106 protein-coding genes and 1 pseudogene (1 of these 107 running past the window's edge) are annotated in these 115,343 nt (G+C 45.1%); 55 read left to right on the top strand and 52 right to left on the bottom strand.

Annotation, left to right across the window (positions count from 1 at the left end; translation table 11 throughout):
- Both ahpC and ahpF read left to right on the top strand, forming a co-directional pair.
- Positions 1-98, top strand: the 3' end of a protein-coding gene (ahpC, locus tag R7P74_RS15240) for an alkyl hydroperoxide reductase subunit C (protein ID WP_005374632.1). It extends 460 nt beyond the left edge of the window; only the last 98 of its 558 coding nucleotides appear in the window; the start codon falls outside the window, past its left edge; it ends in the stop codon at positions 96-98.
- A 335-nt stretch (positions 99-433) separates the two neighbouring features.
- Entirely contained in the window at positions 434-2,002 is a 1,569-nt protein-coding gene (gene ahpF / locus R7P74_RS15235) for an alkyl hydroperoxide reductase subunit F (RefSeq protein WP_318122938.1), read from the top strand.
- Positions 2,003-2,240: 238 nt separating this feature from the next.
- Here the strand turns inward: ahpF and R7P74_RS15230 are convergent, their stop codons facing one another.
- The gene (locus R7P74_RS15230; RefSeq protein ID WP_053350147.1) at positions 2,241-2,810 is read right to left on the bottom strand and encodes an imm11 family protein; all 570 of its coding nucleotides are present in this window, start codon (positions 2,808-2,810) and stop codon (positions 2,241-2,243) included.
- Positions 2,811-3,039: 229 nt separating this feature from the next.
- On the opposite strand from R7P74_RS15230, the gene R7P74_RS15225 reads away from it, so the two are divergent.
- Entirely contained in the window at positions 3,040-3,459 is a 420-nt protein-coding gene (locus R7P74_RS15225) for a VOC family protein (RefSeq protein WP_005374615.1), read from the top strand.
- 77 nt (positions 3,460-3,536) lie between these two features.
- Here the strand turns inward: R7P74_RS15225 and R7P74_RS15220 are convergent, their stop codons facing one another.
- Together R7P74_RS15220 and R7P74_RS15215 are read right to left on the bottom strand one after the other, a co-directional pair.
- The gene (locus tag R7P74_RS15220) at positions 3,537-4,076 is read right to left on the bottom strand and encodes a CAP domain-containing protein (protein ID WP_262634274.1); all 540 of its coding nucleotides are present in this window, start codon (positions 4,074-4,076) and stop codon (positions 3,537-3,539) included.
- A gap of 127 nt (positions 4,077-4,203) precedes the next feature.
- Complete coding sequence (locus tag R7P74_RS15215) at positions 4,204-5,160, bottom strand: LysR family transcriptional regulator (protein WP_213897466.1); 957 nt, start codon at positions 5,158-5,160, stop codon at positions 4,204-4,206.
- A gap of 126 nt (positions 5,161-5,286) precedes the next feature.
- On the opposite strand from R7P74_RS15215, the gene R7P74_RS15210 reads away from it, so the two are divergent.
- The 3 genes from R7P74_RS15210 to R7P74_RS15200 all read left to right on the top strand — a co-directional run bounded on the left by R7P74_RS15210 (position 5,287) and on the right by R7P74_RS15200 (position 7,486).
- Positions 5,287-5,973, top strand: a complete 687-nt coding sequence (locus R7P74_RS15210; protein ID WP_225473594.1) for a DJ-1/PfpI family protein — start codon at positions 5,287-5,289, stop codon at positions 5,971-5,973.
- Positions 5,974-6,093: 120 nt separating this feature from the next.
- The gene (locus R7P74_RS15205; protein WP_255209459.1) at positions 6,094-6,624 is read left to right on the top strand and encodes a sigma-70 family RNA polymerase sigma factor; all 531 of its coding nucleotides are present in this window, start codon (positions 6,094-6,096) and stop codon (positions 6,622-6,624) included.
- Positions 6,625-6,790: 166 nt separating this feature from the next.
- Positions 6,791-7,486 (top strand): VC0807 family protein, encoded by a 696-nt coding sequence (locus tag R7P74_RS15200; protein WP_005383527.1) that lies wholly within the window; start codon positions 6,791-6,793, stop codon positions 7,484-7,486.
- A 73-nt stretch (positions 7,487-7,559) separates the two neighbouring features.
- Here the strand turns inward: R7P74_RS15200 and R7P74_RS15195 are convergent, their stop codons facing one another.
- Together R7P74_RS15195 and R7P74_RS15190 are read right to left on the bottom strand one after the other, a co-directional pair.
- Positions 7,560-8,552, bottom strand: a complete 993-nt coding sequence (locus R7P74_RS15195) for a zinc-dependent alcohol dehydrogenase family protein (RefSeq protein WP_154204091.1) — start codon at positions 8,550-8,552, stop codon at positions 7,560-7,562.
- Positions 8,553-8,640: 88 nt separating this feature from the next.
- Positions 8,641-9,456 (bottom strand): AraC family transcriptional regulator, encoded by an 816-nt coding sequence (locus tag R7P74_RS15190; RefSeq protein WP_318122946.1) that lies wholly within the window; start codon positions 9,454-9,456, stop codon positions 8,641-8,643.
- Between the two features lie 111 nt (positions 9,457-9,567).
- On the opposite strand from R7P74_RS15190, the gene R7P74_RS15185 reads away from it, so the two are divergent.
- Positions 9,568-10,260 carry an MOSC domain-containing protein gene (locus tag R7P74_RS15185; RefSeq protein WP_005383543.1) on the top strand — a complete coding sequence of 231 codons (693 nt, stop codon included), beginning with the start codon at positions 9,568-9,570 and terminating at the stop codon, positions 10,258-10,260.
- A gap of 65 nt (positions 10,261-10,325) precedes the next feature.
- Here R7P74_RS15185 and R7P74_RS15180 read toward each other — a convergent pair whose 3' ends face one another.
- Positions 10,326-11,564 carry a DEAD/DEAH box helicase gene (locus R7P74_RS15180; RefSeq protein WP_031780833.1) on the bottom strand — a complete coding sequence of 413 codons (1,239 nt, stop codon included), beginning with the start codon at positions 11,562-11,564 and terminating at the stop codon, positions 10,326-10,328.
- Between the two features lie 264 nt (positions 11,565-11,828).
- A complete protein-coding gene (locus tag R7P74_RS15175; protein WP_005383547.1) occupies positions 11,829-12,830 on the bottom strand; it encodes an arginine deiminase-related protein in 1,002 nt (333 codons plus the stop codon).
- 404 nt (positions 12,831-13,234) lie between these two features.
- On the opposite strand from R7P74_RS15175, the gene R7P74_RS15170 reads away from it, so the two are divergent.
- Positions 13,235-15,085 (top strand): ABC transporter ATP-binding protein, encoded by a 1,851-nt coding sequence (locus R7P74_RS15170; RefSeq protein ID WP_005374597.1) that lies wholly within the window; start codon positions 13,235-13,237, stop codon positions 15,083-15,085.
- Positions 15,086-15,676: 591 nt separating this feature from the next.
- Complete coding sequence (locus R7P74_RS15165) at positions 15,677-16,384, top strand: DUF445 domain-containing protein (protein WP_005383549.1); 708 nt, start codon at positions 15,677-15,679, stop codon at positions 16,382-16,384.
- 102 nt (positions 16,385-16,486) lie between these two features.
- Here the strand turns inward: R7P74_RS15165 and R7P74_RS15160 are convergent, their stop codons facing one another.
- Both R7P74_RS15160 and R7P74_RS15155 read right to left on the bottom strand, forming a co-directional pair.
- Entirely contained in the window at positions 16,487-16,963 is a 477-nt protein-coding gene (locus R7P74_RS15160; RefSeq protein WP_005374595.1) for an Lrp/AsnC family transcriptional regulator, read from the bottom strand.
- Positions 16,964-17,255: 292 nt separating this feature from the next.
- Positions 17,256-17,504 (bottom strand): hypothetical protein, encoded by a 249-nt coding sequence (locus R7P74_RS15155; RefSeq protein ID WP_005374593.1) that lies wholly within the window; start codon positions 17,502-17,504, stop codon positions 17,256-17,258.
- A 358-nt stretch (positions 17,505-17,862) separates the two neighbouring features.
- On the opposite strand from R7P74_RS15155, the gene R7P74_RS15150 reads away from it, so the two are divergent.
- Both R7P74_RS15150 and R7P74_RS15145 read left to right on the top strand, forming a co-directional pair.
- Positions 17,863-18,396, top strand: coding sequence for a GNAT family N-acetyltransferase (locus R7P74_RS15150; RefSeq protein WP_225473591.1), 534 nt, complete (start codon positions 17,863-17,865; stop codon positions 18,394-18,396).
- Between the two features lie 18 nt (positions 18,397-18,414).
- The gene (locus R7P74_RS15145) at positions 18,415-18,849 is read left to right on the top strand and encodes a hypothetical protein (protein ID WP_213966426.1); all 435 of its coding nucleotides are present in this window, start codon (positions 18,415-18,417) and stop codon (positions 18,847-18,849) included.
- A gap of 91 nt (positions 18,850-18,940) precedes the next feature.
- Here R7P74_RS15145 and R7P74_RS15140 read toward each other — a convergent pair whose 3' ends face one another.
- Positions 18,941-19,180, bottom strand: coding sequence for an RNA recognition motif domain-containing protein (locus R7P74_RS15140; RefSeq protein ID WP_005374587.1), 240 nt, complete (start codon positions 19,178-19,180; stop codon positions 18,941-18,943).
- A 148-nt stretch (positions 19,181-19,328) separates the two neighbouring features.
- Between R7P74_RS15140 and R7P74_RS15135 the strand changes: the two genes are divergently transcribed.
- Positions 19,329-19,862, top strand: a complete 534-nt coding sequence (locus R7P74_RS15135; RefSeq protein ID WP_017820066.1) for a GNAT family N-acetyltransferase — start codon at positions 19,329-19,331, stop codon at positions 19,860-19,862.
- A gap of 124 nt (positions 19,863-19,986) precedes the next feature.
- On the opposite strand, the gene putP is transcribed toward R7P74_RS15135, so the two are convergent.
- From putP to R7P74_RS15115, 4 genes are all read right to left on the bottom strand, one after another.
- Positions 19,987-21,480: a sodium/proline symporter PutP gene (gene putP, locus R7P74_RS15130; protein WP_005374582.1), complete on the bottom strand. Its 1,494-nt coding sequence runs from the start codon at positions 21,478-21,480 to the stop codon at positions 19,987-19,989.
- 136 nt (positions 21,481-21,616) lie between these two features.
- Entirely contained in the window at positions 21,617-22,324 is a 708-nt protein-coding gene (locus R7P74_RS15125) for a 1-pyrroline-5-carboxylate dehydrogenase (protein ID WP_005383557.1), read from the bottom strand.
- Positions 22,325-22,335: 11 nt separating this feature from the next.
- On the bottom strand, positions 22,336-25,467 hold the full coding sequence (gene putA, locus R7P74_RS15120) for a bifunctional proline dehydrogenase/L-glutamate gamma-semialdehyde dehydrogenase PutA (RefSeq protein ID WP_158173300.1): 3,132 nt from the start codon (positions 25,465-25,467) through the stop codon (positions 22,336-22,338).
- Between the two features lie 406 nt (positions 25,468-25,873).
- Positions 25,874-26,686 (bottom strand): AraC family transcriptional regulator, encoded by an 813-nt coding sequence (locus R7P74_RS15115; protein WP_017820064.1) that lies wholly within the window; start codon positions 26,684-26,686, stop codon positions 25,874-25,876.
- 963 nt (positions 26,687-27,649) lie between these two features.
- Here R7P74_RS15115 and R7P74_RS15110 point away from each other — a divergent pair.
- Positions 27,650-28,369: a helix-turn-helix transcriptional regulator gene (locus R7P74_RS15110; protein ID WP_017820063.1), complete on the top strand. Its 720-nt coding sequence runs from the start codon at positions 27,650-27,652 to the stop codon at positions 28,367-28,369.
- A gap of 73 nt (positions 28,370-28,442) precedes the next feature.
- On the opposite strand, the gene pdxH is transcribed toward R7P74_RS15110, so the two are convergent.
- On the bottom strand, positions 28,443-29,078 hold the full coding sequence (gene pdxH, locus R7P74_RS15105) for a pyridoxamine 5'-phosphate oxidase (protein WP_005374570.1): 636 nt from the start codon (positions 29,076-29,078) through the stop codon (positions 28,443-28,445).
- Positions 29,079-29,193: 115 nt separating this feature from the next.
- On the opposite strand from pdxH, the gene R7P74_RS15100 reads away from it, so the two are divergent.
- From R7P74_RS15100 to R7P74_RS15070, 7 genes are all read left to right on the top strand, one after another.
- Positions 29,194-31,068 (top strand): sensor histidine kinase, encoded by a 1,875-nt coding sequence (locus tag R7P74_RS15100; protein WP_054578584.1) that lies wholly within the window; start codon positions 29,194-29,196, stop codon positions 31,066-31,068.
- On the top strand, positions 31,061-32,284 hold the full coding sequence (locus R7P74_RS15095; protein ID WP_017634536.1) for a sigma-54-dependent transcriptional regulator: 1,224 nt from the start codon (positions 31,061-31,063) through the stop codon (positions 32,282-32,284). Before R7P74_RS15100 ends, R7P74_RS15095 begins: the two co-directional genes overlap by 8 nt.
- A 173-nt stretch (positions 32,285-32,457) precedes the next feature.
- The gene (locus R7P74_RS15090) at positions 32,458-33,849 is read left to right on the top strand and encodes an HlyD family type I secretion periplasmic adaptor subunit (RefSeq protein ID WP_225473588.1); all 1,392 of its coding nucleotides are present in this window, start codon (positions 32,458-32,460) and stop codon (positions 33,847-33,849) included.
- A gap of 114 nt (positions 33,850-33,963) precedes the next feature.
- On the top strand, positions 33,964-34,647 hold the full coding sequence (locus R7P74_RS15085) for a transglutaminase-like cysteine peptidase (protein WP_005374561.1): 684 nt from the start codon (positions 33,964-33,966) through the stop codon (positions 34,645-34,647).
- 5 nt (positions 34,648-34,652) lie between these two features.
- Positions 34,653-36,566, top strand: a complete 1,914-nt coding sequence (locus tag R7P74_RS15080; protein ID WP_182016056.1) for a bifunctional diguanylate cyclase/phosphodiesterase — start codon at positions 34,653-34,655, stop codon at positions 36,564-36,566.
- A 15-nt stretch (positions 36,567-36,581) separates the two neighbouring features.
- Positions 36,582-38,696 (top strand): type I secretion system permease/ATPase, encoded by a 2,115-nt coding sequence (locus tag R7P74_RS15075; protein ID WP_005374556.1) that lies wholly within the window; start codon positions 36,582-36,584, stop codon positions 38,694-38,696.
- 493 nt (positions 38,697-39,189) lie between these two features.
- On the top strand, positions 39,190-39,783 hold the full coding sequence (locus tag R7P74_RS15070) for a mechanosensitive ion channel family protein (RefSeq protein WP_262635697.1): 594 nt from the start codon (positions 39,190-39,192) through the stop codon (positions 39,781-39,783).
- Positions 39,784-40,083: 300 nt separating this feature from the next.
- Here R7P74_RS15070 and R7P74_RS15065 read toward each other — a convergent pair whose 3' ends face one another.
- Positions 40,084-40,422 (bottom strand): hypothetical protein, encoded by a 339-nt coding sequence (locus R7P74_RS15065; RefSeq protein ID WP_017821886.1) that lies wholly within the window; start codon positions 40,420-40,422, stop codon positions 40,084-40,086.
- 231 nt (positions 40,423-40,653) lie between these two features.
- Here R7P74_RS15065 and R7P74_RS15060 point away from each other — a divergent pair, with 231 nt between their 5' ends.
- The gene (locus R7P74_RS15060; protein ID WP_017635653.1) at positions 40,654-41,238 is read left to right on the top strand and encodes a flavodoxin family protein; all 585 of its coding nucleotides are present in this window, start codon (positions 40,654-40,656) and stop codon (positions 41,236-41,238) included.
- A 63-nt stretch (positions 41,239-41,301) separates the two neighbouring features.
- Here R7P74_RS15060 and R7P74_RS15055 read toward each other — a convergent pair whose 3' ends face one another.
- Entirely contained in the window at positions 41,302-42,927 is a 1,626-nt protein-coding gene (locus tag R7P74_RS15055; protein WP_318122937.1) for an ABC transporter substrate-binding protein, read from the bottom strand.
- 141 nt (positions 42,928-43,068) lie between these two features.
- On the opposite strand from R7P74_RS15055, the gene mpaA reads away from it, so the two are divergent.
- Complete coding sequence (gene mpaA / locus R7P74_RS15050; RefSeq protein ID WP_025768708.1) at positions 43,069-43,779, top strand: murein tripeptide amidase MpaA; 711 nt, start codon at positions 43,069-43,071, stop codon at positions 43,777-43,779.
- A 19-nt stretch (positions 43,780-43,798) separates the two neighbouring features.
- On the opposite strand, the gene R7P74_RS15045 is transcribed toward mpaA, so the two are convergent.
- The gene (locus R7P74_RS15045) at positions 43,799-44,650 is read right to left on the bottom strand and encodes an SIS domain-containing protein (protein ID WP_005383578.1); all 852 of its coding nucleotides are present in this window, start codon (positions 44,648-44,650) and stop codon (positions 43,799-43,801) included.
- A 242-nt stretch (positions 44,651-44,892) separates the two neighbouring features.
- Between R7P74_RS15045 and murQ the strand changes: the two genes are divergently transcribed.
- From murQ to R7P74_RS15030, 3 genes are all read left to right on the top strand, one after another.
- The gene (gene murQ, locus R7P74_RS15040) at positions 44,893-45,795 is read left to right on the top strand and encodes an N-acetylmuramic acid 6-phosphate etherase (protein ID WP_005374524.1); all 903 of its coding nucleotides are present in this window, start codon (positions 44,893-44,895) and stop codon (positions 45,793-45,795) included.
- Between the two features lie 28 nt (positions 45,796-45,823).
- Positions 45,824-47,278 carry a PTS N-acetylmuramic acid transporter subunit IIBC gene (gene murP, locus R7P74_RS15035; RefSeq protein ID WP_005500182.1) on the top strand — a complete coding sequence of 485 codons (1,455 nt, stop codon included), beginning with the start codon at positions 45,824-45,826 and terminating at the stop codon, positions 47,276-47,278.
- Between the two features lie 148 nt (positions 47,279-47,426).
- Entirely contained in the window at positions 47,427-48,482 is a 1,056-nt protein-coding gene (locus R7P74_RS15030; protein WP_213905567.1) for a porin, read from the top strand.
- 89 nt (positions 48,483-48,571) lie between these two features.
- Here the strand turns inward: R7P74_RS15030 and R7P74_RS15025 are convergent, their stop codons facing one another.
- Together R7P74_RS15025 and R7P74_RS15020 are read right to left on the bottom strand one after the other, a co-directional pair.
- Entirely contained in the window at positions 48,572-49,237 is a 666-nt protein-coding gene (locus tag R7P74_RS15025; protein WP_042522286.1) for a peptidase E, read from the bottom strand.
- Between the two features lie 37 nt (positions 49,238-49,274).
- Complete coding sequence (locus R7P74_RS15020; protein WP_318122936.1) at positions 49,275-50,186, bottom strand: LysR family transcriptional regulator; 912 nt, start codon at positions 50,184-50,186, stop codon at positions 49,275-49,277.
- 88 nt (positions 50,187-50,274) lie between these two features.
- Between R7P74_RS15020 and catC the strand changes: the two genes are divergently transcribed.
- Complete coding sequence (gene catC / locus R7P74_RS15015; protein WP_213905571.1) at positions 50,275-50,934, top strand: CatB-related O-acetyltransferase; 660 nt, start codon at positions 50,275-50,277, stop codon at positions 50,932-50,934.
- A gap of 55 nt (positions 50,935-50,989) precedes the next feature.
- Here catC and R7P74_RS15010 read toward each other — a convergent pair whose 3' ends face one another.
- The 4 genes from R7P74_RS15010 to R7P74_RS14995 form a co-directional block, all read right to left on the bottom strand.
- Complete coding sequence (locus R7P74_RS15010) at positions 50,990-52,669, bottom strand: DUF342 domain-containing protein (protein ID WP_262653132.1); 1,680 nt, start codon at positions 52,667-52,669, stop codon at positions 50,990-50,992.
- 251 nt (positions 52,670-52,920) lie between these two features.
- Positions 52,921-54,948 (bottom strand): tRNA(Met) cytidine acetyltransferase TmcA, encoded by a 2,028-nt coding sequence (locus tag R7P74_RS15005; RefSeq protein ID WP_318122935.1) that lies wholly within the window; start codon positions 54,946-54,948, stop codon positions 52,921-52,923.
- Positions 54,949-55,053: 105 nt separating this feature from the next.
- Entirely contained in the window at positions 55,054-56,028 is a 975-nt protein-coding gene (locus tag R7P74_RS15000) for a ParB/RepB/Spo0J family partition protein (RefSeq protein WP_005374504.1), read from the bottom strand.
- Positions 56,029-56,035: 7 nt separating this feature from the next.
- A complete protein-coding gene (locus R7P74_RS14995; RefSeq protein ID WP_005374503.1) occupies positions 56,036-57,253 on the bottom strand; it encodes an AAA family ATPase in 1,218 nt (405 codons plus the stop codon).
- 1,238 nt (positions 57,254-58,491) lie between these two features.
- On the opposite strand from R7P74_RS14995, the gene R7P74_RS14990 reads away from it, so the two are divergent.
- A complete protein-coding gene (locus R7P74_RS14990; RefSeq protein WP_017635223.1) occupies positions 58,492-60,462 on the top strand; it encodes a replication initiator protein RctB domain-containing protein in 1,971 nt (656 codons plus the stop codon).
- 289 nt (positions 60,463-60,751) lie between these two features.
- On the opposite strand, the gene R7P74_RS14985 is transcribed toward R7P74_RS14990, so the two are convergent.
- The 3 genes from R7P74_RS14985 to R7P74_RS14975 are packed head-to-tail and all read right to left on the bottom strand — an operon-like array spanning position 60,752 to position 63,002.
- Positions 60,752-61,219, bottom strand: coding sequence for a hypothetical protein (locus tag R7P74_RS14985; protein ID WP_047102478.1), 468 nt, complete (start codon positions 61,217-61,219; stop codon positions 60,752-60,754).
- Positions 61,219-62,151: an ATP-binding cassette domain-containing protein gene (locus R7P74_RS14980; RefSeq protein WP_017821873.1), complete on the bottom strand. Its 933-nt coding sequence runs from the start codon at positions 62,149-62,151 to the stop codon at positions 61,219-61,221. The genes R7P74_RS14985 and R7P74_RS14980 overlap by 1 nt, the downstream gene beginning before the upstream one ends.
- Positions 62,152-62,153: 2 nt before the next feature.
- Positions 62,154-63,002: an ABC transporter ATP-binding protein gene (locus tag R7P74_RS14975; RefSeq protein ID WP_005374497.1), complete on the bottom strand. Its 849-nt coding sequence runs from the start codon at positions 63,000-63,002 to the stop codon at positions 62,154-62,156.
- Between the two features lie 361 nt (positions 63,003-63,363).
- On the opposite strand from R7P74_RS14975, the gene R7P74_RS14970 reads away from it, so the two are divergent.
- Positions 63,364-63,561 carry a PA3496 family putative envelope integrity protein gene (locus R7P74_RS14970; RefSeq protein WP_005374493.1) on the top strand — a complete coding sequence of 66 codons (198 nt, stop codon included), beginning with the start codon at positions 63,364-63,366 and terminating at the stop codon, positions 63,559-63,561.
- Positions 63,562-63,799: 238 nt separating this feature from the next.
- Positions 63,800-64,861 carry a GTP cyclohydrolase II gene (gene ribA, locus R7P74_RS14965; protein WP_017635221.1) on the top strand — a complete coding sequence of 354 codons (1,062 nt, stop codon included), beginning with the start codon at positions 63,800-63,802 and terminating at the stop codon, positions 64,859-64,861.
- Between the two features lie 68 nt (positions 64,862-64,929).
- Here ribA and R7P74_RS14960 read toward each other — a convergent pair whose 3' ends face one another.
- On the bottom strand, positions 64,930-65,685 hold the full coding sequence (locus tag R7P74_RS14960) for a substrate-binding periplasmic protein (RefSeq protein WP_005374490.1): 756 nt from the start codon (positions 65,683-65,685) through the stop codon (positions 64,930-64,932).
- Positions 65,686-65,753: 68 nt separating this feature from the next.
- On the opposite strand from R7P74_RS14960, the gene R7P74_RS14955 reads away from it, so the two are divergent.
- The 3 genes from R7P74_RS14955 (at position 65,754) to R7P74_RS14945 (ending at position 68,814) form a co-directional block, all read left to right on the top strand.
- Positions 65,754-67,652 carry an ATP-binding protein gene (locus R7P74_RS14955; protein WP_017633805.1) on the top strand — a complete coding sequence of 633 codons (1,899 nt, stop codon included), beginning with the start codon at positions 65,754-65,756 and terminating at the stop codon, positions 67,650-67,652.
- A 100-nt stretch (positions 67,653-67,752) separates the two neighbouring features.
- Positions 67,753-67,962, top strand: a complete 210-nt coding sequence (locus tag R7P74_RS14950; RefSeq protein ID WP_005374484.1) for a DUF3283 family protein — start codon at positions 67,753-67,755, stop codon at positions 67,960-67,962.
- Positions 67,963-68,097: 135 nt separating this feature from the next.
- Complete coding sequence (locus tag R7P74_RS14945; protein ID WP_005374482.1) at positions 68,098-68,814, top strand: YebC/PmpR family DNA-binding transcriptional regulator; 717 nt, start codon at positions 68,098-68,100, stop codon at positions 68,812-68,814.
- A gap of 73 nt (positions 68,815-68,887) precedes the next feature.
- Here the strand turns inward: R7P74_RS14945 and rodA are convergent, their stop codons facing one another.
- Positions 68,888-69,970, bottom strand: a complete 1,083-nt coding sequence (gene rodA, locus R7P74_RS14940; protein ID WP_065275570.1) for a rod shape-determining protein RodA — start codon at positions 69,968-69,970, stop codon at positions 68,888-68,890.
- A gap of 393 nt (positions 69,971-70,363) precedes the next feature.
- Here rodA and R7P74_RS14935 point away from each other — a divergent pair, with 393 nt between their 5' ends.
- From R7P74_RS14935 to R7P74_RS14905, 7 genes are read left to right on the top strand one after another with little or no spacing between them, the layout of a single operon-like run.
- On the top strand, positions 70,364-71,032 hold the full coding sequence (locus R7P74_RS14935) for a hypothetical protein (RefSeq protein ID WP_005383200.1): 669 nt from the start codon (positions 70,364-70,366) through the stop codon (positions 71,030-71,032).
- A 9-nt stretch (positions 71,033-71,041) separates the two neighbouring features.
- Positions 71,042-71,740, top strand: a complete 699-nt coding sequence (locus tag R7P74_RS14930) for an ABC transporter ATP-binding protein (protein WP_005448872.1) — start codon at positions 71,042-71,044, stop codon at positions 71,738-71,740.
- A complete protein-coding gene (locus tag R7P74_RS14925) occupies positions 71,728-72,996 on the top strand; it encodes an ABC transporter permease (protein ID WP_213866642.1) in 1,269 nt (422 codons plus the stop codon). The genes R7P74_RS14930 and R7P74_RS14925 overlap by 13 nt, the downstream gene beginning before the upstream one ends.
- A complete protein-coding gene (locus tag R7P74_RS14920; RefSeq protein ID WP_213866641.1) occupies positions 72,989-73,774 on the top strand; it encodes an outer membrane lipoprotein-sorting protein in 786 nt (261 codons plus the stop codon). The genes R7P74_RS14925 and R7P74_RS14920 overlap by 8 nt, the downstream gene beginning before the upstream one ends.
- A gap of 45 nt (positions 73,775-73,819) precedes the next feature.
- A complete protein-coding gene (locus R7P74_RS14915) occupies positions 73,820-75,148 on the top strand; it encodes a hypothetical protein (protein WP_318122934.1) in 1,329 nt (442 codons plus the stop codon).
- A complete protein-coding gene (locus tag R7P74_RS14910) occupies positions 75,149-76,171 on the top strand; it encodes a sensor histidine kinase (RefSeq protein ID WP_151515217.1) in 1,023 nt (340 codons plus the stop codon).
- Between the two features lie 15 nt (positions 76,172-76,186).
- Positions 76,187-76,978, top strand: a complete 792-nt coding sequence (locus R7P74_RS14905; protein WP_042522318.1) for a LytR/AlgR family response regulator transcription factor — start codon at positions 76,187-76,189, stop codon at positions 76,976-76,978.
- A gap of 140 nt (positions 76,979-77,118) precedes the next feature.
- Here R7P74_RS14905 and R7P74_RS14900 read toward each other — a convergent pair whose 3' ends face one another.
- The 4 genes from R7P74_RS14900 to R7P74_RS14885 form a co-directional block, all read right to left on the bottom strand.
- Positions 77,119-77,613 carry a peptidylprolyl isomerase gene (locus R7P74_RS14900; RefSeq protein ID WP_005374458.1) on the bottom strand — a complete coding sequence of 165 codons (495 nt, stop codon included), beginning with the start codon at positions 77,611-77,613 and terminating at the stop codon, positions 77,119-77,121.
- A gap of 121 nt (positions 77,614-77,734) precedes the next feature.
- Positions 77,735-79,396, bottom strand: a complete 1,662-nt coding sequence (locus tag R7P74_RS14895; RefSeq protein WP_025768726.1) for a methyl-accepting chemotaxis protein — start codon at positions 79,394-79,396, stop codon at positions 77,735-77,737.
- Positions 79,397-79,571: 175 nt separating this feature from the next.
- Positions 79,572-79,958, bottom strand: a complete 387-nt coding sequence (locus R7P74_RS14890; RefSeq protein ID WP_025998548.1) for a thiol-disulfide oxidoreductase DCC family protein — start codon at positions 79,956-79,958, stop codon at positions 79,572-79,574.
- A 24-nt stretch (positions 79,959-79,982) separates the two neighbouring features.
- On the bottom strand, positions 79,983-80,777 hold the full coding sequence (locus tag R7P74_RS14885; protein WP_213871339.1) for a DUF4344 domain-containing metallopeptidase: 795 nt from the start codon (positions 80,775-80,777) through the stop codon (positions 79,983-79,985).
- Between the two features lie 862 nt (positions 80,778-81,639).
- Between R7P74_RS14885 and gltS (R7P74_RS14880) the strand changes: the two genes are divergently transcribed.
- Complete coding sequence (gene gltS, locus R7P74_RS14880; protein WP_005374448.1) at positions 81,640-82,875, top strand: sodium/glutamate symporter; 1,236 nt, start codon at positions 81,640-81,642, stop codon at positions 82,873-82,875.
- Positions 82,876-82,975: 100 nt separating this feature from the next.
- Here the strand turns inward: gltS (R7P74_RS14880) and R7P74_RS14875 are convergent, their stop codons facing one another.
- The 3 genes from R7P74_RS14875 to R7P74_RS14865 are packed head-to-tail and all read right to left on the bottom strand — an operon-like array spanning position 82,976 to position 85,031.
- Positions 82,976-83,806: a hypothetical protein gene (locus R7P74_RS14875; protein ID WP_054576512.1), complete on the bottom strand. Its 831-nt coding sequence runs from the start codon at positions 83,804-83,806 to the stop codon at positions 82,976-82,978.
- Positions 83,806-84,663 carry an ABC transporter ATP-binding protein gene (locus R7P74_RS14870; protein WP_318122933.1) on the bottom strand — a complete coding sequence of 286 codons (858 nt, stop codon included), beginning with the start codon at positions 84,661-84,663 and terminating at the stop codon, positions 83,806-83,808. The genes R7P74_RS14875 and R7P74_RS14870 overlap by 1 nt, the downstream gene beginning before the upstream one ends.
- Positions 84,660-85,031, bottom strand: coding sequence for a GntR family transcriptional regulator (locus R7P74_RS14865; RefSeq protein ID WP_005383223.1), 372 nt, complete (start codon positions 85,029-85,031; stop codon positions 84,660-84,662). The genes R7P74_RS14870 and R7P74_RS14865 overlap by 4 nt, the downstream gene beginning before the upstream one ends.
- Positions 85,032-85,444: 413 nt before the next feature.
- Between R7P74_RS14865 and gltS (R7P74_RS14860) the strand changes: the two genes are divergently transcribed.
- Positions 85,445-86,671 (top strand): sodium/glutamate symporter, encoded by a 1,227-nt coding sequence (gene gltS / locus R7P74_RS14860; RefSeq protein ID WP_064369536.1) that lies wholly within the window; start codon positions 85,445-85,447, stop codon positions 86,669-86,671.
- A 154-nt stretch (positions 86,672-86,825) separates the two neighbouring features.
- Positions 86,826-87,692, top strand: a complete 867-nt coding sequence (locus R7P74_RS14855) for a glycerol kinase (RefSeq protein WP_191116169.1) — start codon at positions 86,826-86,828, stop codon at positions 87,690-87,692.
- Positions 87,693-87,782: 90 nt separating this feature from the next.
- Here R7P74_RS14855 and nagB read toward each other — a convergent pair whose 3' ends face one another.
- A complete protein-coding gene (nagB, locus tag R7P74_RS14850) occupies positions 87,783-88,583 on the bottom strand; it encodes a glucosamine-6-phosphate deaminase (protein ID WP_005374441.1) in 801 nt (266 codons plus the stop codon).
- A gap of 374 nt (positions 88,584-88,957) precedes the next feature.
- On the opposite strand from nagB, the gene R7P74_RS14845 reads away from it, so the two are divergent.
- The gene (locus R7P74_RS14845) at positions 88,958-89,209 is read left to right on the top strand and encodes a DUF3081 domain-containing protein (RefSeq protein WP_005374440.1); all 252 of its coding nucleotides are present in this window, start codon (positions 88,958-88,960) and stop codon (positions 89,207-89,209) included.
- Positions 89,210-89,372: 163 nt separating this feature from the next.
- Here R7P74_RS14845 and R7P74_RS14840 read toward each other — a convergent pair whose 3' ends face one another.
- Positions 89,373-89,726: a DUF413 domain-containing protein gene (locus R7P74_RS14840; RefSeq protein ID WP_005374439.1), complete on the bottom strand. Its 354-nt coding sequence runs from the start codon at positions 89,724-89,726 to the stop codon at positions 89,373-89,375.
- 149 nt (positions 89,727-89,875) lie between these two features.
- Here R7P74_RS14840 and R7P74_RS14835 point away from each other — a divergent pair, with 149 nt between their 5' ends.
- On the top strand, positions 89,876-90,769 hold the full coding sequence (locus R7P74_RS14835) for a LysR family transcriptional regulator (RefSeq protein WP_005374436.1): 894 nt from the start codon (positions 89,876-89,878) through the stop codon (positions 90,767-90,769).
- Positions 90,770-90,850: 81 nt separating this feature from the next.
- Here R7P74_RS14835 and R7P74_RS14830 read toward each other — a convergent pair whose 3' ends face one another.
- The 3 genes from R7P74_RS14830 to R7P74_RS14820 all read right to left on the bottom strand — a co-directional run bounded on the left by R7P74_RS14830 (position 90,851) and on the right by R7P74_RS14820 (position 92,528).
- Entirely contained in the window at positions 90,851-91,546 is a 696-nt protein-coding gene (locus R7P74_RS14830; RefSeq protein ID WP_017821043.1) for a pirin family protein, read from the bottom strand.
- Positions 91,547-91,555: 9 nt separating this feature from the next.
- The gene (locus tag R7P74_RS14825; protein ID WP_017821042.1) at positions 91,556-91,999 is read right to left on the bottom strand and encodes a DoxX family protein; all 444 of its coding nucleotides are present in this window, start codon (positions 91,997-91,999) and stop codon (positions 91,556-91,558) included.
- Positions 92,000-92,324: 325 nt separating this feature from the next.
- Positions 92,325-92,528, bottom strand: a complete 204-nt coding sequence (locus tag R7P74_RS14820; protein WP_017633816.1) for a hypothetical protein — start codon at positions 92,526-92,528, stop codon at positions 92,325-92,327.
- 194 nt (positions 92,529-92,722) lie between these two features.
- On the opposite strand from R7P74_RS14820, the gene R7P74_RS14815 reads away from it, so the two are divergent.
- The 3 genes from R7P74_RS14815 to R7P74_RS14805 all read left to right on the top strand — a co-directional run bounded on the left by R7P74_RS14815 (position 92,723) and on the right by R7P74_RS14805 (position 95,488).
- Positions 92,723-94,090, top strand: a complete 1,368-nt coding sequence (locus R7P74_RS14815) for an AlkA N-terminal domain-containing protein (RefSeq protein WP_225473569.1) — start codon at positions 92,723-92,725, stop codon at positions 94,088-94,090.
- Positions 94,087-94,569: a methylated-DNA--[protein]-cysteine S-methyltransferase gene (locus R7P74_RS14810; RefSeq protein ID WP_053809746.1), complete on the top strand. Its 483-nt coding sequence runs from the start codon at positions 94,087-94,089 to the stop codon at positions 94,567-94,569. Before R7P74_RS14815 ends, R7P74_RS14810 begins: the two co-directional genes overlap by 4 nt.
- Before the next feature lie 100 nt (positions 94,570-94,669).
- A complete protein-coding gene (locus R7P74_RS14805) occupies positions 94,670-95,488 on the top strand; it encodes a hypothetical protein (protein ID WP_225473568.1) in 819 nt (272 codons plus the stop codon).
- Positions 95,489-95,559: 71 nt separating this feature from the next.
- Here the strand turns inward: R7P74_RS14805 and R7P74_RS14800 are convergent, their stop codons facing one another.
- On the bottom strand, positions 95,560-96,168 hold the full coding sequence (locus R7P74_RS14800; RefSeq protein WP_225473566.1) for a YitT family protein: 609 nt from the start codon (positions 96,166-96,168) through the stop codon (positions 95,560-95,562).
- Positions 96,169-96,369: 201 nt separating this feature from the next.
- Between R7P74_RS14800 and R7P74_RS14795 the strand changes: the two genes are divergently transcribed.
- A complete protein-coding gene (locus R7P74_RS14795; RefSeq protein WP_053308033.1) occupies positions 96,370-96,765 on the top strand; it encodes a GFA family protein in 396 nt (131 codons plus the stop codon).
- A 37-nt stretch (positions 96,766-96,802) separates the two neighbouring features.
- Here R7P74_RS14795 and nhaD read toward each other — a convergent pair whose 3' ends face one another.
- Entirely contained in the window at positions 96,803-98,233 is a 1,431-nt protein-coding gene (nhaD, locus tag R7P74_RS14790) for a sodium:proton antiporter NhaD (RefSeq protein WP_318122932.1), read from the bottom strand.
- Positions 98,234-98,653: 420 nt separating this feature from the next.
- Positions 98,654-99,679, bottom strand: a complete 1,026-nt coding sequence (locus tag R7P74_RS14785; RefSeq protein ID WP_158173319.1) for an acyltransferase — start codon at positions 99,677-99,679, stop codon at positions 98,654-98,656.
- A gap of 250 nt (positions 99,680-99,929) precedes the next feature.
- Between R7P74_RS14785 and R7P74_RS14780 the strand changes: the two genes are divergently transcribed.
- Both R7P74_RS14780 and R7P74_RS14775 read left to right on the top strand, forming a co-directional pair.
- Entirely contained in the window at positions 99,930-100,520 is a 591-nt protein-coding gene (locus tag R7P74_RS14780; RefSeq protein WP_005374416.1) for a TetR/AcrR family transcriptional regulator, read from the top strand.
- Positions 100,521-100,648: 128 nt separating this feature from the next.
- Positions 100,649-101,506, top strand: a complete 858-nt coding sequence (locus R7P74_RS14775) for an alpha/beta fold hydrolase (protein ID WP_065275584.1) — start codon at positions 100,649-100,651, stop codon at positions 101,504-101,506.
- A gap of 168 nt (positions 101,507-101,674) precedes the next feature.
- Here R7P74_RS14775 and R7P74_RS14770 read toward each other — a convergent pair whose 3' ends face one another.
- Positions 101,675-104,221 (bottom strand): glycosyl hydrolase family 18 protein, encoded by a 2,547-nt coding sequence (locus R7P74_RS14770; RefSeq protein ID WP_213871344.1) that lies wholly within the window; start codon positions 104,219-104,221, stop codon positions 101,675-101,677.
- A 369-nt stretch (positions 104,222-104,590) separates the two neighbouring features.
- On the bottom strand, positions 104,591-105,094 hold the full coding sequence (locus tag R7P74_RS14765; RefSeq protein WP_005374408.1) for a DUF2850 domain-containing protein: 504 nt from the start codon (positions 105,092-105,094) through the stop codon (positions 104,591-104,593).
- Between the two features lie 328 nt (positions 105,095-105,422).
- Here R7P74_RS14765 and ppnP point away from each other — a divergent pair, with 328 nt between their 5' ends.
- Positions 105,423-105,707, top strand: coding sequence for a pyrimidine/purine nucleoside phosphorylase (gene ppnP / locus R7P74_RS14760; protein WP_005383244.1), 285 nt, complete (start codon positions 105,423-105,425; stop codon positions 105,705-105,707).
- 132 nt (positions 105,708-105,839) lie between these two features.
- On the top strand, positions 105,840-106,121 hold the full coding sequence (locus R7P74_RS14755; RefSeq protein ID WP_033907216.1) for a hypothetical protein: 282 nt from the start codon (positions 105,840-105,842) through the stop codon (positions 106,119-106,121).
- A gap of 3 nt (positions 106,122-106,124) precedes the next feature.
- On the opposite strand, the gene R7P74_RS14750 is transcribed toward R7P74_RS14755, so the two are convergent.
- The gene (locus R7P74_RS14750; RefSeq protein ID WP_054575264.1) at positions 106,125-107,273 is read right to left on the bottom strand and encodes a GGDEF domain-containing protein; all 1,149 of its coding nucleotides are present in this window, start codon (positions 107,271-107,273) and stop codon (positions 106,125-106,127) included.
- A gap of 507 nt (positions 107,274-107,780) precedes the next feature.
- On the opposite strand from R7P74_RS14750, the gene R7P74_RS14745 reads away from it, so the two are divergent.
- The gene (locus R7P74_RS14745; RefSeq protein WP_017633826.1) at positions 107,781-109,121 is read left to right on the top strand and encodes an MATE family efflux transporter; all 1,341 of its coding nucleotides are present in this window, start codon (positions 107,781-107,783) and stop codon (positions 109,119-109,121) included.
- A 94-nt stretch (positions 109,122-109,215) separates the two neighbouring features.
- On the opposite strand, the gene R7P74_RS14740 is transcribed toward R7P74_RS14745, so the two are convergent.
- From R7P74_RS14740 to R7P74_RS14730, 3 genes are all read right to left on the bottom strand, one after another.
- The gene (locus tag R7P74_RS14740) at positions 109,216-110,895 is read right to left on the bottom strand and encodes an RluA family pseudouridine synthase (RefSeq protein WP_318122931.1); all 1,680 of its coding nucleotides are present in this window, start codon (positions 110,893-110,895) and stop codon (positions 109,216-109,218) included.
- 117 nt (positions 110,896-111,012) lie between these two features.
- Positions 111,013-111,633: a DsbA family protein gene (locus R7P74_RS14735; RefSeq protein ID WP_318122930.1), complete on the bottom strand. Its 621-nt coding sequence runs from the start codon at positions 111,631-111,633 to the stop codon at positions 111,013-111,015.
- Positions 111,627-112,493, bottom strand: coding sequence for an MBL fold metallo-hydrolase (locus R7P74_RS14730; protein ID WP_047102497.1), 867 nt, complete (start codon positions 112,491-112,493; stop codon positions 111,627-111,629). Before R7P74_RS14730 ends, R7P74_RS14735 begins: the two co-directional genes overlap by 7 nt.
- Before the next feature lie 126 nt (positions 112,494-112,619).
- Here R7P74_RS14730 and R7P74_RS14725 point away from each other — a divergent pair, with 126 nt between their 5' ends.
- Both R7P74_RS14725 and R7P74_RS14720 read left to right on the top strand, forming a co-directional pair.
- A complete protein-coding gene (locus R7P74_RS14725; RefSeq protein ID WP_017633830.1) occupies positions 112,620-113,507 on the top strand; it encodes a LysR family transcriptional regulator in 888 nt (295 codons plus the stop codon).
- 94 nt (positions 113,508-113,601) lie between these two features.
- On the top strand, positions 113,602-114,405 hold the full coding sequence (locus tag R7P74_RS14720) for a Cof-type HAD-IIB family hydrolase (protein ID WP_005374389.1): 804 nt from the start codon (positions 113,602-113,604) through the stop codon (positions 114,403-114,405).
- 109 nt (positions 114,406-114,514) lie between these two features.
- Here R7P74_RS14720 and R7P74_RS14715 read toward each other — a convergent pair whose 3' ends face one another.
- Entirely contained in the window at positions 114,515-114,904 is a 390-nt protein-coding gene (locus R7P74_RS14715) for a hypothetical protein (RefSeq protein WP_017633832.1), read from the bottom strand.
- 24 nt (positions 114,905-114,928) lie between these two features.
- Positions 114,929-115,276, bottom strand: a pseudogene (locus R7P74_RS14710) (GGDEF domain-containing protein); the annotation flags it as partial.
- Between the last annotated feature and the right edge of the window lie 67 nt (positions 115,277-115,343).

The following is a 115,343-nucleotide window of genomic DNA, read 5'->3' as shown; positions in this document are numbered from 1 at the left end:
AATACGTAGCAGCTCACCCAGGCGAAGTTTGCCCAGCTAAATGGAAAGAAGGTGAAGAGACACTAGCTCCATCACTAGACCTAGTTGGCAAAATCTAAGCCACTGAAATTTAAGTTCTAATCAGTTCCCGATTTCCTTTTTCTGATTAGAACTGAATTAGAGAGCACTTCAGGTTAGATACCTTGACGACCTTCTGCCTGATTTGCTCTCTCCCCCTCAGGTTTTATCTACAGTAACCACTTTTTATTACCTATCTGAATAAGTAGGTGTGCAGTAATTGCGTAGAAAAAATCGTTTAGAACCAGGCATAGATTTTCGATAGCTAGTTACTCTAACTACAAAATCTATAACGCAGTTATCAACGATTTTAGCTAGCAAGAATGAACAAATACTTGTTTTGATTGGTAACTATTTAATTAAGGTAGTAACAACTATGTTAGACCAAGCGATCCAACAACAACTCAAACAATATCTGGCTAATGTAAAAGAAGAAGTTCGTTTAGTGGTTAGTCTAGATGAAAGCAAAGCATCGAATGACATTTTGTCTCTAGCGAACCAAATCGCAGAGATGAGCGACCTAATCACCGTTGAACGTGACGACAACGCAAGCGCACGTAAACCAGTGATGGCGGTAACTAACCCAGCAAAAGGCACAGCACTACGCTTTGCAGGCTTGCCAATGGGTCACGAATTTACCTCTCTAGTATTGGCACTGCTTCATTCGGGCGGTCACCCAATCAAACTAGAACCAGAAGTGATCGAGCAAATCGCAGCACTAGACGAAGATCTAGACGTAGAAATCTTCATTTCACTGTCGTGTCAAAACTGTCCGGACGTGGTTCAAGCGTTCAACATGATGGCGGCGATCAACCCGAAAGTAAAAGCAACCATGATCGACGGTGGTTTGTTCCAAGATGAAGTGAAACAACGCGACATCATGGCAGTACCAAGTGTATTCGTGAACGGTGAGCTATTCGGTCAAGGCCGTATGTCTCTGACTGAAATCCTAAACAAAGTGGATGACGGCGCGAGCGAGAAAGCGGCGAAAGCACTAAGCGAAAAAGCCCCATACGACGTACTTGTTGTCGGCGGTGGCCCTGGTGGTAGCGCAGCTGCTCTTTATGCTGCTCGTAAAGGTATTCGCACTGGTGTTGTTGCTAAACGCTTTGGTGGTCAGGTTATGGACACCATGGCAATTGAGAACTTCATTTCGGTAAAACGTACTGAAGGTCCAAAACTGGCAACTGACCTAGCAGAACACCTAAAAGAATACGATGTAGACGTCGTGACTGAGCAACAAGCTGAGAAGCTAATGGGTGCAGCACACACAGAAGATGGTTTGATTCACATCCAACTTGAAAGCGGCGCAACGCTGAAGAGTAAGAGTATCATCCTAAGCCCTGGTGCACGCTGGCGTGAAATGAACGTTCCGGGTGAGCAAGAGTACCGCAACAAAGGTGTCGCGTACTGCCCACACTGTGACGGTCCACTGTTCAAAGGCAAGAAAACCGCAGTTATCGGTGGTGGTAACTCAGGCATCGAAGCGGCTATCGACCTTGCTGGTATCGTAGAGCACGTAACGGTTCTTGAATTCGCAGACGTACTTCGCGCAGACCAAGTACTTATCGACAAAGCGAACTCACTACCAAACGTAGACATCATCACGATGGCGCAAACAACAGAAGTGGTGGGTGACGGTACTCGCGTAACAAGCTTGAAGTACAAAGACCGCAACACAGATGAAATCAAAGAGATTGAACTGTCAGGTATCTTTGTTCAAATCGGTCTAGTACCAAACACAGAATGGCTAAAAGATTCAGAAGTAGCCCTATCTGAGCGCGGCGAAATCGAAGTCGGCAGCCGTGGCGATACTAGCCTAGAAGGAGTCTTCGCAGCTGGTGACGCAACAACCGTTCCTTACAAACAGATCATCATTGCGATGGGTGAAGGTGCAAAAGCAAGCTTAGGCGCATTTGACTACCTAATCCGTAAGCAAGGTTAATCTCCAATTTCTTGAGCACAAAGCGCACGGTGCTGTGTTTTCTTCCCCGGAAAACCAATCGGGGCACCGTGACAGCGATGAGTAACAAGAAATAAAATCAAAAAACCTAGAAGCCCAAAGACTTTGCCAGCAGGTATTAACTGCTGGCTTTTTTGTTTTTTTTTGGGGGGGGGGGGAACAAATTATTACTAGAAATAACAGCGTAAAATAAAGCTGCCGAAATACAACATTGCGGGCTTTAACTCGTTTCTACTGCTTCAAATATCAGGCCTTTTAGCTGACAACGATGGTAAATTTCATACAAACCACCTAATTCATCATTGCAGTAAACACCGCTTCCGTTATTTTCAATCCTGAACAAGCCTCCGGATTTGATTGATTTACTACTCAACACTAATTTTTTAAACCGCTTTACACGACTTGGCTTACCATTAGCTCTTACATTTAACACAGTGCGATCCTTATCAATAGCATCGCAAGTTTTGAGTATGTTTATAGCATACCAACGCTCGCCAGCGACGCGTAATGGCAAAAACTCACAACTGGAATCAAGAGCTTCGTTTATTTGATTATATGCGGACTCAGAACAAGCAAACTCGCCTGCACGCCAGATTGCAAAATCAGGTTTTGTTGTAAGCATGTGGTTATCACTCACCCACTCCAAATCAATAATCATCCAAGTATCAGCGACACGCTCACCACATAACTCCCGCAAATCGCCATCCGAGTATTGTATAGAAATCTCTAGTTGAGTTTCTTGTAAAAAAGGGAAATTCTCAACATCATGATTAAGTGTAAAAACTTTCATCTTTTGCTTACTTAAATCAAACGGTTAACTGGAAGTCCCCATCATGTAACATCTTTCCAATCTTGCACAAGGTTTCAATGATTTCTGTGTGAGCCAACTCTTCAGTGTCAGCTGCCTGACCTTTATAAATGGCGTCTACAAATAAAATCAAAAAAGCCCTTTACCTCAACTTAACTTGAGGTTTTAGCATGTTCATCGTTGGCTAGAAAATGACAAAAAGGAGCACATCATGATCCAACTAGAACATATTAACTTAGTCGTGAAAGATATCCCTGAAATGCTGAAGTTTTACCAAACTGCATTTCCACATTGGTACGTGCGTGATGAAGGTAAAGGCGAATGGAGTGGAAAGCCAAGAAACTGGCTACATTTTGGCGACGAGTATCAATACATAGCCATGAGTGACCATGGCGAAGGAGAAAACCGCGAGTTGAGCGGGCACCAAGTTGGGCTAGCGCATTTTGCTTATGTGACCAACAACGTCGATGCAATCATCAAAAGACTAACCGATGCAGGTTATCCGATTGCCCAACCTGGTGCTGATGAACCATACCGCAAAAATGTGTATTTTGTTGACCCTGCCGGTTTTGAGATTGAATTTGTTGAATACCTGGCGGATGACCCAAAACTTCGTAACCTGACAAGCTAAAAGAGATGTAAATAATAAAACGCCAGCAGATAGTGACTGCTGGCGTTTTATTTTATCTATCAGGCTTCTTTATCGCATTAGCGCTGTTTGGCAAAAACCTGAGTCCAGTAATATCCGTAGCGTGCAGAGTGATTTTCGACAAGCGACGCGCCCATCTGATCAAAATCCGCACTCATGATATTAAGGCAGTGACCTTCACTCGATAACCAAGCATTAATGGCGGCGTTAATGCTGCTTTGCCCTACGGCGACATTCTCACCAATGGCGCTCCAAGCATAACCCGTTGCGTTAACTCGATCTGACATTTTGCTGCCATCAGAGCCTGTGTGGCTCATGAAATCGCTGTTCGCCATATCGCTTGAATGTCGATAAGCGGCGCTTTCCAAATCGTAGCTCCAAGTCAGAGCCCCAACAGGTGGCATGGTGGTTGCGCCACACTGTTGTGTAGTAGAGCGGGCGCTGTTGACCGCTGCAAGCATCTGCTCGGCAAATGTGCCTTGTGACGATGTGGAACCTGTGTTTTGTGAGCCGCTTTCTGCTGGGGCTGACGACTCCCCGTCGCCGCCACATGCGCTGAGAAGTAGGGCCAAAGCAGGCACTAAGATCTTAGTTAGCATTGTCTTTCCTTTATGAGTGACGAAGAGCAAACTGCGCTTTTCGATAATAACGACCAATAAACTAACAAAAACCAATAAAAGCACCATATAGCTTAGGGGGTTTTAACCAAAGACTCACATGAAGTTTTCAATCGCCTTGGTTCGGTCGATAAATCGGCAACGTTTCAGCCCAAGTATGGAATGGCGTTTCATCCATATCCTGTATTGCTTGAGTGATAAAATCGATGAACACCCTCACTCGGGCAGGCACATATTCCCGGTTGGCATAGAGAAGATACACGCCATTTCCTGCTTGGCGCATGCTCGGAAATATCGGCACTAAACGCCCCGCTTTAAGCCAGTCTCTCGCGATAAAATGAGGGATCTGAGTTAATCCTAAGCCTTCTGCGCAAAGCTCTGCCATGGATTCACCGTCATTTACAATATAGTTTCTTTCGGGGTCATATTCACTCGCACCGTCTGGTTCTGGCATCCGAATCGGCAACAGTTTCCCCGTTTGTTTAAAACGAAAACGAACCCAAGAATGGTCATTGAATACACCCGGGCCACTCGGAACACCATGGCGCGCTAAGTACTCCTGACTGGCACAAATGATAAAATCGATAGGGCTGAGCTGACGCACAATCAATTGACTATCGTGAACGACACCAGAGCGAATCGACACATCAATACCTTGCTCAATAATATCAACGTAGGCGTCATCGTAATGAATATCGATAGTGATGTTAGGGTAGCGGCGGCAAAACTCTTTTAATAAAGGACGAATATAGAGGCGACCGTACGAGACTGGCACATTAATCTTAAGCTGCCCTGAAAGCGCATCATTGTGACTTTTTAATGAATCCTCACATGCCGCCAGCTCTTCCAGTACAAACCTAGCAGTATTTGCGTACCGACGACCAGCTTCTGTCAGGCGGCTCTGTCGCGTAGAACGTTGAAAAAGCTGTATACCCAAATCGCTTTCAAGACGATGTATGGCTTTACTCACGGTCGAAGGGTCAGTGCCATACACTTTGGCAGCCGCAGCAAAACTACCGCCATCTAAAGTGGCAATAAAAAATCGTAGGGACCGTATCTTATCCATATAACCAATGAACTCTATTCATGAATTTTATTCACTTTAGTAAAGACAAAGTGGCTCTTCAATCACTAATTAGCCTAAATATAATGAACCTCAATAACTTGATGCTCTGTTAACGAGGAAAAAACCATGGGTAAAAACGGATTGAAGAATGCACTACAACTATTGATAGCAACACTAGTCCTATTCTTTGGGATGCTTCAAACAGCACATGCCGCAGATAAACGAATTGGTATTCTGGTTTACGATGGCGTACTGACCTCTGATGTTACTGCGCCTTTAGAGGTCTTTGGCGTCGCAAGTCGTCTCACTTGGTTTAGTGATTATGACGTGCTCACCATTTCCGTCTCAGATCAGAAAACCATCACCACTGAAGAAGGATTAAAAATTGGTGTGGATGCTTGGATTGGTGATCTGCCGGAACTCGACGTATTGGTTTTAACATCCAGCTATGACATGGATGCACTAATCGAAAATAAAGATCTCATTCACTTTATTAGAACTACCTCAAAGGCGGCAGATTGGATGGCAAGTAATTGCTCTGGCGCGTATTTGTTAGCCGAAGCTGGCCTTTTAAACGGTAAAAAAGCAACAACTTGGGCCGGAGGTGAAAACGGCTTTCAAAGAGATTACCCAGCAGTCAAAGTACAAGTCGACCAGAATTTTGTCATTGATGATGGCGTTATCACTTCGAACGGTAGCCTAGTTAGCTATCAAGCTGCTCTTAAGCTACTTCACCTTATGACTTCAGAGTCTAAAGCTCAGGAAGTCGCAGATGCCATCCAGTACTCACGCTTTTCCAACCAACCATTTTAAGCGTGTAAGAAAGAAATCAGAGTCACCCTTCGATATTTGGAAGGTTAACTCTTCGAATTTGTCTTCCTAATCGAACAACCCTTTTTATCACTGTAAAAGCGATAAAAAGGGTTGTCGTTCATCTGGCAGACACAACGTGCTCTCCAAACTTTTTATCTTAATGCTATGGAAAAACATAAACGTTACGAAGCACTGACGAAAGATCGATACCAAGAGATCTACCGTCTCGCGTATTGGTTATGCAAAGATCACCACCTTGCTCAAGATTTAGCGCAAGAAACCTTTCTGAAAGCGTGGCGATTCTTTGATAAATTAAATGACCCCAACGCCGCGAAGTCTTGGCTCATTACTATTTTGCGTCGTGAGAATGCTCGGCGCTTTGATAGAAAACAGTACGACTTTGTCGACATTGATGAGTGTGCAATACAGACAAAAACCTACCCTGGCAGTGACTACGACATGGCCCAAGATTGGCTTCAAAAACAAATGATGATTCTCGAACCCAAATACCGAGAGCCGTTGCTCTTGAGCTTAGTGGCTGGGTTGAATCATGATGAAATTGCCCAAGCCTTGAGGCTCAACCACAACACAGTGGCGACTCGATTATTCAGAGCGCGTAATCAGATCATCGCACAGAAGGAGAGTCATTAAGACACAAAAAGTAGTCAATCATGTAAACTAACTGGCTATGCTCCGGTCTATTTCATAAGTCGTTACACAACTCGACGCTTTAACGCTTTACATCAAGCGCGACTAGATGAACACTTCTTGTCAAAGTACAATAACAGCCGACATAGAGTAGAGTCAGTAAAACATTATGAGTAACACGACGGCGAAAAAGCCGAATCCCTTATTTGAAATCCTTTTCAACGTATTTATCCCTTCCTTCATTTTGATGAAGTTTAGTGGCGATGAGCATCTAGGGACAGCAATGGCGCTGGTTGTCGCTTTGCTATTTCCTATCATTTATGGCGGTATGGACCTTGTCCGTAACAAGAAATTTAACTTTATTTCTGCTCTGGGCTTTATCAGTGTTCTACTAACTGGTGGCATCGGCTTGTTAGAGCTTGATACACGCTGGTTAGCACTAAAAGAAGCCCTGATTCCTGGCCTGATCGGTTTAGCGGTTTTGGGTTCAACGTTTACCCGCTACCCGCTGATGCAGAAGTTAGTACTGAATGACACTGTGTTGAACCTCGCGTTGATTAACCAACGTTTAAAAGAAAATGGTAAAACCGATGCGTTCGAACGTTGCCTTATGTCTTCTAACTACCTGTTTGCAAGTACTTTTGCGTTCTCATCTGCAATGAACTACTTCCTTGCGACTTGGATTGTGACTAGCCCTTCTGGTACTGCTGCCTTTAACGAAGAGTTAGGAAAAATGACGCTGTACAGTTACCCAATGATTGCCATCCCAAGTATGTTGATGATGTTCGGTATTTTTTATTACATTTGGCGTCAAGTACGTGCGATGACATCGCTCGAAACAGAGCAAATCTTCCATCTAAAATAGCCCTATCATTACAAATAAACCCATAAAAAAGGGAGGATTTTATCCTCCCTTTTCTCAACAGGCCCACTGTAATTCACAGCGTCAAAATGATTTTTCCTGACACTGCTGACGAGCGTCGCTCAACCATTTCAATCGCTGTTTGAAAGTCCTCTAACGACAGATCATATGCAACGTTTAACTTTATGTCGCTGCTAATAAAGTGTTCTAACATTTCAGCGAACACCGTCTTTCTCCCGCCTTTACCTACCGATTCTTCCCAATACCGCAAAAAGAATGTACTAAAGTCGATGTTGTTGGCCTTCATCGATTCAAAAAACTCAGGCGTATAAGGCGTTAACGACAATGTTCCGTAGTTGATGTATTGGCCGTTTTCTTTCAAGGTACGAATGAGATCCGTGCCAGCCTCACCGCCTATCGCATCCAAAGCGACCGTTGGTTGTGGCAGTTGGCGCGTTTGCAGCTGCGCGTGTAAGTCTTGTTTTGCGTCCAACACTGGAATCGTATCGTACGGATACTTTTCTGGCTTTGAAGTCACAGCAATCAGTGTAAAACCCAGTGAGTGAGCAAGCTGGGCGAATATCTTACCGATCGCTGACCCTGCCGCATTGATGATCACCACATCGCCTTTGTTCAACTTCGCCACTTTAGTGGTGATAACCCACGCGGTTAGCGCGTTGATGTACAATTGGCAGGCATAGCCGTTCTCCAAACTCTCAGGTAGCGGAAAAAGATTCTCAGGCGAGGCATCTATGTAGTATTGCCAAGTACCACTCATCGCCACCAACACCTTTTGCCCAACTTGAAGGCCAGTTTGACCAACTGCACTGACTTCCACCACACGCCCAACCGCTTCAAATCCCGGCACGCGAGGTGGTACGTGAACGCGGCGGTATTGCCCAACACCATGAATGGAAAGCAAGTCACTTGGGTTAATATTGGTGGCTTCCAGTCGCACCCGAACCTTGCCCTGAGCAAGCGGTTTGAGGGGCTCTTTTTCCAACGACAGCGACGTTTTGGGTTGACCAAAACAGAATTGATTCACTCGAGTATTTATCGTTGGTGCCATTGTTATTCATACCATGTAATTGAAATTCAAAAAGGAAGTTTCGCGACTTCTACTCAAAAGCATTAAGTGAAGTCGAAGCTCTGTATTTCTACCTGCGCGATGCGCCGTTCACTCTAAACTGTTGTGGCGTCATATCAAAATAGGCTTTAAATGCTTTGATGTAGGATGAGTCATTTTGATAACCCACTAGGTCTGCAATGGCTTGGATTGGCAACGATTCATCTAACAAAGAAAGCGAGTAAATTAGCCGAATTTGTTGCCGCCAAAGTAGAAATGAAGTGTTGAATTCCTTGGCGAACAGCCGTGATAAAGTACGCTCAGACGCCCCAATTTTCTCCCCCCACTCTTTTAGCGAACAGCTCAACGCTGGCTCGTCAGTCAGTCGCTCGAAAATCAGTTTTAGTCGTCTGTCTTGTGGCAGCAATAACTGAAATGTCTGCACGTTGCGTTTCAAAATTTGATCATGCAGCACCGCCAGTAAATGCAACACTTCTTCGTGGCTTGTCTCACCTTCACACAGTCTGCGGATCTCTTGTAAAAGCGCATTTAAAAACGACGTTAAAGCAATGGTTCTCACTTGTGGCTCGTACGTCGCACCAAACTCAGGGTTGAGGTAAATGCCAACAAATATCGTATTGCTTAGAGCAATCGACTCGTGTTGAACACCCGCAGGAACAAATAACGCAGAGGTGTGTGGAACCAAGTGCTGATAATGCTCCGTTTGTGTTTGCAATAACCCTTTGATAGGAAAGATGATTTGATGCCAAGTGTGTTGATGCAGCGCATCAATGTAACCTTTTGGCATGTCGATGGTTTTCACTAAAACAGGAGAATGGGGGTTCGCGGCCATCATCTCATTGGAGGTGACGACGCCTGACTTCGAATCAATTTGGCGAGTTAGCATTGTTAGTTGTCTTTTCATCCCTACACCGACACAAGTTTACTAGGCTATCATGCTCCGCATCGCGAATGAAGATAAACACTTTATCTCTCATTCAAATAATAAGGAGGTTATATGAAGAAAATCGGCGTCGTAAAAGCTGTGCTAGCAGGGAAAACCGTCCCTTATGCTCATGGAGTGCAAAGCGCAATCAACAAACAAGTGCTACCTGAGCGCCAGCACGCAACAGAGCTTGGCTTTACCAGTGATGAGCAAGGTGATCCGCGCTTTCATGGTGGCATTCAAAAAGCGCTTCATATTTACCCAAGCGAGCACTACCCAATCTGGCAACAAGAATTAGGCAAAAGACCAATTTTCCAATCCGCCGGCGGCTTTGGCGAAAACATCAGCTCCGAAGGCGTCACCGAATCCACGATTTGCTTGAAAGATAAAATTCGCATCGGCTCAACACTACTGGAAGTGTCGCAAGGTCGCATGCCTTGTTGGAAACTTAACGTACGTTTTGACCAACACGACATGGCGAGAAGACTGCAAGATACGCTTCGAACAGGCTGGTATTTCCGAGTGTTGGAAGAAGGCGATATCGGTGCAGGTGACGAGATTATTCTGTGCGAAAGACCTTATCCAGAATGGCCACTGGCTCGCATCATGGGCGCGGTTTTCACTGGCTGTTTAGATAGAAAAGAACTCACTAAGCTGTCTGAGCTGCCGTTAGTCGAGTCTTGGGGCAAGTTGGTCGAGCGCCGCCTAGAAACTGGCGAAGTTGAAGATTGGGAAATGCGCTTGGTTGGCCCAACTGTGGGTTAACACCCCAAAGTAAAATTTAAGCCACGCTCTGAACCGACTATGCCGTCAGAGCGTGTTTTTTTGGTTTACTTCGCACTCGGGGCTGGGCGTTTCGACTTACCTTGGAACTGCTTAATGCTCTTCTTAGCATTAGTTCGGCGGTTGGCTTTTTTATCGCGTGGCGCGCGTTTGCTCTCGCCAGTTGATGGCTTATCCGTTACTGGAAAACCTGCCAGATCTTGCACTGGTAATGCACGTTGAGTCAGGTGACGAATCGCGCTTAGTGCGTCCATTTCACCATGACAAACCAATGACATCGCGACACCTTGTTCGCCTGCGCGAGCGGTACGTCCTACTCGGTGAACATAGGTTTCTGCATACATTGGCAGTTCAAAGTTGATCACTACAGGTAATTGCTCAATGTGAATGCCACGCGCTAGTAGATCGGTGGCAATCAACACCTGAATTTGCCCAGATTTAAACTGCGCCAGTGCTTCTTCTCGCTCATCTTGACTCTTATTGCCATGCAACGCATTGGTTGAGATGCCCGCTTTATTCAGCTTCTTCGCTAAGCCATCGGCGTTCTCTTTCGCACCAATAAAGACTAATGCCTTAGTCCACGCGTTTTTTTGAATCAGTTCAATCAATGCCTTGGTTTTACTGCCTTTGTTGACGAGGTACAGCGTTTCAGCAATATCTTGGTTGGTGCTGTTTTCTTGATGCGCTGCAACTTGCTTTGGTGCCTGCATAAGCAGCTTCGCTTTACCCTTCAACTCATCTGAAAACGTTGCCGAGAACATTGCGGTTTGACGCTGGTTTGAAATCAGCCCCGCAATATTTTGCACGTCAGGCCAAAAGCCCATATCCAACAGACGATCCGCCTCATCCAACACTAGGTAATGGATATTGCTTAAGTCTAAACCGTTGTTTGCCAGATCAACCAAACGACCTGTCGTCGCGACAAGGATATGAGGATTTGTCGCTAGCGCCTGCTGTTGTTGCTCTTTATCAACGCCGCCACACAAACACACTGCGTTGAGTTCAAGAACTTGACCAACTTGGTTAATTGCTTCACTCACTTGCATTGCCAGCTCACGAGTTGGCACAAGAATCAGCGCTTTTTGCTCTGGATTGACACCCAGCTTTTCCAACAAAGGCAAACCATAAGCAAGGGTTTTGCCGCTGCCTGTATTTGCCAAAGCCAATAGATCTTGACCAGCCAACAGCTCAGGAATGGCCAACGCTTGAATATCGGTCGGTTTCTTGAAGTCTTTTGGCAGGGCGTGAATCAGCTCAGAACTCAATGAGAGAGTAGAAAATGGCATCAGCGAAACCTTGTACTTTTGGTTGAAGAGGCAATAAAAACAATGAAGATGCGGTAAAACGCAGGCGCGGACTTTACCACAATCTGCTAGGTGAACCATCCTATTTTAGGCGCTTAAACCAAGCGTCGCCTACGCAAATCTTCAGAAAACTAAAAAGCGCAAAAAAGCCGTTAGTCTGTACTGCCACAGAGCTAACGGCTAAAAACCCTTGAAGAGAACGCTTCGTCAGCCTTTCACTGCGGCTGAAAAGAAATGTGCAGTTTATTAAAGCACAGCTTTACGATTCGGTAAGAACACTTCACCCAACATGCAACGAACCGAACCACCACCAATAGATTCTATGGTAGAAACGTCGAATGGCAGCAATTTACCGTGCGTTGCCAATTGGTTTCTTTGTGCTGGTGAGAATGCATCGTACGCCGATTGCGACATCGCAATCACCTTGTCGCCGTTGATCGTTTCCAGTTGCAGAATGTTACCGCAGAACTGGTTCATCTGTTCAAGCGAAATTGAGATGACTTGCTTGTCTTTGGCGAGTGACTTCATTACAAAACGACGCTCAAATTCTGGGATCACTTCGTCACAAATCACGCAAAACTGTTCGCCAACCGCCATCATCACATTGGTGTGATAAATCGGCGCACCAGACGGCAAACGAGTTTGGAAAGAAATCACTCGTTCATAGCCAATACGATCGGCGTAATCTTCTAAAACCAGACGATCACAACGTTGTGAGAGTGCGGCATAGACCGTTTTATTTAGGTGGTCAAACACCATCACACCCGTGCTTTCTAAATACGCTTGCTCGTCAAGATATTCAGTTAGACTGCTGCGTCGATGAACTTCTCGCCCTGCTTGCGCTAGTGCTGCCACAAGCGCATCGGGACGTACTTCTTTTTGACGGTTTTCACAGGCCATTGGAAAGGTGTACAACGTGCCATCTGGCGTAGTGCTAAACCAATTGTTTGGAAATACCGCGTCTGGCGTCGCAACATCTGAAGTTGGATAATCAAACTCAACAACTTGAACGCCCTCTTGACGCAGCGTTGCAACCATACTCGCGAACTCGGCCATTACTCGACGTGAGACTTCTTCTTGGCTGAGTGACACTTTATGTTGGAACTCATTATCTTGTGCGGTTTCTTCATTAAAACGAAACTCTTTCGGTGGCACCATCACTACGCAGTTTGCGGTTTGGCGCTGAGCACTTTGCGTGCTTTCTTCTTTCCCATTAGCAAATTGGGTCACTGATTCGTGTAATAGCATCCAATATATTCCTTATCACTAGAATGAGGAGATTGTAAATTTATTGTTAACTTCAGTTTTGCTGTTTTGACAATTAATTTAATTGCACAAAAGTGTTTTTTGCTGCATTAAGTTTATTTTTCCCTAAATTTTATTGTCACTTTGCAGGTTTAAGATTTTATGGCACCGTGATGAACATGATAAGAATTCATCATAAGAATCAGAACCATAGACAATCACACTCATAACCAACTAGTTACATTTAAGACACAATCGGTTAGACTATTTTTTCGCCCCTCTCGTCAATCGGTCTGCTTTATCGAGGAGCAGGCAAAAAACTCTCATACACGCGGTTTCGTCCAAAGCAGCGTGAATCGATGGATTTAGCCACCCCAAATGGCACTGTTTTAACTTTAGGATGAGTTATGTTTAAACGATTTGAAGGCTTTACAGAGCCGTTCCCCAAATCTACACCGGATCAGCCTCCTTCAGGGATGTTCGCTTTTCTGCGTTATTACACTCGTGGTTATGAAAAGCCTTTGATCATCATGTCTTTGATGGCCACAATTGTGGCTGTTGTTGAGGTAATGTTGTTTGGCGCCATGGGACAATTGGTTGATTGGTTGTCTACCAGCAATCCAGAAACGTTCTTACAAGACAACAAATCGGATTTGATTTTCTACGGAGCCTTATTGCTGGTTGTCATGCCTATATTGGTGATCTTGTACTCGTTGCTCGTTCATCAAACGTTATTGGGCAACTACCCAATGTCTATCCGCTGGCTTGCACACCGGTATTTGCTCAATCAAAGCTTGAACTTCTATCAAGATGATTTTGCAGGTCGAGTCGCAACGAAAGTCATGCAAACCTCATTAGCTGTGCGCGAAACCGTGATGAAAGCTATGGATGTGTTTGTTTACGTTACGGTTTACTTCACCAGCATGATCATTATGTTAGCGACGGCAGACTGGCGTTTGATGATCCCAATGATTGTCTGGCTACTCGCTTACATCGCTATCCAAATCTATTTTGTCCCTAAGCTCAAAGACGTCGCTTCAGCACAGGCCGATGCACGTTCGACAATGACAGGGCGCATCGTCGACAGTTATACCAATATTCAAACCGTCAAACTGTTTTCTCATAGCCAGCGCGAAACCCAATATGCCGAGCAAGGCATGAAAGGATTTTTGAATACGGTCTATCGTCAAATGCGCCTAGTGACCGGCTTCGACGTCGCTGTAGAGATCTCAAACTATATTTTGGTCTTTTCCGTTGCTGCTTTATCTATTTACCTGTGGTTGGATAGTGCCATTAGCGTTGGCGCGATTGCGATTGCTGTTAGTCTTGCATTACGCGTAAATGGTATGTCGATGTGGATAATGTGGGAAGTTGGCGCCCTCTTTGAAAACATGGGAACCGTTGTCGATGGAATGAAAACACTCTCTAAGCCTATTGATATTAAAGATAAACCAGGTGCAAAAGACTTGGTTGTCACTGAAGGAGGCATTCACTTTGATAACGTCAGCTTCCATTACGGTGAGAACAAAGGCGTAATTAGCCATCTCGATCTCAACATCAAACCAGGAGAGAAAGTAGGCTTGGTTGGGCGCTCCGGCGCCGGAAAATCGACTTTGGTGAACTTGTTACTTCGTTTCCACGATGTCGAAGACGGCAGCATTAAGATCGATGGACAGAACATCTCAGAAGTCACACAAGACTCTTTGCGTTCAAAGATCGGTATGGTGACCCAAGATACTTCTCTGCTACACCGTTCAATTCGAGACAATATTTTGTATGGCAATCCAGATGCGACAGAAGAAGATTTGCTGAAAGCCACTAAGCAAGCGCATGCCCATGAGTTTATCGAAACTCTGACCGACCCATTTGGTAATGTCGGATACGATGCGCAAGTTGGTGAACGTGGTGTGAAACTGTCTGGCGGCCAACGTCAGCGTATCGCAATATCTCGTGTGCTACTCAAAGATGCACCATTGCTGGTATTGGATGAAGCAACATCGGCTCTAGATTCAGAAGTCGAAGCAGCGATTCAGGAAAGCTTGAATGAATTAATGCAAGGGAAAACGGTTATTGCTATCGCTCACCGATTATCGACCATCGCACAAATGGATCGCCTCATCGTGCTAGATAAAGGCAGCATCGTTGAACAAGGTTCTCATCAAGAACTCATTGCGAATAACGGCATTTACGCCCAGCTTTGGGCGCATCAAACTGGCGGATTTATCGCTGAAGAACTAGACAATCAACACGCTTCTTAACGAGTGATAAGCTCAATAAAAACGGCGCTTTAAGCGCCGTTTTTTATTTAAATCCATGGCTAGATGCTCATATAGCCATTGTGGTTTCTCATATATGAAACACTCTCCATGATAAAGCTCACACTTTTTCTGCTAATATACCGCCTCGTTGCGTATCCATTGCAATGAACACAATACAGAGTATTGAGCCGTCTTCATTTGTCATTTCACTTTTTGAGAAACAGCTATACTCAATAGATGGCTTAGTTATTATATTAACAATAAGGTAATTAGCTTATGTGTAAATGTGGTTCAATGCAGATCGTACAACTCAAACCAAGTTGGGCTGACAAGCTATTTGGCTACTCAGAAAGATGGAAATGCCAACTTTGTTGTAAGATCTACCGCATCTAAAATTAAAAATAGAATCTTAGTTTTTCTAAGAAAAAGCAGTGGCCCGACAATGATTGTCGGGTTTTGTTTTTCCGAGCATTCATTTTTTTCCCTTCGCTACAAGACTACTCATCACGGCAAAACCTAGCATCTTAATGTGACTTAGGTATAGAATCAGGCCCACTTATTCTTTCCGATATTCATATATAACTGGTCACTATGAACAAAAGTTTGCTAACGAATGTCCTCGCTATCGCTTTGATGGCTGGAGGTCATCAATTACAAAACGACTATCTTTGGTATGCAGGGCTGTTTGCGTTCTCAGGCGCCATCACCAACTGGCTTGCCATCCATATGCTGTTTGAGAAAGTGCCTGGATTATACGGTTCTGGCGTGATCCCCGCGCGATTTGAAGAGTTTAAACTGGCTATCAAAAACCTGATGATGGAACAGTTTTTTACTGAAGCGAACATTGACCGATTCTTGAATAAAGAAATGGCGGGCGGTGTGAACATCGATCTTCAACCAGTAATTGAGAAAGTAGATTTAAATCCAGCATTTGATTCCCTAGTGGAAGTAATTGAAGGCTCTCAGTTTGGTGGCATGCTAGCGATGTTTGGCGGCTCGGAAGCGCTACAACCCATGCGCCAACCTTTCGTCGAAAAGATGCAAGAATCCATCATTGAGTTGAGCAAGAGCGATAACATCAAAGAAGCACTGAAAGAGCAATTCGAATCTCCTGCAATGATGGATGAGATAAAGCAGAACATTGAAGGTATCATCGATCAACGTTTAAGCGAATTAACACCGGCATTAGTTAAAGAAATGGTGCAAAAGATGATTAAACAACACCTTGGCTGGCTAGTCGTTTGGGGCGGTGTTTTTGGTGGTTTAATTGGCGTTATCAGCACCTTTATCGGGGCATAATCGCTCACCGATTTATTAAAAAGGAGCTTCGGCTCCTTTTTTAATCGTGAAAAAGTAATATACCAAGCCACGCTAAATAAGGAGGCTCAACACATGCCTCGCCTAACCAAGGAGCTCGGGATTAACACCAAATCCCGTTTTATGTTCTTCTATGACCACTTCACTACGAGTTTGAATCACGCCCGGAAGCGTGCCTAACTTGCTCGACATAAACTCCTGATACGCTTTCATGCTCTTAACACGAACTTTTATCATGGTATCGAAATCTCCAGAGAGCGAGTAGCACTCTTCAATTTCAGGCATCAATTCCACCGCTTTCGCAAACTTTTCAAAAATAGAAAAACTGGTTTGGTCTAAACGAATATGGATGAATACTTGCACATCCAGCCCCAACTTTTCCGCATTCAACTCCGCATGATAACCATTGATATACCCTTCTTTTTCTAGCCGCTTTACACGATCAGAACATGGAGAAGTCGTTAAGTTAATCAGCTTTGCTAGTTCTACAACTGGAATTCTGCCTCTCGAATGAAGCACTCTCAAAATATGTAAATCAATCCGGTCCAATTGATAACTCATTAACCCACTTCCTTGTAACCACTTAGAAAGCATCACATTAATCGTTGCTCAAAAAATTGCAAACCATCAAATGCACAGCATGTGAAATTCAGCAGAGAATAACCAGAAAACAACGAAGGAGGGAAAGAGCTATGATTATTGCCGCTCACTTAGTAACCGTGATATGAAGAGAAAAAGCAACCTAGCGGCTCCCGCGGAGTCGCAAATTTGAAAGCGCATGACACGCCTGTATAGATATGTCGTTCGGGCAACGCCGCCCTATTTAGCCATTAATCATGGCTATCACTCAGAGTTAGAGTGCGGCCGATGTATGCCGTGTAGGATGTGGAACAACCTCTCCAATTGCACGATGATTACAACAACGGCAGTAGTATTGAGGCTCCATCTCGTAATAATGTTCACCTGATACAAATTTCGCCATCAGCTGTGTAAAACTCACCATTTTGCCTGTTAACGAGTCAACAGACTGAGGCTCGCAACGCTTCATAATCACTTTATGTTGCGTTGATTTTCTACAAGCTGCGCAATATATATCCGGCATTTCTCTTCTCCCTACTTTTTCGTCCTACTGACAATTGACATATTTTGTTCAAAATAATTCCACAATTAAAAAGCTCCTTTAATTTTTTGTGCCCTATCTTCAAAAAATTGAACGAAAGTATCAAAAAACTGAGACATTGGTCAGACCTCAACTTTTGTACCATCAATATGAGCAAACGTGCTTATGTGTGTAATAATACGACACATTACACATAAGCAATTGTTCGGGCTTATTATTTAGTAAGGCGCATGACAACTTTACAGCTGGCTAGATCGAGCTTTCGAGACGCCTTGTTATCTTGATTTACCCCGCAAACCAATTGCTAGCAGCTATAGCCGTCTCATCAAGGAAGAAATGCATGACGATACAACCGATTCTCACTACCGAAAGACTCGTCCTCCGGCCATTCAATATCGATGACTGCCAACAAGTGGCTTTACTCGCTGGAGATAAGCGAATTGCCGACATGACAGCAAACATCCCACATCCTTATGAGCTACCGATGGCGCAAGCATGGATAGATAGGCACTATCCGATGTATCAGCAGCATCAAGGCGTGGCGTACACTATTACCTTGCGAAACACTGGGGAGTTACTTGGTGCGGTGAGTTTACCGCGTATCGAAGAGGGGTACGGAACATTAGGCTACTGGGTTGGCGTGCCACATTGGGGGAAAGGCTATGCATTCGAGGCCTCCAAAGCCTTACTCGAATTTGCTCGAATGCACTTTGAGTTAAACGGAATAACCGTGATGCATTTGGTGGACAATCTGCGTTCTAAATCGGTGATCCAAAAACTAAATATCCCTTACATCGGTGACAAAACATTGCGCATGCAAGGCAAAGAACGAAAGGTTTGTGTCTACCAACTCACGTTCGTCGCTTCTGAATAAAGTCGAGGGATATGTCGGATGATCATCCATGAAACTTCACAAAATCTGCCCAAGAACAACCCTTTCTTGCTAGGAACTGTATTGTTGTCGCTGTTCTATTTTTCCTACCTAGCAGACAAGATCGTCGAGTTTGGACTCGTAGCACTCACAATAATAGGATTGAAACTGCTCTCAACGTACTTCACGCGCCGCGCGTTCAATCCTAAAACGCTAGATATCGATGCAAGCACCAACACCTTGAAGTACCGCCAGGGCTCAACGGTTTACTTCCGTCTACCTCTTGATGACATTGTCAAAGTCCAAATACAGAAAGAGTTCTTTTCTAGCAAAAGTTTGATGCTCTACACAGTCAACGACGCTTACCAAGTGCCGCATTCAGACAATTTCGATTCTCTACAGTTAAAGGATTTAATGAAACAACTTGAAGAGAGAATTGATGATCAATCTCGCTAAAACGAAAAGAGAAGACATTCTAGAATGTTGCCAATTTAGTCTCTAAATAGAAAGACAAAAAAGCCAGCAATAACGCTGGCTTTTCTCTGTATTAGTCTTGTGCGACTTTCACGCGAATTTTGCTTTTTTCTACGTTCGTCAAATTCAGTGCTTCAAGAGCAGAAATGGCTTCTGCTTCGTCCGGCATGATGACAAAACCGAAGCCTTTCGACAAACCCGTGTCTTGATCAAGCACTAGCGAACACAGTTCTACTTTGCCGTACGCTGAGAATAATTTGCGGATATCTTGCTCGGTCATGTGACGAGCCAAGTTTCTTACTAAAAGTTTCATAATGAACCTAGTTGATTTGATAACGGTTCGATTCTCTCAGTTTCTCTCTGGCAAACCAAGTGAATAATATGACGGCGTTGACTAGATCATTCTAAGTACATCTGTTTAAATGATTTTCCGTTCATTTTTCACCCATAGGAGAGTCGGCATGGAAACGAAACGTCTCAAACTCATCCCTGCTTGTTTAGAACGAGCCGAAGAGGCGCATCAAGCTGTCGTTCGCAGCCAAAAGACTCTCGAAGTCTATCTGCCGTGGGTGCCTCATGTGCTGACATTAGAAGCGATGATAGAAGGGACAGAGAAAGCCATCGCAAACTTTGAAAACTTCGAAGAAGAGCTGCGTTACTACATCATTGAAAAGGAAAGCGATCGCTTACTGGGTGCGGTCGGCTTGATGATTCGAGATCCCGACGTACCATCCTTTGAGATAGGTTATTGGTTAGATAATGCTGCCGTTGGCAATGGTTATGTTGCCGAGGCTGTGCTCGAAGTTGAGCGCTATGCGTTTGATGACTTGGGCGCCAAGAGAATCGCAATTCATGCTGATAGCACCAACCAAAAGAGCCGGGCTGTAGCCGAGCGCTGTGGTTATGAGTTCGAAGGAGAGCTCAGAAACGAACGTCTTACCACATCGGGAGAGTTGAGTAACACCGTTATTTACGCCAAAATTCGTCGCGACTAACACTCCAATCTAACCGAGCAATGCTAAGCTCTGATCTCAAGCTACCGCCACTAACGTTAATTAAGTTTCAGATAAAACAAAGCCCGCTAAAATAGCGGGCTTTGTGTTCATATACGGGAAGTTACTAGTCTAGTTCAACCAGTTTTTTCTCGAACGACTGGTGTTGGTCTAACACGTCTTGCGCAGCACCGCCCGTTGCTTTACTTACCACAATGATGGCAAGCGTAGAGAAGATGATGCCCGGTACGATTTCGTACACATCAAACCAACCGCCAGTTAGCTGCTTCCAAACTACGATAGTGATACCACCAACAAGAATACCTGCTAACGCGCCGTTACGGTTCATACCGCTCCAGTAAAGGCTAAGTACAACCGCAGGACCAAATGCCGCACCAAAACCAGCCCAAGCGTAAGATACAAGACCAAGTACTGAGCTATCAGGCGTCATCGCTAGGAATAGCGCAACAAGCGAAATAACGATAACACCGATACGACCAATCATTACGATTTCTTCAGAAGACGCTTCTGGCTTGAATACTTGCTTGTAGAAGTCTTCTGCAAGCGCTGAAGATGAAACAAGGAGCTGTGAGTCAGCGGTACTCATTACCGCCGCTAGGATTGCTGCTAACAACATACCCGCAACGACAGGATGGAATACTGCGTTAACCAATAGCATGAAGATCTTCTCACCGTCCTCTAGTTGAGTACCCGGATGACCCGTAACCCAAACCAGACCAACAAGACCAACAAGCATTGCACCAACCATAGATAGTGCCGTCCAAATCACTGCGATACGACGTGCAGTCGTTAGATCTTTGTTTGAACGAGACGCTTTAAAACGCGCTAGGATGTGTGGCTGACCAAAGTAACCAAGGCCCCACGCCGCTAGAGAGATAATGGCAATCGCAGATAATGGTTCGCCTTTCGCGTCATTCCATAGCGTTGCAAGTTCTGGGTTGATGTCATGTAGATCAGAACTTAGCTGACCTAAACCACCGTCCATTACCGCTATAGGAACAATCATTAGCGCAGCCGCCATTAGCAGACCTTGCACTAAGTCAGTCCAAGATACCGCTAGGAAACCACCGAATAGTGTGTAAGAAACGACACACACCGTACCGATGATAACAGCGTAGGTATAATCTAGACCGAATACCGTCTCAAACAGTTTGCCCCCTGCGACCAAACCTGAGCTGGTGTAGAAAAGGAAAAATAGAAGAATGAAAAACGCAGAGATTGTCTGAATCAGTTTCGACTTATCGTTGAAGCGACGTGACAGGAACTCTGGCAACGTTAGCGCGTCAGTTTGGATACTGTAGGTACGGAGGCGTTTTGCACTGATGAGCCAGTTTGCCCATGTACCAAGAAGTAGACCGCCGGCTAACCAGAAGGCCTCGATACCCGCAGCGTACGCATAGCCAGGCAAGCCTAGCAGCAGCCAACCACTCATGTCTGAAGCACCTGCAGATAATGCAGCAGGCCACGGACCTAGGCTACGGCCACCTAGGAAGTAGTCAGATGAATTGGAAGTCCTCTTATACGCGTAAACGCCAATAGCAACCATAATCAGTAAATACGCCACAAAAGTGGACGTGATAGCAAAGCTATTTTCTATCATTAGATAGTCCTCGTTATAATTATTTCCTTCCTTGCCTGCCCTGATATTTTACCGTCTCAGCAATACATCAGAGTATAAAAAACCAATCTGGACCGGCTCTCAGTCCAGTTACTCCAGATTGGCATTACAAGTCAGGTTAGTGAGTTTCGTTCCCCAACTCGAGTAGAGTTGCGTTACCACCCACCGCGGTAATATTTATCGTTCGAGTGCGCTCAGTAATGAAGCGCAACGAGAGATGAGGATCATGAGCCAATTTCGGTGACTCTAAATCCGTTTCAGAAACTAAGCCGACGATTGCACCGTCACGCTTAGCTAGTTGAAGATTGAGCGCATGCTCAACCTGTGAACGCCCAACATAACCCACACTACGTACATCGCTCTCAAGCAACGGGGCAGACGCATCGTACGCAACAACCTGGACTAAGTTAGATGGGAAGTTTGCCAACGCTACAGCTTGCTTAACCAATTGGTTTAGCTCTGCATTGTCACTGCAAACGACCACACTGTTGCCGGCAATTAAGGCACAGGTGATCATCGCAAAAGCACTGTATAACGCATTATCAGCAGGCTCGATGTTGTTTTCACAAATCACCAAAGCCACACCGCGTCCTGCGGCATACAGTTCGTTAGTTTCCCCTGTAGGGCCAACTAACTGGTGAGTTTCTGCAAGAAGAGCTGATGCTTGTTGCAAGTGGTAAGAAACCACTTTGGCAACGGTAGACTGCTGCCCTTCTAGTGCAGATTTAAATGCCAGAACATGCTCGCATTTGTAATCAAAATCAGTCAGATTCCACTGCTCCCACGCAGAGAATGCATCTTTAAAATAGGTGATCTGATGAACCATAATGCGACTCCTTATGCGTTTTCTGCTTGAGCAAGAAGATGTTGAGTAAATCGGAATAGGTAGTGTGGACCACCAGCTTTCGGGCCAGTACCTGACAAGCCTTGACCACCAAACGGCTGTACACCAACCACAGCGCCAACTTGGTCTCGGTTGATGTAGCAGTTACCTACTCGTGCATGTTTCTCAATCCAACGGTACGTGGTTTCGTTACGGCTATGGATACCCATCGTCAAGCCAAAACCCGTTTTGTTGATCTGCGCAACCACGTTCGGTAATTCAGACGCTTTAAAGCGAACAATGTGCAAGATTGGACCAAATTGTTCTTCTTTCAGCACATCGATGCCCGAGATTTCAAACGCACTTGGTGAGACAAAGTCACCATGCTGGCACGATTCATCCAGCTGTAGCTGAGCGACTTTAGTCTGTGTTTTGCTCATTTGCTCAAGGTGAGCGAGGAGTTTTTGTTTTGCATTGCTGTCGATAACCGGACCAACATCTGTTTTGTGTAGGTAAGGTAAACCAACATGCAGTTCATTCATCGCACCCTGAATCAGGTTGATCATACGGTCTGCTACATCTTCTTGTACAAATAGAACACGAAGGGCAGAACAACGCTGACCAGCAGATGCAAACGCCGAACGAATCACATCACGCACCACCTGCTCTGGCAATGCAGTACTGTCCACAATCATTGCGTTTTGGCCACCTGTTTCCGCAATAAACGGAACTGGTTTCGCGCTGCGCTCCGCGAGCGTGACGTTAATGCGTTGCGCCGTTGCCGTTGAGCCAGTGAATGCCACACCAGCAATAGCATCATGAGAAGTCAGTGCATGACCGATCTCAGCGCCGCGACCAGTAAGTAACTGAATCACACCAGCAGGGAAACCCGCATCAAGCATTAATTCAATAGCACGAGCGGCAATTAAGCTTGTTTGCTCAGCAGGTTTTGCAACCACAGTGTTACCTGCAATCAGTGCTGCCGTTACCTGACCAAGGAAGATAGCCAACGGGAAGTTCCAAGGGCTGATACACACAAACACACCAAGACCTTCACGGCTAGAAATGCGTTTCACACCGTCAAAGCCTTCTAGCTCAAATGGCTGTAGGTTTTGCGCTTGTTTCGCGTAATAACGACAGAAATCCACTGCTTCACGAACTTCATCAATGCTATCGTGAATCGTCTTGCCCGCTTCTTTGTGACAAATCGCCACCAGCTCAGCCAGATTTTCTTCCATTAAGTCAGCAAGCTTTTCTAAACAAGCCGCTTTTTGCTCAACAGGAACGGTTTTCCAATCAGAGAAAGCAGTTTGCGCCGCATCAATTGCAGCGGAAACATGATCAAGTGTTGCAAATGCCACTTTGCCGACTTCAATTCGGCGATCGTACGGTGCGGTGATGATCTCAGCCGCATTTTCCTTGATCATGCTTTCGGCAAAACGCTCACCATTGATCATCGGGCCTGCAACCCACTGATTGTCCATGAAGCTTTCTACCTGCGCTTCAAATGGCTTCGCCTCACTGTCGATATCAATGTTGACGCCATATGAGTTCTTACGCTCAGGGAAAATATCGGCAGGCAATGGAATTTTGTCGTTGTGTAGCGTGTCAAAACCCGTCAACACATCCACAGGGTGATGGGTCAACTCATAAATCGGACAACGCGCATCAACTAGACGGTGTACAAACGAGCTGTTCGCACCATTTTCAAGCAAACGACGAACCAAGTACGGAAGAAGATCAGCATGGCTACCGACAGGAGCATAAATACGTACTGGCTGACCGTACATTTTCATAACATGGTTATACAGTGAATCACCCATACCATGCAGGCGCTGGAACTCGTATTCTTTGTGCTCCGCCATGACAGCAATTGCCGTCACCGTGTGAGCATTGTGGCTTGCAAATTGTGGGTAGATATTACCGCGAACACCTTCGCTAAGTAGGAAACGAGCACAAGCTAGGTATGCAACGTCCGTCGCTTCTTTGCGAGTGTATACTGGGTAATTTGCATAACCCGCTTGTTGAGACCACTTGATTTCGCTGTCCCAGTACGCGCCTTTAACCAAACGCAGAGGAATAACGTCACCTTGTTCTTTTGCGAGTGCATTTAGCCACACCAAGACTGGTAGCGCACGTTTTGAGTAGGCTTGAATAACCAAACCAAACTTGCCCCAACCCTTCACAAGATCGCTACGGTATACTTTCTCAAATAGCTTCAGGGAAAGCTCAAGGCGATCCGCTTCTTCTGCATCGATTGTGATTGCAACGTCGACTTCAATTGCACGTTTCAATAGCTGCATTAGTGAGTCATACAACTCTGTCATTACACGTTCTTCATTTGCGACTTCGTAGCGCGGGTGTAATGCAGAAAGCTTGATGGAAATCGAAGGCGCAGGGCTGGTGTCGTTACCGTAAGTCTCGCGACCCACCGCTTCGATCGCCATTAGGTAATCTTTGAAGTACTTGTTCGCGTCCGCTGTAGTTAACGCCGCCTCACCCAACATATCAAACGAGTAGGTGAAACCTTTGTCGCGCATTGGACGACCGTTCTTCTGCGCTTCTTCGATCGTACGACCACGAACAAACTGGTGACCCATGATCTTCATTGCCTGATACATGGCTTTACGAATCACAGGCTCAGAGAATTTATTTACCAGACGGTTTACAGCCTGACCTGGGCTCTGGGTGCCTTGCTCACCAAGACCAACCACTTTACCTGTTAGCATGAGGCCCCATGTTGATGCGTTAACAAACACAGAGTCAGAGTTCTTCAGGTGAGATTTCCAGTCTGCGACACTCAACTTATCTTTAATCAAAGAATCTGCTGTCGCGGCATCTGGGATGCGCATTAATGCTTCTGCAAGACACATCAGCAAGATACCTTCTTGAGTATCTAAGCTGTATTCCAGCAATAAAGCATCAATCATCTGGATTGACTTCTTATCGGCACGAATGGCTTCGATAAGGTGGGTCGTTTGGGTAGTGATCGCCGATTTTTCATCCTCTGTCGGCGTCGCTAGTGGCAATAGTTGCTCTAGCCATTGAGACTCGTCCACCATATATAATGGCGAGATCAGTGACCACAACTTATCAAGCGGCTGCCCGATAAATTCCGGTGTCAACACGTTCGTAGCTGTAAACATGTGTGTTCCTCAATCTCACTCCTCGAAAACCGCTTCGAGGATTATCAATGGCTGGCAGTGTATTTTGAGGCCGATAAGAATACTTGTCAAAAACTACGACATTTTTGCCAAAAACTCGCTTTTATAACAAAACATCCACATAGTCACATTCAAATAGGTAATATTTTGTGTTGTAAATTTTAATTTTTTCATTGCATTCACAACAAAATATCAAGAATATCAATAAGATTTTTGTGAAGAGCTCGTTCTAAGAGAAAATGTAGGATCAAGTGGCATATCAACCACTGCAAAGAACAGAGAATTTAAAAAAACGAGAGATAGGTCACGTGAATAAAACATAAAAAAACCATGCATAGTGCATGGCTTTATTCTGATTGATGATTATTTGACCTAAAAAAACGCGTTGTTATCCAACTTGTTTTTTATAACGGGAAGGTGATATTCCCTGTAAGCGAGTAAAAGTATGAGTAAAAGTACTCTGGCTTGAGAAGCCAGTAAACTCGGCAATTTGCCCTAAAGAAAGGTGCCCTTGCTCGATTAATTCACGAGCCATGTCGATTCGCTTTCCAAGAACATATTGATGAGGTGTAATCCCCATCTGCTCTTTAAACAAGCAATGGAACTGACTTTCCCCAAGAAACACTCGCCCGGCCAATTGAGCCACACTAATCTTATGACTCAGGTGCTGCTCAATGTAACGATCAATCGCCTCCAAATCAAAGCGCGACTCTTTTCGACTGGTCTCAAATGCCGAGATATGGCGCTGCATTAATGCAATCACAGTGTCGTTACACGCACGACTTAACAGCAGGTCATCCGGATGGTTTCGCATTTCCTGAACCAACATCTGTATCAGCTTCTGAATTTGACTATCTAACTGGAAGTAGACATGGTCTCTCTCCAGGTTATTGATTTTTTGAAGCATTTCAGGATCATCATTTGTCGGTTTGGGCATATTCAGCACCAAAATATCCGATTGATTGATGACGCCACCGAAAGCATGATCAGAGCATGCGGTAACCACACAACCTTGACCAGGGCCGACAAGATTACCTCGCCCGCGCACTTCAAATTCGGCTTGCCCTTTTAAACCAATCACGATCTGCGTATAAGAATGATCGTGGCAATCCATATAAGACGGAAGTGTGATCAGCTCCGCCGGCTTTGGCAGAATAATCTCTTGATATGAAAGGATTTTTTGGTTATCTGAGTCACTCATTTTAAACAGTCGTCTTTACACGGTCAGCTTACGTCTTCGCATCATATACCTTCTTTGTTGGGTTGCAACTTTTACCCAACTCAATCGACAAGATCAAATCAGCATGATCAAGTTCATTTACATGATCATAGTTCCGGAACGATGATCATGCGAGGTTAATTTACGGTCAGTGAGCAACCAATTTTATTAACAAAAACGGATAGATAGGCAACACCTTACGTATACATAATCAATCAATGTAAAGATCCTTATTACCGAACAATCTGTTATTTTGTAAAACACCGTGCTCCATATTAGATAAGTCGCCCCTGAAACGGATCGAAACCCACTCTTAAGCTCAACATAGAGGGATTTCCCCCCTTACTAATATGCCTCTGATTCAATACATTAGTTATCGAGCTTTAAGATGCATACGATCTAAAGCTCTCGGTATCTCATTGATACCTCTAACTTACTTAGCAGACCCTCGCTAGGTAATTTAGAACCTCTTCTACACGTCGACAAGATTATATCTTGTGTTGCCAGCCCGTCTTCAGGCTGGCTTTTTTTTCGCTTCTCAACAATGAAAACAATGGCATAAGCTGATATCATAGCTTTTGTCTCACTGTCCCTCTCATATGCTTAGGTGCAGCTCTTTCGCTCACAAGTGATATAAACGTCAACCACATTACAACTGAGTTGTAGGAAGCATGATCAAGGACGATACGAGTTGTAAGCCGAACATTAGGCGGACATCCGTGAGCGCACATATCTGTAATGAAACAGACCATTTTCCCAATTAAACTCTTCGTTCCATTTCGTCGACTACCTGACGAAAACATCGAACACCTTGAATTTAATTGGATTGAGCGCCAATCAACGAACGTGTTCTAGCAACGTAACTGCCTACTTGGCAACATCAATACGAGCCATGTAACACGGACGTCTCTGTATTGGTAAAAGCAGTATGTAGTGAGTCCTTTTGTGAATATTTCAGTCGATACCATAGAACAATCCCTCCTTAAACAGCTACCAGGTTGTTGGGGATGCAAAGATAAAGATTCGGTATTCCTATACGTAAACCAGGAATACGCAGAACTGTTAGGGCACACGTCGCCCGAGGAATGCTTGGGTAAAACTGATTTTGATATGGCCAGCCCAACCACTGAATGCGCGCAAGAATTTCAACGCCAAGATAAACACGTTCTCGAAACTGGCGAGTCACTAAAAATTCTGGATATCCACCCTTATCCAGATGGCCGCTGGCGAGCACATATATTTACTAAAACACCGTGGCGAGATGACAAAGGCGACATCGTAGGCACCATTTTCTACGGAAGGGAACTCACCGACACCGCCGTGATTGAAGTCGGGTATTGGGTTTGTCGTGCAATCAGTACCAACCCAAATCAACAATCCATCTTTCGTTTTTCTGACTTACAACCAAAACCAGAGAAGCTCACATGCCGCGAGCAAGAAACGCTTTTCCTCTTGCTCTATGGCAAAAAGCCTCAATTTATCTCTCAGGTCATGGGCATATCAACAAAAACCGTTGAAGGTCACGTCGCACGCTTACGTAATAAGTTTGCAGCGAACAGCAAGAACGAGCTAATAGATAAAGCAATGGAAGCAGGCTACGGCTCTGTTGTACCCAAAACGCTGCTTAAGCATCAATTATCGGTTGTGTTGAATGGAGAGCGATAATTCGCATCGCTTCTACCTACAAAAACACCGCCCCAATTCGGCGGTGTTTGTTTATTCATGAGGGACCATAAGCCTATGGCGCTAAACGATCAATGTCCCAACTTCCATCATGCTGGGAGAAAAGAAAACGATCGTGAAGGCGATGTTCGCCACCTTGCCAAAATTCGATGCTCTTTGGTTTTACGCGAAAGCCACCCCAAAAGGTTGGTACTGGTATTTCACCCTTAGCAAACTTCTGTTTTAGCTCTAAAAACTTACCTTCCAACACACCTCTGGCAGAAATACGGCTACTTTGTTTGCTCGCGATTGCGGCCAACTGGCTCTCTTTAGGACGAGAAGTAAAGTATTTCATATTCTCTACGGCGGTAAGCTTTTCAGCCACACCAGTAATATGAACTTGGCGCTCTAACGGGTGCCAAGGGAAGTGCAAACTAATATTGCTGTTATGCTCTAGCTGCTGGGCCTTGCGACTGCCTAGGTTGGTGTAAAACACAAAACCATCTTTGTCGACGTTTTTCAATAGAACAATGCGTTGAAACGGCATGCCATTTTCATCAACCGTTGCAACTGTCATCGCAGTCGGGTCCGTTAAACCCGCTTCAACTGCTTGCTCTAGCCACAGATTAAATTGATCAATAGGATCAGCTTTCAAATCTTTACGACGCAGCCCACCTTTGGTGTACTCACGACGAATATCAGCAAGTTCCATCTTTACTCCTTCACTCGTTTTTGTCGATTGTGCTCCCGATACTGAGGAAATACAAGGACATCATTGTGCTTGTTATCGTTGCCGCTCACAGCATCACAGTGCGTCATTTGATACCATGACACAAAAAACCAGTGAGCCGATCGTGAACTTACTCAACCCCAAAGCCCTACGTCATTTTTTACTGCTACTGTGTGCCGTCGGCATTTCAGGGCTTGCGCTTACTCATCATTACGCAACTCAATACCAACATGATCAATGGCAACAAAAGCTAGAGAGACAAGCCGCGCAAGTGTCACAAGAAGTGGACTACGAACTGGCAAAGTTTGAACAGATACCAAACCTATTAAGTCACGACCCAAGACTACTCAAAGCAGTAGAGCGCGGAACGCCCTCTCAAGAGCTCAACCTACTGTTATCAGATTGGTTGAAGCAAAGTTTGGCCGATACGATTTACGTTCATGACCGCACCGGGTTAGTCATAGCCTCAAGTAACTTTCAGCAAGAAGATACGTTTGTTGGCTCTAGCTTTAGCTATCGCCCCTATTTTAAAAATGCGCGACGCGGTGAGCCCGCTCAATATGTTGGATTAGGCGTGCGCTCGAATAAACGTGGGTACTTCTTCTCATCTCCGCTGTGGGTAAATGAGGAAGTCGTTGGCGTGATCACAGTAAAAGTGAACTTGGAGCAATTAGAACAGCGCCTTTCGCAAACCACGACTGACGTACTCATTACAGATAAACACAATGTCGTGTTTATGAGCAATTTACCAGACTGGCGCTATCGTGCACTTTTCCCACTGTCATCGAGTGCAATAATTGAACTTACCGAAACGCGTCAATATGGCGATACCTTGCCCGAATATTTTGGTGAGTTGACGGCGCACAGTGGTGTCACGGAGTTTGATGACAATCAATTGCTTCTATCACCGAATTACCTCGCATACGCAACACACTTATTGGATAAAGGGTTTCGCGTCGTTGCCTTAATTAACCACAACAGCGTTCTTGCCGCCGTTTTACAGGCCGATATCGTCTTCCTGATCTTATATGCGCTCATTGCTCTAATTGCATTAGCGTGGTTCCAAACCCTAGTTAACAAAGCACGCCTTGCCCATCTCAATGTGAGCCTAGAAGAAAAAGTAGTGCAACGGACACTAGTTCTGAGTGAAGCCAACCAAAAACTACAACAGACCATCCGTCAATATGAGCAAAGCCAACAAGAGCTTAAACAAACACAACAAGAACTGACGCAAGCCGCGAAATTGGCACTGTTGGGCGAGCTATCAGCCAGTATTAATCATGAGATAAATCAGCCACTTTCCGCACTAAGAACCTATACCGAAAACTCGCAGCGTTTGTTGGCAATGGAAAAATACCCAATGGTCGCCGACAATTTGGGCAAAATGCTGACACTTAATGACACCATTTCGGAAGTCATTGCCCGCTTAAAAGTCTTTACTCGGAAAGCCACGCACGATTCACACAATGAAATCTCAGTACTGCACGACGCGGTACATACTGCCACCAGCATTTTGAGCAACAAGCTTATTAAGCAAGGAGTAACACTAAAAGTTCCGGCCATCGACTATGATGTGAAGCTGGCCATTCACAGCGTTGAATTAGAACAAGTGCTGATCAATCTCTTCCACAACGCGGCACAAGCGATGGAAAACCACTGTATCGATCCGCAAATATCCATTGCTGTTCAGTGTCATGATGACAGTTGCGACATTCTTGTTTCCGATAACGGACCAGGGATGTCAGACGAAGCCCTAGCAAAAGTGTTCGACCCATTTTTTACGACTAAGCCGGAGGGTCTTGGATTAGGTTTAACAATCTCCAAGCGGATTATAGAGAGCTATCACGGCTCCCTCTGTGCCTATAAACATCAGAACACAGAACAACAAGCAGGAGGGATGACCTTTATCGTGACGCTACCAATAGTCAATCAGAATAAACGTACCCCAGAAGTGGAAAACGACCATGAATAACCCAGTTTTCTTTGTTGATGACGAACCACACATTCGTGATGCCGTGTCTCAAGCCCTGCTGATTGAAGGGATAGACGTCACCTGCTTACCAAACGCAGTAGAAGCCTTACGCGTAATCGACTCAAATACACCTGCGATTATCATTACCGATATCCATATGCCCGTGATGGATGGCTTGGAGTTTATGCGAACTTTGCGAAGCAAAAACGATCACTTTCAATTCATCGTACTTACTGGACATGGAGATGTGAAAACCGCGGTAGATGCGATGAAAAGCGGCGCGTACGACTTTCTAGAAAAACCGTTTTCAACGGAACAGCTCATGAAATCGCTCAACAATGCCAGCGATAAACTGAACTTGTTGCAAGAAAACATCTGGCTTAAGAAAGAGCTCGACATGCAAACTCATGTTGGTCCGAAAATGATTGGTCACAGTAAGGCCATGGTTAGTATTCGTCGCGCCTTGATCAGTGCGCCTACAAGCCAGCCGCTCATTTTTGTAGGTCAAGATGGTACGGGTCGGCGACTAGCTGCACAATTTGCCCACGACATACATGCAACACCAGATAGTGAGCTAATCGCCGCTTCTGGTGAAGACCTCTATGAGCTTTCATTAGAAGCGCTCGACAAAGCCATACACCGCTTAAGTGAAGGAAAACGCCACTGCAGTTTGTACTTACATAGCGCAGAGCATGTATCATTTGAGCAATGGGAATACTTGTTCAAGCACCCAAAACTTGAACGTGTTTTTGGCGCGACCACCCAAGCCGAGCCGCCTCTAAAATCCCTGGCGACTCTAATTCACTTACCAACGCTCGATGAAAGAAAGGAAGATATAGGGCCTTTATACAAGCACTTTGTGCGCCACACCGCGAGCCGATATCAGTTACAGCCACCACATATCAGCCTAGAAGAAGTCAAACACCTCACCAATCTCGAATGGCCAGAAAACGTTAAGCAGCTACGCCAATTTGCTGAACTTCGTGCCCTCAAGCCAGATACTTTTAGAATGGAAGATTGGAATAGTGAGAAAAGTCTTGAAATTCAGAGTATGACTCAGCGCACAGAATACTTTGAATATTGCTTGTTATTCGATGCATTGCAAAGACATCGCGGCAGACTCAAAGAGGTTCAACTAGAATTACAGGTATCACGCAAAACCTTGTACGACAAACTAAAAAAACATCAGTTGGATAAAGCCAAGTTCAAGGCGTAATAGCTATACTCCGGCGCTAATTATGCTTTTGTTTGATTTAGAAAGTGTAAGAAAGCTCATTTGAAGAGAGAATAACCCTCTTCTCATATTTTATTAGCCGAGCATGCTGACATGATCGGTTAATAATAATAAGATCAAAAAGATAATCCGTAATTATATAAGCAGGGACTGTGATGAGCCAAGATAACTACAACAAACTCAACGATGAAGAGTTGGATTTTGTTGATGACAAAACTGCAGCATTGCTCCTCAATACCCCCAACAGCGCGCGTTTTATGCTCTGGGTTATGGTGCTATTTTTCATTGCAGCAATAGGTTGGGCATCTTGGGCTGAAATCGACAAAGTCACGGTTGGTCAAGGCAAAGTGATTCCCTCCTCACAGATACAAGTAGTCCAAAACTTAGAAGGTGGCTTAGTCAAAGAAATCTTGGTCAAAGAAGGTCAGTTGGTTGAAAAAGGCCAACAGTTACTGCTTATTGATGACACCCGCTTTCGCTCAGATTTTCGTGAACGTGAGCAACAAGTTGCCAACCTTACCGCATCTGTGCTGCAACTATCCGCTTCTATTAACAGTGTTGCCGTTAATCGTGATTTTGAAACGGAAAACTGGCGTCAAAGTGTACTACTTGATTACGGTAAACTGACCTTCCCACCAACCTTGGAAGAGACTCGACCTCAACTCACACAGCGTCAAAAAGCAGAATATCGCGAAGATCTAGATAATTTGCGCAACCAACTTTCTGTTATTGACCAACAAGTGCAGCAAAAGCAGCAGGACTTGGTAGAGATCCAAGCACGAGTAAGGAACTTGCGTCAAAGCTACCAATACGCGAAAAAAGAACTCGATATCACCAAACCTTTGGCAGACGAGGGCGTTGTTCCTCGTATTGAACTGCTCAAATTACAGCGCCAAGTCAACGATACCCGTCGTGAAATGACGTCCAGTGAGCTCAAGATTCCCGTATTGCAATCAGCGATTCGAGAATCCATGCTCAACCGTATTGATGTTGCACTCAAATTCCGCTCTGAACAGCAAGAGAAACTCAACAGCGCCCAAGACCAATTATCTGCTTTGGTTGAATCAGCGGTGGGCTTGGAAGATAGAGTAAACCGAACGGTTGTGAATTCGCCAGTAACAGGCAAAATCAAAACACTGAACATCAATACTGTCGGTGGTGTTATCCAACCTGGTATGGATATCGTCGAGATCGTACCAACAGAAGACACACTATTGGTAGAGGCGAAAATTGCGCCAAAAGACATCGCATTTTTACGCCCAGATCTTCATGCTATCGTGAAGTTTACAGCTTACGACTTCACAAAGTACGGCGGTTTAGAGGGTGAGTTGGAACATATCAGCGCGGATACCACTCAAGATGAAGAAGGCAACAGCTTCTACATTGTTCGTGTACGCACCGAAAAAACAAACTTTGGTCAAGATGCAGATTTACCAATCATTCCAGGAATGACAGCATCGGTCGATATCATCACAGGGAAGCGAACCGTTTTGGAGTATCTACTTAAGCCTATCTTAAGTGCCAAAACTAACGCCTTGAAGGAGTAAACCACATTAAGATACTCGCGATAGAGAGTATTGAGCGATAAGTGATTAAATAAAAAGCACTTATTTCTCACTGACGAACTCTCTAGAAGAGTATACTTGTGATACGAGTCGAATATGCGATCCAATTTGCAGCGTAAAGTTACATTATTAATCAGCTTAAGTTGTTTGTCGTTCCAACTTGGTGCGCTGAACAGTAAAGAACAACGATGGGTCAATACGGTCACAGCGGTGTACGGCGAACGTGCGGGATTGCGCGTAAATACATGGCGAAAGAACCTCGACTTATTTAAACAATTAGAGACTCATGAACAGCTCGCTGGCGTTAACGACTTTTTTAATCAGCTGTATTTCGTTGACGACATAAAACTGTGGGGAAAGACAGATTATTGGGCTACGCCACTCGAATTTTTAGGGAGTAACGCAGGAGACTGTGAAGATTTCACTATTGCTAAGTACTTCTCTTTACTCGAGCTAGGAATACCAGATTCAAAGATGCGCTTAATATACGTAAAAGCCATCGAACTGAATCAGTTTCACATGGTATTAGCTTACTACCCTACCCCAAGTTCTGAGCCGCTCATTCTCGATAATATCAATCCTGACATTGTCCGAGCCTCTAAGCGTAGCGACTTGCTACCGATATACAGTTTTAATGGTACAAACCTGTGGTTGATGAAGTCATCTGCTAGCACTGGAGAGCTGGCAGGGAAAGCATCACGGTTGAGCCTTTGGAATGACTTACGCTCGCGCGAACGTAAGTTGCAGTTAAATAAACCTAAAATTAACTATGACGAGTGAGAAACATGACCCTATATAAGAAGCTTGTGGTGGGGATGGTTACGGTCTTTATACTCTTGTTGGCATCAGTATTCGTAATCCAATTCAACACGACTCGAGACAGCTTGGAGCAACAGCAACGTTCAGAGGTCAACAACACTATTAACACCGTAGGTTTGGCACTGGCTCCTTACCTAAAGGACAAAGATAAAGTCGCGGTTGAGTCCGTGATTAATGCTCTGTTTGACGGCAGCACCTACTCCGTTGTTCGTCTTACAGCATTAGATTCTGACTACCAGATCGTGCGTACCTACCCAGTTAAACCAAGTACGGTGCCACAATGGTTTATCGACATGAATCTATTTAAAGCGATTCACGATAAGCGTGTTGTGACCAGTGGTTGGATGCAGCTCGCCGAAGTAGAAATCATTAGCCACCCAGGCGCAGCTTACGAGCAGCTCTGGCAAGGTTTTATTGGCTTGCTGTCTGTATTCAGTGTCATTTTTCTGGCTGGTTTAGTGGCAATTTCATATATCCTACGTCGCTCGCTAAAGCCGTTAACGGCCATCGTGAATAAAATGCATGAAATCGCGAATAACCAATTTGGTGAACCGCTTGCTCGTCCAAGAACCAAAGATCTTATCGCGGTGGTAGATGGCATTAACATGATGTCTGCTCAAATCGAGCTATCATTCAAAGAGCAAGCCAAAGAGGCGCAACGTCTGCGTGCTCAGGCTTACCTCGATCCTATATCTAAATTGGGTAACCGCTCATTCTACATCAACCAAATCGACCAATGGCTTGCAGAGCAAACGCAAGGGGGTATCGCGCTACTCCATGCTGAATACATTGGGGACATTTACGAGACCAAAGATTACCAACGCGCAGATGCCCACGTTAAAGAACTGTCTCAACGTTTGAAAAACACCATTGATGTACCGGGTGCCACTATTGCTCGCTTATCTAGTGATGAGTTCGGTTTGCTTTTCCCTCATATGGATGAGAGCGAGTTACGCATTTTATCGGACAGCATCGTCAATTGTGTGAACGGCCTAAATACTGACCCAACAGGCTTAGCAAAACCTAAAGCGTCACTAGGGGTTGCACACAGCAAAGATCAGAAAACGCGCTCTGAAATCCTCTCGATGGTGGACAACGCACTATCGAAAGCCAAAGCGCAACCAGACAAGCCATACGGCTTCATTGGCAGTGATACACCTTCTAGTTTGATGGGTAAACAGCAATGGAAAGCGTTGGTTGAAGAAGCCATTCATAGTGATTGGGTTAAATTCCGTTTCCAAGCTGCGAAAAACACATGGGGTAAAGTATTCCACAACGAAGTATTTTCAAGCATCGAAAAAGATGGTGAAACGTATCGTGCGAATCAATACCTATTCGCACTAGAACAGTTAGACGCCACCAACATCTTTGACCAGTATGTCATTGAATCAATGATTAAGATGCTAGAAAGTGGTGAACTTAATGACCCAGTCGCGATTAACATCGCGCAAAGCAGCTTGTCTCAACCATCGTTTATTCGCTGGACAACTAGCATGCTGGAAAAACACGCCAAAGTCGCCTCTAAGCTACACTTTGAAATTCCAGAGGAATGCTTTATCGATCAGCCTCACCACGCAGCACTGTTATGTAATGCCATTCGCCAATCAGGTGCTGAGTTCGGCGTAGATAACTACGGACGTAACTTCCAATCTTTGGAATACATCCAAGAGTTCCGCCCGAACTATGTGAAGCTCGATTACCTATTCACACACAACTTGCACGACGAAAAACAGAAATTCACGCTAACGTCGATCTCTCGTACTGCCCACAACCTTGGTATTACGACTATCGCATCGCGTATCGAAACTCAAATCCAGTTGGATTTCCTCACTGAACACTTTGTTGAGGTATTCCAAGGATTCATCGTCGACAAGGAATAAAAAGGTTTATCAACGATGAAAGACCCTTTACTGAATTCGCTCATCTACGTTAGCCGTTACTATGGGTTAGCTAACTCGCCAGAAGCGCTAGTCAACGGACTACCGCTATCTGACGGTAAACTGACCCCATTTTTGCTACCAAGAGCAGCGGAAAGGGCCGGATTGGTTGCCAAGGAAAACCGCGCAGAGCTGGAGAGCATCTCCAGCCTAATTCTGCCGGCAATCTTAGTTCTTAAAGGCGGTGACTCTTGCGTTCTCAACAGCATCAATATGGAGAAACGCGAGGCCGAAGTCACCACCCTAGAAAGTGGAATGGTGCCGATCTCTATTCCATTAGAAGACCTACTTGAGCAATACACTGGTCGGTACTTTTTAGTTAAAAAGCAATTCCGTTTCGATGAGCGCTCTCCCGAAGTGCTCAAAACCAACGAAGGCCACTGGTTCTGGTCCACCTTGTGGCAGTCAAAACGCATCTACCGTGATGTTTTAATCGCATCACTTCTCATCAACCTCTTTGCGGTTGCCGCTCCGCTATTCACTCGCTTGGTGTACGACAAAGTGGTTCCGAATCTTGCGTTTGAAACCCTATGGGTACTAGCAAGTGGCATCTTTGTCGTGTTCCTGTTCGACTTCATTCTCAAGTCGCTGAGAAATTACTTCATTGATGTGGCGGGCAAGAAGTCTGACATTCTGATTTCATCCAAACTGTTCAGCAAAGTGATGGGGATTAGAATGGAATCGAAACCGCCTTCGGTCGGTGCCTTCGCTCGCCATTTACAAGAATTCGAATCTATTCGAGAGTTTTTTACTTCAGCGACCGTCAGTGCTCTCATTGATTTGCCTTTTGCCATTTTGTTCTTAGTGATTATATGGCTAATGGCTGGCGATCTTGTGTATGTACCGATGGTGGGCGTGGTCATTTTGATTATTCACTCGCTACTGATACAAGGGCCGCTGCGCCGCTCCATTGAGGAGGGTTCACGCCTAGCATCGCAAAAATATGCCAATTTGATAGAGAGCTTGGCTGGGTTAGAAACCGTAAAAATGCTCAGTGCGCAAAGCCAATTCCAATACCGCTGGGAAGAGGCAGTTGCGCACATGGCGAACTGGAATATAAAAAGCCGCCGAATTACGGATAGCATTCAAAACGCAGCAGGTTTTGTGCAGCAAAGTAGTAACGTAGGGATGATCATCCTAGGCGTTTACTTGATTGCAGAGGGCGACTTAACCATGGGTGGTTTGATTGCCGCAACCATGCTTAGCGGCCGCGCGATAGGTCCTTTGGTTCAGTTATCCTTACTCTCTACGCGCTACAACCAAGCGAAGTCTTCTATGACAATTATCAATCAAGTCATGGAAATGCCGGATGAACAAGAAGAAGGTAAACGTTACATTCACCGTCCAATAGTACAAGGCAAAATTGAACTTGAACGCGTGACCTTCCACTACCCAGATTCACCGGTGGCGTCGATTCGAGATTTGAGCTTGACCATTAACCCAGGCGAAAAAGTAGCGATCATAGGCCGTATCGGTTCGGGTAAAACCACGTTAGAGCGTCTCATCATGGGCTTGTATCAGCCGACGGAAGGTCATGTTCGCATTGATGATACCGACATCGCACAACTGCATCATGTCGACATTCGCCGTAATATTGGTTGTGTGCCGCAAGATTCGAATCTGTTCTTTGGTTCTATCCGCGACAACATTACGCTAGGTCGCCCATTAACCGATGACCGTGACGTACTAGACGCAGCGAATCGTGCCGGTGTTACTGCGTTTACGCAATCTGACCCAGCGGGCTTAGAACGCCAAGTTGGTGAAGGTGGTGCAATGCTTTCGGGTGGTCAACGTCAAGCAGTCACGATCGCTCGTGCATTTTTGGGTCGTCCTCCTGTTCTACTCATGGATGAACCAACCAGTGCGATGGATAACCGCTCAGAGATGCACATTAAGCATCAATTAGCACAGTTGAAACCTAGTGAAACGCTGATTCTGATTACGCATAAAACGTCTATGCTCGACATCGTTGATCGCGTAATTGTGATGGAAAAAGGCAGCATCATTGCAGATGGTCCTAAAGCGCAAGTGCTGAACGATTTGAAACAAGGCAAAGTGCGTGCGGTTAGCTAGCCTGAATTCACATTGATAAAAGACAAGGGCCCCGTTTAACTTGTGTTTAACGGGGCTTATTTTATTGTGAGCCCGAGATAATTAAGTTCTTCAAGCGCGACCCAAACGAGTACAAGGCCAACAATCACGAATAAAATCATAATCGCCTTTTCATCTTCTTCCATTTTTCAACGCCCTAAAAGCTATTTCAATTAATACACCTTAGGTTATCAGGACAAAAGTCATATTCAGCTCGTTTATAAGGAACTAGCGTCATAGAATGTCGGATATGGGATACAGCTCAAAGATTGCTCTTTTCAAAATCACGTCAGCTTTGGTTGAATATAAGTAATGAAGCCAAAGAGTTCGCAATGCTCACTAAGTCTTTGATTAACCAATATAGTACTCTGTGGTACCTCAACACAGAGACAAATGGTGTAAAGAAAAATTGTGATTACTTACAGCAAAAAATCAGCTATAAAAGCCGCTTTCTAGATATCGTCGAGATGAAGAAATGAATGATTGGATCCAATTAGAGCAAGTGAGCCAGTATTTCACTACGGGCTCCCTCGGTTACAAACTATTGATGGGCATTTTTGTCCTGATCGCGTATCGCATCCTGAAGAGGATTGTAAATAGAGCCATCCTAAATTTGGCAACAACGAAAGGTGTAAAAAAGGCTCGTTTGAGTTTTATTCAGCGCTGTTTCAATGTCGCGCTGCTATTTTTGACCGCCTCTATTTTTGCCATTATCACAGGTATTGGCTATGGCGATGTGTCTTTGTTCCTATCGTCCATTTTTGCCGTATTAGGTGTGGCGTTTATTGCGCAGTGGTCAATTCTGAGCAACATCACTGCCAGCTTTTTGATCTTTTTTGTCTTCCCATACCGAGTGGGTGACCGAATTAAAGTCGTAGACAAAGATGAAGACATCTGCGGTGAGATTCAAGAAATCAGCATGTTTCACGTGTTAATTAAGCACGACAACGGTAACTTGATCACTTACCCAAACAACCAGATTTTGCAAAAAGCAGTGCTAAAACTGGCGAAAAACAAGCTAGAGCCAAGTAAAGTAAAATCTCGGATTTATACTCGCAGAAAGAAATAACCCACTAAAAAGCCGATGTATCTACATCGGCTTTTTAGTATCACTTGGTGGTCACAAATAACCCAAAGTTAATGGCGAAAAACAGTGAAGAGACAAAACGTATAAGCTGAAGGTCACCACTGTATTCTTTCATGATAAAAACATGACACATCGCCGAAACCAAAAGCGCCACTTTAACCAAAGGAAGCTTCTTATTTACGAACCTTAAATAAATACAAAAAATAGAGATGGTGCAAGCAAAGAAAAAATCGCCACTAGTTCCATCTTCCTTAAAATACAAGGACATGGTTTTAGTTAAGCTTATATTTTTAGCTTCATTATGAGCCACCCACTAATATTTAGCGAGATAAGGGCATAAAAGAGGTAAAAAACAAGACTGACCGAAACAAAAAGTAGTGCATGCACTTTTTCTTCTAAGCTCTCTGGATGAACATTCATATCCACATCAAACACACCCGCTATAAAGTGTGCAAATACCGTGGAAGAGGCTGTAGAAAGGCCTCCTACCATAATGATAATAATCCCTCGCCTTAAGAAACGATGAAATGTACTTTTCCCGCCTTGGATCAGGTCTGAGTTTACATATTTTAATCTATTTTTCCGCCTATTAATCATCACTAGCATCGGTACCTTTATCATTGTTTCCAAGAGAGTTTTCTACATCTTTAAGATCTTCCTTTAACGCTTTTATACACGACATTCATCGTCGTTGCATTCACTGTAGTTATGCCGTCGACTTACCCTATAAGAAAGCTTTTTAGATACCAATTCGTACTTTATCTATCTCAAATCTCTTCTTGACCTCAACTTAGCTTGAGGTTTTAGCCTTAGTCGCACGATTAAAAATCAACAATGAAAAAAGGAACCATTGTGTCCAAAATTGCGATTATTTATTTCTCTAAAACCGACGTTACTGGTCAGCTTGCTCGCGCGATTGCCGCAGGCGTTGAACAACAAGGCATTAAGCAGCAAGATGACTGTGAAATCCTCTCTCACCGAATTGAAGGCAATGAGATTATTGAGGGACGTTTTGTGAACCCTAAACTAATGGATGAACTTGCTGAGTGTGATGCGATTATCTTTGGCTCACCGACCTATATGGGCGGTGTAGCAGCGCAGTTTAAAGCATTTGCAGATGCAAGCAGTGAATCTTGGTATTACCAAAAATGGGCGAGCAAAATCGCGGCTGGCTTTACCAGTGGTGGGGCAATGAATGGCGACCAATCTTGCACATTACAATATCTACAAACGCTCGCTAACCAACACGGCATGATGTGGGTCGGGTTGGATAAGATCAGCAATTCTGGGGAGCAAAACCTGAATCGTTATGGTGTACAAGGTGGTATTGTTGCACAAGGTGGTGAAGATGGTCAGTTGCATGCTTCTGATGTTGCAACAGCAGAGTATCTTGGCAAACGAGTCGCTATGCTCGTGAACAAGCTCTCCACTCGCTAACAATAAAAAGAAGCCCCGTAAGATACATCTTCGGGGCTTCATATTTATCGCTTGTTTTGAGCGCTACTTCTTGATGTAGAGGTCTTTCGAGTAGATACGACCTTCTACGTTGCTCTTGGCAAAACCGCCAACCGTAGGACGAACCAAACGCGCTTGCATGTAGTAGTAAATCGGTGCGATTGGCATATCCGCCGCCAACAATTGCTCGGCTTGATCATAGAAACCTTGGCGCGCTTTCTCATCGGTTGCGGCCAATGCACTGTTCATCGCGTTGTCGTACGCTTCATTGCTGTAACGTGCAAAGTTACCCGAAGAACCTGAGCGAAGTAAGCTCAGGAAAGTAGACGCTTCATTGTAATCACCACACCAGGAAGCGCGCATCACATCGAAATTGCCTTGTTTACGCGCCACTAAGTATGACTTCCACTCTTGGTTTTCTAACTCCACGTGTGCACCGAGATTTTTTTGTAGCATCGACGCTATCGCAACCGCGATCGATTTGTTTGCCTCACTGGTGTTGTACAGCAATTTAAAATCGAGCGGCTTGTCTTGGCTGTAACCCGCTTCTTTTAACAACTGACGCGCTTTCTCGTCACGTTGTTGCTGACTCCATTTACTATACTCAGGGGGCGTCGCATCAAAACCGGCAGTGTACTGATGCGCAAAGGTGTACGCAGGAAGGTTGCCCACTTGCGTGACACCATTCGTAATCACATCACGCATGATGGAGTACGACACCGCTTGACGCACTCGCGCATCATCAAATGGCGGACGAGTGGTATTGAACGAGTAGTAATACGTGCACAGTAATGGCACCACCGTGTAAGCCTGCTTGTAATCTTGTTTAAGCTTCTGCGCCATATGAGTCGGCACATCTGACGTTATATCCAGCTCTCCTGCCGCATAACGATTGATTGACGCGTTTTGGTTTTCAAACGGAATGTAAGTCACTTTGTTTAAATGCGTATCTGCGCTGTCCCAGTAACTTGGACTCTTAACCAGTTCAATGCGCTCATTCACGACCCACTTATCCAATGTGAATGCACCGTTGCTAACAAATTGGTCTTGATCACTCCACGGCTTGTCGCGGTTTTCCACTGTCGCTTGATGCACTGGCATCATGGACGTGTGCCCAGTCATAGCAACAAAGTACGGCACTTGACTGTCCAACTCAAAACGTAGGGTGTATTTATCCACTGCCTTGATACCGAGATCGTCCAAAGGCTTTTTGCCCTCTGCTACATCGGTGATGTTTTTGATCTTGGTGAGTTTGAGATACCAAACATTTGGAGAAGCGGTTTTCGGATCTACCGCTCGGCGCAGTGAATAGACAAAATCATCCGCTGTCACAGGCTCGCCATTCGACCATTTCGCGTCTTTGCGCAAGTGAAAAGTAAAGGTTTGGTTGTCGTTGGTTTCCCATGATTCTGCCACACCGGGAATAATGTTTCCGTCACGATCTTGAATCACAAGCCCTTCAAATAAGTCACGAATCACATGCATTTCTGGCAGACCTTCGGCTTTCGCTGGGTCAAGCGTCGCCGCCTCTGCGTCATTCGCACGTACTACATGCTGTTCTGCGGCAAGTTGAATGCCTTTAGGTAAGGTCTCCGCAGCAACTGATGTAGCAAGAAAAGGGGTGAATAAAGAGGAAATCAGCAACGCCGTTGAATGTTTTTTAAAATCCATATCGTTTTTCGTTCTCCTAACGCGTCTTGTGAAGCAAGTGCCACAATTAACATTTCAACCGTTGACGAGTTTAAACGGTTCAGTTTAGCTAGGTGTAATTAGCTTAGATATTGATACTACTTCATCAATCAGGAGATTACGGTGAGTCTAATTCCAAGAACGGAAAGAGCGGCATTTTTAATTCGGCCAACATCATACGGTCAATCCGTGCTTGGTGCGCCATTACTGTATTTTCCGGCTCAAGTCGAAAGTGCTTTGCGAGGTTTGATTTTGGCAGGCACTCACGGGGACGAGACGGCCTCGATTGCAGGTTTGTCCTGCGCGCTAAGAAGCTTGCCTGCTGAAAACTTACGACATGATGTGATTCTGTCAATGAATCCTGACGGCAACCAACTAGGCACACGCGCAAATGCAAACCAAGTGGATCTCAATCGCGCGTTTCCAACCCAAAATTGGACTGAGCATGGCACAGTGTATCGATGGAGCTCTCACACACCCGTTCGAGACGTACAGGTGAAAACTGGCACTAAAAACCAACTAGAGCCTGAAGTTAGCGCATTAATTAACTTGATTGAACTGCGCAAGCCAAAGTTTGTGGTGTCGCTTCATGAACCGCTTGCTTTTGTGGATGATCCCAAACATTCCGACCTTGCCAAATGGCTCGGCGAGCAGTTCCAACTGCCAATCGTGGACGATATCGACTACGAAACACCCGGCTCATTCGGCACTTGGTGTAGTGAACGTGATTTACCTTGCATCACGTTGGAATTGCCCGCGATTTCTGCCGATCTCACCATTGAAAAACATCTCTCTGCTTTTATTGCTTTGCTGAGGCACGATCCGGATCTTTAGTCCGCTGTTGGTTAAGCGATCATGTGAGGATCTGTTTGATGTCGGTACTGATATCGCTGATCAACTGACGGGCACTGTCGTCTCTTTGTTGAACCAAGATGATAAACAGCAAATCGGTGATCACGTTTTGCGCGGTACGCGAAGCAATGGATGAGCTGCGATGTTCCGTTTCATTGGCAATCGTATCAAACGTAATATCGGCAATACCGCGCAAGCGACTTCTTCCAGGCGCAGATAACGCAATCACCTTCGCGCCCTGCTCTTTTGCCGCTTCTGCCGCGACGAGAATTTCTTTGCGCTCACCCGAAAACGAGATTGCGATCTGAACATCTTCTGGAGAGAGCGTGCGGGCAACAGCAATCTGCACGTGGCTGTCTTGTTCAGAAAGCGCCGTAATACCAAGTTTAAGCAGTTTAAAGCTTAAATCCTTCGCGGTCAGTGCAGAGCCCCCAATCCCGACCACTTGCACTCGACGCGCTTCACTCAACCATTTCACCGCTTGGTGACACGCTTCGTAAGACAGCGTATTGGTAGTTTGAAACATAGCGTCGGTTTTCGCTTTCACCAGTTTCTGTGAAATTACCGCAATGGGGTCGTCAGCCAAAATATCACTGTGCAGCGGTGTCGACTGCATCGCATGCTTACGGCCAATCTCTTCATTCAAAGCTAACTTAAACTCGCTGTAACCTTTAAAGCCGATACGCTGAGTAAATTTCACAATGCTCGATTGACTCACTTTTACTTGCGCCGCAAGTTCTTGGCTGGTGAGCAGCGCCGCCTTTTCTGCGTTTTCAACAATCCAATCGCCAACCAAACGACCGCTTTGCGAAAGCTGAGTACGCCTCGCGACTATCCTATTGATAACTGACACAACAAAAACCTCAAAAATTTTAAATAAATTATTCCAAAACAGAAATAATAGGCGTTTGATTTAACCCCCTGATTATTCTAACCAAGACAGTTAATCCCGGATGTAATAGACGTATATTTTCTCTCATTATTCCAAATTTCTCCTGCATAAAGAATAACCTCAAGTGTGATTTTTATCACCAAACCTGAATATTTTATTCCATAAAATCGCCCTCAGATTGAACATTACGAAGAGTGCAAAACATGAAAATTGATTTAAGCAGATTGGTGACAGAAAGCCGTAACCCAGCCAGTGCCGAGATCGATACGCTTTCGACCATCGAGATGCTGCAAGTCATTAATGAAGAGGATCAAAAAGTCCCGCTCGCGGTAAAAGCGGTGCTACCACAAATTGCAGAGACAGTTGACGCAATTACCCAAGCTTTTGCAAATGGTGGCCGTTTAATTTACATGGGAGCTGGTACGTCAGGTCGCTTAGGCATTCTTGATGCGAGCGAGTGTCCTCCTACCTACGGCACGCACCCAGATATGGTGATTGGCTTAATTGCTGGTGGACATCAAGCGATTTTAAAAGCGGTAGAAAACGCAGAAGACAACGCGAAAATGGGCCAAGACGACTTAAAAGCACTTCACCTCTCCAAGAATGACGTGGTTGTAGGCATCGCTGCAAGTGGCCGTACACCTTATGTGCTAGGTGGTTTGGAGTACGCTAAATCCATCGGAGCCACGACCGCATCTATCGCTTGTAATCCAGAATGTACCATGGCAGAAGCGGCCGACATCGCGATTCTGCCGATAGTTGGCGCAGAGGTTGTCACTGGATCTTCTCGCATGAAAGCCGGCACCGCACAAAAACTGGTGCTAAACATGCTCACGACAGGCGCAATGATTCGTAGCGGTAAGGTATTTGGCAACTTAATGGTGGATGTAGAAGCCACTAACGCCAAGCTCATCCTACGCCAAACCAACATTGTTGTGGAAGCAACCGACGCATCAAAAGAAGAAGCAGAGCGAGCATTAAATGCCTGTGGTCGCCACTGCAAAACCGCCATCTTAATGATTTTGGCCGATTTGGATGCCGAACAAGCCAAATCACGCCTCGCCGCGCACAACGGCTTTATTCGCGCAGCACTAAATAATAATTAAATAATCCGAGTTCTGAAGGATAGACCCTATGGCAAAAATAACTTCAAACACAGTATCGCAGTTGCTGTCCGCAGTGGGTGGCAGTAGCAACGTAAGCAAATGTGGTAACTGTATGACGCGTTTGCGTTTATCGCTCGCCAACAATGGCTTGGCTGATCAATCAGTTATCAAGCAAATTCCCGGCGTAATGGGTGTGGTGGAAAGCGATGAGCAGTTTCAGATCATTCTCGGTCCTGGAAAAGCTCAACAAGCGGCTGAGATGATGAATCAACTGATCGACAGCTTAACCTCTGGTGACAGTGAAGAACCAGATATGCCGCAACAAGATCTTTCTGCCGTCGCGGCCGAGCAGAAAAAACAGATGAAGAGCAAACAAACCAGTGCAGTTCAGCGTTTTTTAAGCAAGTTTGCCACCATCTTTACGCCGTTGATCCCTGGCTTTATTGCCGCTGGTTTGTTGCTAGGTTTTGCGACGTTATTGGAACAGATGTTTGTTCTCGACCAGACACCAAGCCAGTTTATGTTGGATTTGATTGCCTACATGAAAGTCTTTGGTAAGGGTCTGTTTGCTTTCTTAAGTATTCTGATTGGTTACAACGCGCAGCAAGCGTTTGGCGGCTCTGGTGTTAATGGTGCCATTCTCGCCTCTTTGTTTGTGCTGGGTTACAACCCAGAGGCTACATCCGGCATTTACTCTGGCATGAACGAGTTTTTCGGCTTTGCGATTGATCCGCGCGGCAACATTATCGGCGTACTTTTAGCAGCGATCATCGGTGCACAAGTCGAGCGTAAGGTTCGTCAATACATGCCAGATGATCTGGACATGATCTTAACGTCCGTTATCACTCTGTTGATCATGGGTGCGGTAACCTTCTTGATCATCATGCCAATCGGCGGCGAGCTGTTTAAAGGGATGTCTTGGTTGTTCCTCAACTTAAACGATAACCCATTAGGCGCTGCAATCTTGGCAGGTTTGTTCTTAATTTCTGTGGTATTTGGCATCCACCAGGGTTTTGTTCCAGTGTACTTCGCATTGATGGAAGCACAGGGCTTTAACTCGCTGTTTCCTATCCTAGCGATGGCTGGTGGCGGTCAGGTTGGCGCGTCAATGGCGCTGTATTTCAAAGCCAAAAAAGACGCTCTACTGCGTACTCAAGTTAAAGGCGCTATTATTCCTGGTCTTCTAGGTATTGGCGAACCATTGATTTACGGCGTGACATTACCACGCGTAAAACCATTCGTTACCGCTTGTATTGGTGGCGCTGCGGGCGGCTTCTTTATCGGCTTAGTTTCTTACCTTGGCTTACCAGTTGGTCTTAATACGGTGTTTGGCCCATCCGGTATCGTGGCGATTCCTCTCATGACATCAGAAAATGGCATCTTCCCAGGCATGATGGTGTTTGTTGCTGGCCTGCTTATCTCTTACATCGTCGGCTTCCTCGCGACTTACTTCTTTGGCTGCAAAGACGTCGATTTAAGCTAAATCATTCTTCCCCTATAGGAATGGACTAGCTCGCGCCCTTGGCAAACAAGGGCGCACCCTCTCTCTACTTCACGACAATTTTTCTTATTCCGTTACTCGGAAGGGGCTTTGTCGTACCTAAAACAATAGAAATGAAAGGTCGTTAATCATGAAAAAGCACATTTTGACTCTACTTCTCCCTACATTGATGGCATCAAACGCAATGGCAGCGCAGCTGTATCAAGCGGAAGATGGGTCAGTTTTAAATATTTACTCTCGTCTTGGTTTCAATGTCACCAGTAAAAATGACGAGCACGGCGATGCAAATGGCGAGTTTGATGGTCGTATTGGTTTAAACGGTTCACAAACCATCAACGAGTACGCGTCGATCATCGGCCAAGCGCAATACCAAGTGGGTGCAGCTGAATACGCAAACCAAGTAAACGACAAACCGTCTCTGACCGCGCGTTATGTATGGGCGGGGATTGATGCGAAAGATTATGGTCGCATTACAGGTGGTCGCGTGGCATCTGGATTGATTATGTTTACCGACATTGGTGATGTATTCGCCTCTTCCGATGTTTCTATGGCGCGCCAAGCGAATAAAGTCGACAAAACCGCGACGCAAGTTTTCCGTCAAGATGGCACGCTACAATACCAAAACAGCCTAGGTAATTTCGATTTTTCTGTCGCGTACATTTTAGGAAACAACACTTCTGAGCTCGACTACGGTTACAACACTGCACTGCGTTATACGCTAGATATGGGAAGTTTGGGTACCTTGGCACCAGTGGTGGCGATGCAGAAGAATAAAGGTGATGCACGTGAAAGCAACGACACCGATTACACATTCTGGGGCGCAGGTACGCGTTACTACCTAGGTGATTTGATGTTGGGTGCGTTGTACTCGGAAGATGAACTAGAGGGCTATTACTCACAAACCAGTACCGACAAAGTGATGGAACTAACGGCGGTTTACAGTGTAAATGACAAATGGGTACTGCGTGCTGGTTATCGTTCTTTAGAAAACAGTGATGGTGACGAGCTAGAGCTGAAAGATACAACGCTAGAAGTGCAATACAAACTGACGCCTCGTTCTTCTATCTACACAAACTACGTTGATCGTAACGGCTCGCGTGGCTACAGCAATGGACAAGAAGTCTCATTTGGCGGTGCGCACGCAGACGAAAGCTACTACCACTTAGGTCTACGTTACGAGCTGTAAGCACGATACTTAATGTAAGTTAGCTGAATCCATGAGCTTCTTCTGTGTCCGGTCAGTAGTTATTGCCTTTAATGCTGATTTGAAGAAGCTCACCCTCGCCATATGTTTTCTTCGTTACCTGTTTTAACCAATACGCCTGCATCAGGGAAGCTGGTGACAGTAGCTAACAATTTTCCATCAACAAAGTGCAATGCCGCATAATCGTGAATGCCATAACAAGTGATGCTCGGTTGAGAACGAGCAAAGGCTTGGAAAACCTCGAACTTCTCACCTACATGAGAAAAATGCGCCGCAGCCAAACCGTCAATAAATCCAAGACAACGCATAACTTGGTATGCTTCGGGATCACTGTCTGTCACCGCAAACTCAAACCAACAAATTGCACCTGCGCTCATGCCACAAATGATGATGCCTTGTTCATAACACTGCTTGAGTATTCTATCGATTCCCCATTCGCGCCAAATGGCCAACATCGAACGCGTATTACCGCCACCTACGTAAATGATGTCTTGTTCAAATAGCGTTTCTTTCCAACCAGCTTCAAACTTAAACAGCGGAAAATGGGTCACGTTTTCACTAAGCTTCGCATCGTAAAAACGTTCAATCACTTCATCGGCATCTCCCGTGGCTGTAGGTAGAAAACAAATGTTTGGATTCTCCTTACCAGACAAAGACAAAATGTATTGATCGAGCGGGCTCGGATTCTCTCCCATCATCCAGCCCCCACCGCCAATCGCAATACAGTGTTTTCGCATTCCTTTGCTTCCTCTATTGTCACTAAGTTTGCTGTTGCTACTCGCCGACAGAATATATGTTCCTAAAGTGTTCGATGAACGCTCGCGTTCTTCTTGGTAAGTGCTCACGTTTTGGGTAAAGCAGATAAAGCGGCAAAATCGCATCCGTTTGCCATTCTGGTAGTAAGATCACGAGTTTTTCTTTTTGTACAGGTTCGAGTTTAGCCAGTGCAAATTCATCTAGCATGGCTACACCACAGCCCGCCAAAGTAGCATCCAACATGGACTGGACAAGATTAAAACTCAGCATACTTTCTAACTCAATGCTGCACTGCTGTTGAGTTTGCTTATGCCTAAACGTCCACTTATCTAACACCAAGTCGCGACTTTTATAAAGGATGTGCTCTAAGTCACCAAGATCCTCTGGCGTACTTACATTTGGTTTATCAGCTAAATACGAGCGATGAGCGATCGGTTTACAGTGTAAAGTGCGTAGCTGATGGCCGACGTATCCCTCTGGAGGAGTATCGGTAAAGTAGAATGCGATATCAAACCCAGCCTCAATCAAGTCGAGAGGTGTCTCTGTGAAGATCACTTCGACGCTCACTTGTGGATGTTGCAATCGAAACTCGATCAATGTTTGGCTGAGTAACGCAGCTCCGAAAGAAGCGGACGCCGCTATTCTCAATTTTCCCGATACGATCTCGTTTGCCATGACTTGCTCATTGATCTGCTCAGCGCCTTCGAGCAGTTGCTTTACCTGCTGATAAAATCGCAAACCATCGTAGGTCAAATTAAACTGGCGCGTAGTTCGCTGAATAAGCTGCACCGACAATAAGTCTTCAAGCTGTTTAAGTTGCCGACTTACATGCGCATTCGAACAATTCAGTCGCTTTGCTGCACCAGCAATACTCCGTTCCTCACACAAAGCGACGTAAAGTGGTACGTAGCTGAGCCATTTTATTTCCATACAGTAATTCTGAATCTCTAAAATCAAACTACTGGAAATAATAGAAAGCCTCTAAACTCTGTACAACCTAAATTTGAAAGGATGAGTTATGAGTGTTTTCGACACGTGGTTAAAAGGTCAAGTCATTAAAGATCACATCACTAATCCCAATATCATCGTTGGCGATTACAGCTATTACTCGGGCTTCTATCATCAAAAAAGCTTCGAAGAGCAAGCGGTACGCTACTTGTTGGGTGACCCCGTCACACTTCAAGAATGGCAAAGTAGAGAACCCGATAGCATCGACAAATTAATCGTTGGCAAGTTTTGTTCCATCGCTTCTGGAGCCACTTTCATGATGGCAGGAAACCAAGGTCATCGCATTGACTGGATTTCGACCTTCCCCTTCTCTCCTGAAGAATTTGGAGAAGGCGTACAAGACGGTTTCGAGCGTGCCGGAGACACAGTGGTGGGAAATGATGTTTGGATTGGCAGTGAGGCGATGATCATGCCCGGAGTAAACATCGGTGATGGAGCCGTCATCGGAGCACGCACCGTAGTGACGAAAGACGTGCAACCTTATTCGGTAGTGGTTGGAAACAACCAAGTCGTACGTCAACGATTCAGCGATAAAGAGATTGAAACTCTACTCAATATCCAATGGTGGAACTGGCCAATAGAACACATTAAACAAGCAATGAAAGTAATGTGTAGCAGCCAAGTGGGTGCGCTTGCGGACTACTATCAAGAGCACATTGTCGATTTGTAGATAAAAAAAGCCCACACATCTTGTTGCGACGTGTGGGCTCAGTGAGTAAGAAAGCTTAAACCGCAGCGACGTCCTCTTCTTCCAAGTTCGCCGAGACTTTAATTTCGTATTGATTGAAACGGAACGAACAACCGCCATGAGTGCGCTTTGTCGTTACTTGTTCGTCGCCAAACTGCACCGTCACGCGTGTGAAGACACGCTCTTTGGCTTCGACAATATTTTCTTCTAACGCGACTTCAAAGTCATGTTCCGTTTGTTCTAGCTTTTGCTTTATCGCTTCAAGCTGCTCGTTGTTTTGTGTTTTCATCACGTCAATCTGAGCTTGTTCTTCGTCGGTACGTTCGGCTTTAGGACGTTTCTTAAATTCGAGCTCTTTACGAATCACATCCATCGTTCCTTCTTGAGCGCGTTTGTATTGATCTTTGAGCTCTGCTAATCGCTCCTTAAATGCAGAATAGCGCGCGAACGCTTCTACCTTAGTGGCGGTGTCGCCTTCTACGCCCAATTGTAAGCACACCACCTTGTCACCGACTTTTGCATCTCCGCCGCTGAGCGTACCGTTCCTACCGTTCGCATCCAGCACCGTCAGATTGCGCCCACAAACAATATCGTTATTCATGCTGTGCACCGCCAACTCAATATCTTCGCCGGCTTGCAAATCACAATATTGGGCGTAGCTGGCACGAATCGAACCTTTGGCTTTGACGTGACAACTCTTTGGCTGGCCATCACTCACGGTGTGGCCAATGATCCCTTTACCAACTTGAATGTCGTCTTGCGCTTGTACTTCAGCCGATTCAATGAAGCCGCCTACAGTAATAGAGCCCGTCGCTTTAACAATCATTCCGGATTCGATGTTGCCACCGATAATCACATTCCCTTTGAATTTCACGTGGCCTGTATTCACGCCAACGCTATTGAGACAGAGTGCGTTATCAACTTCGATGGTTTTGTCTTTAATCAGAGGCGTACCGGATACCGATGCAATCAATAGGTTTGGGTCTTGCTTGCTTATCTCAGTGCCTTTGCCCGGCTTCATTGGGCTGTCTTTTCCGGCTTGCGGAGGAATCACTCGCCCTTGAACAGTAAAGCCAGGCGTGCCTTTGGTCGCAGGCGTGCGGCGCATCACCTCATCGCCTACGTCAACCGCGATAGTTTCACCGAGGTTACGTAAATCAATTTTGTCGCTAGCAGATTGGCCGTCTTTGGGTTTGAGGATGCGTTTGGTGATGTCTTTAACAAGAGGAGTAAAAAGAGCGTCTTTGCCTTTGATAGGTTGCTTACCAACCGCTACAGGTTGAGAAAAAGTTTCGCCAGGTTTGAGCTGAGTGCTGACAACCAACACTTTCTTCAAAGCCAGTTTGTTGATGCCTTTCGAAACTCGCGCTTGAGCAAGAGCTTGAACAATCTCGGGGCCACGTAAACCTCGGCCTCCGTACGCACCGACAACGTTCATACTGGCGAGCATGTCATTATTCGACAATTCGACCTCAACTTGTGCGTTGCGTTTTTCTGCAATGACGATGCCTTCGTAAGCTTCAGCTTTACGTTCTTTGGCGCAGTTAATGAACCTAACGACTTCCCCCTCTACAATAAACATCTTTTCAGCGTTCATTGCGACGAGCTGCTCGTTTAATTCATTTTGATTTAGCTCACCACCGAGATCCACTTCACCCGGAAGACGGGCTATCACCTTGATCTTATCTTCAGATAACTCAAGACACAGCTTCCACATACCCTTACCACTTTGCTTCCCATCAACACTTTCAGTCTAACCAAATCCGTTTTCTGAACAAACCTCGCATTTCTTATTATAGGGCTCACGTCACTAAAGAAAGTAATCCATCAATAACGGTTAAACAGGATATTAAGAGAAAACTCGATTTAGCCTAAGGCTCAATCAAAATACACGCTGAAACAAAAAGGAGCTGGATTTACAGTGTAAAATCAGCTCCCAATAATTTCATTTACAGTGTAAATTTCCCTTTATTGTTTACAGTGTAAATCGCTCCAAATGTGTCTTACTTCGTCCCTTAACTGCTGCTCAACTTGCCTTCTTCCAGGTAAACCAAATTGCTGAGCACATTCAGTCCAACTACGGTTAAGAAAAAGCTTACTAATCATCAAGTCGGAAGCAGAGTTCAAACCTAAATTAAGTAACCACTGTTGAAGCCACACAGACACAGACTCATAACTGTTACCACCATCAGCATAACATTCAATTAGTAATAACTTAGCGGGATGAAGTGGACTCATTCCCAAAGGTTGCGGCAATAGAGCTCGAAAAATAGGGGCTTCTAATTTTGGATAGACGTCAGCCACATTGTTAGACAACATTTCTTCAAATAGCGCCTGAGATTGGTCGACCCAAGCCGTCTGTTGGGAATCACAAGGTTTGACCATCAAGACTGAATAACAACCGCTAGCAGCATCGCGCATTGACCCTAAACGAATTGCACGGAAGTTCGATTGTAGCCAGAAATGGACCAACTCTTCCGTCGCACCGAAACTCGTGGATAAGTAAGCAATGTGTTTAGCCGCCATTTGATCAAGTTGCTGCAGCATTTTTTGACCGATGCCTCTTCCTTGCAATTCCGGATGAACAGCAATTCTCATGACTCGCAGCGTCGATAGATTCGCGACATTCGGAAATCCTAGGTGGTTTGCAATCGTAACTGGGGCTAAGTGTCCTTTAGGACGACGCTTACCAAGCTGAATTTCTTCAACCAATTCAGCGTCAAGCCCACCCTCTTCGACCGCTAATATTACCCCCACAACCGCATTATCTTGCTTAGCAAAATAGAGCTGACTGTTGTCGTCTTGCAAAAGGTGAATCAAATCATTCGGCGAGGTCTGATAATGAGCATTCACCAAAAGAGCGAAGCACTCACGCAGCAAACTAGGCTGCGATATCAAATTTTTCTTATCGGCTTTAGAAAGGGAAATTGAGTCGACCTGTTTAAGTTGATGGTGCGTTAACTCCGCATCCAACAAAAACGCGTCATAGAGCCATGATTCAAGCGCATCATTCATGCTCCAGCGGATGGGCTGTGTCATGTGCCATGTTTTCATTCCCGAACGCTGTTTCTGAAGCCAATCAACAAATTTAATCGTAAAGCCCCGGCCACAACCTTCATAACCGTGAATAGTCGTAGAAAAAACGAGTCGATGATAATGTTCGGTAATGCTTTTGAGCATAGGAACTGGAGTTGCAGCCGCTTCATCGACAAGTAACAAATCACATTCAGGTCGACTCAATAATAGTTCATCTGGAGCAATAAATTGAATGGCTCCCTGCCCTGATTCTAATCTGTCCTTCTTAATACGCTGTGCGCTAGGGAGTAAACGTAAAGCATGTTGGTAAACAGGCTCAACGGCTTTTATAGATGGTGCCGTAATTAAGATTCTAAGCGGCTTCTGCTGTAATAAGTTCGCACACGCAATTCCGAGGGCACTTGTTTTTCCACGTCCACGATCAGCGGTCAAAATTAATGGTCGCTTTCGATGTCCTGTCACCACCTTTTCAATTAGAGAAATGGCATGTTCTTGTTCCGTGTAGTGGCTTTCTTTTTCTGCTTGCTTGATGTCTGGAGCCGTTGGCAATGGTTTGTCTTGCTCAATAACAACGAGCTTCTCCCATTGTTTGTGCATCCATTGCTGAGCAAAATTCGCATTTTGTCGCAGCTCAGTAATGACAATAAGAAAACCGCCGCCAACCAATGAGCCAAGCGCGGCGGTAAAACTATTGGCGTCAAAGCCATTTCGAGCATCAAACAATAGAACGTCACACTCTCTGCCTAGCAACATGTGCCCTTGTTTAGACGAAACACTGGATACGTTTTTCAAACCAAAATAACCAACAGAAAACCAACGTTGATGGCGCTGCGTTTTATGGAACTCTGACATCAACGCATTTTGCCAAGAAGCCTCCCCTTGAATGACAACACCAATCCTTTGGAAAGATTGGTGAGCTTGATGTTGAAGTGATGAAAGGAAATCAGATTGTGTCTGCATTTTGTCTATCCAACGTTGAACTGACGCAATGGTATCACATCTTTAATTTGACGCTTCTCAGATATAAAAAAACCGCCCGGAGGCGGTTGATTCAATCATCATTTGTTATTGCAGTTTGGTTTGTACAAACGCAAGAATCTCTTCCATTAAGCTGTCGTCAACTTTCTTCAAGTTCAACGCCAGGCTGCTACCTTTTCGGCTATAGCTTGCTCGACCTTTAACTAAGTCGACTTTTTCCGTCTTCTTACCAGGTTTTGCTGGTGCAAGTTCAGTAATCCAATTTTCGATGCTTTCCGTGACTTCTTTTGTCAGACGAGCAACGCCTTGAGCAGTGCTTCGCTGCCATAAAAACCCTTCGCTAGAGCGACATTTATCTAACAGCTCTTGCTGCTGCTCTGGCGTTAGCGTTGAAAACTGTTTGTGCAGTTTCACGATTGTTGGGCGACCGAGATCGCCAACATTCGGATACGCTTGAAGCAGTTCTAACGGTAATGCTGCGGCTTTTAAAGCGCCACTTACCAACGCTTCACTGCACTGGAACATTTTTGCCAATGCTTTCTGATCCTCAGCTTCACCACTATCAAGCTTAGCCTGCATCTCTTTCCCTTTTTCATATAAAGAGAGCGGCTTGTGAGCATTTGCCACATCAGACAAAAACTTAGCATGGTCAGTATTAATGTTGTCAGCAACATAAACCAAAAAGTCTTGTTCAGCGAGGATACAAGACATGCGACGACGGCTACCATCTAAAACTTCAATCTTGCCATCTTCAGTTCTACGACCCACTGCTGGATATTGTTGGCCACGCTCTTTGAGTGTGACTAAAACATCAGATAAAGCATGTTCGTTTAAGAACGATTGCTCACGAGCGTTATCAACAAATACTGTTGTTTCTGTCGCAACTTTATTTGCAGGAATACGCACAAGTTCAAACTGAACAATATTTTCACCTGCAACTGCTAGTTCAATCGTTTGAGCTTTCTCTTTTGCCGCAGTTTGCGCCTCTTGCGGAGTCACAACACGACGCTTATTCGTTTTGCCAAATAATTTCGCGTTTAATTCAGACGTTTTCAAAGCCATTTACTTATTACCCCTGATTCAATGACGGCCAATTAGAGTGCAGCACACGCTCTAATTCCAGTGCGCTTTTATGAACAGCGTCTTGCGCGGTAGCTAGTGTCTTCTTACCGCCTTCAAAATCGCTTACTGTCAGATCAAATACTGTGCTGTAGGTATCGGCACAGGTTTCAAACGCACGGCTACGAGGAATAGTAGCCATCATAACTTGGTCACCTAGAAGATAGTTCATTTCAGTTAAAACAGAAACTTGCTTCTTATTGTCGTCCTCAAACATGGTTGGCATCAAGCGAACAAACTCAAGACCATTCCAGTCCTCCGGGAACATTTCATATACCGTAGGCAAATGCTGGAAGAAGTTTACTGTTGAAGCCCAGTCCAGACGCTTAGCCGCACAAGGAATTAGCAAGGCATTTGATGCATACATCGCATTCCATACTAATGGGTCAACGTGTGGACCGGTATCAATCATAATGATATCGAAGTCATCAGCAATTTTATCAATCAGTTGCTCTTTCAGCAGACGGACGATATCGAGTGATGGGTCTTCAGATAGCGTTTGCCATGCTTCCGCATTAAACATCGCGTCTTCTGGAAACGCTGAAATCGACTTTAAGTTCGGATATTGCGTTGGCAGCAATACGTTTTTACGTAAAAATTCACTGTCAATTTCCACACCATCAGGCACGTTACCCAACATAATGTCTACCGCAGAATAGATATTATCATGCTCTGCCATGCTGATTTGCGGGTTGAGGAATAAACGTAGCGAGCCTTGTGGGTCTAAGTCGATTAAACAAATACGGTATCGTTTATCCAAATTTAGCGCTAAACATGCTGCTAAATGAACCGCGGTCATTGATTTACCTGTACCGCCCTTTTGGTTCTGCACATTAATAATCCAAGGTTTGTTACCTGAATTCTTTTTACGCTCATGAAATTTAGGCACTTCAGCCGCATCCATGAGCATGTGTGCTTCTTCTAACGTAATTGAATAATGATTCGCGTTGTTTTTGGTAAATTGATGCCCAGCGGCTTCCATTTTACCAATCGCGTCGTCGAGCTTACGGCGAGTTAGACCAGAACGGGTTTCCATCATCGCTTTCGACATTGGTGGGAAGTAGTTATCGCTTCGCTCTTCTAAAACAATTTCAATACGGTCAGCTTGAACCTGCTGAGTCAGCTCCGCTAACTCAAGAAGGTTTTCAATCGTTTTTTCTCTTTTCATGCCAAATTCCGTTGGAAGGATTTATAATTGCAATTGTACAGCAGTAAAGACCAAAAACAACAAAAAGGTGCACAAACATTTTGAATAACCATCACATAAAAAAACACCCAAATCGACGCTTTTATGATTTATGGTCAAAAAGATAACTATTTTTAATCAAATAATCTTCTCATAAGTGGACACCTAAACTTAAAAATAAAAAGTGTTACAGCGTCACTCATTTACAATGTAAATCAATTTTCTACCGGAACGATTATAATCTTAAGCTAAATTACGGATTATGTTAGACCAACCTAATTTAAACGAAAAATAGTAAGTAATATCGGAACAATAAAGACCTGAACACCTTGATCATGTCTCCGAACAAAATAGGGCAGTTCTAGCGAAACATCTATGGAAGTATGATCAAGGTATACTTATGATCATGCTTCCGTGTTAATAAACAAATCCGAAAGCATGATCATGGCAAAATTGAGCAGAGTACGGTGTAAACACGCAAATAAAATAAGATCCATTAATCGGAAATATGATCAAGCCTTAGAATCTCTCGGAAGCATGAGTTTTCTTCTCTGATTTACGGTTGAGTGCAGACAGAATGGGGGATTGAGCAGAAATTGACGGTATAGAAGCCGGAACAATGAAATTGCGCAAGTTGCTATGATAAATCACACTCTCATGATCATGCTTCCTGTAAATAAGCAGAGACTAGGATTTACTTCTAAATATGAGCGACTTGAATGTATTTTAATCAGATGAGTGATATCTCATCAATATGGGTGCCAGAACGATAGATATATTGGCTCTTGATCATCGATCCGAGTATAAATAACATTACCAATGCACAATATAATCATCGTGAAGATCATTATTAAATACTGCATCTGTGGATAACCTGTAAAAACATCATGATCATCGTTTCAAGACTCTTTTGATCATCTTTTCATAACCTTAATGATCATGCTTACGAATAAATATGATCATGCTTTCAGGTTATTGTTGATCATACTTTCAGACTTCTTATGATCATAGTTCCGAAATACATGAAAATAATAGCCTTATAGAACAAAAGCTTAGAGAAAAACTCCAAGCCAGATCATTAGATCATATAATCAATTAAGATCAGATTAATCAAAAAGATCAGTTATTTAAAAAACAATCTTTTTTCTTTATTTATGATCTGTTTTTCTTTATTCTTCGGAACCATAGCACAACTACGGCTAGTGTGATCTGGATCTAAAATGACGGCTGATGAAAAAATTCTGATTAAAGCACCGAGAAGCCACAAAGATGGCCATCTTTTTGAGGTACATGAATCCTCTGCGGATTGGGTAGAGCAGTACCAACATTTCAAAGGGGTGACCAAAAGCATCTTAGAGTTGCTTAATCTGATCTCATTACGAGGCTTCAGCAGCAAGGATGGTTTGGTTTCAACCACAGAGATTGTGGAAGCAACAGATGGGCAACTCACACGCGCAGCCCTGCAACAACGTTTGCGCGCGGCAGTAAATATTGGTTTATTTACTCAAACTCCAGTGCGTTTTGAAGAGGGACTTGCTGGTAAAACGATGCTACATAAATTTGTGAATCCCAATCAGCTTATATCTGTGTTGGGAGCAACAAGTCTTGTTACCGACAAAGTTCGCCAGAACGAGAAACAAAAACGTTCGAAAGCATTGGCTCAGACTCAAGTAAACAAACGTTTGTTGAATGAGCACGGGTTAAACACACCTCCCACGATGAAAGATGAAGCCGATCAATTTGTTGTATCTCCAACAAATTGGGCTGGGATCATTGACCAAGCACTTGCGCCACCAAGAACTCGAAAAAGTTATCAGAAATCCATGGTGTCGATCTCTGGCACAAAAGCCGTTATCGAGACGCGATCATCCAAAAATATCATGACTGTGGATGATCTCATGACCCTGTTCGCTCTCTTCACGTTAACGGTTCAGTATCATGATCATCACAAAGATCAGTATCAGCTTGATGCGGCTCACGTACCAAACAAAACGCCGCTATACATCACTGATATTTTGTCGCTCAGAGGCAAAAAAGACAGTGGTCCAGCTCGTGATTCCATTCGCGATAGCATTGATCGCATTGAATTCACTGATTTTCAGCTCCATGAACTTACTGGACGTTGGCTAAGTGAAAACATGCCAGAGGGCTTCAAAAGTGATCGTTTTCGTTTTCTTGCTCGAACCATCACGGCCTCTGAAGAGGCACCTGTGGAGGGAAGCGATGGTGAAATTCGTATCAAGCCAAACTTATATATTTTAGTTTGGGAACCTTCGTTCTATGAAGAGCTGTTAACGCGCGATTATTTCTTCTTGTTTCCGCCAGAGATCTTGAAACAACATACTTTGGTGTTTCAACTGTACTCTTTCTTCCGTAGTCGCATGGTTCGTCGTCACACGGATTGCATGCTACTGAGTGAGTTAAACCAGAAACTTGCACGTAACATTGAATGGCGACGTTTCTCCATGGATTTGATCCGAGAACTAAAGCGTTTGTCTGATGGAAAAGGGAATGATGATCTATTCGTCGTTAATTTGTGGGGTTATCACCTGACGATCGAAACCATGATCGAAAATGACAAAGTGATGGACTACCAGATCGACATCAAATGTGATGTCGAAGAGGTCTTACGTTATTCGCGAGCGCGTACAACCAACGCAGGTAAGCGCAACATGGCGCCTACGCTGCCAAACCCGCTTCGTAATGAGATGGTAACCCGACAGCAGCTTGAGGAGCTCTCAGGCATCATAGACGGCGAATTTGAGCCCATTCAACGCAAAGCACCGTCTCCAAGAGGAAATTTAGGGCGACGCGTGAAGCAAAGAAAACATTTGGTAGAGATCAATGCTGATGAGATCACCATTACTCTATCTAAATATACCTCACCAGAGGCTCTAGAACGCAGTATAACGGCTTTGTCTGCGATGACAGGGCACTCGTATGCCTCAATCAAAGAAGAGTGCTCAGATTACATAGAGAAGCTCGATTGGCTAAGGGTAGGGGATGAGCCGATTCCTTATGAGACATTAAGTAAAACCGTCGAGCTGTTTAACACCCAGAACGATGTTAAGCATCTTACCATCGAGCGCTTGATTGCGGGGTTAGCGGTGCGTCGGAAAGTTTGTCGTCAAATCTTCGATGGTCACATGGATGAAATGGTATTTCGTGCCTTGGATGAAATGGCGATTTAAAAGTGTCGCTTGATGTGTATCAAGCTATAGGTGTGATGTATCGGTTTGAAATGTAACAATGTCTTTCGATGATAAAAAACAGACTTAACTCTTACAAACCACTGACATTAGAAGCCAAGCCTAATACTACTATTTATCCCGAATAGACAACCTTTTGTCCTTTCTGATGATTAATAGATTGGCTCATATTGTTACATTCATTCTGAATAGACTTCGCGAGTTTCTCCTCAGGAAACTCGCTTTTTTTTGCCTAAAATTCCGCTAATTAAGCCTTGATCATTTTTCCGGACTAATGAGGTAAACCTTGATCATGCTTCTTGGGTTCATTCCAATGTAATGAACGCATCAACGCAACATGTGATTCGATTAAGCTATGGGCTTGTTCCTGCCACTTGTTTTGATCACACTGCTGATTACAAAACTCTAACGCCACAACGGTGAGATGCTGAAGTCGTCTCAAACACCAATCTTTGATCAGAATATCAGTCGAGACTTGGCATGCTGCTTGTTCAAGCTTTGCACTCGTATAAAGCAAGGTTTGATATGCTTTCTGAGGGTCTTGGTAGCTTGCATGTTGAAACACGCGTAAACATCCATCCAACCAGCAAGCAATCGCTTTACTTTGAAGATCACTCAATTCGGGTCCAAACACGTCATCAGGCACCTGATATAAGATCGTTTCCAATTTTTCTACTTGATCATGTTTCCGCTGTTCGTACCACATGGCGATTTGATCTTGCCAAGTACTCAAATCCATTACGCTGCCTCAGTCCATTGTTTTACATAGTGATTTGGCCCTATTTGATCAAATTCGTCGACAATTATGCTGCTACGTTGACGAATTTCATCGGCATCTATCGAATAGTTTGGCTCATTTTTCACTAAGTTACCAAAAGGTAAGTCAGGATCAGGAACGGCAGAAATCAACAGCTTAGTATAAGGATGCTGCGGATTCTTAAGTATTGAATGAGTGTCGCCCCATTCAACGATTTGCCCTTTGTACATTACTGCGGTTTCTTCCGCGATGTAGTGCGCAGTCGCCAGATCATGAGTGATGTATAAAAAACCAATTCCCAGTTCTTGCTTCATTCGTTGCATTAAATTCAACACTCCCAAGCGAATAGAAACATCCAGCATAGACGTAGGCTCATCCGCAAGAATGATTTGCGAACCTACCGCTAAAGCCCTTGCTAAGTTTACTCGCTGACGTTGCCCACCACTGAGTTCGTGAGGGAACTTATTCAATGTCTCTTCAGGTAGTTCCACCAGCTTTAGAAGCTCTTCCAAGCGGGCTGGGATGTCGCGCTCGTTTTTGACTTGTTTATGAATTTTCAAAGGACGCGTTAGGTGATGGCGAATGGTATGAGTTGGATTGAGAGAGCCAAACGGATCTTGAAACACCATTTGTACTTTACTGCGATATTCTTGTAGAGCCGATCGTGACGTGATCTCATTTATGTCAGTGCCATTGAAAAGGATCTCGCCTTCCGTTGCAGGATAGACTTTGGTTATTAAACGAGCGCAAGTACTCTTACCGCAGCCTGACTCTCCAACCAAAGCCAAGGTTTTTCCTGCGTACAGATCAAAAGTCACTCCTTGAAGCGCACGAAAGGTTTCCTCTTTCGCTAAACCACCGCCCACTTTGAATTCTTTAATCACATTTTTCATTTGGATGATAGGCTGGCTCATGGTTACGCTCCTTGTAACTCTGGTTGTTTGTGGACGTCATGGATGTTTGGGAAAGAAGCCCATAGCTTTTGCGTGTAGGGGTGTTGAGGATGATTGCGTATATCGTATGCTCGATTGACTTCGACGATTTCTCCGTGACGCATGATTGCAATTCGATCACATAGTTGGCTCATGAGTGCCAGGTCATGAGTGATAAAGAGGACTGAAAAACCGAACTCATCTCTAAGCTGATAAATTTGCTGTAAAATTTCTCTCTGTACCACTACATCTAATGCTGTAGTGGGTTCATCCATAATGATCAGTTTTGGATTTAGAGACAAAGCAATGGCTATCACCAAGCGCTGACGCATTCCTCCTGAAAATTGATGAGGATATTCTGCTAAGCGTTCTCGAGGAATATTGACCAAGTCCAACAACTTTTCTGCTCTATCTTTTGCTTGAGCGTTAGTGAGGCCTTGATGATGTCGTAACACATCTGCAAATTGCTCTTGTATCGTTAAGACAGGGTTGAGTGAGTTCATCGCGCTCTGGAACACCATGGCGATTTCACTCCACCTTAGAGCGGTCAGTTCAGAGTCTGAGATACTAAGGATATCTTTGCCATCAAACCATATTTTACCGCCAGAAATGAACGCTGGCGGCTTATGAAGACGATTTATTGAGAATGCGATTGTGCTTTTACCACATCCAGATTCACCGGCAAGACCAAATACTTCGCCTTTGCCGATATCAAAGCTGACGGACTTTACCGCATTAAAATCACCATTATCAGTGATGTAATCGACGCACAAATCTCGGATCTGGATGACCGGGTCATTGTGGTATGCATGACTTAAGTTAATACCATCCATATAAACACCTTATCAATCTAAAGGATAATTATTATCATTATCAGGTGTGGCGGTTTTTAGAAAGTATCAAGCTATGAATCAGTGAAGTGACTCGAAAGTTAGGTTAAACAGGAAGTGGTGTAATGCGTCGTTGATAAAACTAAAGAAGAGCAGAATTGAGAGCTAGATCAGCACACTTTTCGTAGGGGGAATTACTCAAATTTAATCGTAAATTTGTCCCTTGGCAAAACTTAAATGATGAATCTATTAAGGAGTTAACGAAAGGGCGGGAGGGGTCACATTTCCCTACAGTTTTTCTTACCACCTTGTTCCGGTTTTGCTATAGATTACGCATCGAAAACATGGTGTGTTCGGAGGAAATATGTCCATTAATTCTATCGACCATGACGAGATGACCAACATCGCTCACAAATGGGAATTACCTGATGAGGAAACCGTTGTGAAGCCAGAGAAAACAGTGAAATCAGCAGAAGCCAGAAGACGCATTGAAGCGTTACGTGAGATCCGTGAAAGTGGGTTGACCATTGAAGAAGCAAGGGAGCTTGGCTTGATACACTGATCGCCTCAGGTTGGTTTAGCAACCCATAGGGTAGTCGACGGACTGCCCTTTTTATTTTTTCACTCTATTACTCTCTTATTCAAAACCTCCATTTATCTGTCTTGCGCCTCAAAAGCACGAGTTTCACACTCACGTCCCGTCCCGAAGAAGTTTGACAATCTGACCTTGTGTTACTAGATATATCAGTAGCGATATGCTTTTTGTTGATTATCGCAACCACAAAGCAAGGAGCGCAAGTATGGTTGATCAAATCCTTTTTTATGAGCCCGATGAGCCCCACGGTTTTCTCTCAAATTTTTGCCATGCCCCAGTCAATATCTCCTCCCAAACTTGGCCCACCAGCGAACATTATTACCAAGCCCAAAAGTTTCTCGATGCTCAGTTGCAAAGTAAAATTCAGCACGCAAGCACCCCTGATGAAGCGTTTGCTTTAAGCCGTAAATACGAACACTTTGTCAGAAGCGATTGGGACGATATAAAGTTGGCTGTTATGGCTTTCATCGTTAGGGAAAAGTTTCTACAAAATCCACCATTAGCGCAGCAATTAATGAGAACGGGTAACGCTTGCCTAACAGAGCATTCTCATAAAGATGCCTTTTGGGGAGACGGGGGAGATGGTAAAGGAGAAAATCATCTAGGAGAGATTCTGATGAATGTGCGGGCAGAGCTGAGACATGTTGAGCCTTACAATCTCGTGAAGTTTATCGATAAAGCCAAATTGCCCACCCAGTGGGGCACATTTATGATGTACGGCTTTATTGAAGCCGCGACAAATAAAGAGCATCTTGCTCTGGTCTATGGCGAGCCAACAAAAAGTGCAGCACCACTTATTCGGTTGCATTCGGAGTGTCTTACCGGAGATGCTCTATTTAGCACGCGTTGTGACTGTGGTTTTCAGCTTAATAGAGCGCTACAAAACATCGTCAAAGAGGGATGTGGCGTGCTGCTTTATTTACGTCAAGAAGGACGTGGAATCGGCTTGATTAATAAAATTCGTGCCTATCACTTACAAGATGATGGCGCAGATACTGTGGAAGCAAATGAACGTTTAGGTTTTGCCGCTGATATGCGTGATTACGCTTTTTGTAAAGGAATGCTAGAGCATTTGGGGATTGACGCTGTGCGTCTAATGACGAATAACCCACGCAAGCTCGCCGCCTTAAAAGCGGTTGATATTAACGTCATTGAACGAGTGCCATTACAAGAAGGGAATAACCCAAGTAATCAACATTACCTGCAAACCAAGGCGAGTAAATTGGGGCACATGTTTGATCCTAAGTTTGTTAACCACACTAAGTAAGTGCTACAGATTTTACAGAAACAAAAACGCCAACGTATCATCGTTGGCGTTTTTGTTAATGAGTTGATTCATTGATACTTTTGAATGATTTCATCAATTTCCCCTGAGGCTTTTAATTCAACGAGTCGTGTATTGATGTAATTTTGAGTTTCTGGTTGCATTTGAGGTGAAAAAGCCAGGTAGATTGAGTAGTCAGGAATAACCGAGCTGAAAGGCTGTATCTGAAAATTCTCTAACGGCAAATTGAGTCGCTTTAAGTTGTAAAGGACTCGGGATTCCATCTCGACAAAAGCTGTATCTCCAGGGGTTCGGCTTATCACTCGGTATGCGGCGTTGTAGTCTTTCACGCGCATTTCATTGACACTGCCATTTTCAAAGAACGGTGTTAAATTTGGATAATCAAACCCCAGCAGTAATACAATAGAACGACCATGCATCGTATCCATATTTTTGAATTCTAAAGGCTTCTCGCTACTCGACACCAGTACATGTTTTACAGTGTAAATGGGCTCCTCAGATAAATTTTCCGACTGCACCTTGCCCCAGTTCGGGCTGCCATAAGTTAACCAGTTTGGCTCAGCGCCTTCTTCCAATATGGAAATCATACGTTTAAATGGATAAGTATGATAATTCACTTGGTAATCCGACTCCGCGAAGATAGCGCTGACGATATCGGTCACAATTCCGGAGTGCATTTGTCCCTGTTGTTCAATTTGAAATGGTCGAGCTTGTTCAGCAATGACGTAATAGTTCACTTGATTTGCGGTCACATGAGAACTTACAACAATTAAGCTAAAAGCCAATCTAAGTAGAAGTCTTTTCATCGTATCCTCGATTATTATTTGTGCGTAGCTATATTTAGAGTAGCGCAAGTTTATCGGAGCGGTTTCATATGGATGAAAAAGAGCGATCTCAACGTCGTTTTAGTATCGGCAACCAACTTATGTTGGCGGTATTAACGTTGAGTTTAATCTTTACGGTCATCATTTCTACAGTGAGCTTATATCGAGTTTTTCACGAAGATTTAGCCCATTTAGATGTTGAATTAAAGCAGGTTGAGTCTAGCTATTTATCGAGCTTTTCTGCGAGTTTGTGGGTAGAGGATAGGGAGCTGTTGTTGACACAAGCTCAAGGTGCAATGCGTATGCCCTCGGTGGACTACTTACGTATTGCTAGTGAAGACGAAGTTATCATTGAATTAGGTTCGGCGCTTTCTGAGGATGTTGTCGAGAGAAGCTGGCCGATGCAGTATCGGGTCGGCGATAAAACGTATGATCTCGCGATATTAACGGTTCAATCGGATCTTAGCGCGATATATGAAGATCTTTGGCAGCAGTTCTTTTTTCTACTTACGACAGAAGCGATCAAAATTCTTGTCCTCATCATTGGTGTTCTTTGGGTGGCGTTTCGCTTGTTGGTCAATCCGTTACAATTGCTGTCTGGTGCGGTGAGCGATTTTCGTGGCGGTACAGTGCCGAGTAAAGTGACTCTCCCTAAACGATGGTGCTTTGATGAAGTGAGTGTTTTGGCAGAGAAATACAACCGAAGTGTTGAGAAAGTGAAAGAGCACCAGACTGAGTTAGAGGCTGAACGCGATAGGGCAGAAGTCGCTAATCGTAAGAAAAGTGAGTTTCTTGCCACTATGAGTCATGAGATCCGCACACCGATGAATGGCATTATTGGTGTGTCGTCGTTGCTCAATGACACCGACCTCGATCCCCAGCAAAAAGAGTTTGTAGAGATCATTGACAGTTCTTCTCACTCACTAATGACGATCATCGACGACATTTTGGACTTCTCTAAAGTTGAAGCTGGCAAAGTAGAGCTGGAATACACGAGCTATGATCTTCGCGAGCTACTTGACGATGTCATCAGTTTACATAGTGTCAAAGCCAAGCAGAAAAACTTACAGCTGCTCAGCGATATTGATCCTCACTTGCCAATGGAAGTGCAAGGTGATGCCACACGATTGAAACAAGTTCTGAACAATTTGTTGAGCAACGCGATTAAATTTACCGAGCGCGGCCATGTGAAGCTTCTTGTAGCGTTATCTCGACTTGATGGAGAGACCGCTCATATCCGGTTTCGAGTTGTGGATTCTGGTATTGGTATTGCGAAAGAGCACCAACAAGCAATCTTCGAACGCTTCCAACAAGCTGATGGTAGTACCACCAGAAAGTATGGTGGGACAGGGCTTGGTTTGGCGATAGCTGCACAGTTGGTTAACTTGATGGGAGGGGAAATACAACTAACAAGTGAGCTTGGGCTGGGAAGCTGTTTTGAATTTTCGATTCCTGTTGCTGTAATAAATGCGCAATCGACCTATACCGACCAACTTAATGTATTAGATTTCCCGAAAGCGGAAGACAACGAAATCAGCCCTCAAGATAATGATAAACCTTGGGTATTGGTTGTTGAAGATACCATCGTCAATCAGAAGGTAGTTCGCATCATGTTAGAAAAACTGGGTGTGCGAGTGAGTGTCGCCAACCATGGCGAAGAAGCATTGCAGCTGTGTGATCAGCAGCCTTTCGATTTGATTTTTATGGACTGCCAAATGCCTGTGATGGATGGGTTTATTGCTACGGAGCGAATTCGAAAAATGGGAGAGTGGGGGAAACACGTTCCAATTATTGCGCTAAGTGCCAATGTCATTAAAGAGGATCAGCAACATTGCTTCGATGTCGGGATGAACGAGTTCGTGGCTAAACCCGTTACCAAGACTCGATTACAACAAATATTCGAACAGCATTTACCAAAAGCACTGAAAATCAGCGCTGTGCCTAAATAGTTAACTTGAAATCGATCAAGTTAAGTGCGTTTCTATTCTGTAATTGTAACTCTGTGTGATATAGTGCCCGGCTAGTATTTAAAGTACCTTGAGGCTGTGAATGTCGTTTAATCTATCCCTATTGCCGCCTGACGAAAAAAACAAAATCGAACTGGATAAGCAGGCGTCGTTTTTGGTTTGGAAGCTCAGAGAGGCCAAATCTGGTCCTGAAGCAATAGAAGAACAGTTGTCCAAGATTAACGATGCTGATGAAAAGGCGTTTTTCCAGCAATCGGTCGAAAAGTACAAACGAGTAATGGGTGTCGCTTAACGCGAACCGTGGCAATGGTTCAATCCAATGCGACGAATGAGGTAACCTCCCTATTCCTTTGCTAAGCGAAATTGAAAAGGTTTCGCTTTTTGCTAAAATCCTTCGCATTAAATTTGAATTTAGAGAGACATCCCGATGGGAAGAAGTTTTGAAGTGCGCAAAGCCTCTATGGCGAAAACTGCAGGCGCGAAAATTAAAGTTTATTCCAAATACGGTAAAGAAATTTACATGTGCGCGAAAAACGGTGGTGGTGATCCAGACATGAACTTGTCTTTGAAACACCTGATCGCAAAAGCGAAAAAAGACCAAGTTCCTGCGCACGTTATCGATAAAGCGATCGACAAAGCGAACGGTGGCGGTGGTGAAGACTACACTCCAGCACGTTACGAAGGCTTCGGCCCTGGCGGTACTAGCGTTATCGTTGACTGTCTAACAGACAACGGCAACCGTACTTTCCAAGATGTACGCCAATGCTTTGTGAAAGTCGGTGCGAAAATTGGTGTTGAGGGCTCGGTTTCTCACATGTTCGATCACCAAGCGGTATTCCAGTTCAAAGGCGACGATGATGAAATCATCCTAGAAACGCTAATGATGGAAGACGTAGACGTTACTGACGTTGAGCTAGAAGACGGTGTTATCACTGTATTCGCACCTCACACAGAATTCTTCAAAACAAAAACTGCGCTTAACGGTGCATTCCCAGATCTAACGATCGATGTTGAAGAAATCACATTCGTTCCGCAAACTCATACGCCTGTATCGGGTGAAGATGCAGAGAAGTTCCAGAAATTCCTAGATCTTCTAGATGACTGTGATGATGTTCAGCAGGTTTACCACAACGCAGAGCTGTAATTAATTCGCTCATATCGTTGTAAAAAGGCTTCCTCAGGGAAGCCTTTTTTTGATCGCTTTTTCTCAAGCAGAGCTATGCGTTACGATATTTGGAATAACACAGCGACATGATTACACCAAAACAGATACCTTGAGTTAGCATCGCCGTGCCGCCATAGCTAAAGAAGGGAAGTGGGCTACCCATTACTGGCAACAAGCCACTCACCATGCCCGTATTGATAAAAGCATACAGAAAAAAGCTCATCGCTAATGCGCCACTTACCAGCCGACTAAAAAAGTGGTCAGACTGACATGCAAGCAACATAACGCGTGCAGTAATAAACAAGTACAATGCGAGTAAGACTAAACTGCCAACAAAGCCCCATTCTTCCGCATAGGTCGAAAAAATAAAGTCCGTATGACTTTCTGGAATAAAGCCAAGTGTTCCTTGCGTAGCATTCATCCAACCTTTGCCTTTCATACCGCCTGAGCCAATCGCAATCAAAGATTGTATGATTTGGTAGCCCGAACCCAGTGGATCGGACTCAGGGTGCAAGAACTGTGTTACACGGCTCTTTTGATAGGTTTCCATAACGAAGAACCATAAAATAGGTGCTAACGTTAAAATGCTCGCAATAAACCCGCAGATTATTTTCCAGCTCATGCCAGCCAAAAACAAAACGAACAATGCATAAATGATGGTAAAAACTGCACCGTCTAAATCCGGTTGTAGCGCGATTAACCCGGCAGGAATCATTGTAATAAGTAAGCAAAACGCAATTTTCCGGCTGTCTGGTCGACCTCCTTCAATATGCAGCATCCAGGCGATCATGATTGGAATGGAAAGCTTGATTAGCTCAGACGGTTGAAAGCGGAAGAAGCCGATATCGAGCCAACGTTGAGAGCCATTGGTGCTATCACCAAATAAAGCGACAGCAAGTAGTAGCGCAACCGCAATAATGTAGAGATATGGAGCTGAGCGCTGATAGCTGGACGCTGGAATCGAGGACATGACCAAGATACAAACTAATGTCAGTCCGCAGCGCGCCAAATGTTTGAAGAGCATCGCCTCATTAAAGCTACTGGCACTCCAGAGAGTGAGCGAACTTAACAGCATGATCGGAATGATCGCCATGAGTAGTGGCAAATCAACTCTTGGGAAATAACGCTTATTCATTTTCAACGACCTAATAACGCACCTATTTTGAGTGCGAAAACAACTAAAACTCGAAGAGTTCAAACTATTCCGATGCTAAGAATCTCGATTTGGAAACAACAGACACCATGCAAAGGTGTGTAAGAAAGGAGAGTGCGACACTGTCTGTTATGGGTAGCTGTGGGATGGATAAATACACTAGCCTCAGATTTTAAGCCAGTGTTTTTATTGTGACTGCCGTAAAAATGTAGAGTTACGAATGAGCGGAATTGTATTTTCTGTTTAAGTGAATGTCATTCATCCTCTCTCAATACCATTCACTCTGCATAACTGCCATTGGTCGCATGCAAAAGCAGCGTGCGACCTTCTCCCTTAATCTGAAACCATCAAATCACGTTCAACTAAGGACAGTACATGATGGTTTCTCAATCTCGCTCAATCAAAGCTCTTAAACTGGCAAGTACTTTTATCGCCGCATTTGCACTCAGCAGCAATCTGGCGCTGGCTAATCCAAGCGAGCGCACACTCAGTCAATTCAACCAAGCAGCGCAGGGTGACTCTGGCTTAGTTGATACCGTTTACGGCGAATTATCTAAACAACTCGAAGAGCAAGGCGCTACGCCGGTGACTTTGGTGTATTTAGGCAGTGCAGAGACGTTGCAAGGTCGTGAGGCGTTTATGCCTTGGAACAAGATGAAGTTCACCGAGCGCGGTCTTGCCACAATCCAAAAAGGTTTGGACCTAATGGCGAATCAGCCAGTACCACTGCAAGAGCAACAACGCTTACAAGGTTTGCCGGAATATCAACTAGCCACCGCTATGGCAGCTACTACGTTTACCTCTCTGCCAGACATGTTCAATCACTTTGAGCGTGGCTACGAGCTGTACCTTTCTCTGCTCGATGAACCGAGTTTTAGTCAGCAACCTTTCGCGGCTACTTCGTGGATTTACCGTTATGCCATTGAAGCGGCACTGCGCGCTGAAGATGTTCAACAAGCCAAAATATGGTTAGCGCAAATGGAGCAATTGGGCGACAGCAATCTAGAAACGCAAACCGCGAAAGCGTTGCTAGCCAAGTATTAGGGAGGCGTCATGATCGTTTTTAATCAACTCAGTCGCGATTACGCCCTTGGCAACCAAACGGTGCGTGCATTGCGAGACGTGTCTGGTGAAGTGTTTGCCGGCGAAATGGTGGCATTGTGCGGGCCGTCTGGTTCAGGCAAAAGCACCTTACTTAATGTGCTTGGCATGCTGGATACTCAATACCAAGGTCAGGTGACATTTGCAGGCAGCCCATACCCAACCGGACAAATGCAGGCTGCAAAAATGCGCCGTGAAAAGCTTGGTTTTGTATTTCAAAAATTCAATCTTGTGCCCGTGATGACAGCGTTAGAGAACGTGGCGTATCCGCTACACCTCAACGGTTTTTCAAAAGCGGAACAAACCGAGCTCGCCACACAAATGCTAGAACACGTTGGCTTGGGCGAGTTTATTCATCACATGCCAGACAACCTATCAGGCGGCCAGCAGCAGCGTGTGGCAATTGCACGCGCCTTAGTGCACAAACCGGCATTGGTGATTGCAGATGAGCCAACCGCAAGTCTTGATAGCCAAACTGCCAACAAGGTCATCGACATTATGAAAGGGCTCGGACACGAGCTTGGTACCACTTTTATCGTCGCCACACACGACCCTCGTATGGCATCTCGCTGCGATCGAACCATTGAGTTGGTGGATGGCAAAATTACTCAAACGCACGCAAGTGTGGAGGAGGTTTCATGGGCAAGCTAATTCCAGTTTCAGTTCACCTTGCTTGGTTGAACCTGCAACGCAATCGCCGTCGCAGTTTATTGTCGATGCTGATCATTGCCATTGCCGTGTTTGCGTTAACCAGTGCGGGTGGTTTTGGTCTGTATACCTACGACAGTTTAAAAGAGTCGACAGCACGTGACACGGGGCATCTGACGTTAACCACGCCGGGTTACTTCGCTAAAGAAGAAGAGATGCCACTGAGTAACGGTTTAACTCACGCCGACGACATCACCAAGCAATTGATTGGGTTGAATGAAGTGCGAGGTGTGCAGCCACGAGTTGAGTTCAGTGGTTTGATTTCCAACGGCAACAAGTCATCGATCTTTATCGGCATTGGCGTGAACGAGCGCGAATTCGATATGAAAGGACCGTTTTTGGATGTGCGTGAAGGGCAGACGCTGTCAAACATTCATGCATCGCGTTATGACCCTGCAGAGCCAGAAGTGATGCTTGGCGTTGATTTGGCGAACAATCTAAGCGTGCACGTTGGCGATTGGATTACCTTGCTGGCGACCACTACCGACGGCGCATTGAACGCGTATGACTTCAAAGTTCGTGGCATCTACTCAACAGGCGTGCCTGAGCTTGATAAACGCCAACTGTACGTACACATCAACAGCGCACAATCGCTGCTCGGTTCAGACAAAGTCAGTGCGTTATCTGTCTTCCTGTTCGATACCAGTTTAACGAGCCAAGTCGAGCAACAAGTGGCTTCGGTTCTGAGTAAGCAAAAGCAGAACTTTAGTGACCAAGATATTGAAATTACGCCTTGGCAAGAACGTGCGTTCTTCTATCTCAAAGTGAAAGATTTGTACGACCGTATCTTCGGCATCATGGGCGCAGTAATGGCACTGGTGGTATTTGTCGCGCTGTTTAACACCATGACCATTTCGGTAACGGAACGCACCCGTGAAATTGGCACCTTGTCAGCACTTGGTAGCTACCCTCGCGAAATCATTGTTGGGTTCTTGCGCGAAGCAGGGTTACTTGCGGTGATTGGTAGTTTAATCGGCGCTTTGTTTACTGCGTTAGTTACCGTCTTACTGATGGTCGTGGATGTGCAGATGCCGCCACCTCCAGGACGCACAGAAGGTTACCCATTAACGATTTACTTCTCTTGGGAGCTGGTGGCCGTCGCAGGATTCGCAGTATTGATGATTTGTTTGGTTGCGGCGTTTTTCTCGGCGCGCAAAGGGGTGAACAAGCCAATTACGGAGGCACTGATTTATGTTTAATTTCAGATCACTATTACCAATTGCACTACTGACGGTAAGCGGCATCGCAAGCATGAATGCCAGTGCGAATGAAACTGCGTTAGATGCACAGCAAGTTGCGCAATTGATTGAAAAAGCCGACAGCTACCGCTTGCAAGATGACTCCTCCAAAGTGGTGTCACTGGTGCGCTTATATCAAGACCAAGAGTTAGATAAAACCCGCCTTTACCACGTGTACACACGTCCAAATCGTGAATCGTTGGTGGTGTTCAAATCAGCAGTCGAAGCTGGGCAAAAGATGCTGATGATGGGCGACAACTACTGGCTGCAAATGCCTAAGAGCCGCCGTCCGATTCGCATTACGCCAATGCAGAAGCTGCTTGGTGAAGCGTCTATCGGCGACATCTCAACCTTGACGTGGAGCCAAGATTATCAAGGTGAATGGAAAGCGACAGAAACTGTCTCGGTAAACGGGGAAAGTGTCGCGGCTTATCACCTTGCGTTAACCGCGAAAACCAAAGGGGCGAGCTATCAGAAGATCGACTTGTGGTTGTCTGAGCAAGATGCGTTTCCAATCAAAGCTGATCTTTACTTGCGCTCTGGCAAACTCGCCAAGCAAGCGCAATATGGGCGTGCAACTGACAACGGTGAAGACTACGTCAGTGAGATGACCTTGCTTGATAGCATTCAGCCGAGCAAAAAGACCGTTATCGAGTATCAAGAGATCGTGCCTTGGCAACTGGATAACAAGTTCTACAACCCAAGTTATTTGCCGAAAGCTAACACGACTCAGCTTTAGTCTGAGCTCTGCAAATAGAAGCATGAAAACGAGCAAGGAAGTCACATGAAATCGCACCAGCCTAACCTTAACAAAAGCACCAGTTTGTTGATTGCTGCGTCGTTGTGTGTGGGCGCAGCAGCCCCAGTTTTTGCCAATGATGAGCTGAGTTTTGAGTGGGATTGGGCTGTCAGCTACGAAACTGCCAAGCAGCGTGATAGCGCATTTATGCAAGCGCAGGGCAGTTCTCGTGATTCACTTAATGCACTGTTGGATGTACAGGTGAATTATCACAACTTCAGTGGCTTGTTTGCTCTGTACAGCCAAGGTTTGTACCTCAATCAACAAGGAAAGAGTGATTGGTGGAGTGAAGCTGATAACCAATTGCTGATTCGAGAGCTGGCTTGGCTAGGGGAGTGGCAAGTCGGTGATACCACTCTTGATGTGAGCTTAGGTAAGTTGCGCGTGGATTGGGGCGTGGGTTATGGCTACCGACCTTTGGATCTGTTTAAGCCTTATCGACAAAATCCTGTTGGCATAGTCGCAGAAGAGGGTGCGGGTGTGTTTTCACTTTCACACTACGATATGGCAGGCGAGTGGACGGTGATTGCAACGGATTCAAGCTGGGGGCAACAAGACCAAAGTGCACTTGATCAAGCCGCAGAGCAACAAGGTGTTGGTATTCGTCGTTATGCGCTGGTGGGTGACACCGAGTATCAACTTATTGGTTATTACGATGATGTGCGCCGAGGTTTACTCGGAGCCAGTGCCATTGCTGTGTGGGATGAATCCATCGCCATGCACGGTTCCATGCTGTGGCAAAGACAAAGTGTCGGCTATCAGTTTCAGCTAGGTGATCTTTACCAACCTGTTTCGGTTGAGGAGCAGGGCAGCGCATTCCAAGCCTTAATTGGATTGAACTGGGCAAACCAAACCGGACACAACGTGATTGTTGAATATTGGTACGACAGCCGAGCATGGTCGAAAAGCGAATGGCAACAAGCAATAGGGCGTGGCGAATTACTTTCTCAGATCCCTGATCCCAATGTATCTCTACTTGCGACAAGCTACGCCCAAGGGTTTCAGCATGCCAATATCGTTCAGCATAACGTAATGCTGCACTGGAGTTGGGATGTGGAAGCGTGGGCTGCATGGAACGGCAAAGCAGATATGGGCTGGCTAATTGATGTAACCCCCACGTTGGATGTGATGTTGTCGCCACAAGATGGCAGTGTGATTGTCACGCAGTGGCTTAACTACCAATGGATTGATACCGGCGATCAAAGTGTAGAAGTGGAAGTTGCCGCACGCTTTTTAACCGGAGACGACCAATCTGCTTACGCACAAATCAATGATAAGCATATGATTGTATTTAATATCAAAGGGAAACTCTAAATGTGTTCAGCAAAATCAGTGGTAAAAAGTGGATGGCCGCGTAGCTTATTAGTGACCACGGCATTTTGTCTCTTTATCGCAGCAATGACGCTCTCGGTTTGGGGCGGTCCATTTTACATTCATGTGGCGGTTAGCTTTGGATTTGGCTATTCGGCTATCTTCTTCTCATGGTTGATTGACCGTTTGTTTCCAACCATCCCACGTATGATAGAAGTGGTGTGTTCGCTTGTTGCCTGTTTATTGTTTGGGGTGATTAATGCGCAATTTTGGCTCGGAGAGTATTTTGGTATCTCCGATATGATCCCTGTTGGCTTAATGGGATTACTATTTAGCGGTATGTGTTATTTCTATTTTTACTCGCGTGAGAAAGAGGCGGTTGCTCAACGAGAGTTGGAAGCCATCAAGCGCGAGAAAGCAGAGCAAGATCGTGCGCTGTTGCTAAGTCAGCTTAAGCAGATGCAAAGCCAGATTGAACCGCATTTCCTATTCAATACCCTGGCGAATATCAGTGCACTCATGTCGCAAGATGTCGATAAAGCCAAGCTGATGCTAGAACAATTAACCGCGCTGTTGCGTGCAACGCTAAAAAGCTCACGCGAAGAGCACACCACCATAGACAATGAAACGGCGTTAATTGAAGCTTACTTGGGTATTCAACAAACTCGTTTGGGTGAACGACTCAGTTACAAGATTGAGGTTGAAGAGGGACTAGGCAGAACCGAGTTACCGCCGATGATGCTACAACCCTTAATCGAAAACGCCATCATCCATGGTATTGAGCCGAAGCGAGAGGGTGGTGAAGTCAGCTTGCTCATCAAGCGCGAACAACAGAACTTGAAGATTGAAGTCAGAGACACGGGTGTTGGCTTGAATCACGTGAGTGGTCACATGGGCTCTGGTGTGGGTCTAAGTAATCTCAAGCAGCGAGTTGAAGCTTTGTTCGCAGGGCAAGGAGAGGTCTCTATCAGTGAGTCTGTTCAGGGTGGCGTTTGTGTTCGCCTGAGTTGGCCAATGGAATCGTAATCAAGGAAGAAAGGAATGAATACAGGGTTTACTGCCATTATTGCTGATGATGAACCGCTATTGAGGCGTCATCTTGATAAAAGCCTAGCTGAAGTGTGGCCAGAGTTAGAGGTGATAGCCAAAGTCGCCGATGGTGAACAAGCGTTGCAAGCCATTGAGCAAAGTCAACCTGACATTGCGTTTCTAGATATTCGTATGCCAGTTTTGGATGGCATGACATTAGCACAAAAGCTCAATCAACTCGCCAATCCACCTTTGATTGTGTTTGTCACCGCGTACGATGATTACGCCATCAAAGCCTTTGAGCAAAATGCTGCCGATTATTTGCTTAAGCCTATCTCGGATGAGCGCCTCCTGACGACGTGTGAAAGAGTGAAAGCACGCCTTGCTAAGCGAACACAAGAGAGCAGCAATGTGCAGATGAGCAGCCTGTTAGAGCAGTTGCAGCAATTATCCGCGCCACAAACGCCGCAGTATTTACAGTGGATTAAAGCGACGCAAGGGGAAGATATTCATCTGATCGCCACGTCTGATGTGTTGTATTTCAAAGCGGAAGAAAAATACGTTTCTGTGTATGCCCAACAAGGACAAGGCAAAGTGCAGGAGTATTTGATTCGTACATCGTTGAAAGAGTTGATAGGGCAGCTTAACCCAGAACAGTTCTGGCAAGTGCACCGTTCAAGCGTGGTGCAAGTGTGCAAAATTAACAAAGTAAACAAAGACTTTGCTGGAAGAATGTTTGTGCATGTTGGAGAAACTAAGCTCCCTGTGAGTCGTGCATCTCAAAGTTTGTTCAAAGGGATGTAATCGCTAGAACTGCTCACTCTTTACACTGTAAACTCGCTGCTCATTTGTTTCGGCAACGAAAACAAAAAGCGCCTAAGTCATCAGACGTTAGGCGCTTTTGTCGTTTTATAGCGACGACTTCTCCGAAGAGATGAATGGGCTTATTCGCTGATCGTCACTTTCTCGATAATGATTGGATCGCATGGCACATCATCGTGACCAAGCTTAGAGGTCGTTTTCACTTTCGCGATGCGGTTTACGACATCCATACCCGCGGTCACTTTACCAAACACGGCGTAGCCCCAGCCTAGGTTGGTAGTTGCGGTGTGGTCTAGGAAATCATTGTCTTCCAAGTTAATGAAGAACTGTGCTGTTGCAGAGTGCGGAGCATCGGTACGCGCCATTGCGATAGTGCCAACAAGGTTCTTTAGACCACGGTTTGCTTCGTTCGCGATAGGGGCGCGTGTTGGCTTTTCTGCCATGTCTTCGGTATGACCGCCACCTTGGATCATAAAGCCGTCGATAACGCGGTGGAAAATGGTGCCGTCGTAGAAGCCATCTTCACAGTATTTTTTGAAGTTCTTTGAGCTAACTGGCGCTCGTTCTAGGTTCAATTCAATTTCGATGTCACCGAAATTGGTGGTCATAATAATCATCTTGTTTGCCCTTGTGGGTGCTAAGTTGGCGGCATTATAGCTAAGTCGCATTATGATAGCAGAAATAAAAACAGCGACGTTTTGGCGTCGCTGTTTGCATGTTGAGTGTTTGAGGAAAGCTCTAGACCGTAAAGCGACCGACCAAGTCGTACAGCTCGTTAGCTTTGTGGTTGAGGTTGCCACTGCCTGCGCGGTTTTGATTCGCAAGGTGCGCCGATTGGCTGCTTTGTTGAGAGATGACTTCGATGCGTTGTGAAATCTCTTGCCCAACTTGGCTTTGTTCTTCGGTTGCCGTTGCGATCAGCGTGTTCATGTCCATGATGTTAGCAATCGCGGCTTGGATTTCTTGCAGTGCGGCAGAGGCTGCCCGTGCTTCTTCCACTGTTGCTTCACCACGAGCTTGGCTTGAACCCATGGCTTTCACTGCCGCATCCGAGCCAGACTTCAACTGCTCGATCATTTGGTGAATTTCGCCTGTGCTGTCTTGAGTGCGACTCGCCAGTTTACGGACCTCATCGGCAACGACTGCGAAGCCGCGACCTTGTTCACCAGCACGGGCTGCTTCAATGGCTGCGTTCAGTGCCAATAGGTTGGTTTGCTCGGCGATATCCTGAATCACTTCTAGAGAAGAAGAAATGTTTTTTACGTCGCTCTCTAAACGAGAAATCACCGTGCTGGCTTCTGACACTTCTAGCGCGAGCGCTTCGACAGAGTTCGCTGCTGAATCAACAATGTGTTTTGCTTGTTGTGAGTTTTCATCGGCGTCTCTGGCTGATTGCGCTGCTTGGTTAGCGTTGTTTGAAATCTCGTGCGCCGTTGCTGTCATCTCGGTCATTGCCGCAGCGACCTGTTCGGTTTCTTCACGTTGACCTGAAGCTAACTCATCCACTTGCGATGCACGCTGTGACATCTCGTTGGTCTCTGAAACCACTTCTTGTCCGACATGGCTAACACTCTTGATGATGCCTTGCAGGCTTTCAACGAAGATATTGAAGTTACGGCTAAGTTGGGTGAACTCCGGCACGCTCGATTCTTCCATGCGCGCGGTTAAATCTGCATCGCCTTGCGCGAAAGAGTGAATTGAAGCATCAAACTGCTCAATAGGCTTCATGATGCTGCGGTTAACAAACACGGCAAAGACTGCAACTATCGCTGTAATCGAGGCACAAAACAGGGCTATCGCAGTTAGTGTGGTGTTGAGATCTTCGTGTGCGGCTTTTTCCATGTCTGCCACAATGGCGTCGATATCGTCCGTGTAGAAACCCGTTCCTAACATCAAGTCCCATTCAGGAATAAAGACTGAGTAGCTGAGTTTCGGTAGTGCTTCACTCTGACCGAGTTTCGGGAAGTAATAAGTCGTGAACTCACCAGTTTTGGCATTTTTTAGCAAATCCTGAATCAGGTAATTGCCTTTCTTGTCCTGCAAGTTATAGAAGTTTTCCCCGATGCCTTTGGTGTTTTTACCCACCACGACGCGAACGCCTTTTGAATCATAACCAAAGATGTAGCCGGATTGACCAAACTCTAGTTGTTTCAAGATAGGCAGAGCCTCTTCCAGTGGGGCATTTTGTGCGAGTAGCGGCTCGACAGCGGAACGCGCCATTTGTACGTAACTTTTGAGTTCGGCTTTTTTCATCTCCATCATTCGACTTCGAGTTTGCTCAATCTCGTGCTCGTTGTAGGCCGTGGTTTGTACGTAGGTGAACCACATCATGCCTATTGCCATAGTTAGAATTGGAATTATTGAAAGGATATATAGTCGTTTTCTGATCGTCAGATTCATAGAGACGTCCTTCTCTCGGCGCAGCGTTACAAGTGACAAGCTGAATAAGCTTGCCTGATAAAAGTGTTAATACTTATTGTTGTAATGCTTAGAGATTAACCGAGTTACTCAATCAGAAGTACTGGAAATTTGTAAATCTAGACGAAGGTCGTAGCATTTTTAAGCGGGATCACAATTAACGTGAACACGACCCACTATTGCAACGAGAAGTCCCCGTTAACCAATATGAGACGCGATACCTATTCTTTGCGAATTTCAGGTAAAGCCAGTCAGCAACAGGTTTAACGAGGCGCCAACGCAGTGGAGCGTAGAGCCAACCGCGACCAACTAATTGCCACGCACGATGAGTCACGTCCAACCCAAGCAGAAGCTCCCCCTTTTCGTTGAGGGCGTGCAAAATGGTGTTGGCTTGTTCAGGAGCGATCTGAGGATAATCTGCGAATGCATCACTATAGATATCGACGGTTTTGATGTGCTGCTTGGCATCGCGTTGTTTTAGCGCCTTCATCTCTTTGGCACAAAGCGGGCAGGTTCCGTCATAAAATATGGTGAGTTTTGTCATTGCGGTCTTCTTGTTTGAGATTTTCTAATCGCTTTTACGTGGCGAATTTTCTTTTGGTTCATTGTTTTGCAAGTAATGCAGCCAATTGTCGCGAATGTTGCCGTAATTGAATTGGCAGAACTCTTTGCGATCACGCAGGTAGTCTTTTTCTACTTCATCGAGTAAGGCTTTGTATTGCTCAGGATCACTACCGTACACCAAACATAACGTTGAAAAGTAACGCTGCAAATCAAAGCTGTGTTCGTCAATGTACTCGCCAAAATCGTAGTAGTCCGGTCTGTCGTCGGATTCGAATGCGAACATGTCGGCGGCGCTAATGGCCATATCTGCGCCATCTTCTAGGAAGTCAATCATTAAAATAGTGGCAAAATTATCGACCGCATCTTCTTCTTTTCCGAGAACAGGGATGCTTTGATCTTCGATGTAAGCATGTCCAGCTTCATGAAGTAAAGTGTGCAATAACGTATCTAGCGCCCCTGTTTTTGGGGATTTTCCGAAGCGTTCTTCATACTGATTATTGGAGAAGTAATTGAGCGACTCCAAATAAAAAGTGTAAGGAACGTATATTGTGTGTGTATCAGGATCATACATTGGACCATCTTCTCCGCCGTAAACCAGCGTGAGAGCTTTATCAAATGGAAAGTAGGCCTGAGATAGCTCAGCAAAGATGGTGTTTACATCGCTGCTTTGAATAGATTGTTGGGCGATTTTTTCATGAGTTGTCTCTACGGGAGAATATTGAATACGAATGTTTTCAGCTGCTGTAGCTGATGAGACGACGCTGAGTAATAGTGCAGGGCAAAGCGAATGAATGTTCATGTGGGACTCTTGTTATTGAATAACTTGTATAAAAAATTATACATGTTTTTGTCTGATGCATAGTTGGGGTTGTACTCATTAGCCAAAGTCGGGACGTCGGTCTCGAAAAGCAATCATGATAACATCGCATATTTCGGCTGCTTGGTTCTCTAGGGCGTTTATCAAGACCTCTTGGATAAGAACGGCGGTGAAGTTATTAGCTATGCATCGTATTCTAAGAAGCTTACTGAGTAACTGTGCTTCGATCTTTATCTGTGAAAATGATAATAGGCAGTTAATCATTGCAAGGTTTAACTATGGGGTTGGTGAATGTCACTGAATTGAAGAAAATTATCAGCGATATGTTATAATCCTGCTCCGTTGTGACGAAAACGTTTGTTGCAGCCTGAGAGTTTCCTTGGATTCGGCTCGTTTATACACCATGAGCCAGAGTTGAAAAGCTACGACAGGAACAGGCAAACCCAATTGTTTTGAACGCGCTCTCGGCGTTTAGCGGTTACAACGGGAAGGAACTTTGTTTGATAGTAATTGACACATTCTGTTTAAGTAAGGGAGCCCGAAGTGGTTCAGAAAGTGTCACCCAGAATTTACTCACAACACGACAGCCCAAGCGATAACGCACAGGTATTGCGAGGGGCCATTTGAAGGAGCTGTATCAGCTCCTTTCACATTTAAGGGCTTGCTAACAGCGTAAAAACTGACACATCGCTTAAGGAGCGCCCCTTAAACTAGCCTAAGGCGCATCTACACCAACTTTTTGAGTATTTTCGAAACAATAAAGCGAGAAAATTTGCTATTGAACGAAGGTTAAACTAACACTCATTCATTACGGAGAATGAAGAGAACAATAATAAGAGGCGATATGAATCATTTAATATCTGTAGGTGCACTGGAGTCCTTCTTGGTCGCAATTAGTGTGCTTTTCCTGGGGCATTTTATTAATGCTAAGCTACCGATTTTAAAGAAATTCAACATACCTGAGCCGATTGTAGGTGGCCTTATTGTGGCCTGCATGATTACTGCTCTTCATTTCAACGGCATCGATTTAGAGTTCGACTTGCCATTACAAAATACGTTTATGTTAATGTTTTTTGCGACAGTTGGTTTGGCCGCAAATTACACTCAGTTGATGAAAGGAGGTGCGAAGGTTTTTATCTTCTTAGCTGTCGCATCGTTTTACATCATCATACAAAACGGCGTTGGCGTTTCACTTGCGGCGGCGCTCGGTTTAGATCCTTTGATGGGGTTAATTGCTGGCTCGATTACTCTGTCTGGTGGTCATGGTACAGGTGCTGCGTGGTCACAAACCTTTCAAGACGTGTATGGATTGGATAACGTCTTAGAAATTGCAATGGCATCAGCGACTTTTGGTTTGATCATCGGCGGTATCATTGGTAGCCCTGTAGCGCAGCGTCTGGTGGAAAAGAACAGCATAGAGTCTGAGTATGGTCGTGGTGGTCGAGATGCCAAAACTCACGAGAAATTCCCGGAGTTGGTGACTTACAATGAATACGAAGAAGATAAAGTAACGGCGAAAAAAGTGGTGGAGAAACTCTTCTTCCTACTGATCTGTGTTACTGGGGCCAAGTATGTCGAGCAATGGGTAAGCACGTATGAAATCTCATGGCTGATGATTCCAGACTTCGTATATGCGCTATTCATTGGTGTGATCATTACGAATTTCTTGGAAGTGACCAAGATTCGTAAGTTAGATGCCGAAACGGTCGATATGTTAGGTACGGTATCGCTATCTCTGTTCTTAGCGATGGCTCTGATGAGCTTGAAGTTATGGAATATCTTCGATCTAGCGATTCCATTCTTGGTCATTTTAGCTGTGCAGTCTGTCGTCTTAGCTATCTTCACTTACTACGTTACGTTCAAAGTGATGGGAAGCAACTATGACGCTGCGGTTATTGCAGGGGGGCACTGTGGTTTTGGCTTGGGGGCAACCCCAACAGCCGTGATGAACATGGGCTCTATCGTTAACCGATTTGGCCCGTCGCCGCAGGCATTTATGGTGGTGCCAATTGTGGGGGCTTTCTTTATCGACATCGTCAACTTAATTATCTTGCAAGGCTACATTTCATTCCTTGGTTAAAGTTAAGTGGATGAGCTCCTAGAGGCGAAATAAAAACGGTCACAACACTGGTTGTGACCGTTTTTTTATGACTTGGTTTGGTCGTTTATTGAACGAAGAATTATTGGATAGTTCGGCTGAACTTGAGGCTAGCTGTCCAACCAAGAATACCAATGAAGGCGTAAATGCCGACGTTTAACCAACCCGCTTGAGGAATGGCATTGAATGGGTTTGGTGTAATAATGGCGTGCAGCGGAAGGTAAAGCACTTCGGAGAAAAACTGATCTAGTCCGTAGAAACCAAAAAGTGCGATAGGCATCCAACGCAGCGCATAAATGGCGATAAACAAAATGACCAGTGGTGAGTTCACTTTTTGTGAAATAGCCATCGCAGTTAATGCCAGCGGTAACAGCAGAATACCGGCGAACAACATTCTGATTAAAAACTCTCCCCAATGCAGCAGCACGTAACCTAACGAGGCTTGGCGGTACAATAAAGCCAATTGGTGATCAGTAGAGATGTTCAGCAACCACAACATTAAATTTGCAGCGAGTACGAGCACCGAGCAGACGAGCGGAATCACCAATAAGCCAAATCCTAGCTTCACTAAATGGGTTTTTATGTCACTGACAGGCATACTGCGCCAAAACATAATGCTGCCTTCCGCCCGTTCTTTGCGTAGCGTTCTTGGGAAGTACTGAACGGCTAACAAGATAGACAGCAGCCCTGCTCCTCCGGTAATCAACATATTGACATCATCACCAAGCTCTTTGTGAATGTCACTGACATCGCCACCAAAGCTCATTTGGAAAAACATATTGTGTTGTAGAGTGTCGTTACTCATTAAACTCACAAAGAGAATAACTCCACACGCCAACACAAACAGTGGAATACGTAAAACAAGAGGGTTTTCTAACCACTCTTTTTGCAACATCGCGACAACTGAACGCATTACGCTGCCTCCTTCTGCAATGCTAAAAATAGATCCGCTAACTTCACCCCATGGATGGAACCCATTGTTTCTGCTTGTTGGGCATACTGGGCTTTGAGTAACCATTTCGTTGAACCGAGGCCTTTTTGTGACGAGAGTGGGTTCATCGCTTCAATTTGTGTGCGGTGCTCGTCGTTGGCTTCAAGAATGAAATAGTCTTCACTGATACTGTCCATCGAGGTTTGCAGAACGGGGCGACCATGCTTAAGAATCAGAACATCTGTCAGCAAGTGCTCAATCTCTGATACTTCATGACTGGCGATGATCAACACGCGCTCGCCGTCGTGAAACCATTCCAATAAGTGACGATAAAACGTCTCGCGATACACGAGATCTAACCCGAGTGTCGGTTCATCCAATATGAGGATTTGGGTGTTGGTTGCGATCACAATCGCGAGGTGTAATTGCACCTTCATCCCTTTGGATAAAGATTTGATACGCGCACGAGGTTTGATGTCCGTTTGACGAAGTAGCGTATCTGCTTGGGCGCGATTGAACCCTGGATGCACGCCCTCGGTATAGTTAAGCAGTTGAGCAACGGTCATCCAATCTGGCAGAACGTTGACATCCGAGATGTAGGATAAGCTCTGCATTATCTTGTCGCGTTGCATAATGGGTTCAAATCCGTTGATACGAATAGTGCCCTGATATTCATGTGCACCGAGTAGGGCATTAATAAGCGTTGATTTACCTGCGCCATTATGGCCGAGTAAGCCAAGTACTTGTCCTGCATGTAGGTCGAAACTCACTTCATGCAGTGCTTCTCCTTGTTGCTGATAGTGCTTGGAGACGTTGTTTACACTGACTAATGCGCTCATTGGTCACCTTTCAAGTGTGGTTTTAGTTGTAGAATGAATTCGTCGAGTGACATATCCAGACGCTGTATTGTGTCGGCTATCTGCGGAATTTGTTGCTGAAGAAAACGTGCCTTCTCGTCTGCGAGTAATTTGAGCTTTGCTCCTGAAGCGACAAACATACCTTGACCGCGTTTTTTCTCCACTAGCCCGTCATCAACAAGCAATTGATAGCCTTTCATAACGGTGAGGTGGTTAATTTTCATATCTGCAGAGATGCTACGGACGGAGGGCAGAGCATCGCCTTCTTGCCAGACACCTTGCAGTATTTGCTGCGTGATCTGGTCTGCCAACTGTCGAAATATCGGTTGGCGATCATGCCAATTAGTCATGAGTGAATCTCTTGGTTGAGATGGTGTTATATATATGTATAACACCTAGTGCGTTAGAGAGAAAGTAATAATTTAAAACCTAGTGTATCCGCCTGTCTTATTCGCTCTAAATATCCACCTATGTGGTCGTTGTTTTGAGGTTTTGTTTTATATGGAAATTAATTGCTTCTCATAAGTTGAGAAGTGTTGTTTTTCTCTTCCCATCAATACACTTATCGCCTGTTCTAAATGAATATTCTCACTGAATGATAATTAGCATAATTTTAGGTCTGCCTATTTCTTACTTGATGAGAATCAATGGTCAAAGAGGCCTAGAAAACAAAAGTTTCGAGAGGCAATCTGACTGGCTTAGGCACCTATCTCACGTTGAGCGCGTGCTCAATGAATGAGAAAGAGTAGAGTAAAGAGGTCTCATGAATCAGGTAATATCTATCGGCCCACAGGAGTCGTTCCTCGTCGCAATTTGCGTGTTGTTTTTAGGGCAGTTCATCAATACCAAGTTACCAACCTTAAAAAAATTTAATATTCCAGAGCCAATTGTTGGTGGTCTAGTGGTCGCTTGCGTCATCACGACGATGCACTTAAACGGTGTGGATGTTTCCTTTGATTTACCACTGCAAAACGTCTTTATGCTGATGTTTTTTGCAACCGTTGGCTTAGCGGCAAATTACACCCAACTGATTAAAGGCGGTGCGAAGGTTTTCATCTTCCTAGTTGTGGCATCGGTCTACATTCTTATCCAAAATGCGGTCGGCGTGTCCTTAGCAACAGCGTTGGGGTTAGATCCACTCATGGGGTTGATCGCCGGATCCATTACGCTTTCTGGCGGACATGGAACGGGAGCTGCGTGGTCGCAAACTTTTCAAGAAATGTATGGTTTGCATAATGTTCTAGAGGTGGCAATGGCTTCTGCTACATTTGGCTTGGTGATGGGCGGGATTATTGGCAGCCCTGTTGCACAAAAGCTACTAAACAAACACAACTTGGAATCGGAATACGGACGCACCAATCAAAGTCATCAGAGTTTCCCTGAACTGGTGACGTACAACGAACATGAGGAAGATCGTGTCACAGCGAAAAGAGTCGTTGAAAGCTTGTCCATCATTCTACTTTGCGTGACAGGCGCGAAGTATCTGGAGAGTTGGGTAAGCAGTTTTGACATCAAGTGGTTAATGATTCCCGATTTTGTTTATGCGCTGTTTATTGGTGTTGTTATCACTAACATCATGGAAGTGACGAAGGCGCGCAAGGTTGATTTAGAAACCGTTGATATTCTTGGCACGGTTGCACTATCTCTATTTCTTGCCATGGCCTTGATGAGTTTGAAATTGTGGAATATTTTCGATCTTGCGATCCCATTCCTTATTATTCTTGCTATTCAGTCGGCAGTGTTGGCGATGTTCACTTACTACGTAACATTCCGAATGATGGGAAGCAACTACGATGCGGCGGTGATCGCTAGCGGACACTGCGGTTTTGGATTAGGTGCTACACCGACTGCGGTCATGAATATGGGCTCCATCGTGAGTCGATATGGTCCATCACCACAAGCATTTATGGTGGTTCCAATTGTCGGTGCATTCTTCATCGACATTGTGAATTTAGTGATTTTGCAAGGATGCATCGCTTTTATTCGATAACATTCGCTTTTTTACCGAAATAACAAAGCCAGCACCTATACGCTGGCTTTGCTATTTGTAACACGAAATCTTGTTTGCCTGACTTCAAGCCGTGAAATCAATGCGTTACTATGACGACATAGTGTTCAATTTTGCAGCAGCATGAGGTACCCACATGTCTGAAAAAATATCGACGTCGGCATTAGCGAAAATGCGCAAGGTAGAAGCTAAGCTGCTGTTTGCCGATCTCAAACGTGCAGGCTACATCGTTCGCCAAGATGAAAAGTGGATTTTGACCGAAGAAGGGGCAAAGTTTGGCGGTGAGTATGTGGATCACCCTAAATTTGGCCAGTTCATCGTCTGGCCGGCCAACTTACATATTGAGCTGACTCCCAGCTCAGGGAAAACATTGAGCGCGACACAACTGGGTGAAAAGCTGAAATTGAATGCGAAGCGCATGAACCAGCTTTTGAGTGAACTGGGTTGGTTGACCAAATCCGAAGAGGGATGGAGTGTCACAGAAGCTGGTGTGCGCGCTGGTGGGCAGCAAAGAACCGATAAAGAAACACAAAATACCTTTGTCGTATGGCACGATGTGGTGCTGCGTAACAAGCGTCTTAAGCAGTCTGTCATTGAGTTTTTAGGGCAAGACGCGGAGTCACATTCTACGGATAAATCGTACTCAAGCTTTCGCCAAAAATTTGAAGCCAAGCACCGAACATTAGATGGGCATTACGTGCGCTCTAAGGGGGAGTTGCTCATCGACAACTGGCTGTACTTGGCTGGTGTTGTGCACGCTTATGAGCGTCAGTTGCCGATTGACCAAGATGTCACTAGCGATTTTTACTTGCCAGGTGGCAAAGTCTATTTGCAATTTTGGGGAAGTGACGATGGGGAGATGGCTCAGGCCGACCGTGAGACCATTCGTACTGTTTATGAGCAGCATCATTTCAATCTTATCGAAGTCGAACCGAGTGAACTAGACAAGTTGGATGAAGTGCTTCCTAAGCGTCTTCGTCAGTTTGGTATTAAAGCTTATTGACGACTTAAGCCCGCTGTTCAGATAAGAAAAAACCCGTGTTCAACACGGGTTTTGTATTTTTAGTGTATTTCTAGGCTGCAATCCTATGGGTTAAAAGCCTTTGATGTTTTCTGCTTCTAGCTCAGAGAAGTACTTCACTGTCTTCACTTTCAGTTCTTGTTGAGCTGGTTCGTCGCATACGATCACCGCTTTAGGGTGAAGCTGAAGAGCAGAAACTGTCCATAGATGGTTTACACAACCTTCCACGGCTGCTTCAAGTGCCTGAGCTTTGTTATGACCAGTGACCAAGATCATCACTTCTTCTGAGTCTAGAAGCGTACCAACACCGATAGTCAGCGCGTATTTAGGCACTTGGTTGATATCGCCGTCAAAGAAGCGAGAGTTCGCAATGCGAGTGTCTTCAGTGAGGGTCTTGATGCGAGTACGAGAAGAAAGAGATGACGCTGGCTCGTTGAACGCGATGTGACCGTCGTTACCCACGCCGCCCATGAACAGGTTGATCTTGCCGTAAGACTTAATTTTGTCTTCGTAACGCTTACATTCTGCGTCGTGATCGTCTGTGTTACCGTTCAGTAGGTTGATATTTTCTTCTTGAATATCAATGTGATTAAAGAAGTTGTTGTACATGAACGAGCGGTAAGATTCTGGGTGATCCGCAGGGATGCCAATGTACTCATCCATGTTAAAAGTCACGACGTTTTTGAAGCTGACTTCGCCGGCTTGGTAAAGCTCGATTAGGGCTTTGTAGGTTGCTAGAGGAGTGCCACCAGTTGGTAGACCCAGAACGAATGGACGCTCAGCAGTAGGTTTAAAGTCGTTGATACGCTTAGCGATATGCGCAGCTGCCCACTTACCTACTTGTGCTGCTCGAGTTAACGGGATAAGTCTCATTTTGTGCCCCTAGTTATTGGAATTGACGATGTACTGAAACATTAATTCGCATTATAAAATAAGTAATGGCGAACTGCTATTGTTTTAGGTCAAAATTTTGCTTTTTCTTTAACCAATGTTGGTTTTGTCGACGATTTTTATATCTAAATGCTTTTATAAGACGATTTTTTACAAAGAAATTGCATTATGAAACTGACGAATCAATAGATAAAATTTATGATCTAAATTAAGTTCTGCCTTCGCACTTAACCTTGTTTTTTAACAACCTACAGAGTGCGAAATCGCACACGAACTTCAAATATTATGGGTTAGATATGGCATGGCGCTCATTCTTTAACCATAATTGAAATGTGTAAACCAGTGAGGAATTCGGTATGAAAAATGAGTTAGATCCGAGCAAAGTACTACAGGCTTACGAATGTGTGATGAACAACGGTACACCAACCGAATTTGGTAAAATGTATGAAGGTGTAGAAGCGTTTTCTGACTACGATGGGTACAACGTTTTCTTGAGAGGGAATGGTGTTGAGCTAAAAATTGGCTTCCACAACACCTATCACTTGGAATATGACCAAGAGCATTTGAAAGAGAGCTTTCTGAAAAAGATTGCGACGCTCGCCAAGTAAACGGTCATCACCCAAATATTAAAAAAGCCCTTGGGAGAATGCCCCCTTGGGAGAATGCCCCCTTGGGCTTTAGGAGAAGAAATGAGCTTGTCTTGCTCGCTCAGTAAAGTCAAACGAGCTTTCGCCTACTGCTAGAAAAAGGCGAGAACTAGGTTATTGGTTATTAATCGTCTTCAACCAAACTCTCTTCAATGTATTCTTCTGTGGCGTCAGGCTTGTTACGACCATTTAGCGTATGGAAGCGCTTGCGACCACGAGCAAGTTGGGTGTACTTTAGCCACGTACGCTCAAGTTTTGTTTTTGCTTTGCCCGGGTTTTCTAACACCTTGATGAAGTGTTTCTCTTCGCTGTTTTCAGGTGTTAATTCGCCTGACTCTAAGCCAAGCATTGTATCCCCATAAATTGTTAGGATTTCCTCTTCTGAAAGAGTAAAATCGCCAGACTTTGCAAAGCCGCGTGGGAATTTTACGTTATCGTAAAAACGTTTTTTGCCATGACGGAATTCAGTGTCAGACATGTCAACAGCCTCTGTAACCGTTATTGATGAATGTAGTGAACTTACGGCGAAAATTAGGCTTAAATCTAACAAAAGAAAAACAAAACTTTTTTGTCGTCATGATTTTAATTAGTTGTTAATCTGGTTTTATATTAACCAGGAGATGGTTTATGGATGTAAAAGTCTTTCGAACATTTTTAGAGCTGGCAAGAGTTCGTCACTTCGGACGTGCTGCTGAGAACCTTTATATTACCCAAGCCGCTGTGAGCGCACGTATCAAACAATTGGAAAGTTACTTCGATACGCAATTGTTTATTCGTGATCGAAATAACATAAAGTTGACCTCTGCAGGTGAGCGCTTAATCAGCTATGCCGAGGTAATGGTCACTACATTGCAACAAGCGAAGCTAGAATTATCGCTTGAAGATGGCAAAGCGCTGCAACTAACGTTAGGTGGCACGCCAAACATTTGGGACGCTTATTTACAGAATTGTTTAAGTGTCGTCACAGATTCGTTTGGTGGTTATGGCTTCATGGCAGAAGTGATGGGACGTGAGATGCTCAGTCGTAGCTTGCTAGAGCGCACGTTAGATATGGCATTTGCGTTCGATCAGATCAAAGCTGATGAGCTTAACTGTAAAAAAGTGGCGGATGTTGTTCTCGTTCTGGTATCAACTGAGAAAGATTCTTTAGACACCGTTTTCGAAAACAAATATGTGTACGTTGACTGGGGGACGCGTTTCTCCTCAGAGCATTCTGAGCGTCACCCTAAGATTCCGGCTCCATATTTACGCACTTCAACAGCGCGTATCGCATTGGACTTTATTTTAGAGAAGGGTGGAGCCGCGTACTTACCAATCTCTCTCGTGGAGCCATTTATCGCTAATGGGCAGCTTCACAAGGTGTCTGGAGTAGAAGATTGGTGTCGCCCTATCTATTTGAGCTATCGTAAAGCTAGCTCGTCTGTAGACGCGATTAAGCAAGTGGAAGAAATTGTCAAAGAGATCGATCCACTGACCGCTTACAGTTTTCAGCAAATTGGTTCTGGCACTTCCGACGAATAGCGTTGAATGAAAAGTCAGAAAAACGAAAAAGCCGCCTTGAGAAATCAAGGCGGCTTTGTTTTTATCTCGATGAATCGATAGTTATGGTAAGTCAAACAACAGGGCTGTTGTGCTTTCGTTTGATGTATTGCGCAAAACAACCTTACTCTGGTGTTCAACCTTCGCGCCGTCGCCAGCCGTCAAAGTGGTATTGTCGACACTAAGGCTCCCAGTCACTTGATGGATGAATAGATTTCGGCCCGACTCAATCTCAAAGTTTAGTTCGCTACTTGGCTCAAGAATTAACTGATGCAAAGTCGCATCTTGCTTAATAAGTAGCGTGCCGTTTTCTCCAGTTGGAGTTGCGATAGTCGTTAACCCAGGATTGCGACCAAAATCTTTTTGCTGATAACCTGGTTTGGTTCCAAATGTGTTCGGTTGAATCCAAATCTGTAGAAACCGCAGCGTATCTTGGTTCGATGCATTGTACTCACTGTGGTAAATCCCTTTCCCTGCCGACATGAGTTGGAATTCACCTGCAGGTAGTGTTTTGACGTTACCTTCACTGTCTTTGTGTGCGATAACACCTTCCAACACATAGCTGATGATCTCCATATCACGGTGGCCATGTGTATCAAAACCCGCGCCAGGCTTGACTACATCGTCATTAATGACTCTCAGCTCAGAAAAGCCCATATGTTGAGGATCGTAGTAGCTACCAAAAGAAAACGTATGTTTGCTATCAAGCCAGCCAAAGTTTGCTCGACCTCGGTCTGCTGCATGTCTTACCGTAATCATAAGGCCTCCTTAAGAGAGCTTTTTGTTTAATAAGTTATCTAACGCTGCTTTACCTGCGCCAGAGAACGCCAGAGAAACGCTCGCTGCCAGTAATGCCAAGCCAAACTCGTAACCGTTGTTTGCCATGAACAGGCCATTCTCAAAGTGGACAGAGAATATCGCTACCACCATCGTGAACGCCAAAGCAACCGCTGCTGGTCGAGTTAGCAGACCAAGTAAAATGAACAAGCCGCCAAAGAACTCTGCGCTGCCCGCAAGTAACGCCATGAGTACGCCAGGACCTAAACCGATAGATGCCATCCACTGACCTGTGCCTTCTAGGCCGTAGCCACCAAACCAGCCAAATAGTTTTTGTGCGCCGTGCGCCATAAAGATAATGCCGATTGGAACGCGAAGTGATAGTGCGCTGTAACCTGCGTTTGATGTGGTAATTTTCTGTAATAGTGCTTTCATGATTCTGTCCTCTGACTCTTTTCAATGAGTGGGAAGCGTGTGCTCCCGTGCTGTTGAGAACAGTTTAGGTAGAGGCGAACATAAAAATAACGGGAGGATTTTGATAAACTCGTTCTAAAAAATTGAATAGTTGGTTTTTATTTATTTAAATCAATGCCTTGATTTTTATATTCGAGTGTTTATTTGCAGATTATTGTCTGTTTTAAATCAAGGTCTGTCATTATTTTCGATAAACATTTTTTCTGTTAAACAAAAAAAGAGCACATGTACTGTGCTCTATTGCTTTCGCTTTTAACAAGGGAGAAAGGTGTGTTAAAGAAAACCGTCAGAGGTTCATTAAGCTCTCTAATGACTCCTCTACATTGTTGTAGTGATAAGTTCGAATATTACGTCCATCCGTCGCATTAATCTGAATTTCTGAGATCTCGTTATCTGAGTCTCGTTCGATAATTCCAATAGAATGATCTACGGATTTACTGGTAATAACCTTTTGGTTTCTTAATACAATTACGCAAGTATGTAAGTCCATGCCAATTCCCTTTAGCCGACGTTGTTGTGATGTTCTGGATCTAACTTTAGTGTACAAAAGCGCTAATGCCAATAAATCTCAATATTGAGTTCCGAAAATGGCTAATTGTGGGCGCTTAAGCAAGCTACAATAACACTATATTGAACGATGCCTATGAACAATAAATGACAAAAGGCATGAGCAAGGAAAGCACTATGTTTATTCACCCCCATACCTCACTGACCTTCGAGCAGTGTCACAAGGCGCGAGTCGCGCGAGACAGTCGTTTTGATGGGCGATTTTATGTGGCGGTAAAAACAACGGGAATCTTTTGTCGTCCGATTTGCCCGGCAAATTTGCCTAAAGAAGAAAATGTTGAGTATTTCGCTGATAAGACGCAAGCCCTTCAAGCAGGGTACCGTCCGTGTTTACGCTGTCGACCTGATAGCGCGCCTGGATCTTGGGCATGGAAAGGTGTCGAGACGACCTTTCAACGAGCGATTTCGTTAATTGATAGAGGGGAGTTGCATCACCATTCGGTGTCTGAGTTGGCTGAGCGTGTTGGGATTTCTGACCGTTACTTACGTATGTTGTTTGAGCAGTATCTAGGTATGTCACCCAAGCAGTATGCGCAATATCAGCAACTAATGTTCGCCAAACAGTTGCTTCACTCCAGCTCTATGTCGGTCACCGACGTGGGGTTTGCGTCAGGTTTTAACAGTACGCGCCGCTTTAACGATGCTTTTCAAAAGTTTCTCAAACTAACGCCTTCTCAAGTACGCCGTAAAGAGTTTGATGGTGCGGGTTGCAATCGAATTGCCTTACCTTATCGAGGTGAGTTGAATTGGTCGCACATGTTGGACTTCTATCGTTTGCGAGCGGTTGAGGGGGTTGAGCTGGTGAGTGATGAGAGTTATCAGCGCAACGTTTTTTTGGATGACAGCAAAGCCTGGTTTAAAGCGACAAAAGGTGAAGGATACTTAGAACTGGCGTTTGAAATTGAAGACGTAACGAAGCTGCAAAACTTGGTGTCTGACATTCGTCGTATGTTCGATCTTGACGCTGATATTTGTACTGTTGAGCAGCATTTGGAGTATGTTGCGCCTGGGCTCGTGTCGAGTAAAGGTATTCGTATTCCTGGTGTATGGAGTGCATGGGAAGCAGGGGTTAGAGCGATTTTAGGCCAGCAAGTGTCGGTTAAAGCTGCGATTGGTCAACTTAACTTATTGGTGGCCACACTTAGTGGAGAGTCAGAAAAACGTTTTTTCCCGACTCCCAGTGATATTGCGAACGCCGACGTGAGCTTTTTGCGCATGCCGCAAAGCCGTAAAGAGACGCTAGTGCGCTTCGCCCAGTTTATGCAGGACAACTCAGAAGCTGACCCCCAGCACTGGCTAGCTTTGAAAGGCATTGGACCTTGGACCGTCAGTTATGCTCAACTGCGAGGGCAATCTCAACCCGATTGCTTTCTAGATAAAGACTTAGTGGTGAAAAAGGCGATGCAGCGTTACCCATCACTGAATACGCACACTGCGGCCCCTTGGGGAAGCTACGCGACGTTTCACTTATGGAATCAATCATGAAAACATTTTATACCGAAATGCCGAGTCCACTAGGAACGGTGACTATCCAATCGAACGCTGAGGGCTTACTTGGCATTTGGTTTGAAACATGCACCACTAAGCCGAGTGAGCTGGGGGGGCGAGACGAGCAGCATCCGGTCTTGCGCCAAGCTGTCACCCAACTGGATGAATACTTTGCTGGTCTGCGCAACGAATTCGATTTGCCCCTTGCAGCGACAGGCACTGATTTTCAAAATCAAGTTTGGCAGGCACTAACGACCATTCCATATGGGGAAACGTGGAGCTATCAAGATCTCGCGAATGCGATAGGTAACCCTAAAGCTGTGCGTGCTGTTGGGTTAGCAAACGGGAAGAATCCGATTTCTATCGTGGTGCCTTGTCATCGCGTTATTGGCAAAAGCGGAAAACTGACTGGGTATGCAGGTGGAGTGGAGCGCAAGCAACGTTTGCTCGCGTTGGAGCAAGGTACACCGCTTTAAGTGAGGCGATTCTCGTATTGGGATTAAGCGTGCTACACAGGGGTAACGATAGTGTAGAGTTTCATAATCGTTATACGAATAGAAGAAGGACAATAAGGACATGCCTTTCAAAACGGATTTTGATGCCTTCATAAGTGAGTGTTGGCAGCATCACGAGGAAAATCCCGAACAAGTTTATGCTAAGCTAGAAACGGCTCTGAGCGAGGTGGAAGACGTTACCCAAATCGAGCGAATATTCGCATTGATGCTGCATACCGCTATTGGGCATCTCCAGTGCCCAGAACAGTTTCTTACTTGTTTAGAGCACTTTGATGAACGCAAGGTTGCCGAGAGTTTGGCATTTCAACGCAGTATTGCCGTTGTGCGCTATTTCGTAGATGGCACTGACAATATGGAATTATTGGAAGAGCAAGAACAACGCCGAGTTTACGCTTTGATTTCGAATGAACTTTCTGCACTTGTTCAGCTTGAACTGGCGAGTCAATGGTTGGTGAAGGCAGCGTTAGGAATGACGCCGAACGATGCAGAAGGGCCATTAGCGCGCGCTATCGCGATCACTGCAAACAACTTAGCATGTCAGTACGAAGCGCTGGCTGAGCGCACGTGCATGGAAAAATCGAAGATGTTAGAAGCAGCGACACTCGCGCTAGACTATTGGAAAGTGGCAGGGGGTTGGATGCAAGAAGAGCGCGCAGAGTATCGCTTAGCGATGAGCTTGCTTAAAGCGGATAAACCGCAAGAAGCCAAAGTGCATGCTGAGCGCTGTGAGGCTATTTGTCAGCAAAATGGTAGCGACGCGTTTGAGCTGTTCCACGCACATGACTTGTTGATGCAAGTACACTTCCATCTTAGCCAGAAATATAAAGCTAAATTGGATGAAGAGATGCAGCAGCACTGCAAAACGAGCTCTTTGACGTGATCTTAGCGTTGAATGAAAAAGCCCCGAGCGACTGGCTGGGGGCTTTAGGGTTGTTGACTATGCAGCGATGATTATGCTGCTTGCGCTTTTGCTTGGTATCGTCCTGGTTTATGGTTCATCGCCAAAATCAAGTTCGTAGCGATGGCACCTAGAACAGATAGAGCGATAAGGTGCACATCTACAATGAACAGTGACATCACCACGATGGCACAATCTAACCCCATTTGAACTTTACCCGCTCGAACTCCAAAACGTTCCTGAAGGTACAACGCTAGAATGTTAAAGCCACCCAAACTCATTTTGTGACGGAAAATTACCAACATACCGATTCCAATCAGCCCACCACCCAAAAGTGCCGCATAGAGAGGTTCGATTCGTGAAATCTCAATCACATGATGCAGATGATCGACCGCAAAAGAGACAATCGAAACCGCAATAAAGGTATTGATAGTGAAGCGCCAACCCATGCGCATCACAGATAAAATATAAAAAGGGAGGTTAAGAGCGAAAAATATCTGACCAAAACTGAAGTCACTCACTTTGGTTAGGAAGATCGCCAAACCAGCCGTACCGCCAGTGAGCAATCCTACTTTGCTAAAAAATATCACCCCAAGTGACACCAACGCACTGCCGAGCGTCAGAGCCAAGAGGTTCTCTCTTAGGCTATGATCTTTGTCCATAAATTAATTTCCTTGGTTTAAAAACCGCGCCGGAGATAATACGTCTCACGGACGCGATAGACAGTCGCCAAAATAGCAACTAACAAATCGGCCAATAAAATGTCGCGAAAAGTGATGGATGTCGAGTTTTTGGACGAGATTATGATGATGTTAACCTGTTTAACATAATGTACACAGATAGAAAAACAACAAGGAAAAGTTATGATTAAGAAAGTTGGCAACACCCAAATCAACACATTACATCGACTGAGTTGCCACTGTGGAAAAGTTGAGTTGGAACTGGCGTTACCCAATGGTATTGAGAAACCGAGACGGTGTGACTGTTCTATGTGTCGACGTCGTGGCGCGATTGTCGCATCTGTACCTTTGAACGGTATTCGTATTATGCAAGGCGAAGACGTCTTGAAGCAGTATCAATTTAATACACACACTGCGAAGCACTTTTTCTGTGGCGAGTGCGGTATTTATACGCACCATCAGCGTCGTTCTGACCCGAGTGAGTATGGCTATAATGTCGGCTGCTTAGAGGGCGTCAACCCATATGAGTTGGGAGCGATTGAAGTGATGGATGGCGTTAACCATCCATCTGACCGCTAGGTTATATTGCGATTTAAGTGCCTGATTATCGGTGCTTTTAAGTAAATAAGCCGCTATTCATCCACAAGTGTACCGCAATACTGGCGGCATAACCCAAGGCGATGACGGGAGCCCACTTTAGGTGGCCAAAGAAGGTGTATTGTCCACGCGCAGCTCCCATTAAAGCGACGCCTGCCGCGGAGCCAATGGAAAGCAAACTGCCACCGACACCTGCGGTTAATGTGACCAGTAGCCAGTTGCCCATCGACATGCTTGGTTCCATGGTCAGTACAGCAAACATAACCGGAATGTTATCGACGATTGCAGATAGGACACCAACCATTACGTTTGCCCAGACTGGGTTCCATTGCGTGTACATGACGTTTGAAACCAGTTCGAGGTAGCCAAGTAAACTTAAACCGCCAACACACATTACAACACCGTAGAAGAACAACAAGGTGTCCCATTCGGCTCGAGACACACGATGAAACACATCAAACGGAACCACTGAGCCTAAGCGCTTCAATGCCTGATCATCGCCATTGGCAATTGCCATAGCTGCTTTTTTTGCGAGTGAGTGTTTGAGAGTTTGGCGCAAAAAATATCCGAAAAACTGTAAGTACGCCAAGCCCATCATCATGCCCATAACGGGTGGGAAGTGCAGCAAGGCGTGGAAAGAGACTGCGGTGGCAATCGTCAAAATGAACAACGCGACAATACGCCTTGCCCCGCGTTTTAGCTCAACGTGTTGGTGAATCGTATTCGGTTTTGTGTTTGGAACAAAAAGTGACATCAAAAATGCGGGAACCAAGTAGTTCACCAATGACGGTACAAACAACGGAATGAACTCAGCAAAGCTGACATGACCGGCCTGCCACACCATCAGGGTTGTAATATCACCAAATGGGCTGAATGCACCGCCAGCGTTGGCTGCGATAACAATGTTGATACAAGCAAGATTGACGAACTTAGTATTATCACCAGAGACTTTCATCACTACAGCGCACATCAAAAGGGCCGTAGTTAAGTTATCGGCAATCGGTGAAATGACAAAAGCGAGAAACCCCGTCAGCCAGAACAACTTTTTGAATCCAAAACCTTTACCAACCATCCACGCCTGTAAGGCATCGAAGAGTTTGCGTTCTTCCATTGCGTTGATGTAAGTCATCGCCACGAGCAAAAACAGCAGCAACTCGGCATATTCCAACAAGTTGTGTTCTAGTGCGGATTTGGCGATTTCAGGCTGATTGTGTTGAGCAAAGGTGTAGCCAATCAGAATCCAAATTAATCCTGCAGCGAGCAGCACTGGCTTGGATTTTCTCATTTTCAGATACTCTTCCAACATAACCAGTATGTAAGCGATCGAAAAGATAATCAGAGCCGCGTAACCGACACCAGAATTAACAAGGTTCAGTTCATTGGTTGATGCAGCAAAGGTGGCGCTAGAGAACAACAAACAGCAGAAAGCCACAATTGGATAGATTGGCATAGACATTTCTCCTTTGTCTGGTTGGAGAAATATTAGCCACAAATGAATGAGTTAGTTGTGAGAGAGCTCGAATTAACAGTAGGAGTTAGGAAATGATAGTGTGCGCCACTATTTTCTGAGTGACGCAATGCTTGCTGCGCCGAATAAAACCGCAGCGGCATATAAACCGTAAGTTAACCAGTGACTAATCTCTAAAAAAGGAACGAGTCCTTGACCTGCCCACATACAGCCTCCGTTTAATGAGCAATGTTGTAATAGTCGAGCCAATTTAAAGGAAATGAACAATGTTTTTTGTGAGTGAAAGCAAATTCTGAAGGATTAGAAAGTCAAAAATTGGTCAGTGAGAGAGAAATCTCATTTTTAACTGGCTAGCTCTAACCCTTTTGAGTTAAAGCTAGCTATATCTAGAGCTGAATGCATTTAGCGTAGGAGCCATTTTTTCAACGGTGAAGCGTCAATTGCTTTCACAAGCAGTATGGTTGCAACAATCGTTGCAGGATAAATAAACACATCTTTCGCGAGGTGTTGCAGCCCGATAAATTCAGCGACATTCATCATGACAATTATGATAAGCAGATGGCTAACATATATTCCTAACACGCAAGGAGATAGTTTGAAGACCCAAGGCATGTCGCCAAAATGAGGGTGAGCCAAAAGCCACATAAAGACACCTACAGCCCAGATAACGGTACCGAATAGGAAGTCGTGCGAGTTGAAAGCGATGTCATGTTGCATCAGCCAGTAAGCTTCACCAAAATGCAGTGCCATGCCAAGAATAATGCATCGAACCGTATTGTTTCGCGACCACCGCCACTGCACTTCTCGTGCGAAATAACCTAGAGCAACTAGCAACGTGCTGAAAAAAGGCCCGTTACGAGTAAAGAAAGGCGCTGGCAGGTCGGTAATGGTCGCGTAACTGCCAGCAAAGGCACCGTATATGTATAGCAATACTGCGGTTGGCAGTATCAGTTGCGCCATATTGATATGCACGAGAAAGGCAATTAACGCTACGGCAATGACCAGAGCCGGAATAAACCACAGATGAACGAGTCCGCCTTCGATGAGTGAATTGATCGGGGTTGACATTAGGTACCCCCAATAACCTTGCCTTTCGGCGAGATACCCAGCCTCAGCGACCGTCTGCCATTGGAATGGCATCAGTAAACTGATCATGCTCCAAATGAGCCAAACCTTCATTAACGGTTTGGCGTAGTTCTTAAGAGTATCGATAGGTGAATGACTCAACTTCGGCTGGATTAGATAACCCGAGATGAGAAAGAACAGCGGAACAGCAAAACGAGCCAGTTGGTTGAGCATATAGCCAACCCATGGTATCCCATTCCACTGCCAGTACGTCAGTGCCATCTGGCAATGCAAACCCACAATCGCAAGCATCGCAATGATACGTGCAAACTCTAAGCTGGCTATTTTTTGTTTCTTTGCCATTACATTGTTTACCTAAATAAAAAACTTAGGTGAAAATAGCAGGTTGTTACTGAAGTAATACGTGAAAAAGTCAACAGACTTGCGCTTACATTGAAGCTGTTTTGAAAATTAAGACTTACTTCAAACTTCTTAATTATTAACCTATTAACGCAATCAATACCTGATTCGTGAGTCGAAAATAGCACTGAATAATGGTTAGACCAGTTAACTCGAGATTGCAAAAAAGAACGATCGTGCTAAAAATAAGACTATGCAAAAAGGAAAAGTGACAAAAGAGTTTATTCTGCAGCGGGCTTTTGAGATCGCCAGCGAAGACGGATTAGAAAGTCTTACGATTGGAGAGTTAGCCAAGCAATGCGGTATGTCGAAAAGTGGTCTGTTTGCCCACTTTAATTCGAAGTTGAATTTACAGCTATCGGTGCTTGATCACGCCAATAAAGTGTTCGCTGATCGGGTTATTGAGCCTGCTCGAGAACTCGGGGATGGCAATATCGAGCGTAAAATTCGAGGGTTGCTCGACTCTTGGATGACTTGGAATCACGCATTCCAAGGAAGTTGTATGTTTCTTGACGCTTGGAATGATACGGCAGATAAAGATTGCCCGCTTCAGGCCGGACTGCGTAAATCCATAGACACTTGGCTGAGCTATTTGGAGATCCAAATAGCGAAAGGCAAAGAGAAGCAAGAATTTGCAGCAGACTTAGATACACGCCAAGCAACGTTTGATTTGTACGGTCTTTATTTGAGTGCGCATGTTTTTTACTCAATTAAAGGTGAGCAAGAAAGCTTGCGTCTGTTTTGGCAAGGGATCGACAACTTATTTTCTCGCTGGAAAGGCTAATATCGGTTATTCGCTTCCCAGATTCGTAGACATAAAATCACAAAGAGCGGCTGAGTTCGCTCTTTCTTATCAGCGTAAAAAGCACGACCGTTCTATTTTGTGCAAAGCTGATAGTTAAGGACATGATTATGAGTGAAAAAATTTACTTTAATACATCGCAACGTTTCAGTATTAAGCGCAGTTTGGTGAACATTAGTACTCGGTTACACCATACACTGGCCCCGTCACATGCAAAGAAGACCGCGCGCAAGCTTCTTCTGACACCTGCTCGTACGCAACCTAAAAATATTGAACCTCAAGGGCTTATCAAAGGTGAAATTAAAGGGCATGCAGGCATCATCAAAACCTATACTTTGGGCTCTGGACCTATTTGGGTGCTAACTCATGGTTGGTCTGGCACGGCAAGTCAGTTTTATCCACTGATGGAACATATTGCGTCGAAAGGGTTTACTGCTTTGGCGTACGATCATCCGGCACATGGTGAGAGTGAGGGGCAGTATGGGCACATTCCGGGGTTTGTCAGAGGATTAGAAGATGTGTTGGATACGGTCGAGGATGTTGTTGGCCTAGTTGGGCACAGCATGGGCACCGCTTCTGCTCTTGAGTGCCGACACAGCAAATTAGAAAACAAGCCTTTGCTGCTTATTGCTCCGGTATTAAATTACGTAGAGAACTTATTCGGTAGCATTGCGCGTTCCGGTTACTCGATGAAGCTTTTTAATGCTGTGGTTTCAGAAGTTGAAGACCAATTTGGCTATCCGTTACAGTCCATTGATCCGATGAAGCGTTTGTCTGAGCGTCCGTCTCACACCATTATTATTCATGATGAGCAAGATAAGTTCACCAAATACAGTGTCTCGGCAAAAGCGGCTGAAGAGATTAAAAACGTTGAGTTAGTGACAACACAAGGTCAGGGGCATGGTCGAGTGATGAAGTGTGAGCAAGTCTTCAGTAGTTTTGACCGTTTGCTCGATAGTGCTTGGTAACCCTTACTTTTACTGATTGATTCGCTCCGTTTTGCGCTAATTCGGTTTGAAAGTAACACCTCAGACTTTTTCGTCTCTGGTGTTGCTCTCCTCGTTAAGAGGTTAAATCCAAAAAGGACAGCCGAAGCTGTCCTTTGTTTATTTAGCAGAACGTCTGCAAGGCTGAAATTAGTTACAGTTAGCTACGCCAACTTCTTTCCAAACGCCCCATTCGCCAGATTGGCTAGGATCGTCACCCTGAGTCCACCATTTCGCTTCCCACGTTTTACCTGCGTGAGTCACTTGGTTACCACCTGTGTACACTGCGCTCGCATCCCATGCGTTGTCGCAAGTACCAGGGTTCGGATCGGTTGTGTGCTGTGCAACAACCACTGTCGCGCTTGCCGATGAAGACGCTTTACCGTCGCTCACACTTACAGTGAAGCTTAAGCTTGTGTCTTGCGGGTATTCCGCAGCAGTGAACGTGACTTTGGAGCCTTCAACCGTTGCATTCAGACCTTGAGGTAGAGTCCAGTTGAATGTCAGGGTATCGTTGTCTGCATCGCTAGACGCAGATGCATCTACAACCACAACGTCACCAGCGTTTGCTGTTGCTGGAGCAACAACTTGCGCTATTGGTGCGCTGTTCACTGGGTCAACAACACCTGCTGGTTTCACTGTTACTACAACGAGGTCAGATGCCGTTGCACCTTCGTTATCAGACACCGTCAGCTTGAAAGTTAATTGCTCTTCAACAATAACTTCTGCTGCATCAAAGCTTGCTTTCGCTGTGTTTGCACCTGTTAGTACCACTGCTGTGCCAGATACTTGTTCCCAAGCGTAGCTTGCGATGGTGCCGTCAGAGTCTTTTGACAGGCTGCCATCTAGAACCACATTTGCAGGACCTGTTACCGATTGATCTGCGCCAGCGGCTGCGGTTGGTTTACGGTTTGGTTGAGGAACCACACCACCAGCCATACCTTCGTGCATCGCGTTTAGAATGTCACCGTTATCCGCGTCAATTTCCCAAGAGAATAGACCAGCAAGACCAAGAGACTTCGCGTAGCTACCTTTTGCTAGCACTGAACGGTGGTCATCAAATGTGATCAACTCGCCCGTAGTACGGTTCCATACCCATGGTGCTTCTGCTTGTGCATCGTAGCCGTACTCGAAGCCGTTAATACCAGTGTTGTTTGCACCTAGCATGAATGACTTAATGCCTTTGTAGTCAATTACGCCATCTTCCCAAACACCTTGCGCTGTGCTGCCCTTCAGTTTACCTGTAGCAGTACCTGTCATTGGGTCGTTTGGATCTGTGAGTGTATCTGGAGTTACGCCTTCCCAGCCACGACCGTACATTGCTGTACCAAGTACTAGCTTGTTCGCAGGAACGCCTTGAGCAAGAAGAAGTTGGATGCCGTTATCTGCTGTGTAAGCAGGACCTTTGTACGGTTCGCCGTTCTCATCAACGCCACTACCGTCACACTGACCAGGACGCATGAATGAACCACAGTAAAGCGCAGTTTGGTGACCAGGAACGTTATTCCAACCACCGTAGAAGTCGTAAGTCATTGCGAAGATGTAATCCATGTACTGAACTGCATCTGCGTAGTCTACGTCTTCAATCTTGTCGTAACCGACACCGATAGCGGACGTTAGCTCGTAAGTTCGGCCTGTCTCAGCTTCTAATTCATCAAGCATTACGCGCAGTTCACGCATCAGTGCGATGTATGCTGGGCCATCGTTTACAGGGTCGCCCTTATCGGCTGCTGCACCGCCGCCGCCAGGGAATTCCCAGTCGATGTCAACACCGTCGTAGAATTTCCAAGTTTTCAGGAACTTCTTAACTGATGCGACGAATGTGTCACGGTTTTTCTTGTCCACGAAATCGAAGAATGGGTCAGACAGTGTCCAACCACCGATCGATGGGATGATTTTTAGATCAGGGTTACGTTGTTTCAATGCCATTAGCATTGCGTAGTTACCCTTGATAGGCGTGCTGTATTCATGACCAGCTTGTGGGAAGCTCTTCTGATAAGCAGCCCAAGGGTCATGGATAACGACTTCATAATCAGGCACACCTGTACAAGCAGTTTGTAGCGCGTTGAAACTGTTGCCGCCAACAGACTTCACAGACTCATTTGGGCCACAAATTGGGATAAAACCGTAAAGGATGTGAGTCAAGTTGTCGACCGGCATATTATCGACGGTGTAGTCACGGCCATAGATGCCCCATTCAACAAAATACGTACCCATCACGACGCTTGGATCGGTATTGTAGGTTTTGTTGTTTGGATCAACATTCATCGTTAGTGGCTTCAGGTGAGAACCATCGGTATCTGCAATTGTGATTTCAGCTGGTGCGCTTTTCGCACAACCTGTCGCATCACATGCTTCGATTTCCATTTGGTATAAGCCACCTTGGCCGTATTCAAACGAAGCTGTTGTTTGGCTACCAGTGATAGGGCCGCTTGCTACTTTTACACCATCAAAATAGACGTTGTAAGTGTCACCAGGTGTGCCACTCCACTGGTTAAATTTAACAGTGATCTTCGCTTGCTCATGGTATTTCACCATGTCGTAGTAGCCTGACGTGGTTTCCATCGCGAGTTCAATTTTAGAAAACTGAAGGTTGTTGGAACCGTACATATCGATACTTGGTGCGGTTGGAGCAGCAACTGCAGCACCTGATAGCGCTAAAGCAACTCCAGCTGCACATAGGTTAAATCGAATCATAACTTCTCTCTCAATCCTTGGATTCATGTTCTACCTAGAACATAGGCTGCTCTTGCACCAGATAAGATGATTGGATTTACTCCACGTGCAAAAGCATCACACTCAGCATTTCAGAGAGTTTTTTTTCGTCAAAAAAAATTAAGACGGTTTTCGAGGCACTTGAGAGAACTTAACTAAAACTCGCACTCTGTTACACAGAAAGTGTCAGACTGAGTCAATAATTTATAAAATCTCAGCAGAAACTAAAATTATTGTTTACTCAGTAACGAGTTAGTTAAATGCGATGAAGGCCTTATTTTGTTGTTTATTAAGGTTTTGTTTCATTGATATAGAAAGAGAATTGAAAGGAAAAATAGCCGTGAAGACGTACTAGTCACGGCTGAAGTGTTCACTCAACGCGGCGCGACGTTTAGAGGCTGCACCGGTTTCTGAGCCCTGAACGGTATGCTCAAATCCTTTACGAATGAATCGCTGATCTGGAATAAGAGGCTCAATACGGCGTATTTGAGGTGAAAGATGAGAGCCCGAGATCTGATACGCTGTCTTTCCTAATCCGGTATTCAACGTGATGACCTTGCCATCGAATTCAAATTCCGTCGTAATAAGTCGATGGTTTCGGTATACCCCATCTTCAGTGAAAACGAGACGTTCTGTTTGGTAGGGTGGCGCGCCAATCTCAATCCATTCGCCGTACACCTTTTCCGGATCAATGTGGTCTTGATAGGAGAGGTGGATTTGATAGCCAAAAAACGTCAACAGACCCATCCCGAAGCAGACAAATGTACTCTTGAGGATTTTGGATTGGTGGCGAGCCAAAAATGAAAGTTTTGGTTCTTGTCGTGCTTTTCGCCTTCGGCGAGTCGAGTCCGTCATAGATCTAATTTTCTCCACTTTTTTAACATGGTGGAAACCTTCCTTTTTAAAAACAAACAATCCCGCCATTGAGACGACGAAACTATGATCTAATGTCCACTTTTACATTCAGATACACATCTTATTGATGGTTTTGTTGTTTGCTCACATTCATTACTTCGCAGGTTTTCTTGCTCGGTTTAGGTCGCCTGATTAATCCTCGCGAAAAAAGGTTCTCGCTCAGTAGCAAAGGATGTGCGTTATTACGTTGAGTTTAATGGCTTTCAAAGCTTGAGTAACGGAAAGAAACAAGGTAAAAAAGAGCGGACTTTTGATAAGGAAACCAATAATGAATATTAAGGAAAATAGCTATTTTGCTGGTAGTGTAAAATCACTAGGCTTTAACCAGAAAGATCAGGATGTTAGCGTTGGTGTGATGCTTCCTGGTGAGTACACGTTTGGTACTCAAGCACCAGAGCGTATGACGGTTGTAAAAGGTGCGCTTGTGGTCAAGCGTGTTGGCGAGAGCGATTGGACGACTTATCAAAGTGGTGAGTTTTTTGAAGTGGAAGGTAATTCTTCATTTGAGCTTCAAGTGAAAGAAGCGACTGCGTATTTATGTGAGTACTTCTAGCGTTCATTTGTTGCTCGTCATAAAACCACCTTCGGGTGGTTTTTTCGTCTATGTGCTTCACTTATAACGCATCTTTTTGGTTATTTGGGTATATACTTAATAAAAATGTACCCATCGACCAGGGAGGAAGTGATGGCAGTACAACGCAAGCATTCTGATCTCCCTCCTCGTTACGAGGATAAAGATCTCACCAATGAGCAAAGACAGCGCTTTACCGAAGTTGCCAACGCCGCTCATAAGAGACGTGAATTTTATCGACGTGCTCTAGGAAAGAGCTTAATGGGCAAAATGAAGGGCCGTGCGTTTAAAGATCACCCCACTCGTCAGCAAGGCAAGCCGAACAGAACGTTGCAAGTAGTGTGGTTAATCGTATTTCTCGTTGTGGGGCTTTGGGTGATGCATGTGTTCGCTTAGTCATTAGCAAGCTTCTGGTACCGCTGGTGCATCAGATGTTGACTGTTCTTCCGTATTGCAGTGCTCATAAAAGGCGTACTGGTTTTTACCAGTATGTTTAGCTGCGTACATTGCTTTATCTGCACATCGAGTCAATTCAGACAAATCCTTTGCATCTTGCTTATAGATAGCAGCACCTACACTCATTGTTAACTCGTTAATCATATCGTAGCTTCGGTAACCTGTCGGAAACAGATTCACGATCCGTTTTAGGATGCTGTCGAGGTCACCTTTACTTTTTACATCGTAAAGCATGATTACAAATTCATCGCCCGCAAATCGAGCGATGGAGTAGTCGTGTTTATCGGTTTTTCTGTCTTTGTTGCGAATGTTATTTTTTAATCGAGTTGCGAAGGCTTGAAGTACTTGGTCACCAATATCGTGCCCGTAGGTGTCGTTGATGTGCTTGAAGTTATCGATATCGAGAAAAACCAATGCGGTGATGCTGTCATCAGATGAGTGCTTGATTTCATCGAGCTTTGCGCGCGCCCAAGTCTCAAAGCTCCAGCGATTGGCAAGCCCAGTGAGCTGGTCAAAATATGCTAACTCCTCAATCCCCTCACGATACAGTGTTTGAATGTAATTGAGGACTTTCGTGTAGTAATACGAGAACGTGTGACACACAAACGCGGTCGCTATCAGGGTCAGCATCAATCTCCGCTCTATGATTTCTGTGGCTGTTGGCAGTCGATCTAAAAAAGCGACCCCAAAAAAGATCAGTAAAATGTAGGTGCCACTGAACAACAGACCGACCTTAAACTCATTAATTAACACCAGAGTGGCGACAATAGGATATAGCCATAACATTTTGCCTGACGGAGCGTCGTTATACAGAAGTAACAATAACCCTTCGAACATTAAGACAGCACTTAGCCATAAGTCGGCGTATTGATGGTGCCGCTGGACTTTTATTACATAACTGATTGCTAAGCATGCCAAGGCACACAAAGCATGGAAAAAGCTTAAACCCCAGTTATTCTCAAGTGATTGAGCAATGGAACCATAAGTTAAACAGGCAGCGGCGATACTGGAGCATAAAAAGACAATTTTCTTTTTTCTTGTTGAGCGGATGTCCGCCATTTCTTCTAAGCGCGCCCCAGCCAATGTCGACATTATGTATCCTTGCTTAATTAACGTGTACGCTTATTCTAGGCGGTATTTTCGCGATAAATAGAACAACAAAGTTTCCAAATGTGATATCAGTCATTTTTAGTGCAAAGCCATCAGTGTGATTTGGTGCGAGTGTTCAAATAGGAATGGTGGCGCATGCAGATTTTCATGACGGTTCTTCATGGCTCTATATGGTTGGACTGATAACTCAAAGTAATGTATCTAGTTAGACACATTTCTATTGATTATCCTGATTCTGTTCGGTGCTCGTTGATTGAGAGTATTGTTCACCAATCTCTGCTCTACGTATCGTCAAGGCATATGTCGTTTCGAAAATGCATTAGAAATATTTTTCCGAAACAGGGCGAAATATTGTTGTCGTTATGACCAATATGCGACTAGAATCCGCGCTAAATCACAACCTCATATCGAGCTTCGTTCGAGTCACTATTTTTAAACTGCTTCACAAATATTGTGAGGCAGTTTTTAGTTGTAGGAAAGGTTACAAGCATGCCTAAAAGCCAAAACATCAACCAACGAATGTCCATCGTGGCATTAGCTTGGCCAATTCTTGTCGAAATTTTGCTACGGACGGCTTTAGGAACCAGTGACGTGTTCATGCTGAGTGGCTACTCAGACAAAGCCGTATCCGCTGTTGGTGTGATCACGCAGATTACCTTCTTTTTAATCATCGTTTCGACCTTTGTCAGTAGCGGTACGGGGATTTTGATTGCCCAATACAATGGCGCTGGACGCGAGCAAGAGTCAGTGAGCGTTGGTGTTGCGAGTATTGCGTTGTCTGTCCTCGTCGGTGTGCTATTGAGTGTGATTGCCGTGCTTGGTGCGATATATCTACTCCCGTATTACGGCTTGGAAGCGCAAGTCGAGCAGTACGCTCATGAATATCTGCTGATAAGCGGTGCGATGACGTTTAACGTTACGATTGGCGTTGTTTTTACAACTATTCTGCGTAGTCATGGTTATTCACGTTCCCCAATGGTGGTGAATTTGATCTCGGGTGTGTTCAACATCATTGGTAACTATATTGCGCTTTACCAGCCATTCGGTTTACCTGTGTATGGTGTGCAAGGCGTGGCAATAGCAACCGTCGTCAGCCAAGTCATCGGTACGTTAATGTTATGGTTTATTCTCGCTCGCAGTAGCATTGAACTACCAATGTCGACTATGAAACAAGTACCGGCAGAGATTTACAAAAAAATCTTAAAAATCGGCGGTATGAACGCGGGTGAAGTGCTGTCTTACAACGTGGCGCAAATCTGCATTGTGTACTTTGTGGTGCAAATGGGGACGGCATCGTTAGCGGCTTTCACTTATGCGCAAAACATTGCCCGTTTCTCGTTTGCTTTCGCGCTGGCAATTGGTCAGGCTGCGCAAATTCAGACCGGTTACTACATCGGTAAAGGTTGGGTGAGTAGCATTTTAAAACGCGTACAAATCTACTTCTTAGTGGGATTTGTGGCATCAACGGCGGCAACCACACTGATTTACCTGTTTAGAGAAGAGATTCTACGCGTATTTACCGATCAACCGGAAATACTCGCATTGGCAAGTTCGTTAGTCATGGGCTCAATTTTGCTCGAAGCTGGACGTGTGTTTAACCTGATTTTTATCGCGGGGCTCAAAGGCGCGGGTGACATCAAGTTCCCAGTGCAAATGGGGATTTTGAGCATGTGGGGATTAGGCGTGCTTTTCTCTTACATCTTTGGCATCCACTTGGGTTATGGCGTTTTAGGGGCTTGGATGGCAATCGCACTCGATGAATGGGTACGTGGTATCATCATGGCAAGACGTTGGCGCTCTCAGGTGTGGACCAAGTTTAAGGTGAGCTAACGGTTTTCGGTATTGCGCATCACGCTTATTCTGTTGTTAGAAAAAAAAGGCACTGTTAGTCAGTGCCTTTTTGTTATTTAAAATCGGGAATACGTTAGAATTCGCACTCAGCTTGGAACACCATACGCTCTTTGCTGTATGGATGATCCAGCTCTAGCATCTCAGCATGCAGGTGCAAGCGATTCGCTTTTTCGCCGTATAAACCATCACCAACCATCGGCATGTTTAACCCCATGTGATGAGCACTGTGTACACGTAGTTGGTGAGTTCGCCCGGTTTTCGGATACATGTATACCTTGCTGCGTCCATCTTTGACGTCAATCAGTTGCCAGTAGGTTTCTGCATGTTTCCCGTGTTCAAAACACACCAGTTGACGTGGGCGGTCGTCGGGGTCACCACGCATTGGCAGTGAGATTTCCCCTTCAGGCTCGTTTAATACGCCTTCGAGCAGTGCCATATAACGTTTTTGTACGCCGCGAGCCATAAACTGTTTTTGCAGACTTTTGTTCGCGCGCTTGGTTAAGGCAAACACCAAAATGCCAGAGGTCGCCATGTCGAGGCGATGAATCACAAACGGCCCTTCCACATCAGGGAACATCGCTTGTAGGCGCGTATAAGCAGAGTCTTTGATGGTTTTACCCGGCACTGAAAGTAAGCCCGAGGGCTTGTTGACGACGACCATAGCGTCGTCTTGGTAGATTATCTCTAGCTCTTTGTCTTCTGCCCAATTCTCCGCCAATGGGTTGGGTTCGACATCCAGCCCTTGCATCATATGGCCTAAAATCGGCTGACATTTGCTGTTGCACGATGGGTAGAATTTTTTGTGTTGGCGAACCTCAGACTTTGGCGAAACACCCCACCAAAATTCTGCCAGCGCCAGCGGTTTGAATCTGTGTTTAAATGCGTATTGGAGCAGTTTTGGCGCAGCACATTCCCCCGCACCTGCTGGTGGGATTGGGTTTGTGGTGTCCGTAAAAATGTCCACCAAGTCGCGTGCTTCGCCATGGTTGTTTAGAAAGCGGTATTGTTTATGCAGTTTGTGCTGTAAAGCGTTGGAGAGCGTCTTGCGCTGCTCTTTCAGGTGAGCAAGTTGCTGCTCTAACTCGGCCAATCGCGCTTCTTTGATTGCAAGCTTTTCATCCCACGCTTGCTTTAAGTATTTGAGAACGTTTTTCTCAGCGACACTTTGCTTACCCAACTCATCCAACAAGATTTTTAGATCATCGACATTGAGCGTTTGCTCGCCCTGTTGGCGCTGTCGCTTGCGTGCTGCTCGGCCATCAATCATCACTTGGCGCTGTGTTTGCTCCTCTTGCTGATAAGCGGCTCGGTCGGCTTGTATTTGCGCTTTAAGATCCGCTAATTCCGGATTCGCGGCACAGGTTTTGTACTCCGCATTGGCGGCGTTGATGGCATCCGTTTCTGCGCGGAAGAAGCCTTCATCGGTCAGCATGTCGTACACAGGAGGGACAAATCCTGGAATCAAGTTTTGGTCAGCAATTTTGCCAGAAAACGCACTTAAAAAGCCGAGCTCGCCTTGAGGGCTTTTTACCAGCAATACGCCAAACATTTTGCCTCGCCCCGTTTCTTCATTAACCAAACCAAAATCGTGTTCGAAGTCGGTTTGCGCTAATAAGTGCTGTTGCAATTGCTTTGCGGCCATAACGCAAAGAGGATGCGGCGTGTAGTAGAACGGAAACGTAAACTGCGTTGGCAATTCATAGCCAGAAATATCAGCAGTAAAACGAGTAAAACAATGTTCAGGCGAGTGCATGGTGGGTATCCGCGCGAGTAAAAATTCGAGCGAGGATTGTACCTGTTTGAGTCAGGATTGCCATGTCGGTGTTGGCACTCGCTCTTGGATTAAGGACAAGAGCGAGTGGGGAAGAGTTTATTGCAGTTTTCGTAATGCAAGCTTCCACTGTGCTGGTTTGTCGTAGTAGGCCGAGTGCGGCAAGGTCAGGTACTCGCCATTTACTTCTGCAATCAGGGTTGGATAACCACCAACGTGCAACTGGCGCATCAATTGTCGGCTAGAGCGAATTCTCTCACCTAGTTCGGCTTCGCTTAACGTCATGTTTTGCTCCCACGCATCACTTGCTAAACCTAGCGATTCTGCAATGGCTTTGAGCGTCGATGCTTCATTCACTTTTAACCCGAGCTGATAATGCGCAGATTGGATGGCCTTTAGCATGTGCCATGGATTCAGCCCCATTTTCTCCGCACTCAAGATCGCTTGTGTGGGTAGATAAGAATCAAGAACAAACGCATCGTCGCTTTTCACGCGTTGCAGATATGCTTCACCAAACGTTGCTCCGGTTTCGGTTGCGATACGAGCGTCACTGTTGATGATGTGCTGACGAAATTCAGATTCAATCGCGCGCTTCTCAATCATACCGCCGGGATGAAGCTCTACCTTAAATTGAGAGGTGTCCATCAAGGCTTCGATGAGTGGTGATGCCCCGTAGCACCAACCACACATGGGATCGAAGAAGTAATGCACGGTTACCATGACATTTCACCAGTATGCACTTTCGCACCGATTTCTAGCGCGATTGGCAATTGAGCTTCTGGGTATTTCGCAGACATGGTGTCAATGAGTTGAACGCTGTTATTGCTGTGTTTTTTCGCTTGCTGAAAATCCTGCAAGTATTGTTGCGAGTAGCGAATGGTGTCTGCGTTCAGCTTTGTGCCTGCTTTCATGTGACCAGGAATGACCACTTGAGGTTTAAGCGCAAGCATCTCGCTAAGTTGCTGCTCCCAAGCATTGATGGCGGTTTGGTCTGCGGCATCTGCCATCCACAAATGTACGTTTGAGTACACGGCTACGTTACCTAGAATCGCTTTGTTATCTGGAATCCATAGGTAAGGGCGGTGTGCTGATGTGCCATGGTTACCACGGATTTCAATCTTATGACCTTCTAGCTCTAATGATGCTTTATCGTACGCGACAGGGATCACTGGTTTTACCGGTGCGTTTGCGCCAAGCTTTGGTCCCCAGTACGCCAGCTTTCCAGCCAATTTCTCTTTAATAATTTTTTGAACCGCAGGCGTTGTGATGATCTGCGCATCAGGGAACTGTTGGTGTAAGGCCTCTGCGCCAAAGTAGTAATCTGGGTCCGCTTGACTGATAAAAATGGTTTTAAGTGTTTTGCCTGAGTCCAGAACTTTAGCGGCAATGCGCATCGCGTCAGCTTTGGTGAATCCAGTGTCGATAACCATGGCGTCAGTCTCACCGTATACCAAGGTTGAGTTTACGTGGAAGCTGTTACCGTCGGCGTTGTAAACCTCAAGAGTAAGGGGAGAGTGGTTTGCCGCTAGGACAGGGTTTGCCATTAAAACGGATGCAGCAATCAAAGTGAATTTTTTCATAATAAGCTCCTAAAGAATTTGGGGCCAAGCGACGATGGCTTGGGAACGGGAGCTATATTAGGAAATTGATACGCTCGGAAAAATACACAATAATGTGCATCACTATTTCTTATTTCGAGCAAATATATGGATAGAGTAACGGCAGCAAAAGTGTTTGTGGATGTGGTGTATTCTGGCAGTTTTACCGCGACCGCAGAGCGGTTAGACATGTCTCGGCCAATGGTAACTCGTTATGTAGAGGCGATGGAGAACTGGCTGCAAACTCGTTTGTTACACCGCACCACGCGCAAGGTGTCCCTCACCACCGCAGGGGAGCGCAGCTTGCCTCAGATTGAGCGCTGGTTAAAACAGGCCGATACATTAACGTCGAACATTGCCGTTGATGGTGAGCTGTCCGGAAAAATCCGTCTTGCGTCTAGTACTTCATTTGGATTCTCACAGTTGATCCCCGTAGTAAACAGTTTTATGCAAAAGCACCCCAAAGTGTATATCGACATAGATCTGCAAGATTCAGTGAGTGATCTAACCGAACAACGCATCGATCTGGCGATCCGAATTGCGTCAGATCCCGATCCTTCTTTGATTGGTAAGCCGATTGCGGTGTGCGAATCGGTGTTGGTAGCATCACCGCAATATTTACAAACTCACCACGCGATCGCGCATCCGCGAGATTTATCTTCACACGACTGTTTGGGATACAAAAACTTTGAGCGTCACGTGTGGCATTTGTCTCAGGGCGACCAGTTCGAATCGGTGGGAATTGAGTGTCGCCTAACCAGCAATGAGGCCACGGCGTTATTGCATGGCGCTTTACAAGGCATGGGTATTTCGATGTTGCCAACTTATTTGAGCAATATCTATCTCAAATCGGGTCAGCTTGAGTCGGTGTTGCCGGATTGGAAGCCAAATGATCTCAACATTTACGCGCTGTATTCATCACGTAAACACTTGTCTCCTGCGGTGAGAGCTTTCATCGATCACAGTGAAGATTACTTTAAACAGCATCCTTGGTAATAGCGAAAGGCGTCGTCATCCTGACTTGAGATTCATACAAGATCCTGTACCTTACATGGATATATTTTCGCAGCGTCATTTAGAGTTTTAGTTAATGTCACAAGTTCGCATCAAATTTATTGCTTCCGATATGGATGGCACATTGCTTGACCAATACGGTCGTTTGGATCCGGAGTTTTTCGATCTGTTTTTGCAACTGGAAGAGCAAGGTATTTTGTTCTCCGCTGCGTCTGGTCGTCAGTATTACAGTCTGCGAGACACGTTCGCGCCAATCAAAGACAGACTGTTGTATGTGGCTGAAAACGGCACCTTGGTGATGTACCAAGACAAAGAGCTCTACAGTTGCACCATTCCTAAAGCGGAAGTGGCGGAGATTGTGAAAGCGGCTCGTGAAATTGACGGAGCGAACATCGTATTGTGTGGCAAGCGCTCGGCGTACATCGAAACGCATGATCAGCAATCGCTGGAAGAATTTCAAAAGTACTACCACCGCTGTGAATATGTGCCGGATTTGCTTGAGGTCGAAGACGAGTTTATTAAGGTAGCAATTTGTCACTTTGACGGTTCGGAAGAGCTCCTGTTCCCGACCATGAACGCGAAGTTTGGCGCAACGCATAAAGTCGTGGTGAGTGCAAAAATCTGGCTGGATGTGATGAATGCCGAGGCCTCTAAAGGTGCGGCCATTCAGCATCTTCAAGAGACGATGAATTTTACTCCGGCAGAAACCATGACGTTTGGTGACTATCTCAATGACCTCGAAATGCTGCAAGTCAGTGAGCATTCGTACGCGGTTGCCAACGCGCACGAAGAGATTAAGAAAATTGCTCGTTATTCTGCGCCAAGCAACCAAGAGGCTGGGGTACTCAAAGTGATTAAAGAGAAAGTATTAGCGAAGTAACGCTCATTCTTTCGATGTTATTTTCTTCTTCACGTAAAAAGCCCCGCATACACTGCGGGGCTTTGTTTTTTTTGTGTGTGTGGTGGGAGGGGGGAGTAAGGTTCCCGTTTTAGCGTACGTACTTGGCGGTTGCGCTGACTAAAAAGTGTTGCAATTTCCCGTCTGATTTTGGCACCCACAAGTCGTTATGATAATGGTAAATACGGCCATTGATGGTCACAGACAAGGTATTATCACCCGTTTGCTCCATGCGAATAAACTGATCCGAAGTGACCAAAAACGGCTCTTGCTCTTCAATGCTCTGGCCCGTTGCCAATACGAAGTAGCCGAATCGGTTGCCAGCATCCGGATCGGTTGAGTAGATTCGATGTCCAACGAGGCTGTAGTCGTCGTTGAGTGCCTGCTCAAGCGTTTTTTGCCCGATGGTTTCGTGCGATGGAATAAATACCCAAGCCAACACACCTGCCGCAATGACTGCCAGTAGAAGCAGTACTTGCATGAACTTTCTCATCATATATACCGTTTAACGTTGAAATTTCATTTTGTACATGCGCTTATCCGCTATGCTGATAAGAAAGTCAACATTGTCACTGTCTTTAGGGTATTGCGCTAAGCCCATGCTTGTTGAAAGTGTTGAGACTTTATCGGAGTTTAATATTTGTGCATCAAAGACGGTATTTATCTGCTCACGTACGTTCTCTTCATTGAGATGTTCACCTTCAAGGATAACCGCGAACTCATCTCCTCCCATGCGATAAACAGTAAAATCATTGAGTGCCATAGAATTAAGCCGCCTAGCGATTTCCCGCAGTACAGTGTCGCCAACTTGGTGTCCGTGTGTGTCGTTGACTTCTTTAAAACCTGACCCGTCCTGATATGGGTTGACACTTTTTAACTAAAACGCTCGATGTACTTCATCGGGCGTTTTGTATTTTAAA

The sequence above is a fragment of the Vibrio sp. 2033 genome, from assembly GCF_033339735.1.
This window is presented reverse-complemented; position numbering and strand designations above follow the sequence as displayed.

What these genes read in the sequence shown, in the direction of transcription:
- R7P74_RS14725 (WP_017633830.1), top strand. Translation starts at nt 112,620, where the DNA reads ATGGATAGAGTAACGGCAGCAAAAGTGTTTGTGGATGTGGTGTATTCT.
- R7P74_RS15115 (WP_017820064.1), bottom strand. Translation starts at nt 26,686, where the DNA reads ATGAGTGACTCAGATAACCAAAAAATCCTTTCATATCAAGAGATTATT.
- R7P74_RS14870 (WP_318122933.1), bottom strand. Translation starts at nt 84,663, where the DNA reads ATGAGCGCATTAGTCAGTGTAAACAACGTCTCCAAGCACTATCAGCAA.
- R7P74_RS15185 (WP_005383543.1), top strand. Translation starts at nt 9,568, where the DNA reads ATGAAGAAAATCGGCGTCGTAAAAGCTGTGCTAGCAGGGAAAACCGTC.
- R7P74_RS15075 (WP_005374556.1), top strand. Translation starts at nt 36,582, where the DNA reads ATGAAAGACCCTTTACTGAATTCGCTCATCTACGTTAGCCGTTACTAT.
- R7P74_RS14925 (WP_213866642.1), top strand. Translation starts at nt 71,728, where the DNA reads ATGGGCAAGCTAATTCCAGTTTCAGTTCACCTTGCTTGGTTGAACCTG.
- R7P74_RS15025 (WP_042522286.1), bottom strand. Translation starts at nt 49,237, where the DNA reads ATGCGAAAACACTGTATTGCGATTGGCGGTGGGGGCTGGATGATGGGA.
- R7P74_RS15070 (WP_262635697.1), top strand. Translation starts at nt 39,190, where the DNA reads ATGAATGATTGGATCCAATTAGAGCAAGTGAGCCAGTATTTCACTACG.
- nhaD (WP_318122932.1), bottom strand. Translation starts at nt 98,233, where the DNA reads ATGCCAATCTATCCAATTGTGGCTTTCTGCTGTTTGTTGTTCTCTAGC.
- ahpF (WP_318122938.1), top strand. Translation starts at nt 434, where the DNA reads ATGTTAGACCAAGCGATCCAACAACAACTCAAACAATATCTGGCTAAT.
- R7P74_RS15100 (WP_054578584.1), top strand. Translation starts at nt 29,194, where the DNA reads ATGACACAAAAAACCAGTGAGCCGATCGTGAACTTACTCAACCCCAAA.
- R7P74_RS14885 (WP_213871339.1), bottom strand. Translation starts at nt 80,777, where the DNA reads ATGAACATTCATTCGCTTTGCCCTGCACTATTACTCAGCGTCGTCTCA.
- pdxH (WP_005374570.1), bottom strand. Translation starts at nt 29,078, where the DNA reads ATGGAACTTGCTGATATTCGTCGTGAGTACACCAAAGGTGGGCTGCGT.
- R7P74_RS14775 (WP_065275584.1), top strand. Translation starts at nt 100,649, where the DNA reads ATGAGTGAAAAAATTTACTTTAATACATCGCAACGTTTCAGTATTAAG.
- R7P74_RS14770 (WP_213871344.1), bottom strand. Translation starts at nt 104,221, where the DNA reads ATGATTCGATTTAACCTATGTGCAGCTGGAGTTGCTTTAGCGCTATCA.
- R7P74_RS14960 (WP_005374490.1), bottom strand. Translation starts at nt 65,685, where the DNA reads ATGAAAAGACTTCTACTTAGATTGGCTTTTAGCTTAATTGTTGTAAGT.
- R7P74_RS14735 (WP_318122930.1), bottom strand. Translation starts at nt 111,633, where the DNA reads ATGGTAACCGTGCATTACTTCTTCGATCCCATGTGTGGTTGGTGCTAC.
- R7P74_RS15005 (WP_318122935.1), bottom strand. Translation starts at nt 54,948, where the DNA reads ATGCAGACACAATCTGATTTCCTTTCATCACTTCAACATCAAGCTCAC.
- rodA (WP_065275570.1), bottom strand. Translation starts at nt 69,970, where the DNA reads ATGAATAAGCGTTATTTCCCAAGAGTTGATTTGCCACTACTCATGGCG.
- R7P74_RS15020 (WP_318122936.1), bottom strand. Translation starts at nt 50,186, where the DNA reads ATGGAAATAAAATGGCTCAGCTACGTACCACTTTACGTCGCTTTGTGT.
- R7P74_RS14730 (WP_047102497.1), bottom strand. Translation starts at nt 112,493, where the DNA reads ATGAAAAAATTCACTTTGATTGCTGCATCCGTTTTAATGGCAAACCCT.
- R7P74_RS14820 (WP_017633816.1), bottom strand. Translation starts at nt 92,528, where the DNA reads ATGGACTTACATACTTGCGTAATTGTATTAAGAAACCAAAAGGTTATT.
- R7P74_RS15065 (WP_017821886.1), bottom strand. Translation starts at nt 40,422, where the DNA reads ATGATAAAGGTACCGATGCTAGTGATGATTAATAGGCGGAAAAATAGA.
- R7P74_RS15175 (WP_005383547.1), bottom strand. Translation starts at nt 12,830, where the DNA reads ATGCTATTACACGAATCAGTGACCCAATTTGCTAATGGGAAAGAAGAA.
- R7P74_RS15210 (WP_225473594.1), top strand. Translation starts at nt 5,287, where the DNA reads ATGGGTAAAAACGGATTGAAGAATGCACTACAACTATTGATAGCAACA.
- R7P74_RS14930 (WP_005448872.1), top strand. Translation starts at nt 71,042, where the DNA reads ATGATCGTTTTTAATCAACTCAGTCGCGATTACGCCCTTGGCAACCAA.
- gltS (WP_064369536.1), top strand. Translation starts at nt 85,445, where the DNA reads ATGAATCAGGTAATATCTATCGGCCCACAGGAGTCGTTCCTCGTCGCA.
- R7P74_RS14915 (WP_318122934.1), top strand. Translation starts at nt 73,820, where the DNA reads ATGAAATCGCACCAGCCTAACCTTAACAAAAGCACCAGTTTGTTGATT.
- R7P74_RS14920 (WP_213866641.1), top strand. Translation starts at nt 72,989, where the DNA reads ATGTTTAATTTCAGATCACTATTACCAATTGCACTACTGACGGTAAGC.
- R7P74_RS15150 (WP_225473591.1), top strand. Translation starts at nt 17,863, where the DNA reads ATGACGATACAACCGATTCTCACTACCGAAAGACTCGTCCTCCGGCCA.
- R7P74_RS14975 (WP_005374497.1), bottom strand. Translation starts at nt 63,002, where the DNA reads ATGGATGGTATTAACTTAAGTCATGCATACCACAATGACCCGGTCATC.
- R7P74_RS14905 (WP_042522318.1), top strand. Translation starts at nt 76,187, where the DNA reads ATGAATACAGGGTTTACTGCCATTATTGCTGATGATGAACCGCTATTG.
- R7P74_RS14780 (WP_005374416.1), top strand. Translation starts at nt 99,930, where the DNA reads ATGCAAAAAGGAAAAGTGACAAAAGAGTTTATTCTGCAGCGGGCTTTT.
- murP (WP_005500182.1), top strand. Translation starts at nt 45,824, where the DNA reads ATGGCAAAAATAACTTCAAACACAGTATCGCAGTTGCTGTCCGCAGTG.
- R7P74_RS15125 (WP_005383557.1), bottom strand. Translation starts at nt 22,324, where the DNA reads ATGGTTCATCAGATCACCTATTTTAAAGATGCATTCTCTGCGTGGGAG.
- R7P74_RS14955 (WP_017633805.1), top strand. Translation starts at nt 65,754, where the DNA reads ATGGATGAAAAAGAGCGATCTCAACGTCGTTTTAGTATCGGCAACCAA.
- R7P74_RS15170 (WP_005374597.1), top strand. Translation starts at nt 13,235, where the DNA reads ATGTTTAAACGATTTGAAGGCTTTACAGAGCCGTTCCCCAAATCTACA.
- putP (WP_005374582.1), bottom strand. Translation starts at nt 21,480, where the DNA reads ATGATAGAAAATAGCTTTGCTATCACGTCCACTTTTGTGGCGTATTTA.
- R7P74_RS15215 (WP_213897466.1), bottom strand. Translation starts at nt 5,160, where the DNA reads ATGGATAAGATACGGTCCCTACGATTTTTTATTGCCACTTTAGATGGC.
- R7P74_RS14855 (WP_191116169.1), top strand. Translation starts at nt 86,826, where the DNA reads ATGTCTGAAAAAATATCGACGTCGGCATTAGCGAAAATGCGCAAGGTA.
- R7P74_RS15000 (WP_005374504.1), bottom strand. Translation starts at nt 56,028, where the DNA reads ATGGCTTTGAAAACGTCTGAATTAAACGCGAAATTATTTGGCAAAACG.
- R7P74_RS14800 (WP_225473566.1), bottom strand. Translation starts at nt 96,168, where the DNA reads ATGGACAAAGATCATAGCCTAAGAGAGAACCTCTTGGCTCTGACGCTC.
- catC (WP_213905571.1), top strand. Translation starts at nt 50,275, where the DNA reads ATGAGTGTTTTCGACACGTGGTTAAAAGGTCAAGTCATTAAAGATCAC.
- R7P74_RS14900 (WP_005374458.1), bottom strand. Translation starts at nt 77,613, where the DNA reads ATGATTATTATGACCACCAATTTCGGTGACATCGAAATTGAATTGAAC.
- R7P74_RS15135 (WP_017820066.1), top strand. Translation starts at nt 19,329, where the DNA reads ATGGAAACGAAACGTCTCAAACTCATCCCTGCTTGTTTAGAACGAGCC.
- R7P74_RS14795 (WP_053308033.1), top strand. Translation starts at nt 96,370, where the DNA reads ATGATTAAGAAAGTTGGCAACACCCAAATCAACACATTACATCGACTG.
- R7P74_RS14890 (WP_025998548.1), bottom strand. Translation starts at nt 79,958, where the DNA reads ATGACAAAACTCACCATATTTTATGACGGAACCTGCCCGCTTTGTGCC.
- R7P74_RS15085 (WP_005374561.1), top strand. Translation starts at nt 33,964, where the DNA reads ATGCGATCCAATTTGCAGCGTAAAGTTACATTATTAATCAGCTTAAGT.
- R7P74_RS14755 (WP_033907216.1), top strand. Translation starts at nt 105,840, where the DNA reads ATGGCAGTACAACGCAAGCATTCTGATCTCCCTCCTCGTTACGAGGAT.
- nagB (WP_005374441.1), bottom strand. Translation starts at nt 88,583, where the DNA reads ATGAGACTTATCCCGTTAACTCGAGCAGCACAAGTAGGTAAGTGGGCA.
- R7P74_RS14970 (WP_005374493.1), top strand. Translation starts at nt 63,364, where the DNA reads ATGTCCATTAATTCTATCGACCATGACGAGATGACCAACATCGCTCAC.
- R7P74_RS15090 (WP_225473588.1), top strand. Translation starts at nt 32,458, where the DNA reads ATGAGCCAAGATAACTACAACAAACTCAACGATGAAGAGTTGGATTTT.
- R7P74_RS15195 (WP_154204091.1), bottom strand. Translation starts at nt 8,552, where the DNA reads ATGGCACCAACGATAAATACTCGAGTGAATCAATTCTGTTTTGGTCAA.
- R7P74_RS14805 (WP_225473568.1), top strand. Translation starts at nt 94,670, where the DNA reads ATGCCTTTCAAAACGGATTTTGATGCCTTCATAAGTGAGTGTTGGCAG.
- R7P74_RS14830 (WP_017821043.1), bottom strand. Translation starts at nt 91,546, where the DNA reads ATGATTACGGTAAGACATGCAGCAGACCGAGGTCGAGCAAACTTTGGC.
- R7P74_RS14750 (WP_054575264.1), bottom strand. Translation starts at nt 107,273, where the DNA reads ATGTCGACATTGGCTGGGGCGCGCTTAGAAGAAATGGCGGACATCCGC.
- R7P74_RS14785 (WP_158173319.1), bottom strand. Translation starts at nt 99,679, where the DNA reads ATGGCAAAGAAACAAAAAATAGCCAGCTTAGAGTTTGCACGTATCATT.
- R7P74_RS15095 (WP_017634536.1), top strand. Translation starts at nt 31,061, where the DNA reads ATGAATAACCCAGTTTTCTTTGTTGATGACGAACCACACATTCGTGAT.
- R7P74_RS15220 (WP_262634274.1), bottom strand. Translation starts at nt 4,076, where the DNA reads ATGCTAACTAAGATCTTAGTGCCTGCTTTGGCCCTACTTCTCAGCGCA.
- R7P74_RS15160 (WP_005374595.1), bottom strand. Translation starts at nt 16,963, where the DNA reads ATGAGTTATCAATTGGACCGGATTGATTTACATATTTTGAGAGTGCTT.
- R7P74_RS14895 (WP_025768726.1), bottom strand. Translation starts at nt 79,396, where the DNA reads ATGAATCTGACGATCAGAAAACGACTATATATCCTTTCAATAATTCCA.
- R7P74_RS14910 (WP_151515217.1), top strand. Translation starts at nt 75,149, where the DNA reads ATGTGTTCAGCAAAATCAGTGGTAAAAAGTGGATGGCCGCGTAGCTTA.
- R7P74_RS14875 (WP_054576512.1), bottom strand. Translation starts at nt 83,806, where the DNA reads ATGCGTTCAGTTGTCGCGATGTTGCAAAAAGAGTGGTTAGAAAACCCT.
- murQ (WP_005374524.1), top strand. Translation starts at nt 44,893, where the DNA reads ATGAAAATTGATTTAAGCAGATTGGTGACAGAAAGCCGTAACCCAGCC.
- R7P74_RS15225 (WP_005374615.1), top strand. Translation starts at nt 3,040, where the DNA reads ATGATCCAACTAGAACATATTAACTTAGTCGTGAAAGATATCCCTGAA.
- R7P74_RS14945 (WP_005374482.1), top strand. Translation starts at nt 68,098, where the DNA reads ATGGGAAGAAGTTTTGAAGTGCGCAAAGCCTCTATGGCGAAAACTGCA.
- R7P74_RS14740 (WP_318122931.1), bottom strand. Translation starts at nt 110,895, where the DNA reads ATGCACTCGCCTGAACATTGTTTTACTCGTTTTACTGCTGATATTTCT.
- R7P74_RS14745 (WP_017633826.1), top strand. Translation starts at nt 107,781, where the DNA reads ATGCCTAAAAGCCAAAACATCAACCAACGAATGTCCATCGTGGCATTA.
- ribA (WP_017635221.1), top strand. Translation starts at nt 63,800, where the DNA reads ATGGTTGATCAAATCCTTTTTTATGAGCCCGATGAGCCCCACGGTTTT.
- R7P74_RS14720 (WP_005374389.1), top strand. Translation starts at nt 113,602, where the DNA reads ATGTCACAAGTTCGCATCAAATTTATTGCTTCCGATATGGATGGCACA.
- gltS (WP_005374448.1), top strand. Translation starts at nt 81,640, where the DNA reads ATGAATCATTTAATATCTGTAGGTGCACTGGAGTCCTTCTTGGTCGCA.
- R7P74_RS14950 (WP_005374484.1), top strand. Translation starts at nt 67,753, where the DNA reads ATGTCGTTTAATCTATCCCTATTGCCGCCTGACGAAAAAAACAAAATC.
- R7P74_RS14990 (WP_017635223.1), top strand. Translation starts at nt 58,492, where the DNA reads ATGACGGCTGATGAAAAAATTCTGATTAAAGCACCGAGAAGCCACAAA.
- R7P74_RS15080 (WP_182016056.1), top strand. Translation starts at nt 34,653, where the DNA reads ATGACCCTATATAAGAAGCTTGTGGTGGGGATGGTTACGGTCTTTATA.
- putA (WP_158173300.1), bottom strand. Translation starts at nt 25,467, where the DNA reads ATGTTTACAGCTACGAACGTGTTGACACCGGAATTTATCGGGCAGCCG.
- R7P74_RS15155 (WP_005374593.1), bottom strand. Translation starts at nt 17,504, where the DNA reads ATGCCGGATATATATTGCGCAGCTTGTAGAAAATCAACGCAACATAAA.
- R7P74_RS15180 (WP_031780833.1), bottom strand. Translation starts at nt 11,564, where the DNA reads ATGCCATTTTCTACTCTCTCATTGAGTTCTGAGCTGATTCACGCCCTG.
- R7P74_RS14765 (WP_005374408.1), bottom strand. Translation starts at nt 105,094, where the DNA reads ATGACGGACTCGACTCGCCGAAGGCGAAAAGCACGACAAGAACCAAAA.
- R7P74_RS15145 (WP_213966426.1), top strand. Translation starts at nt 18,415, where the DNA reads ATGATCATCCATGAAACTTCACAAAATCTGCCCAAGAACAACCCTTTC.
- R7P74_RS14815 (WP_225473569.1), top strand. Translation starts at nt 92,723, where the DNA reads ATGTTTATTCACCCCCATACCTCACTGACCTTCGAGCAGTGTCACAAG.
- R7P74_RS14980 (WP_017821873.1), bottom strand. Translation starts at nt 62,151, where the DNA reads ATGAGCCAGCCTATCATCCAAATGAAAAATGTGATTAAAGAATTCAAA.
- R7P74_RS15230 (WP_053350147.1), bottom strand. Translation starts at nt 2,810, where the DNA reads ATGAAAGTTTTTACACTTAATCATGATGTTGAGAATTTCCCTTTTTTA.
- R7P74_RS15140 (WP_005374587.1), bottom strand. Translation starts at nt 19,180, where the DNA reads ATGAAACTTTTAGTAAGAAACTTGGCTCGTCACATGACCGAGCAAGAT.
- R7P74_RS14865 (WP_005383223.1), bottom strand. Translation starts at nt 85,031, where the DNA reads ATGACTAATTGGCATGATCGCCAACCGATATTTCGACAGTTGGCAGAC.
- R7P74_RS14840 (WP_005374439.1), bottom strand. Translation starts at nt 89,726, where the DNA reads ATGTCTGACACTGAATTCCGTCATGGCAAAAAACGTTTTTACGATAAC.
- R7P74_RS15190 (WP_318122946.1), bottom strand. Translation starts at nt 9,456, where the DNA reads ATGCTAACTCGCCAAATTGATTCGAAGTCAGGCGTCGTCACCTCCAAT.
- R7P74_RS15030 (WP_213905567.1), top strand. Translation starts at nt 47,427, where the DNA reads ATGAAAAAGCACATTTTGACTCTACTTCTCCCTACATTGATGGCATCA.
- R7P74_RS14935 (WP_005383200.1), top strand. Translation starts at nt 70,364, where the DNA reads ATGATGGTTTCTCAATCTCGCTCAATCAAAGCTCTTAAACTGGCAAGT.
- R7P74_RS15055 (WP_318122937.1), bottom strand. Translation starts at nt 42,927, where the DNA reads ATGGATTTTAAAAAACATTCAACGGCGTTGCTGATTTCCTCTTTATTC.
- ppnP (WP_005383244.1), top strand. Translation starts at nt 105,423, where the DNA reads ATGAATATTAAGGAAAATAGCTATTTTGCTGGTAGTGTAAAATCACTA.
- R7P74_RS14810 (WP_053809746.1), top strand. Translation starts at nt 94,087, where the DNA reads ATGAAAACATTTTATACCGAAATGCCGAGTCCACTAGGAACGGTGACT.
- R7P74_RS14985 (WP_047102478.1), bottom strand. Translation starts at nt 61,219, where the DNA reads ATGGATTTGAGTACTTGGCAAGATCAAATCGCCATGTGGTACGAACAG.
- R7P74_RS15010 (WP_262653132.1), bottom strand. Translation starts at nt 52,669, where the DNA reads ATGTGGAAGCTGTGTCTTGAGTTATCTGAAGATAAGATCAAGGTGATA.
- R7P74_RS15200 (WP_005383527.1), top strand. Translation starts at nt 6,791, where the DNA reads ATGAGTAACACGACGGCGAAAAAGCCGAATCCCTTATTTGAAATCCTT.
- R7P74_RS14835 (WP_005374436.1), top strand. Translation starts at nt 89,876, where the DNA reads ATGGATGTAAAAGTCTTTCGAACATTTTTAGAGCTGGCAAGAGTTCGT.
- R7P74_RS14845 (WP_005374440.1), top strand. Translation starts at nt 88,958, where the DNA reads ATGAAAAATGAGTTAGATCCGAGCAAAGTACTACAGGCTTACGAATGT.
- R7P74_RS14825 (WP_017821042.1), bottom strand. Translation starts at nt 91,999, where the DNA reads ATGAAAGCACTATTACAGAAAATTACCACATCAAACGCAGGTTACAGC.
- R7P74_RS14995 (WP_005374503.1), bottom strand. Translation starts at nt 57,253, where the DNA reads ATGAAAAGAGAAAAAACGATTGAAAACCTTCTTGAGTTAGCGGAGCTG.
- R7P74_RS14715 (WP_017633832.1), bottom strand. Translation starts at nt 114,904, where the DNA reads ATGCAAGTACTGCTTCTACTGGCAGTCATTGCGGCAGGTGTGTTGGCT.
- R7P74_RS15165 (WP_005383549.1), top strand. Translation starts at nt 15,677, where the DNA reads ATGAACAAAAGTTTGCTAACGAATGTCCTCGCTATCGCTTTGATGGCT.